Raw genomic sequence first — 115,343 nt, forward strand, 5'->3', positions numbered from 1 at the left:
GGGTGGAACGGTGGCGTCGTGCCGGTGGTGCCTGGCTTGTGTCTGCGCGGGAACGGACAGGCCCGTACTCGCTTTTCGCTGGCGGGGTGGGCTCGCGCTACGACGAACCCACCCAACCCCCTCTCCCGTCGGGAGAGGGGCCCAGGACACACGCCTTACAGCGTGTAGTACATCTGGTACTCGAGCGGGTGGGTCGCGCCGCGGAAGCGGGTGACTTCCTGCATCTTCAGCGCGATGTAGCTGTCGATGAAGTCGTCGGTGAACACGCCGCCGGCCTTGAGGAAGTCGCGGTCCTTGTCCAGCGCGTCCAGTGCCTGGTCCAGCGAGTGGCACACGGTCGGGATGTTCTTCTCTTCTTCCGGCGGCAGGTCGTACAGGTCCTTGTCGCTCGGCGCGCCCGGGTCGATCTGGTTCTTGATGCCGTCCAGGCCGGCCATCATCAGTGCGGAGAAGATCAGGTAGCCCGAGTTCATCGGATCGGGGAAGCGGATCTCGATGCGGCGCGCCTTCGGGTTGGCGACGTAGGGGATGCGGCAGGAGGCGGAGCGGTTGCGCGCCGAGTAGGCCAGCATCACCGGCGCTTCGTAGCCCGGCACCAGGCGCTTGTAGCTGTTGGTGGTCGAGTTGGCGAAGGCGTTGATCGCGCGGGCGTGCTTGAAGATGCCGCCGATGTACCACAGCGCCATCTGCGACAGGCCGCCGTAGCCGTCGCCGGAGAACAGATTCACGCCGCCCTTGGCCAGCGACTGGTGCACGTGCATGCCGCTGCCGTTGTCGCCGACGATCGGCTTGGGCATGAAGGTGACGGTCTTGCCGTTGCGGTGGGCGACGTTCTTGATGACGTACTTCATCGTCAGCAGTTCGTCGGCCTTCTGCGTCAGCGAGCTGAACTTGGTGCCGATCTCGCACTGGCCGGCGTTGGCCACTTCGTGGTGGTGCACCTCGACCTCGATGCCGACCTGTTCCAGCGTCTTGCACATCTCGGCGCGCAGGTCGTGCAGCGAATCCAGCGGCGCGACGGGGAAGTAGCCGCCCTTCACCATCGGGCGGTAGCCGGTGTTGCCGCCTTCGTATTCGCGGCCCGAGTTCCAATGCGCTTCTTCCGAGTCGATGTGGAAGAAGGTGTGGCCCATGTCATTGGCGAAACGCACGCTGTCGAAGATGAAGAACTCCGGCTCCGGGCCGAAGAAGGCCTGGTCGGCGATGCCGCTGGACTTCAGGAAGGCCTCGGCGCGCTTGGCGATGCCGCGCGGGTCGCGCGAGTAGGCCTGCATGGTGGCCGGGTCCAGGATGTCGCAGGTCAGGACCAGGGTCGGATCGGCGGTGAACGGGTCCAGGAACGCGGTGTTGGAATCGGGCAGCAGGACCATGTCCGATTCCTGGATGCCCTTCCAGCCGGAGATGGAGGAGCCGTCGAACATCTTGCCGTCCTCGAACAGGCTGGCTTCGACAATCGACTTGGGGAAGGTCACGTGGTGCTGCACGCCCTTCATGTCGGCGAAGCGGAGGTCGACGAATTCGACCTTGTGGTCCTTGATGAGCTTTTCGACGTGTTCGAGGGACATGGTGGATTCCTGGCCGGAGATGGAAAGGGAGAAAGCGGCGAACGAAGAGTAGTTAGCAAGCGCCGTGCCATCTTGTAAGTGATTGATTGGCTGGGGTTTCGTTATCGGACGGGTCGAATCGTGCACCGTTTCGGTGCAACCGCGCGGGCGTGGCCCCAATCGGGTGCAAGCCGGGCATCCGCTATCCTGCGCAGCGATTCCCCGGCCGCGCGGCCGACTTCCTGCCCTGCCCCATGACCGATCTCCTCGCCGCGCTGCTGCTCGGCATCATCGAAGGCATCACCGAGTTCCTCCCGATCTCCAGCACCGGCCACCTGCTCATCGCCGAGCGCTGGCTGGGCCACCGCAGCGACCTGTTCAACATCTCCATCCAGGCCGGCGCCATCCTGGCGGTGGTGCTGATCTACCGGCGGCGGCTGTGGCAGCTGTGCACGCGCTTCTTCAGCGGCCACGAGAGCCGCGATTACGCCCTCAAGCTGGCCACGGCCTTCGGCGTGACCGCGGTGCTGGGCCTGGTGGTCAAGAAGGCCGGCTTCGAACTGCCCGAGACCGTGGCCCCGATCGCCTGGGCGCTGATCATCGGCGCGGTGTGGATGGTGCTGGCCGAACAGTGGGCGGCGCGGCGCGCGGCGGTGCTGGGCGAGCGGGCGCAGATCACCTGGACGGTGGCGATCCTGGTGGGGCTGGCGCAGGTGCTGGCGGGGGTCTTCCCGGGCACGTCGCGCTCAGCGACCACGATCTTCGTCGCCCTGCTGGCCGGCACCACGCAGCGCGCGGCGGCGACCGAGTTCGCATTCCTGGTGGGCATCCCGACCATGTTCGCGGCCACGGGCTACGAGCTGGTGGAGGTCATGCGCACCGGCCAGGCTGTGCACGAGGACTGGACCGCGCTGGGCGTGGCCTTCGTGGCTTCGGCGCTAACGGCCTTCGCGGCCGTGAAGTGGTTGCTGTACTACATCCAGAACCACCGCTTCACCGTGTTCGCGGTGTACCGGGTAATCCTGGGCGTGGCGCTGCTGCTGGTGGTGCCGGCCGGCGAGTAGCCGCCCGATCCGCCCGCCGGCGGGGCTAGTCCTTGACCGCCGGATTGAGCGAATAGGTGCCGTAGATCGCCACTTCGTCCAGCACGTGGCCCTGCATGGCCTGCAGCGCGTCGGCGGCGGTGAAACGGTCCGGGACATCCAGCCGCTCGACGTCGAGCGCGAACAGGCGGAAGAAGTAGCGGTGCAGGCGCAGGTCGTGCGGCGGCGGGAAGGGGCCGTCGTAGCCGCGCCAGTCGCCCGCCATGTCGGGGTCGTTCGCGAACCAGCCGGTGTAGTCGTTGAGCCCCTGGCGGCTGCCCGCCGGGCCCGCCGGCGCGGCCTTGCCGTGCGCCACCACGCCCTCGGACGCGCTGCCGGCGGCGATTTCGCCGACGCCGGCCGGGATGTCGACGACCGCCCAGTGGGTGAAATCGGTGCGGGGCTGCTCGACCGGGATCTGCGCCGGCGACAGGTCGGTGGGCACGTCCGGATCGATGCACAGCAGCACGAAGCTGCGCGTGCCGGACGGCGCGGCTTCCCAGGCCAAGTGCGGATTGCGGTTGGGGGCGAAGCCGAACCCGTCGCCCGCCGGCTGGCCGGCGGCGAACTGGGCCGGGAGACGGTGGCGGTGTTCGAAGCTGTCGCTGCGGATCTTCATCACGGTCTCCTGGGCTGGCGCCCGTCGCTTCGGGCGGCGGGCGGTTCGTCGTTGCGGGCGCCTGCGGTGCGGGCGCTTGCGTTGCGGATCAGGGCGCGCGGGTCAGGGCACTCGGGTCAGAGCACGCGGGTCGGCTCGACACCGACCCGTGGCCACGGTCCGCGGCGCGACTCACTGCTCCGGGTAGCCGAACTTCACGGCCTGCGGGGTGAGCAGGGCGAAGGCTTCCGCCAGCGGCCCGGTGAAGGCGCGCCACGCGCCGGGCTGGTTGCGGTTCGGGCCCAGCGCATTGCGCGGCGGCGGCGGCAGGTTCAGCCCCAGCGCCCGGTTGATCACGCTCACCAGGCCCTGCGGGTCGTGCGCGATCGTGTCCAGCGGGACGATCGTGTGCGGGAACAGGTCCTTGTCGTGCAGTTCGGACAGCTGCTCCAGCGACCTGGCCATCCAGCGCGCGCCGGCCAGCGGCGATTCCAGGGCGAAGGGCGAATTCACCGGGCCCCACGCCAGCCAGTCGAGCAGCATGTCGCGCGGGTCGCGGATGCCGACCATCAGCAGTGCTTCGCCCAGGTGCGCGCGCAGGGCGGGCACCAGTGCGTTGTCCCACCACAGCAGCCAGTCGAACACCGGCCCGCCGGTATGGCCGCGGCTGGGCAGCGCCGCCCGCCACTGGCTGACCAGGAAGCTGGGATCCAGGCGGCCATCGACCAGTTCCTGCGAGGTGCCGTAACGCTGCAGCGGGTCGCGCGGCGGACGCGGGCTGTTGCGGTCGAGCAGCAGCGGCACTTCGCCGGCCGACAGGGTCGCGCCCAGCGTTTCGACCATCGAGCCCGGCGGGCCCCAGAGGAACAGCACGCCCGGCGTGCCGTCGGCGGCCGGGACGAAATCGGGCAGCGTGGCCGGGCCCGCCGTCACCGCCGGCAGGGGCAGGCGCTGCGGAATCAGTTCGGCCTGCAGCGCGCTCCAGGTCGCCACGGCGGCCGCGGGGTCACCGGCGGCGGCCTGGGTGCGGCCCAGCAGCTGGCGCATGCCGGCCTTGTAGGCGGGATCGGTCGCCTGGGCGATCAGGCCTTCGACGCGGGCGACGGCCGCCTTCGGGTCGCGGCGCAGCAGGCTGTCGACGATGCGCAGCTCGGCCGAGCTGCGGCCGGGCTGCAGGGCGGCGATCTGGAAGGCGATCTCGTCGGCCTGTTCGGTCTCGCCGGCGGCATCGTGGATGGTGGCGCGGGCTTCCAGCGCGGGGATGTGGTCCGGCATCGCCTCCATCCAGCGCTCGACGACGCCCAGCGCGCCTGCGCCGGCGTAGGGCTCGAACAGCAGCCGGGCGCGCCACAGCGGCAGGCTCTGCGGGCGCGCGGCGAGGGCACGGTCGATGGCCTCGCGCGCCTGCTCGGCCTGGCCGCTCACGCGCCACAGGTCGACCAGCGCTTCCAGCGCCGGGAGGTCGTCGGGATTGCGTTCGAAGGCCGCCGACAGGGCCGGCAGGGCCCGCTCCGGGCGTCCGGCTTCCAGTTCGAGCCGCGCCCAGGCCCGGCGCAGGCCGGGGCTGCCGTCGTCGGCCTGGGCCAGCGGGGCCAGGCTGTCGGCGGCTTCGGCCGGACGGCCCTGGCGGCGGACCAGGTCCGCGATCATCGTCACCAGCGACACCGAGCCGGGTGCGCGCTCGAGCAGGCTGCGGAAGGTCTGTTCGGCGAACGCCAGGTGGCCGTTGGCCAGGTAGGCGAAGCCCAGCGCGGGCTTGAGGCTGGGGTCGGTCGGCGCGCGCTGTGTGGCCAGGGTCAGCAGCTTGAGCGCGCGATCGTGCTCGCCGCGATACAGGGCGACCATGCCGTCGATGCCCAGGATCTGCGGGTGCTCGGGGGCCAGCCGCGAGGCCGTGCGGGCCAGGCGATGCGCCTCGTCGAGGTCGCCGCGGCCCAGGGCCAGCTGGGCCTGCAGGATGTAGGCGGGAAACTGGTTGGGGTCCAGGCCGACCGAGCGGGCGAGCGCGGCCTGGGCCTCGTCGAGCTGGCCGCGGTCGGTCAGCAGCAGGCTGCCCCGCTCCATGTGCAGGCCGGCGTCTTCCGGCGACAGGGCCAGCGCCTGGTCGACGACGGTCATCGCCCCGGCGATGTCCCCGGTCATGCGCAGGGCGGAAGCCAGCAGGCGCTGCGCGGTGGGGTCGTGGGGCTCGGCCGCGACGGCCTGGCGGGCGGCGGCAAGGGCTTCGTCGGCGGCGCCGCGACGCAGCGCGTCGATGATCTGTTCGTGCATGGGGATACGGCTGGCGGAAAGAGGTCGATTGTACGTGCCGGCGCGCCCCGCCGTTTTGCGCGGAATGGGCCGCTCATCCCTCCGGGCCGTGGGCACCGCCGCCCGCTCGACTGCCTCGCTGGCCGGGTCAGGCCGCCGCGTCGGCCGCCGCGGCCAGGCGGTCGGCTACCCAGCGCTCGGCGAAGCCCTCCAGGCTGGCGCCTTCCAGGAACCCGCAGTGCCCGCCCCAGCGGGCGATCTCCAGCTGGGCGTTGGGGGGCAGTTGCAGGGCGCCGAAGTCCGCGACCGGGATGACCGGGTCGTCGGCCGAGGTCAGGATGCTGGCCGGCACGCTCAGCCCGGCCAGGCGGCTGCCGGCGATGGCGTACCCGTCGAAGTAGCGGTCCAGGGTGCCGAAGTCGGTGTGGCGCTCGACCAGCCACTGGGTGAGCGGGCGCATCCGCAGGCCCAGCACGTCGTCGTCCAGTTCGAACTGGTTCGGGAACAGCGCCCGCTTGCGCTGCAGCGAGTGCCGCCACTTGCGGTGGAAGTACCAGTAGTACAGCGGGAAGCCGCGCTCCATCTCCTCCATCGTGCGCGCCGGGTCGAGCACCGGGCACACCGCCGCCACGTGCGCGATCGCCAGCCCGGCGGTGGGCGCGCGCAGCGCCAGGCGCAGGGCGAAGTTGCCGCCCAGTGAATAGCCGGCCACCAGCAGCGGGCGCCGCCCGAATCGCAGGGCCACTTCGCGCGCCGCGTACACGACCTCGTCGATGCGGTTGGAGTGGAAGATGCCTTCGTTGAGGTGGTGGGTGTCGCCGTGGTCGCGGAAGTTCAGGCGGAACACCTCGAACCCGCGCCGCAACAGCTGGGCCGCGGTCAGCCGCATGTAGCTCGAATCGACCGAGCCTTCCCAGCCGTGCAGCAGCAGCACGAGGCCGCGCGCGGGCATGCCGGCCACGACGCTGTGCAGGCCCTGCAGGCGCACGCCGTCGCCGCCGTCGATCAGGTGCGCGGTGGTGGTCGCGCCGCAGCCCGCCAGCCGGGCCTCGCCGCGGCGCCGGCGCTGCGGCGCGCTGCCCAGCACGGACTGGACATGGGCGTTTCGCAGCCAGCGCGGGGGCTGGTAGTCGGCGGCGGTGAGCATTCGTGCGGGGGAGGAATCGATGGCGTGTGCGTCGAGGGGTCTTACCCGATCCTAACGTGGTCGGGGCCGCACATCGGCGGCCTTCCCGGCGCCGCGAAGCGGGCGCGTCGGCCGGGTTCAGTCGACGGGGAGGCCCATCGCCTGTGCGATCCGGGCGCGGGCCAGTTCGGCGATGCGGCGCCGGCCCTGGGCGTCACCGGGCGCGATGGGCTCCAGGAAGTGCACTTCGGCGACGCGGCCCGGCTCGCCCAGCAGGCGGACGAAATTGGCGAAGAAGCTCTCGCGCGGCTGGAAGGCGACGATGTGCTGCGCGTTGCCGCCCTGCCCGTAGAGCAGGGCCACCGGCTGCACCGGCACGCCGGCCTCCACCGCCGCCAGGAAGATCCGGGCGTGGAACGGGCCCAGTTCGCGCCCCCCGCGGGTGCCGCCCTCGGGAAACACGCCCACGCTGCGTCCGCCGCGCAGCCGGCCCAGCATCTCGTGCAGGACGCCGCCCAGCGATTCGGTGCTGCCGCGGGCGTGGAAGATGGTCTCGCCGCGCTGCGCCAGCCAGCCGACCACCGGCCAGCTCTGGATCTCGCGCTTGGCGACGAAGCCCATCATGCGCTGGCTGTGCAGGGTCTCGATGTCGATCCAGCTGACGTGGTTGGCCACGAACATCGCCGCGCCCGGCAGCGGCGTGCCGTAGCGGCGCATGCGGAAGCCGAACACGCGCATCAGCCCCGCCGACCAGGCGCGGATCACCCGATAGTCCAGCGATTCCCCGCCCCAGCGCACGCGCGCCACCAGCGGCGTGGTCAGCAGCATCGCCAGCGGCAGGTCGATCAGGATGTGCCAGGCCAGCAGCGGCAGGCGGTAGCAGTAGCGAAACGCGCGGGCCGCGCGCGCCCCGGTGGGCGCTGCGGCGCCAGCGGAGGGGGACGGCGCGGTCATGGGCCGGAACGATACCGAAGCGGGCGGGGTTTGTAGAGCGCGGCGTGCGGCGCCGACATCGGGCCGCGGCCGCTTGCGCGCGCAGGCAGGACGCCGCGGCGGGATCGGCGGCGTCCGTCCGTCACCACGTGCGGCGGCGCACGGGGATGGATTGGCCGGGATTGCTCCCCGCCGGAGCGCTTCAGCGCTTCAGTGGGATTGCTTGAGTGGGCGCGCACTGGTGAGAGCGGCTGACGGCGGGCAATCGGGCCATGGCGCGGGCTCGCCGCGGGTTCGGCGGATCAAGGGCCCCGCTGGCGGCCGGTCAGGCCGCCGGCCGCGGCACCACCGCCAGGGTGAGGCGCGAGATGCAGACCAGCTTGCCGCGTGCATCCTCGATGCGGATTTCCCAGACCTGGGTGCTGGCGCCCACATGCAGGGCGCGCGCGGTGCCGGTGACCAGGCCCTCGCGCACGCCGCGGACGTGGTTGGCGTTGATCTCGATCCCCACCACCCCCTTGCCCTGCGGCGCGCACAGCCCGCCCGCCGTGCTGCCCAGGGTTTCGGCCAGCAGCACCGAGGCTCCGCCGTGCAGCAAGCCGTAGGGCTGCCGCGTCCGCGCATCCACCGGCATGGTGCCGCGCAGGTAATCGGGGCCGATCTCGGTGAAGTGGATGCCGAGGGGTTCCATCGCCGTGTCCCTGGACATGGCGTTGAGCTCGGCAAGGGTGGTTTCGCCGCGGAACAGCGGCCGGGCATCGAGACGGGGTTCGGTGGGCTGGGTCATCCGGGGACGATAGCGTCCGTCGGCTTGACCGGCCAGCGCGCAGGCAGGGGAGGAGCGCTGCGCGCCGGCCGGGGCCGGGCCCACCGAGAGAGACGTCAGGCGCAGCGGAAGAACGGCTGGGCCCAGTTGGAGGTGTAGCGGCGGTTGCTGGCGTAGCCGCTGGAGTTGCCGTAGCCAACGCCGAAGTCGCGTTCGCGGTGCAGGTGGCGGACCGGGGCGGCGCCTTCGGCGGCCGGGGGGGTCGAGGAAGCCGGGTTGGGGGCCGGGCGGGTCTGGAGGGTGCGGGTGTTCATGGTGATCTCTCGGGCGGACGTGGCGGTGGGGGAAGACGACGCGACAACCCTTTGGGTGTGCGCGTCAGGCGCAGCGGAACAGCGGCTTGAACGGGGAGTTGGCGTAGCGGCGGTTGGTGGCATAGCCGCTGGAGCTGCCGTAGCCGACGCCGAAGTCGCGTTCACGATGCTGGCGGACCGGGGTGAACAGGACGGCGGGGGCGATCTTGGCCGGGGCCGGGGTGCGGGTCTGGAGGTTGAAAACGTTCATGGGAAACTCCTGGGGCGGGCGGGGTGTGACTCGGTGTGTTGGTAAAGTACAACACCAATTCGATTCCGCCATGGGCCGGAAGTCACCCCACCGAAGACCTACTGCGCCTGCCGGTGGAAGCCCCGCGGAACTCCATGATTCAGATGCGTTTTTCGCCCAGACCGTTGCCATGACTGATGGCATGGGCGCGCAAGGTGCCTCCCGGGCCACGCCGCCAATGACCGCGCCGCCGCGCGTTGCGTCCCTCAAACCCCCGCCGAGAACGCTCGCCCGCGGCCCCGGGCCACGCCGCCAATGACCGCGCCGCCGCGCGCTGCGTGGGCAAGACCAAACGCTCGCCCCCAGATCAAAAGCGCCATCGCACCCGGCTACCGGCCCACAAATGTGGCCTTCCAGTTCGCCCCGCCGGCCCTCGCACGGGCCCTCTTGGTGCGCAGCCGGACGGACCGGCATGCGCGCGCGGACCGATTGGGTGCGCCGCCGGACGGCCGGCATGCGCGCGCGGGCCGATTGGGTGCACCGCCGGACGGACCGGCATGCGCGCGCGGACCGTTTTGGCCCACCGTCGGACGGCCGGCATGCACGCGCGGACCGTATTGGCGAACCGGCGCACCGGCCGGTGCCAACGCGCGGACGGTTTTGGCGAACTGTCGGACGGACCGGTGTGAACCCGCGGACCAATTTGGCGAACTGCCGGACGGACCGGGTCCATACGCGGGCCGGCGTGGCGCACTGCCGGACGGGCCGCGGTCGACCCGCGGGCCTGCTGGCGAACCGCCGCGCGCTGCCCCTAAAGGATCGGCGCCAGCCCCGCGCCGAAGGCGGTGAAGATCCGCGTGGTGATCGACTTCAGGCCGAGATTGACTTCGGGGAAGTCGCCGACCGCGCGGTAGCAGTCGCGGAAGCGTTTGTGGTCGATCGGCAGCGGCGCCGGGCAACGGGGCCCGGGCGTGAATTCGTAGCTGATGGCGTAACGCACCGGCCACAGGTCGAACAGCGGCAGGTGTTCGGACGCCTTGCCCAGCGAGTACTCCAGGCCGGAGAACACCGGCGCCTTCTCGCGCGGCGCGATCACCCACGCATTTTCCGGCGCGATGTCGCGGCGGATGCTGTCGGCCAGCATCGCGGCGAACACCGGGTCCTCGATCATCACCGCGCTCTCGGTGTTGTAGTGGTCGCCGCGCGGATCGAAGTTGTGCGTGCCCACCACGCCGACGCGGCGGTCGATGACCAGCGACTTGGCGTGCAGGCCCACGCGCACACCGGCGCGCTTAAGCGGCACCGGCTCGTTGACGCGCCGGCGCGTGTAGCGCTTGGCGGCCTGCTCGCTCGACAGCGGGGCGCGGTAGCGCGTGCGCGTCATCGCGGCGCGCGGGTCGTCGATGTCGTTGCGCGACTGGCGCACGGGGGCAGGCGGCGGTGACGCACGGTGCGGGGCACGGTACGGGTAGGGCGCCGCGGACGAACCCGGCCCCGGCATGGCCAGCGCCTCGGCCGGTCCGTGGCCCGGCGTCGGCGTGGGTTCGTCGAGGGGCGCGCCGGTCGCCGCCAGGTCGATCGGGGCGTCCAGCGGGAAGGGCTTGTATTCGTAGATGTGGAAGCCGAAGTCGCGCAGGTAGCGGCGCTTGTACTTGTAGGACAGCGCGTAGGCGATGAAGGCGTCGGTCGCGGCCAGCGAATTGGTCGACACGATCACCCGCGGGTGCTCCGGCCGGTCGTGCAGGCGGCGGAACATGTCCTGCGCCGGTTTGGACAGCACCAGGTAGGGCGTCTGCAGCAGCACTTCGTTCTGCGCGCTCTCGATCAGCTCGCGCAGGGATTCCGAACTCCAGCGCTGGCCGGCGCCGGCGCGGTCCTGCTTGGCCGGCTTGTCGGAGATGTACTGGACTGGGCCCACCGGCAGCGCGTGGACGGCCAGGCGCGCCTGCACCTGCCCGGCGTCGGCGGCCAGGGCCTGCATCGCAGCGGCCCGCGCCGGACGCTCGTAGTCCGGCGCCGGCAGGCGCGGCACGCCCGCGCCGAGCAGGCGCTTGCCCACGTCGCGCAGGTGGTGCGCCGGCACACTGCGCGCGTCGTTCCAGAAGGCGCCGAAATCCGCGTCCATGGTGGCGGCCACGGGACCGGCGACGAGCAGGTCGCGGTCGCGGAAATTGAACTGCGGATCCCAGTCGTAATAGTCGTTCTGGTAGTTGCGCCCGCCGGTGATGCCGACCAGCCCGTCGACCAGCAGCATCTTGGAATGCATGCGCTGGTTGAGCTGGCGCCAGCAGCAGGCGGCGGCGACGGCGTACTGCGGGTAGTTGATGCGTGCGCGGCCGAGCACGGGGTTGTACAGCCGCACTTCCAGGTTCGCGTGCGCGGCCGACAGCGCGGCCAGCGTGTCCACGCGGCGCAGCGCCGACAGCTGGTCCATCAGCACGCGCACGCGCACGCCGCGGCGCGCGGCCTGGATCAGTTCGTCCAGCACCAGGCGGCCGGCGTCGTCCTCGTCGAAGATGTAGGTCTGCAGGTCGATGCTCTGCTGCGCGCCGCGGATCAGGTCCAGCCGCGCCAGCATCGCGTCGGGGCCGTTGTCGATGATCAGCGCGTAGTGGCGCGGCGCATCCACCGCGGACTGGCGCAGCGCATCGGTGCCCAGCGCGCGCAGCGGCGAGGGCTGGGCGCAGCGGTCCGGCGCCAGGCAGGCGACGTCGGTGGGACGGGCCGACGCGATCACCGCGTCGACGCGCTCACGCTGCACGCCCGACAGGCTCGAGCAGGCCGACAGGCCCAGCACCAGCGCGGCGACCACGCCGCGGGCCCAGGCGTTGCGCAGGGTGGGCAGCGGGGCGATCACGGGGCGCCTTCCAGCCAGCGCACGCGCAGGGTGAAGCGGACATCGTCCTGCACCGCCCAGCGCCAGGTCTGCAGGCCGTAGTCGGCGCGGTTGACGCGGCCGTACGCGACCACGTCGCAGTCGTGCGCCGGACGCGGGCAGGCGGAGGGCTTGAGGGTGAAGGTTTCCGGCTTGCTGACGCCGCGCAGGCTCAGCGTGCCGCGCAGCGGACCCCCGGCGCGGACCAGTTCGCCGACGTAGGGCTCGGAGGTGAACTCCACCCACGGATGGTGCGCGGCATCCAGGAAGCTGGGGCTGCGCGCGAACCGCGTGTAGCGATCGGACCCGGCCACTTCCACGCTGCCGGTCGCCAGCCGGATGCGCACGCGCCGGCGGCCGTCGGGCAGCGGGATCACCTCGCCTTCGTAGCGGGGGAAATTGCCGTCGACGCGCTGGCCCCAGCGGGTCCGAAGTTCGAAGCCGAAGCGGCTGTGCGCGGGATCAAGCCGGGTGGGCGCGACCGGCACGGCCGCCGGGTCGGGGCTGGTCGTGGACTCGGTCGCCGGGGCCGGGGCCTGCGCCCACGCCGGGGCCAGGCCACAGACGGCCGCCGTCAGCCCCGCCCATGCCAGGCGGCGAGCCCGGCGGGAGGGGAGGACGATCCAGGGAACGGCGCGGCGGGCGGCGCGGTGGACTGCTGTCGGAATCACGGCTTCCTTCGGGCGCGGGCGCGCAGGCGCCCCGGGCCGACCATTTCACCGCAGGACATGCGCACGCCGGCTGAAGCGCCCGATCACGGCCACCAGAACGCGCTGAGCTGGGCCGCACCCGGCTCCAGCGCCGCGCCCGCGGGCACGGTCAACACCGCGATGCCCGCCGGCGGCATGCCGCGGTAGTCGCCCGTCTGGCCGCTGTGCAGCAGGGCGGCCAACTGTTCGAAGCCGGGGTTGTGGCCGACCATCAGCAGCCGCTCGGACTGGTTGTGCGCATCGGCCAGCGCCACCAGGGTGCCGGGCGTGGCCTCGTAGATGGACGGCTCGATGCGCTGGTCGACGTAGCCGATCACGCCCAGCACGGCTTCCAGCGTTTCGCGCGAGCGCCGCGAGGGCGAACACAGTGCGCAGTCCGGGACCAGCTTGTTCTGCGCGAGCCAGCGGCCTGCCGCCTCGGCCTCGGCGAGCCCTTCGGCGGACAGCGGACGATCGAGGTCCGCCTGACCCGGCGCGGCCGGTTCGGCGTGGGCGTGGCGCAGCAGGATGAGTTCGCGCATGTGATCTCGATAGCCGGGGGTCAGGGACGGCAACAGGGGACAGGGAACAGCGAATACGCGATCAGGTCAACAGGGCATTCCCGCCCCACCCGGGGCGGTGGTGCCCGAACGCGGAACCGGCGCAGGGCGCGCAGGTCGGGACACGCGGGCGCGACCTGCTGGCGGGACCGAAGCGCCGGCCCCTGCATGTCGTGCCGCTTCGTCGCCGGTGTCCATGGCGCAGTCCCGGGTTCGGCGCGGCGTTACTTGCGCAGCCACTTAAGCAGCGACGACCAGTCCGACTGGTGGTCGCGTACCTGCGCGGAGTGGTAGTCGAACAGGCTCTTGCCCAGCGCGGTGGTGACCACGTACGCCTGGCTGTCGCGCAGCTGCGCGACGACCGGATACGGCCAGCGCCCGAGCAGGTCCAGCGCCTGCTGGGAGACGTTGGTCCAGGGCTTGAGCTTGTTGGCCACCAGGCCCACGCGCAGCTCGCCCTTGCGCACGCGCGGATGCCTGGCCAGCGAGTCCAGGAAGGGCACGGTGGCCTCGATGTCGATCGTCGAAGGCACGATCGGCACCAGGACGGCGTCCACGCTCTGCAGGAAGGGTTCCAGGTCCTGCGCCATCGCACCGGCCGCGGCGTCGATCACCACGCGCTGCGTGTCATCGGGCACCTGCCGGCGCCAGCCCTTGTGCCGGGTGCCGTCGAGCGCCAGCACGGCGCTGTCCAGGCCGGCGCGCCGCTGGGCCCAGCGGGTGGATGAGGCCTGCGGATCGGCGTCGACGAGGGCGGTCCGCATGCCCTCCAGCGCGGACTGCGCCGCCAGGTGCGTCGCGAGCGTGGTCTTGCCCGCGCCCCCCTTGGAACTGGCCACCAACACCGTCTTCATTCGCGCTCCCCGTGGACGGAAACCGCAGGGTACACCTGGGCAAGCGCGTGCGTGCGGCGCGCGCCGGGCCGGTTACCACGTACGTTCGTCATGTCCGTCATGCCGTCCCCTTCGCGATGCCCTCGCCGCGACTTCCCGCCCTGCTTCAAGCTTCCAGCGGCAGCTGCGCCGTCAGCACCAGCATCCCGTCCTGCTCGGCCACGTCCAGCCGGCCGCCGTGGGCCTGGGCGATCGCAGCGGCGATGGGCAGCTGCAGGCCCAGGCCGTCCTCGCACAGCCGTGCCGGCAGCGGGGCTTCCAGCAGGCGCGCGGGATGGGCCAGCAGTTCGGGCGGGCACGCCAGGTGGCGCTCCAGCCGCACGGTCGCGCCCTGGCGCTCGACGATCAGCGGCGCGGGCAGGACCTCGTCCGGGCTCAGGCGCAGTTCGCGCAGGGTGCGCAGCATCTGGATCAGCCGCGAATCGTCGGCGCGCATGCGCAGCGGCGCGCTCTCGTCGGGCTGCTGCACCGGCGCGGCGTCGTTGCCGTTGGCGGCCAGCACGGCCAGCGTTCCCACGTCCGTCTCGGTCATCGGTCCCAGCAGGCGGCCGTACTCGGCGCGCAGCCCGTCGGCGAGTTCATCGATCATCGCCGCCAGGCGGACGCCCTGGCGCTCGACCACCTCCAGCATGCGGGCCTGTTCCTCAGCGCCGATGTCGCCGCAGCGCAGCAGGTACGCCGCGGTCTGCAGCGGCGCCAGCGGATTGCGCAGGTCGTGGGCGACACGCCCGAACCAGTCGGCGTGGCTCACGGCGATTCCTCGTAAGTCGGGTCGTTTGGATGTGGGAGCGGTTCCTGGCGTCGGCACAGGCGGCGCACGGCGTCCAGTTCCGGCGGCTTGACGAGGTGTTCGTCAAAGCCGGCCTCCATGCTGCGTCGCCGGTCCTCCGGCTGGCCCCAGCCGGTCACCGCCACCAGCGACAGGGCGTCGCCGCCCGGCCGTTCGCGTAGTGCGCGGGCCACGTCGAACCCGCTGCGCCCGGGCATGCCGACGTCGAGGAACACCAGGTCGGGCGCGAAACGGTCCACTTCCTGCTCGACGGCGTACGGGTCGTAGAGCTGGCTGACGTCGTGGCCGAGGATGCGGATCAGCGTGGCCAGGGTGTCGGCGGCGTCGCGGTTGTCGTCCACCACCAGCACGCGCACCGGTGCGCTCGCCGGCTCGGCGCCGGCGTCCGGCGCGGGCGGCTCGGGCAGCACCAGACCGTCGCCGCACGGCAGCACCACGGTGAAGGTCGCGCCCTGCCCCGGCCCGCCGCTGGCGACCGCGACGCGGCCGCCGTGCAACGACACCAGCCGCTGCACCAGGGTGAGCCCGATGCCCAGGCCGCCGTGGGTGCGATCGACCGCGGTATCGAGCTGGCGGAACGGATCGAACACGGTCTGGGCGTCTTGCGGCGACAGGCCGATGCCCTGGTCGATGACCTGCACGCTGACCTCGCCGGGGGGCTGCCACTTCACTTCCAGGGTGATGGGCTTGCCGGGCTCGGAGTACTTGGCCGCGTTGTTGAGCAGGTTGGCGAACACCTGCGCCAGGCGCGCGGGGTCGGCGTAGAGCGTCACCGGCTGTTCGGGCAGGTGCACGCTCAGCTCGTGGCCGAACTGGCTCAACAGGGGCTGCGCGGTGTCGATCGCGTTGCGCACCACTTCGTCCAGCAGCACCACGCAGCGGCGCAGCAGCATCTTGCCGCGCGTCACGCGGGCGACGTCGAGCAGGTCGTCGAGCATGCGCACCAGCAGCGCGAGCTGGCGCTCCATCAGTTCCTGCAGGCCATCCACGCCGCCTTCCTGCGCCAGCCGCCGGATCGCCAGTGCGTTCTGCAGCGGCGCCAGCGGGTTGCGCAGTTCGTGCGCCAGGGTGGCCAGGAATTCATCCTTGCGTGCGTCGGCGTCGCGCAGGCGCTGTTCGGCCTTGGCGCGCTGGGCGACTTCCACCCGCAGTTCGGCGTTTCGCGCGGCCAGCTCGGTGTTGGCCTGGCGCAGCGACTCGTTGAACTGCTCCAGCTCGCGCGAACGCTCGGCCACCAGCGACTGGTTGTACGCGGCCAGTTCGGCGTTCACGTGCTGCAGCTCGCGCCGCTTGCGGAACAGTTCGGACAGCACTTCGACCTTGCTGCGCAGGATCTCGGGGATCACCGGCACCAGCACGTAGTCGACGGCGCCGAGCTTGTAGCCGCGCAGGCGGTCCATGTCGGTGACGTTGACGGCGGTCACGAAGATGATCGGGGTCTTCTCGAACCGCGGGTGCTGGTGGATCAGGCTCGCCGTCTCGAAACCGTCCATGCCCGGCATGTTGACGTCGAGCAGGATGACCGCAAACTCGTCCTCCATCAGCCGCTTGAGCGCCTCCGTGCCCGAGGAGGCGTCCACGAGGCGTTCGCCCAGCGGCTCCAGGATGGCGCGATAGGTCAGCAGCCGGCCCGGCTGGTCGTCGACCAGCAGTACGTTGACCGGCGCATCGCCGACGCCTGGCGGCGTCGGCTCGGGGTCGCGGGTACTGTTCGGCATCAGCGATGCAGCCATTGGCGCAGCATTCCCAGCAGTTGGTCGGTGACGACGGGCTTGGCGAGATAGTCGGAGGCGCCGGCCTCCAGGCATTTCTCGCGGTCGCCCTTCATCGCCTTGGCGGTGAGCGCCACGATCGGCAGGGAACGCGAATCGGGCTGCTCGCGGATCGCGCGCATCGTGTCGTAGCCATCCATGCCCGGCATCATGATGTCCATGAGCACCAGGTCGATGGCCGGGTCGGAGGCGACCTTCTCGATCGCCTCCTGGCCGGTGCCGGCGGTGACCACGTCCATGCCGTGGCGCTCGAGCACGCTGGACAGGGCGAAGATGTTGCGCACGTCATCGTCCACCACCAGCACGCGCTTGGCCTTGATCGCGTCGTCGGACTCATGCAGGCGCTGGACCATCTTCTGCTTGGCCGGCGGCAGGTCGGCGATCACGCGGTGCAGGAACAGCGCGGTCTCGTCGAGCAGCCGCTCCGGCGATTCGACGCCCTTGATCACCACGCTGCGCGCGGCTTTCTTCAGGCGCTGGTTCTCCTCGGCGGTCAGCTCCTTGCCGGTGAACACCACGATCGGCACCGACTGCAGGCGCGGGTCGTCCTTGACCTGCTCGAGCAGGTCGAAGCCGCTCATGTCGGGCAGGCGCAGGTCGAGCACCGCGCAGTCGTACGCGCCCTCGCGCAGCAGCTGCAGCGCCTCGGCGCCGGAGGCGACGGTGTCGATCGCGACGTCGTCGTGGCGGATCAGTTCCTCGATGCTCATGCGTTCGCGGGCGTCGTCCTCGATGACGAGCAGGCGCTTCACCCGCGGCACGGTGTAGTCCTTGATGCGCTGCAGCGCCTCGCTGATCGATTCGCTGCTGGCCGGCTTGGCCAGGTAGGCGAAGGCGCCGCGCTCGATGCTCTGGTGGCGCTCTTCCTCGACGGTGATGATCTGCACCGGGATGTGGCGGGTGGCGGAGTCCTGCTTGAGCCGCGCCAGCACCGTCCAGCCGAGCATGTCGGGCAGGAAGATGTCCAGCGAGATGGCCGTGGGCTTGAACTCGCGCACCAGCCGCAGCGCGTCGCTGCCGCGGTTGGCCACCAGCACGCGGAAACCGCGCGAGCGGGCCAGGTCGCGCAGCACGGCCGCGTAGCGCGGGTCGTCCTCGATCACCAGCATGATCGGATCGCCGGGCACCACCAGGTCGCGATCGTCCTCGATCTGCTCCGGCACCGGGGCCTGGCGCTCCGGCGACAGGGCCGCGACGGCCGCCGGCACGCTGGCCGCGCGCGCGGCGTGGGCGCTGTCCGGACCGGTGTAGCGCAGCGGCAGGTACAGGGTGAAGACGCTGCCCTTGCCGACGCTGCTGTGCAGCTTGAGTTCGCCGCCGAGCAGGCCCGCGATCTCGCGGCTGATGGCCAGCCCCAGGCCGGTGCCGCCGTACTTGCGCGAGGTGCCCGCATCGGCCTGCTGGAAGGCCTCGAACACGATCTTCTGCTTCTCCGGGGAGATGCCGATGCCCGTGTCGCTGACCTCGAAGAACACCACGTTGGGCGACTCGTCCAGGATGGTGTGGCCCGGCGTCCAGCCGTCGTGCGCCAGCCCCATCTTCAGGCGCACCGCGCCCTGGTCGGTGAACTTGAGCGCGTTGGACAGCAGGTTCTTGAGGATCTGCTGCAGGCGCTTGGGGTCGGTGGTGAGCGCCTCGCCCAGGCCGGGGTTGATGTCGACCACGAAGTCCAGCGCGCGACGCTCGGCCTCGTGGTGGAAGCCGCGCAGCATGTTCTCGCGCAGGTGCTCGAAGGAGATCTCCTCGCTGTCGACGGTGACCGTGCCCGACTCGATCTTGGACAGGTCCAGGATGTCGCTGATCAGGTGCAGCAGGTCGGTGCCGGCGGCGTGGATGGTCTTGGCGAACTCGACCTGGCGGCCGCTGAGGTTGGCGTCGGGGTTCTCGGCCAGCTGCTGGCCCAGGATCAGGATCGAGTTGAGCGGCGTGCGCAGCTCGTGCGACATGTTGGCCAGGAACTCGGACTTGTAGCGCGAGGTGAGCGCCAGCTCCGCGGCCTTTTCCTCCAGCGCGCGGCGCGCGTGCTCGATCTGCAGGTTCTTGCGTTCCACCTCGCTGTTCTGCTCGGCCAGCAGGGTCGCCTTGAGCGCGATCTCCTCGTTGGTCTGCTGCAGCTCCTTCTGCTGCGAGGTCAGCTCGGCCGCCAGCTGCTGCGACTGCGACAGCAGGCGTTCGGTGCGCATCGAGGCCTCGATGGTGTTGAGCACCAGGCCGATGGAGCGCGACAGCTGTTCCAGGAAGGCGCGCTGGCTGGGCGTGAACTCACCCAGCGAGGCCAGTTCGATCACCGCCTTGACCTGGTCCTCGAACAGCACCGGCAGCACGATCACGTTGCGCGGCACGGCATTGAACAGGCCCGAGGAGATCTGCACCGAGCCGGGCACGACCTGGTCGAGCAGGATGATGCGGCCCTGCGCGGCGCACTGGCCGATCAGGCCCTCGCCGAACTGCAGCGTGCGCTCGTCGTCCACCTCGCGCGAATCGGCGTAGCCGGCCAGCTGCCGCAGCAGCGGGCGTCCGCCCACCTCGCTGGTCTCCACCACGTAGATCACGCCCTGCTGGGCGTTCACCAGCGGCGCCAGTTCCGACAGCAGCATGTGGCCTAGCGTGATCAGGTCGCGCTGGCCCTGCATCATGCCGCTGAACTTGGCCAGGTTGGTCTTGAGCCAGTCCTGCTCGCGGTTGGACTCGGTGGTGGCACGCAGGGTGCCGATCATCGCGTTGATGTTGTCCTTGAGGTCGGCCACCTCGCCGCGCACGTTCACCGTGATGCTGCGCGTCAGGTCGCCCTGGGTCACCGAGGTGGCCACCTCGGCGATCGCGCGCACCTGGTTGGTCAGGTTCGCCGCCAGCTGGTTCACGTTGGCGGTGAGGTCCTTCCAGATGCCGGCGGTGCCCGGCACGTTGGCCTGGCCACCCAGCCGGCCTTCCACGCCCACCTCGCGGGCCACGGTGGTCACCTGGTCGGCGAAGATCGCCAGCGTGTTGGTCATCGCGTTGATGGTGTCGGCCAGTTCGGCGATTTCGCCCTTGGCCTCCACGGTCAGCTTCTGGTGCAGGTCGCCGTTGGCCACCGCGGTCACCACCTTGGCGATGCCGCGCACCTGGGTGGTGAGGTTGGAGGCCATCTGGTTGACCGAGTCGGTCAGGTCCTTCCAGGTGCCGGCCACGCCGGGCACGCGCGCCTGGCCGCCCAGCTTGCCCTCGGTGCCCACCTCGCGCGCCACGCGGGTCACTTCCGCCGCGAAGCCGTTGAGCTGGTCCACCATCGTGTTGAGGGTGTCCTTGAGCTGCAGGATCTCGCCCTCGGCGCCGACGGCGATCTTGCGCGACAGGTCGCCCTTGGCCACCGCGGTGGCCACCTCGGCGATGTTGCGCACCTGGGTGGTGAGGTTGGACGCCATCGAGTTGACGTTGTCGGTCAGGTCCTTCCACGTACCGGCCACGCCGGGCACCTGCGCCTGGCCGCCCAGCTTGCCCTCGGTGCCGACCTCGCGCGCCACGCGGGTGACTTCCGCCGCGAAGCCGTTGAGCTGGTCGACCATCGTGTTGATGGTTTCCTTCAGCTGCAGGATCTCGCCCTTGACGTCCACCGCGATCTTGCGCGACAGGTCGCCCTTGGCCACCGCCGTGGTCACCTCGGCGATGTTGCGCACCTGCGCGGTCAGGTTGGACGCCATCGAGTTGACGTTGTCGGTGAGGTCCTTCCAGGTGCCGGCCACGCCCGGCACGGCGGCCTGGCCGCCCAGCTTGCCCTCGGTGCCCACCTCGCGCGCCACACGCGTCACCTCCGCCGCGAAGCCGTTGAGCTGGTCGACCATCGTGTTGATGGTGTTCTTCAGCTCCAGGATCTCGCCACGGACGTCCACGGTGATCTTGCGCGACAGGTCGCCGCGCGCCACGGCCGTGGTCACCTCGGCGATGTTGCGCACCTGGCTGGTGAGGTTGGACGCCATCGCGTTGACCGAGTCGGTCAGGTCCTTCCAGGTACCGGCGATGCCGGGCACCACGGCCTGGCCGCCCAGGCGCCCTTCGGTGCCGACCTCGCGCGCCACGCGGGTCACTTCCGCCGCGAAGCCGTTGAGCTGGTCCACCATCGTGTTGATGGTGTCCTTGAGTTCGAGGATCTCGCCGCGCACGTCCACGGTGATCTTGCGCGACAGGTCGCCCTTGGCCACCGCCGTGGTCACCTCGGCGATGTTGCGCACCTGGCTGGTGAGGTTGGACGCCATCGAGTTGACGTGGTCGGTCAGGTCCTTCCACGTGCCGGCGACGTCGGGCACCTGCGCCTCGCCGCCGAGCTTGCCTTCGGTACCCACCTCGCGTGCCACGCGCGTGACTTCCGCCGCGAAGCCGTTGAGCTGGTCGACCATCGTGTTGATGGTGTTCTTGAGTTCCAGGATCTCGCCGCGCACGTCCACGGTGATCTTGCGCGACAGGTCGCCGCGCGCCACCGCCGTGGTCACCTCGGCGATGTTGCGCACCTGGCTGGTGAGGTTGGAGGCCATCGCGTTGACCGAGTCGGTCAGGTCCTTCCAGGTACCGGCCACGCCGGGCACGATCGCCTGGCCGCCCAGCCGCCCTTCGGTGCCCACCTCGCGGGCCACGCGGGTCACTTCCGAGGCGAAGCCGCGCAGCTGGTCCACCATCGTGTTGATGGCTTCCTTCAGCTGCAGGATCTCGCCGCGCACGTCCACGGTAATCTTGCGCGAAAGGTCGCCGTTGGCCACGGCGATGGTCACTTCCGAGATGTTGCGCACCTGCGCGGTGAGGTTGGAGGCCATCTGGTTGACCGAGTCGGTCAGGTCCTTCCACACGCCCGACACGCCCTTGACCTTGGCCTGGCCGCCCAGCTTGCCGGCCGTGCCGACCTCCAGCGCGACGCGGGTGACCTCGGAGGAGAACTCGCCCATCTGGTCGATCATGCGGTTCACGATCGTCGCCGAGCGCAGGAACTCGCCCTGCAGGGGACGCCCGTCGGCTTCCAGTGGCACGGTGCGGGTCAGGTCGCCCTTGGCCACGCCGGCCATCGCCTCGGTCATCGTCTCCACGGGACGGATCAGGTCGTCGATCAGGTCGTTGACCGAACGCTCCATGCCCGCCCACGCGCCCTGGCGGTTGGCGGGGGTCAGGCGCTGGCGGGTCTGGCCTTCGCGGCCGACCTTGACGCCCACCCGCTGCAGGTCTTCGGCCAGGCGGCGGTTGGAGGCCACCAGCGCGTTGAACGCTTCAGCCAGCTTGCCCTCCACGCCGGACCAGTGGACCGGCAGCGAGACGGAAAAATCGCCCGCCCGCACGCCCTGCATTGCCGTCAGCAGGGCGAGCAACGGGTCGTTGGCGTCTTCCTGCTGGCGCGGGGGCTTGGCCCGCCGCTTTGTTTCGATAGTCACGATCCCCCCAAAGCCACGTACGCAGCTGCCCACTGAAAATCAAAGGAAGCTAGCCGCGCGCGCGTGATGGCAGCATTCACGCCTTGTCGACACTGCGTATGGCGCGCAGACGGCGCGCAGGAATGCGCCGCCAGGCGCCGCCCGCGGTCGCGGGGGTAGCGACCGCGGAAGGATGCCTCAGCGGGACCAGCTCATGTCCATCGAGGTCAGGAACGGCGCCTTCGGCGGCGCGTAGAACACGGCCGTCTTGACCGCCTCGCCCAGGCAGGTGGCCACGGCCGTGTCGGTGTCCAGCCAGGTGCGCACGACGCGGCCGGTGGCGTCCAGTTCCATCACCAGGCCGACCGGGGTCAGCGCGCTGCGCGGCGTGCGCGCGGTGCACTTGCGGATGGCGCGCTTCATGAAATCGGCCTGGGCCTGGGCCAGGTCGGCGACCTGCTCGCCGTCGAGTTTCGCCTCGTCCTGGCTGGCCGCCTGGCGTAGGTCATCTCGACCTCACTGGCCTGCGCGGCGGGCGCCAGCAGGGCGCCGATGGCAATGGCGGCGGTCGCGAATCTGATGGGGCTGGCCATGGGACGTTCTCCGGCGGTGGGAATGGGCGAACGCGCGAACGGGCCGGACGGGGTCTGCGGATTTCAGGCGGACCACCGCGCCCACAGGGGCAGGCTCAACAGGGACAGTAGCAGCCCGTAGCCGACCATGGCGGCGGCCAGCCGCGGTGCCAGCCGGTGGGCGATCGCCAGCGCCCCGGCGGTCACCATCGGCGGCATCGCCGACTCCAGCACGGTGGTCCGCGCCACGTCGCCGGCCAACCCGAGCCAGGACACCAGCAGCACCGCCAGCGCGGGCATGACCGCCAGCTTCAGGCCCAGCCCGGCCGCCAGCGGCACCAGTTCCTCACGCGGCAGCGTCAGGCGCACCGACAGGCCGATCGCCAGCATCGCCAGCGGCAGCAGCGCTTCGGCCAGCCGCTGCAGGCCGCCGTCGATCCAGCCCGGCGGATCGGCGGGCATGACGGTGAAACCCAGCAGCAGCGCCCACAGGGGCGGAAACTTCAGCACCCGCATCAGCATCTGCCGGGGTGTCGGCCGGGCGTCGCCGCCGTAGCGCGCCAGCACCCACAGGCCGAACGTCGACAGGATCAGGAATGCGCCGAACTGGTCGTACACCACCGCGTACGGCAGCGCGTGCTCGCCGACCAGCGCGCGCGTGAGCGGGTACCCCAGGAAGCTGGTATTGCCCAGCGCCACGGTGAGCAGCAGCACCGCGCGTTCCTCGTCGCGCAGCCGCAGCAGGCGCGCGAGCAGCGGCACCAGCACCAGCGTGGCGCCCAGCAGCAGCCACGGCACCGCGACGATGCCCAGCAGGGCCGGCTCCAGCTCCAGCCGCGGCGCATACCGCAGCACCGCCGCGGGCAGGCAGACGTACAGCACGACCAGGTTGAGGGTCTGCGCGGCGTGGTCCGGCAGCACGCGCAGGCGCTGGAAGGCGTAGCCCAGCGCGAGCATCGCCAGGATGAGGGCGAAGGCGTCGACGGCCATGGCTCAGTCGGCGCCTTGCGGCCATACCGCCCGGAACAGGCGCCTGCCGGCGGGCCGGGGCGAGTCGGTCCGCGTCATCCGGGAACTCTAGTAGCCCGCGGCCTGGCCATCCTTGCGCGATTCGCTCGCACCGATGTAGCCGCCATTCGGGTTGACCATGATCGCCTGGTAGCCGCCGTAGGGGCCGTCGGCGAAGCGCACGCTGTGGCCTTTGCGCATCAGCGCGCGCACGGTCTCGTAGGAAAAGCCGCTTTCCAGGTCGAGTTCGCCGCTGTCGCTCATCGCGGTGCCCTGTCCGGCCGGTTCGGTCGAGCCGTCGTGCTGGATGCGCGGCGCGTCGCCGGCTTCCTGCAGGTTCATGCCGAAGTCGACCAGGTTCATCACGATCTGGGCGTGGCCCTGCGGCTGCATCGCGCCGCCCATGACGCCGAAGCTCAGCCACGGCTTGCCGTCGCGGGTCACGAACGCGGGGATGATGGTGTGGAACGGACGCTTGCCGGGGGCGAACGAGTTCGGGTGCCCGGGCTTGAGCACGAACTGCTCGCCGCGGTCCTGGAAGATGAAGCCCAGGCCGGGCGGCGCCATGCCGCTGCCCATGCCGCGGTAGTTGGACTGGATCAGCGAGACCATCATCCCGTCCGCGTCGGCGACGGTCATGTAGATGGTGTCGCCTTCGTTGAGCTCGGGGATCACGCCCGGCTCCACCGCGCTGGCCGCCTTGTCCATCGACATCAGCTTGCCGCGCTCGCGCGCGTACTCCTTCGAGATGAGCCTGGCGGTGGGGGCGCGGTAGAAGTCCGGATCGGCGTAGGACGCGGCGCGGTCGGCGAAGGCGATCTTCTTGGCCTCGGTGAACAGGTGCACGTGCTCGGGGCTGCCGAAGCCGTAGCGCTTCAGGTCGTAGGGTTCGAGCAGGTTGAGGATCTGCAGCGCCGCGATGCCCTGGCCATTGGGCGGCAGTTCCCAGACGTCGTAGCCGCGGTAGTTGGTGCTCACCGGCTCGACCCACTGGCCGGTGTGCGCAGCCAGGTCCTCGTAGGACAGGAACCCGCCGTTGGCCTTGAAATAGGCGTCGATGGTGCGCGCGATCTCGCCCTTGTAGAACGCGTCGCGGCCGCCCTGCGCGATTTTCGTCAGCGTGTTGGCCAGGTTGGGGTTCTTCCACATCTCGCCGGTGCGCGGGCCGCGTCGCTGGCCGGCGCCGCCATCGACCGTGAACTGCTCCGAGTAGCCCGGCCACTTGGAGAGCACCGGCACGCTGCGGTTCCAGTAGTAGCTGATCACCTCGTGCACCGGATGGCCCTCGCGCGCGTAAGCGATCGCCGGTGCCAGGTTCTCGCCCATGGACTTGCGGCCAAAGCGCTCGTGCAGGGCGAACCAGGCATCCACCGTGCCCGGCACCGTCACCGGCAGCGGGCCGTGCGGCGGGATGTCGGTCAGGCCGCGGCGCTGGAACTCGGCCAGCGTCAGCGACTTGGGCGAACGGCCCGAGCCGTTGTAGCCGAGCAGCTTCTTCGACCTGGGATCCCACACGATCGCGAACAGGTCACCGCCCACGCCGTTGCCGGTGGGCTCCATCAGGCCCAGCGCGGCATTGGCCGCGATCGCGGCGTCGACCGCGCTGCCGCCGCTCTTCATGACGTCCAGCGCGATCTGCGTGGCCAGCGGGTGCGAGGTCGCCGCCATCGCATGCGGGGCGTAGACCTCGCTGCGGGTGGCGAAGGGCTGGCCGGTGACGCGGTCGGCGGCCTGGGCCGCGAAGGGTGTGGTGAGGGCCAGCGTGAGCAGGAGTGTGCGCATTCGGACGTTCCCGGTAGAGGCCATGGGAATCCTAGCGCCGCGGCCATGCCGGCGTCGTGCCGATGCGGGCGGGAAGGGGGAGCCGGGCACGCGATGGCGCGCACGGTCAGGGGCACTGGTCAGTACCTTTCGGTCGGCTTCCAGCCTGGCGGCGCGGGCCATTGGCCCCGGTCTTCGAGAATGGCGATCACCACCGCCAGTTCGCCCTGCTCCCACACCAGGGGCAGATGCTCCGGGCGCAGGTTCCTTGCACCGGAATCCATCGCCCATCGCAGGTTGCGCATGTGCTCGGCCCAGCGTGCGCGCTCGGCCGCGGTCAGTGCGCGTTGCTCGAGCCAACCGGTGCCCATGGAGGCGTAGATCATGTCGTTGCTGGCGGCCAGGATTCGCATGACCTGCTGGCACCGGGAAAGCCGGCGGTGCGTGAGCGGCTTGTCTCGTGGGCATGCGTCGAACAGGCGCCGCAGCGTGGGCAGGTAGGCCATCGACTGGCCATGGGCAGTCATGGTTGCCAGGTCTTGCATCCGGGGTGCGCGCCCGGCCTGGGTTTCCATCTGCGCCACGACCTCCTTGCAGACCGGCAGTGCCGGCAGGGGGCCGATCGCTTCCGCCATCGCCCGTGCAAAGTCACCGAAATGCCCGTCGACATAGGTCGCGCGCGCTGACTGCGCGAGCCAGGCCTCCAGGCCTTCCTCGTCGGGTGGCTGTGCCTTGTCGTAGGGCATGAGCATCCAGGCCGCCAGATTGTCCGGCTCCCGCGCCAGGACATGCGCCCAGGCCTGCTGGCTGGCGCAGTCGGGCGCGTGGCAGTGATAGGCGTAGAGCCAGGCGAGCGGCACGTCATCCGGGGAACGTGCGAGGGCCTGCGCCAGCTGACGCGTGTTGACGGGCCGCGGTTGGACGCCCGTTGAAACTGCCGGCATCCACGACAGGTGCTCGCCGATCAGCACGGCGCCGGCCGCATGGCGCGGGTCGTTACGCAACTGGCTTGAATGCAGGCGCCGGGTCAGCACGTCATCCAGGGCTGCCCTGGCAACGCCGCTGTGCGGGTGTGGGCTGGTCGTTCTGCGCGATGGCGGCAGGAGTTCCGATGCGGGCCAGTGATGCTGCGGTCGGTGCTCGCGACCTGGCCGCATCGACGGCCCGCGGCGCGGCGCCACGAGGATCAACGCCACGCGTTGCCGCGCCTTGACTCCCCGGCCCGAAACGCAGGGCGGCGAGGAGCGCCACCAACAGTGCGAGTAGGACCACCCGCAGGGAAGTACCTCGGCGTCCTGCCTGGGTCATCGCGATCGTCTTTGTCGTGGCGTCGCCGCGGGTCACGCAGGATAACGCGAGGCGACGAACAGGCTTAGTCGCTGCACCGCCGTTTCCACCTGCGTCACCAGCGGCAGCAGCGCCGACCAGTCGGCCTGCGGGGCGGCGGCTTCCAGTTCGCTGGCCGCCTGCGCCACCTCGCCTGCGCCCACCAGGCGGGCGGCGCCCTTGAGCTTGTGCGCCTCGCGCGCGAGACCCGCGGTATCAACGTGGTCGCGCGCGTGTGCCAGTGCGTGCAGGTCCTGCGTGGTGGTGTCCATGAAATCGCGCAGCACCGCGGCCTGGGCCCGCGGGTCATCGCCGAATTCGGCCAGGGCTGCCGGGTCGAGCACCTGCGGCAGGTCGAGTTGCGGCAGGCCGCCGGTCGTCGCGGTGTCCGTCAGCGGGCCATCCATCGCACCTTCGCCCGCGTCCGACGCGGTATGCGGCAGCCAGCGCCGCAGGCAGGCGGCCAGCACCGGCACCGAGACCGGCTTGGCGAGGTAATCGTCCATCCCGGCGGCAAGGCAGCGTTCGGCCTCGCCCTTGAGCGCGGAGGCGGTCAGCGCGACCACCGGCGTGCGTGGCAGAGCGCGTGCGCGTTCCTCGGCACGGATCGCGCCGGCCAGCGCGTAGCCGTCCATCTCCGGCATGTGCACGTCGCTGAGCACCAGGGCGAAGCGCCCGCTGCGCCACTGTTCCAGCGCCTGCACGCCGTCGGCGGCCGCCTCGCTCGCGTATCCGGCCAGCGCCAGCTGGCGGGCGATGACCATCCGGTTGGTCGGATGATCGTCGGCCAGCAGCACCAGGCTGCCCTCGCGTTCGGCCTGGGCGGGATCGGGCAACGGCCGCGGCCGGAACTCCGCGGCGCGGGTCGATGCGACCGCCTGCGTCGCCAGCTCGTCCTGTGGCGCGCGCGGCAGCGTCAGGTTGAGGCGCATCGTCGTGCCGGCGCCGGGGGCGCTGGCCATCGTCACCATGCCGCCCATCAGCTCGGCCAGGCGGGTGCAGATCGCCAGGCCCAGTCCGGTGCCGCCGTATTCGCGGGTGGTGTCCTGGTGGGCCTGCGAGAAGGGCTGGAACAGGCGCTGTTGCGCCTGGGCATCCACGCCGATGCCGGTGTCGCTGACACGGAAGCTGAGCAGGTCGCCGCCCAGCGGGGCGCCTGGCGCCGGCGCGCTCTCGCCGGTCCATTCCAGCGCGACTTCGACGTGGCCGGCGGCGGTGAACTTGATCGCGTTGGAGAGGAAGTTGCCCAGGATCTGGCGCAGGCGCAGCGCGTCGGCGCGGTGGGCGAGGCTGACGCGGTCGTCCACCTGGCAGGTCAGGTTCAGACCCTTGCTGGACGCCGCGCCGGTGTAGTTGGCCACCGTGCTGCGCACCACCGCCTCGAGGCTGACCACGCTCGGGCTGATCTCCAGGCGCCCGGCCTCGATCTTCGAGAAATCCAGGATGTCCCCGATGATCTGCAGCAGCGACTGCGAGGACTGCTGGATCACGTTGATGGCGTGGCGCTGGTCGGTGTCGAGCCTGGAATGGGCCAGTACCTCGAGCATGCCGGTCACGCCGATCATCGGTGTGCGGATCTCGTGGCTCATCGCCGCCAGGAACGAGGATTTCGCGTGGCTGGCGGCCTGCGCGCGCGCTTCGCTCTCGCGCAGCTCGGCCTCCAGCTGCTCGCGCTCGGTGAGGTCGGTGGCCACGGCGATCAGGCCGGTACGCCGGCCGTCGTCGTCGTGCAGCGCGGCCAGCGCCAGCAGCACCGGCACTTCGCGCCCGTCCTTGTGCAGCAGGCGGGATTCGGCCGGCGGCTGGTTGAGTTCGGCCAGCTCGTACATGCCGGTCCAGTCGTGATGCACTGGCCGGCCCAGGCGCTGGCTGACCTCGTCGACCAGTTTCTGCGCACTCTCGCGCGGGATCATCAGCGGCGCGTCGTCCGGCAGGGCGACGGTGCTGGAATGGCGCGGCACGCGCCCGACCACTTCGTCCGCGCGCCAGCCCAGCAGGCGTTCGGCGAAGGAATTGAACACGGTCCAGCGGCCCTGCCCGTCCATCGCGATGATCGCCACCTGCGCGGCATCCAGCAGCGAGCGCTGGAACGACTCGCGCCGTTCCAGTTCCGCGCGCGTGTGCTCGTTGCGCGCCAGCTGCTGGGTCAGTTCGGTCTCGAAGCCCAGCACGTCCTGGCGCATTTCCAGGAATGCGTCCATCACCGTGCCCAGTTCCCCGCCGCTGGGCACGTAACCCGGCTGGGCGGTGTAGTCGTGCTGGCGCATGCGCCGCGCCAGGAAGGTGAGGCTCTCCACGCCGCGATAGGCACGTCGCAACACCCGCCGGCCGATCAGCGCCGCCAGCAGCAGGGCGCCCAGCGACAGCCCGGTGCGCAGCGCGCTGACCCGGCGGTTGTCGCGCAGGTTGGTTTCCACCACCGCATCGGCGCGGGCGGTGGCCAGGTTGGACAACAGTTGCAGGCGGGCGGTCACCGGGTCGATGGCCGGGAACAGCCGGGTGTCGGCGAACCGGCCCAAGGGCGCGGATGTCCTTCTTGACCAGGATCGCGCGCAGCTGGGTCATCGCCGCGTCGGCGGGCCCGCGCTCGTGCGCGGCCGCTTCGAAATGCGTCTGCTCGATGTCCGTGCGCGGCAGGCGCGCGAGCGTGGCCCAGCCCTGGTCGATCTCCTCGCGCGCCTTGTCCAGGGCGGTGACGCCTTCCTCCCAGCCGATCAGGTAATTGCGCGTGCGGAAGGTGACGCCGATGACATCCAGGCCGTAGGCGTCGGACACGTTCTTGATCTCGCGCACGGCCAGCAGCGATTGCCCGCGCAGCGCCAGCAGCGATTCACGCGCGCGGTACTGGGCGAATTCGTCCAGCAGCAGCACCGTTGCGCCGGTGAGCAGGAACAGGCCGAACAGCGCCCACAGCTGCTGGCGGATACCCAGGCGGGCGGTCAGCGCGCGCAGCATGTCCCGCTTACGGCCGGCGCCAGCGGGCCAGGGCGGCGGCCAGTTCCTCGCCCGGCACCGGCTTGGAGATCAGATAGCCCTGGGCCATGCCGCAGCCCAGTTCCGCCAGCACCTGCCAGGCTTCGACCGACTCGACGCCCTCGGCCACCACGTCCAGGCCCAGCTTGCGGGCGAGATCGAGGCTGGCTTCGATGACCGCGCGCTTGCGTGGATGCGTGGCCACCCCGGCGACGAAACCCTGGTCGATCTTGAGTTCGGTGAACGGGATGTGCGAGAGCTGCGCCAGCGACGAATAGCCGGTGCCGAAGTCGTCGATCGACAGGCCGAAGCCCTTCAGCCGCAGCCGGGCCAGCACGCCCAGGCCGCGCGCGGCGTCGGCCATCACCGAGCTCTCGGTGATCTCCACAGGATGACGTCGCGCGGATCCACGCCCTGCTCGTGGGCGATGCGCTGGTAGCGGTCGGCGGCGGTCTCATCGGAGAGGATCTGCGGGGAGACGTTGATCGCGACCTTCAGCCACAGGCCCTGCAGTTCCCAGCGGCGCTTCCAGCGGCAGGCCTGGGTGAGCATGTGGTCGGTCAGCGCGCCGACCAGGCCTTCGCTTTCGATCAGCGGAATGAAATTCAGCGGCAGCACGACGTTGCCGTCGGGGCGGACCCAGCGCGCCAGCGCCTCGACCGCGACCGGCTTGCCGTTGGCGAAATCGACCTGCGGCTGGAACCAGGGCGTGATCTGGTCGCGCTCCAGCGCTTCGCGGATCGCCGGCAGGCTGACTTCGACCACTTCGTCGACGTCGCGGGCGTGCAGCGCGTCGTCGTAGCCGGTCAGCACCGCCGTGAGCTTGTCGCGGGTCAGGGGTTTCTCGACGCTGCCCAGCACGCGCAGGCCGTAGGCCCGCGCCATCGTCTGCACGGTGTTGAGCAGCGCCGGATCGAGCGCGCTGGCCACCACCACGGCGCGGGCCAGGCGGCGCTGGGCGACATGGCCGATGAACTCGATGCCGTCCATGCCGGGCATGTCCAGATCGATCACCAGGACATCGGGAGTCTGCAACGAGGAGCCCAGCAGTTGCAGCGCGCTGTGGCCGTCGGAAGCCTCCGACAGCACGCCGATGCCCATCTCGGTCAGCAGGCGCAGCGCCATCCGGCGCTGGAAGCCATGGTCCTCGACCACCATCACGCTCAGTCCGGCCAGCGACATCCGTCACTTCCCCACAGGCATTGATGTCCGCGCCACATGGCGGCGCCCCCGGCCCGGTTCCGGCCCGGCCCCACTGTAGCCCCGCCCCGCAGCCAGCGGGAGGGTCCGGTGGAGACCGGCCGCCCGAGCCTGTCGGCTTCAGCCAGCGGGGGCGCCCCACGCCGACGGATGGGCCCCTGACCCGGGCCCTGCGGCCCTCGGGGGGCGTCCGGCCGCACGGAGGCGGACTGCTATAATTCCGAGTCTTTGCTCGGTGTTTTCGTCCGCGGCCCGCGCCGTGGCGCATCACGCCGGGCGTTCCGCAGCCCCCGCGGCCCCCACCTCCGCGCGCCAGAGCCACGCCCCCATGACCAGCACTGCAGAACTCAGCTCGCCCTCCTCGGCGAACACGTCGCTCACCAATTCCGTGGTCGATCCGGACTACACGCTGGAGCACAAGTACAGCCGGGTGGAGGGCCGCATCTACCTGAGCGGCGTGCAGGCGCTGGTACGCCTGCCGCTCATGCAGCGCCTGCGCGACCAGGCCGCCGGCCTGAACACCGGCGGCTTCATCTCCGGCTACCGCGGCTCGCCGCTGGGCGGCTTCGACCTGGAACTGTGGCGCGCGCGCAAGCACCTGGAAGCCTCGGGCGTGAAGTTCACCCCGGGCCTGAACGAGGACCTGGGCGCGACGATGGTCTGGGGCACGCAGCAGACCAACCTGTTCCCGGGCGCGAAGGTCGATGGCGTGTACGGCATGTGGTACGGCAAGGGCCCCGGCGTGGACCGTTGCGGCGACGTGTTCAAGCACGCCAACGCGGCCGGCACCGGCCGGTTCGGCGGCGTGCTCGCGCTCGCGGCCGACGACCACAACTGCCGCAGCTCCACGCTGCCGCACGGCTCCGAGCATGAGTTCGTCAGCGCCATGATGCCGGTGCTCAACCCGGCCGGCGTGCAGGACATCCTCGACATGGGCCTGGTGGGCTGGGCGATGTCGCGCTACACCGGCCGCTGGGTCGGCTTCAAGACGATCGCCGAGACGGTGGAATCCTCGGTCTCGGTCGACGTCAATCCGCTCGCACTCGACATCGTCATCCCGACCGATTTCGAGATGCCCGAAGGCGGCCTCAACATCCGCTGGCCGGACCCGCCGCTGAACCAGGAAATGCGCCTGCACCAGTACGCGGTCAAGGCCGCGCAGGCCTTCGCCCGCGCCAACCGCATCGACCGCCTGGTCATCGATTCGCCGAACGCGCGCCTGGGCATCATCACCACCGGCAAGTCCTACCTGGACGTGCTGCAGGCGCTGGAATACCTGGGCCTGGACGTGCGCGCCTGCGCCGACCTGGGCATCCGCGTCTACAAGGTCGGCATGACCTGGCCGCTGGAACCGGTCGGCCTGCGCAGCTTCGCGCGCGGGCTGCAGGACATCGTCGTCGTCGAGGAAAAGCACGCCTTCATCGAAAGCCAGATGAAGGAGTCCATGTACAACTGGACCGATGGGCAGCGCCCGTCGATCGTCGGCAAGTACGACGAGAGCGGCGAATGGATCCTGCCGTCGACCGGCGAACTCACCCCGGCACGCATCGCCGGCGTCATCGCCCGGCGCATCCAGAAGTTCCACAACACCGAGCACATCGAGAACGTGCTGCGCTGGATGGCGGAGAAGGAATCCGAACTCGCGCTGCCGCGCGCGCAGTTCCCGCGCGTGCCGCACTACTGCTCGGGCTGCCCGCACAACACCTCGACCGTGGTGCCGGAAGGTTCGCGCGCCCTGGGTGGCATCGGCTGCCACTACATGGTCACCTGGATGGACCGCAACACCGACACCTTCACCCACATGGGCGGCGAAGGCGTCACGTGGGCGGGCCAGGCGGCCTTTACCGAAACCCCACACGTGTTCCAGAACCTGGGCGACGGCACCTATTTCCACAGCGGTTCGCTGGCGATCCGCCAGTCGATCGCCGCCGGCGTCAACATCACCTACAAGATCCTCTACAACGACGCGGTGGCCATGACCGGCGGCCAGCCCGTCGACGGCACGCTGTCGGTGCCGCAGATCGCGCACCAGGTGCGCAGCGAGGGCGTGGGCACGATCGTGGTGGTGTCCGACGACATCGCCAAGTGGACCGGCTGGGACAAGCCAGGCCGCGAGTTGTTCCCCGCCGGGGTCGAGTTCCATGACCGCAAGGAACTGGACGCGGTGCAGAAGCGCCTGCGCGAGGTGAAGGGCACTTCGGTCCTGATCTACGACCAGACCTGCGCCACCGAGAAGCGCCGCCGCCGCAAGCGCGGCAAGATGGTCGACCCGCAGAAGCGGGTGATGGTCAACTCGCTGGTCTGCGAAGGCTGCGGCGACTGCGGCAAGAAGTCGTTCTGCGTGTCGGTGCTGCCGAAGGAGACCGAGTTCGGCCGCAAGCGCGAGATCGACCAGTCCAACTGCAACAAGGACTACAGCTGCGTCAACGGCTTCTGCCCCAGCTTCGTCACCGTCGAAGGCGGCGGCCTGCGGAAGAAGAAGGCCTCCTCGGCCAAGGACCGCCTCGCCGACCTGCCGCTGCCGACGCTGCCGTCGCTCGAACAGCCCTGGAACATCCTGCTGACCGGCGTGGGCGGTACCGGCGTGGTCACCATCGGCGCCCTGCTGGGCATGGCCGGCCACCTGGAAGGCAAGGGCTCGACCGTGCTCGACCAGACCGGCCTGGCGCAGAAGGGCGGCGCGGTCACCACCCACATCCGCATCGCGGCCAACCCGGCCGACATCCACGCCGTGCGCATCGCCGCGGGCGAGGCCGACCTGGTGCTGGGCTGCGACATGGTCGTGGTCAACGACTACTGGGTGCTGTCGAAGGTCCGCACCGGCCGCACCAGCGTCGTGCTCAACAGCTACGAGGCGATGCCGGGCACCTTCACCACGCGCCCGGACATGCAGTTCCCGGCGACCGACATCGTGTCCGCGATCAGCAAGGCGCTGGGCGAGCCGGCCCAGGCCGCGGAAAAGCTGCACCTGGTCGATGCCACCCAACTCGCCACCGCGCTGATGGGCGACGCGATCGCGACCAACCTGTTCATCCTGGGCTACGCCTGGCAGCAGGCACTGGTGCCGATCTCGTTCGATTCGCTGATGCGCGCGATCGAACTCAACGGCGCCGCGGTCGAGATGAACAAGACCGCGTTCGCGTGGGGCCGCCTGGCCGCGATCGACCCGACGGCCGTCGCCGAGGCCGCCGGCCTGATCCGCAACGCGCCGACCACGGCCGAAGCCACCCCCCATGAGTTGCCGATGCTCAAGGCCGGCGCCTGGGAAGGCAACGAATGGGGCGCCAACGCCGCGCCCCTGCAGACCCGCGATGGCGACGACCTGCGCCACATCCCGGCGCACGGCGACGACAATGTCGCGTTCCTGCCGCTCGACGACGCGCGCCTGTCGCGTTCGCTGGACGAGCTGATCACCCGTCGCGTCGCCTTCCTCACCGACTACCAGGACAGCGCCTACGCGCGCCGTTACAGCGAGTTCGTGGCGAAGGTGCGGGCGGCCGAGGAATCGCGCGCGCCGGGCAGCACCGACCTCACCGAAGCCGTGGCCCGCTACGCCTTCAAGCTGATGGCCTACAAGGACGAGTACGAAGTGGCGCGCCTGTACACCAGCGGCGATTTCCGCCGGAAGCTGGAGCAGCAGTTCGATGGCGACTACAAGCTCAAGTTCCACCTCGCCCCGCCGCTGCTGGCCAAGAAGGACGCACAGGGCCGCCTGATCAAGCAGGAATTCGGCCCGTGGGTGTTCACAGCGTTCAAGTGGCTGGCCAAGGCGCGCCGTTTCCGCGGGACCGCGCTGGACATCTTCGGCAAGACCGAGGAGCGCCGGATGGAGCGCCAGCTGATCGTCGACTACTTCGCCACGGTCGACGGCCTGCTGGGCACGCTGGACCGCGGCAATGTCGACCTGGCGGCCGAGATCGCGTCCATTCCGGAACACATCCGCGGCTACGGGCACGTCAAGGAAGACCACCTGCACAAGGCCAAGGCGCGCGAGGCCGAACTGCTGAAGGAATGGCGCAACCCGCTGCGGATCGTGAAGGTGGCTTGAGGCGAGCCGTCACGCACGGATGAAAAAGCCCCGCGAAAGCGGGGCTTTTTGTTGGCGCCGAGAGTGGTCTGCCCCCCGGCGGGCGCGGGACCGTCACCGCTCTACCACCGATAGGGCGGGTCTTGACCCGCCACCGTGCGGATCGGTCGCGGTCGAACGGCGGGTCAAGACCCGCCCTATGTGGTGGCGCGGTCCCGTCGCCACACCAGCGTGCGGTTGTTGGCGGGCATCTCCACGTCATCGACCAGGCGCAGGCCGATGCCGCGCGCCAGTGCGTCCACCGCCTCGAAGTCGCGGATCGCGCTGGCCGGATCGCGTGCCTTGAGCCAGGCATCGAACTCGCGGTTGCTCTCGCTGGTGTAGGCCCCGCCGTAGTTGAAGGGCCCGTAGACGGCGAGCGTCGCTTCGGTTTCCAGCACGTCGGGCAGGCGCGCGAAGAGGGTCTCCACCTCGGGCCAGCCCATGATGTGCAGCGTGTTGGCACTGAACACCGCATCGAAGCGCGAACCGGGCCACGTGCCGCGGACGTCGAGCGCGATCGGGGCAGGCGTGTTCGGCAGTGCCGCCCCGTCCAGCCACTGGCCGATGCCGGGCAGGTGGTCGGCCACGTCGGAGCACTGCCAGGTCAGCCACGGCATCGCCTGCGCGAAATACACCGCGTGCTGGCCAGTGCCGCTGCCGATCTCGAGCACGCGGCGCCGCTCGGCGAGGTGCGGCCGCAACACCGCCAGGATCGGATCGCGGTTGCGGTCGCAGGAGGGCGAATGCGGCTTCGGCAATGGCGTGGGCATGGCGGCACCGGCTGGGACGCGGCCATTGTGGCCCGTCGCGGCGAAGATCGCGCGCAGGCGCTACCTGGCCGGACTCAGCGCGGCACGGCCAGGTGTGCCGCCGTGAGCGGTTCCGGGCCGGACGCGCGCGCAGGCACCAGGGCATCGGCCGGCAATGGCCGCGCCGGGTCGTCCAGGTGCGCCATCACTGCGTCCAGCGCCGCGTACACGTAGGGCAGCAGCGGTACGTAGCGCGCGCGGTAGTCGGGCAGGGCGAGGAAGCCGTCGAAATGCTGGGCGTTGGCGACCTGCCAGTAGTGCACGTCGCGGCCCGCGGCCTGCGCGCGCGCCACGTAGGGATCGCTGGTGAACGCCGGCGGCAGCAGGCCGTCGTCGCGGCCATGGATGACCAGCACCGGCAGGCCGGCGCGCGGCAGGCCGGCGCGGGTCTGCGCGATGCCCGCGTGCACGCGGCGCGCCTGAGCGTCCTCGCCGGTCCACAGCGCGCGCAGGCACTGCAGGCCGGGCAACGTGGGATCGGGCAGTGCCGCCTTCGTATCGACCAGGCCGATGCCGGCACCCGGCGGGATGCCGCTGCCGTCGGCCCACCACGCGGCGCGCTCGGAGGCCGTCGCGGCGCGCGCAGTGAAATCGGGATTGAGCGCGGACCAGGCGTAGCCGCAGGGGTGTTCGCCCACGCCGAAGCGTCCATAGGACGAGGCGTAGGTCGCCGCGATCGCGCGCCACAGGTCGAAGTCCACCGACAGCGTGCCGGCGCGGATCGCCGCATCGGTCCAGCCGCTGGCGCGCAGCTGCGCGTGCGCCTGGCGCGCCTGCGCGGCGACATCGCCGCCGGCGAGGATGCCGGCCGCGGCCAGCGACGCGCAACGCAGCTCGCCGCCTTTCTGCGCCAGGGCCGACAGCGGCGAACGTGGCCGGTCCTCGACCGCGAGCACGGCGCAGGGCATCAGCAGTCCGGCCTCGGTGCCGATGTCGTACAGCGGTCGCACGCCGTCGACGCTCACGTTGGGCTCGCCGGCGACCACCGCGTCGAGCCAGTCGCCCTGCTCGGCCGCGCGCAGCACCGCGCCGCCGCCGTTGGAGATGCCGACGGCGATCACGCGCGTGTTGTCGAAGGTGAAGGGCGCGGCCTGCGGGTAGGCTTCGTCCAGTTGCGCCAGCGCGAACTGCGCGGCCTGCTTCACGTGCGCGCCCCAGTCGGCCTCGGGGTTGTCGCCCGAATGCGCGTGCTTGAAGGCCACGCCGTGACCGGCACGCTCGCTGCCGGCGGCAGGCGCCGGGTTCGTCGCGCTCGCGTTGCCGAGCGGGTTGAACGCCGCCGCCTGCCCCGGGCCGACGACGGTGCCGTCGGACCCGGTGCCCATGCCGGCATCGAGGTCGAAATAGTCGGTGCCCGCGCCCTTGTCCGTGTAGGCCACGGCGCATCCGCGCGGCAGGCCCCACGCACCGGCGACGGCGATCGCGCCGTAGATGCCGCGCGAACCGGACGACGCGGTGACCACCACGCAGCGTCGCGCGGCATCGAAGGCATCGGGTACCTGCACCATCACCCGGTGCGGATGGCGGGCGCCCGGCACCGTCGCCAGCGCGTGGAACTCGCGGCCCGGGACGCTGGGCATGCCGCCGTACAGCGTGCCGTAGCCACCGGCGGGCGCCAGGTCGGCGATGCCGCGCCAGTTGCTCCACAGCGCGCGCCGGCGCAGTTCGGCCGCCGTCGGCGCCACCGGGTCGGCAAAGGCGGGGGGCGCCGCGGCGCGCAGGCCGTCCAGGCCGAGCCCGCCGGTGAGCAGGTCGTCGGCCTGGCGGTGCGTGCTGTGGCGTGGGAACGCGAACATCTCGGACTCCGGGGGCGACGGCGCGCCGGTGGACGCACAGCCGGCCAGCAGGGCCAGGCCGAGGACGGAACAACGCAGGGCGGTCGTCATCATCCGCAGACCCTAGCAAGCGCGTCCGGCCGCGGCATCGTACTTTCGTACCACGTGGCGCGCGCGGGCGCTTGCTAGGCTACCGGTCTGCCCATGCCCCGGTTCCCCATGTCCGCCACGCCCCCCAGCCCCTCGCGCTGCATCCTCATCACCGGCGCCGGCAGCGGCATCGGCGCCGGCATCGCCGCCGAACTCGCGCGCGCCGGCCACTTCGTCGTCGTCACCGACGTCAGCCTGGATGCCGCCCGGACCGTGGCCGACGGCATCCTCGCCGACGCAGGCCAGGCGCAGGCGCTCGCGCTGGACGTCACCTCCGATCACAGCGTCGAAGCCGCGCTGGCCGCGGTGGCGCGGCCGGTCGACGTGCTGGTCAACAACGCCGGCCTCCAGCACGTGGCGCCGCTGGAGGAGTTCCCGATGGAAAAGTGGGACTTCCTGGTGCAGGTGATGCTGGTCGGGGTCGCGCGCCTGACCCGCGCGGTGCTGCCGGGCATGCGCGAGCGCGGCTACGGCCGCATCGTCAACATCGGCTCGATCCACTCGCTGGTGGCCAGCCCGTTCAAGAGCGCCTACGTCGCCGCCAAGCACGGCCTGCTGGGCCTGTCGAAGGTGGTCGCCCTGGAGACGGCGGGCACCGACATCACCATCAACACGATCTGCCCGACCTACGTGAAGACGCCGCTGGTCGACAAGCAGATCGCCGACCAGGCGCGCACCCGCGGCATTCCCGAATCGCAGGTGGTCAGCGAAGTCATGCTCAAGCCCATGCCCAAGGGCGTGTTCATCGGTTTTGACGAACTGGCCGGCATCACCGCCTTCCTGATGTCGGCGCACGCACGCAACATCACCGGCCACACGATCGACGTGGACGGCGGCTGGACCGTGCAGTAGGGCAGGAGTGAGTGATGAGGAGTGAGAAATGAGTGGCACTCTCCGCGGGCTTCCTGCTCCCCTCTCATTTCTCACTCTTGGCCACGCACTCCTCAGCCCATGCCGACGCTGCTGATCGCCGACGACCACCCGCTGTTCCGGGCCGCGCTGCGCGGCGCGGCGGCCGAGGCCGTCGACAACCTGCGTGTGCACGAAGCCGCTTCGCTCGATGATGTGCTCGCAGTGCTGGAGGCCGAGCCGGACGTCGACCTGGTCCTGCTGGACCTGCACATGCCGGGCAACCACGGCTTGGCCGGGCTCGCGGCGGTGCGCGCGCAGCATCCGGGCGTGGCCGTGGTGGTGGTGTCGGCGAACGACGATCCGCAGGTGATCCGCCGCGCGCTGGACCACGGCGCCGCCGGCTACCTGCCCAAGAGTTCGGGCCTGGACGACCTGCGCGAGGCGATCCGCACCGTGCTGGCCTGCGAGCAGTGGCTGCCGCCGGCGCTGCGCGGCCCGGTGTCGCGCGCGCGTTCGAGCACGCACGACGCACAGCTGGCCGCCCGCCTGGCCAGCCTGTCGCCACAGCAGTTCCGGGTGCTGGTGCTGGTGGCCCAGGGGCTGTTGAACAAGCAGATCGCCGACCGGCTCGACGTGCAGGAGCGCACGGTCAAGGCGCATCTCACCGCGATCTTCGAGCGCCTGGGCGTGCGCAACCGCACCCAGGCCGGCGTCGTGCTGCGCGAGCTCGAGCTGACCGACCCGGCGCGCCGGCTGGAGGACGCGCCGGACTCCGGAGGACATCCGGGCCCGGCGGGCATTCGCGGCTGACGCTGGAACCGGGCGGGTCAGCGCGCCGGGCCGCGCGCCGTCACCGACCCTGCTTCGCCAGCCAGTACTCCGCCGGTTCCGGGTGCGCGAACAGGTAACCCTGTCCGTACACGCAGCCCATGGCCTTGAGCACTTCGCACTGGTAGCGGGTCTCGATGCCCTCGGCCACCACTTCGGCGCCCAGCGCGTTGCCCAGGGCCAGGATCGCCTCGATCACCGCCGAGCTGCGCGGCGCGACGCCGGCGGCGAAGGGGGTGATGAAGCTGCGGTCGATCTTGATCATCTTCAGCGGGAAGTGGTGCACGTGGCCCAGCGAGGAATAGCCGGTGCCGAAGTCGTCCAGCGCCGCCTCGATCTTCGCGTCGCGCAGCCGCTGCAGCGTGGCGACGACCGCATCGGGATCGCCGAGCAGCGTGCCCTCGGTCACCTCCAGGCGCAGGCGCGCGGGGTCGAAGCCGACCTCGTGCGTGAGGGCGAGGATGCGCCGGTCGAAGTCGTCGTGCTGGAACAGCCGCGGCGACACGTTGAGCGTGATGAAGCTGCCGTCGTGCACCAGCTCACGGCTCGCCTCGAGCGCCAGCCGGAACATGCGCCAGTCGATGCCCTCGATCAGGCCGCTGTCCTCGGCCACTTTCAGGAAGGCGCCCGGCGTGAGCACGCCGCGCTCCGGGTGGTTCCAGCGCAGCAGCGCTTCGTAGCCGATCACGCCCTCGTCGCCCAGCCGCACCAGTGGCTGGAACCAGGGGACGAACTCGTCGCGCACCAGCGCGTTGCGCAGCTCCTGCTCCATGTCCAGCACGCCCATGGCGGTCTGGTGCATGGCGTCGTCGAACAGTACGAAGCGGTTGCGGCCGCTGCGCTTGGCCCGGTACAGCGCCACGTCGGCGTCGTGCAGCACACGGTCGGCTGAGTCGTAATTGCGATCGGCGATGGTGATGCCGATGCTGGCCGACACCCGCAGTTCGCGCCCGGCGGCCTGCAGCGGCGGTTCCAGAACTTTCAGCACGCGCTGGGCGACCTTGCACGCGGTCTCCGGCATCGCGACGTGTTCGAGCAGCAGCACGAACTCGTCACCGGCCAGCCGCGCGACCACGTCCGGCTCGCGCACGCAGGTGGCCAGGCGGCGCGCGACTTCCTTCAGGACGTCGTCGCCGGCGCCATGGCCAAGGCTGTCGTTGACCACCTTGAAGCGGTCGATGTCGATGTACAGCAGGCCGAAGCCCTGCATGTGGTCGCGGCGCAGGCGCGCGATGGCGCGTTCCACGCGGTCGCGCAGGTAGACGCGGTTGGGCAGGCGGGTGAGCGCGTCGTGCATCACCTGGTGCTGCAGCTGGGCCTCCACCTGTTCGCGGACCGCGATCTGCTCGCGCAGCTCCAGGGTGCGTTCCTCCACCCGGTGCTCGAGTTCGGCGTTGGCCTGCTGCAGCAGTTCGGCGGCGCGGCGGCGCTGCAGGCTGCTGGCGATCTGGTAGGAGACGAAGGTGAGCAGCTCGGCGTCGCGTTCGTCGTAGACGTCGCCACGCTCGTAGCTCTGCACCGCGACGACACCGATCGCTCCTTCCACGCCCAGCAGCGGCGCACCGAGCCAGACCAGGGTCGGCGCACCGACCATGCTGGCGGCGATCTCCCCCTGCTCGAGCAGCAGCTGCGCGCGCGCCTGGTCGACCAGCTGCGGCCGGCCGGTACGCAGCACGAACTCGGTCAGCCCGCGCCCGTAGGTGCGCGTGCTCCAGTCCTTCTCGTGCTCGTCGGCGGCGTAGGGGAAGGACACGCTGGCGCCGTCCTCCGACAGCAGTCCGACGTAGAAATTCTTGGCCTCGATCAGCTCGCCCACGATCGAGTGGACGTGGCGGAAGAAGGACTCGCTGGTCTCGTCGATGCTGGCCAGCGCCGCGATGCGGTACAGGGCCGCCTGCAGGCGCTCGCCGCGTTCGCGTTCGGTCACTTCGCGGCGCAGGTCGATGTTGGCCGTTTCCAGCTGGGCGGTCCGCTCGACCACGCGCTGCTCCAGTTCGGCACGGCCACGCTTGCGTTCCAGCGCGGTGAGGATGTGCTCGGCCACGAAGGCCAGCAACGACATCTCCGCCGTGGTGTAGCAGCGGCCGCCGCGGTAGCTCTGCACGACCACCGCGCCATGGACCACGCCGTCGCGCAGCATCGGCACGCCCAGCCAGTCGCTGCTGTCGGCGCCGTGCAGTGTCAGCGGCCCGGACACCTGCTGGCGCATCTCGTCGGTGGAGCCCATCAGCGGGCGCTTGTCGCGGATCAGGTACCAGGTCAGCCCGCGTTCGATCTTCGCCAGCGGCACGATCTCGTCGGCGTCGAGCAGCTCGTCGTCGACCACGTCGGAGAAGTACAGGAACCGCAGCGAGTCGCTATCGCCGTCGTACAGGGCGATGTAGAAGTTCTCCGCGTACATCAGGTCGGAGACGATGCGGTGCAGCCCGCGCAACATGTCGGGCATGTCCAGGTCGGAACCGGCCATGTCGGCGATGGCGTACAGCGAGCGCTGCAGCTTCTCGGCCTGTTCCCAGGCGCGCCACGGCCTCCTGCATGCGCTGGACGCGCAGCACTTCGGCCAGGCGCGAGTTGAACGCCTCGTCCAGCGCCGGGGCGCCGCCCGGGCAGTACAGGAGCGCGACCGTATCCTCGCCGTCGTCATGCAGCACGCGCATGCCCAGCGGCGCCTGTCCGCCGGCGCGCACGTTGTCGACGACGTCGGCGGCGACCGCGGTCATGGCCGAATTGCCGGCGTGGCGCGGCCAGGCGGCGATGTCGCGTGGCCAATGCGTCGACCACATCAGGCAGGCGCCGACCTCATGCAGGCGCGGCAGGTCGGCGAAGAGCAGCGCGGCCACGTCGGCCGGCGTGCTGGCCTGGAACAGCTGTGGCAGCCATGCGGACGCCGCATCATGTGCGGCGGCGGGCCTGAGATATCCGCGCGCTCTGTTCATCCGACCCCTCCATGTGCCGTGCCCGGACGCACCGCGGCACGGCCGTTCTCCGGGCGCGTGGCAGACCAGGCCCTGAGGCCGCCACTCCGGAAGGAACGCAATGCCAGCCTAGGCACGCCCTTATGAGCGCACCGTGACGGGTTGGCGGGGATCTGCTGCGTGTGCATGCGCTTGTTGGAACTCACCACGGGCTGTCGGAACGATGCGGAACACCGCATGGTCCGTAACGGCGTGCGGGTTGCCTTCTTGAGGCATGCAACGCGCGTGCCACGGCCTGTGGGAGCCCTTGCCCGTTCAGGTCGTTCAGGCCGCACCGGGCACCCGCCCGGCCGCCAGCAGGCGGTCCAGGACCGACTTCAGGGCGAGCGGTTTGAGCGGCTTGATCAAAAGTGGCAGCCCGGCCTCGTGCACCGCGCGGCGCACGGTGGGACCGGGGTCGGCGCTGAGGATCACCGCCGGCCGCGAGCCATGCATCTGCACCAGCCGCTCGCGCAGCGCCACCCCGGTGTCCTGGTCGTCCAGGTGGTAGTCGAGCAGCCAGATGTCGGCGGCGCGAACCTGCAGCGCAGCGCAGGCGCGGGCACCGTCACCAGCGGCCGCGACGCTGAACCCCCAGCCCTGCAACACACGCTGCAGGGCCTGCAACGCGGCCGGTTCGTTGTCGACCAGCAGCACGTGCGCCGGCCCGGACGCCACCATCGTGGTGCGCGTCGCGGGCTCGACGCGCTCGGGGGTGGCCCCGCGCGGCAGGGTAATGCCGAACGTGGTGCCGGTTCCCGGCTGGCTGCGCAGCGACAGCGGCGCTTGCAGCAGCTGCGCCATGCGTTCGGCGATGGCCAGGCCCAACCCCAGGCCCTGGCCCGGCGCGTCCTCGCCACGGCGGAATTCCTCGAAGATGCCCCGCTGCTGGTCGGCCTGGATGCCGGGACCGGTATCGTGCACGTCCACGCGAATGCCTTCGTGGCTGCGCCGCACGCCCAGCAGCACACCGCCGTGCCCGGTGTAGCGCACGGCGTTGGCCAGGAAGTTCTGCAGCACGCGGCGCAGCAGGTGCGGATCGCTGCGCACCCAGGCGCGCGTCGGCCGGTAGGCGAACCCGAGGCCGCGTTCGGCGGCCAGCACGGCGAACTCGGACGCCAGCGGATCGAGCACGTCGGCCAGCGGGGAAATCGCGCGGCTGCGCGACCAGGCCACCGGCTTCCAGGCGCGACATGTCCAGCAGCGCGGTAAGCAGGTCGGTGGTGGAATCCAGCGCGCCGCGGGTCTGCGCGAGCAGCGCCCGCGACTGGGGCGCCTCCAGCTGCTGCGCCAGCGCATCGGTGAACAGGTGCGCGGCGTGCAGCGGCTGCAGCAGGTCGTGCCCGATCGCGGCGAGGAAGCGGCTCTTGGCGTCGTTGGCGTGCTCGGCCTCGTGCTTGGCGGCCTCCAGCAGCGTGGTGCGCTCGGCCACGCGCTGTTCGAGCGTCTCGTTGGCGCGCAGCAGTTCGTGCTGGGCCCCACGGAAGGCGGTGACATCGGTGAAGGTCGCCACGAAGCCGCCGCCGGGCATGGGATTGCCTCGGATCTCGACGATGCTGCCGTCGGGGAACACGCGTTCGGACAGGTGGGCAGTGCCGGCGCGCATGAAATGCAGGCGCCGCGAGAGGGCCTGTTCCAGCCCGCCGCTGTGCGGCATCCGCGCCAGCGCCCAGCGCGCCAGGGTTTCCACCGGCTGGCCGACCTGCAGCAGCTCGGCGGGAAACCCGAACAGCTGCGCGTAGCGCCGGTTCCACGCCACCAGGCGCAGCTGCGCGTCGACCACACTGATGCCCTGGCTCATGTTCTGCAGCGCCGCTTCCAGCACGCGCTGGTTGAAGCGCAGGTCCTGCGCGGCCTCGTCGACGATCGCCGCGACGGTGTCGAGATTGCGGGCCCCATCCTCGTCGCGCGCGGCATCCAGCAGCACGCGCGCGGATGCCGAGCCCAGCACCGCGGCCAGTTCGCGTTCCAGCTGCGCCTCGATATGCGCCGGCACGGGCCCGGCGGCCGGCGCCGGTTGCAACAGCTGGGCCACGCGCTCGCGCGGCAGGAAGCGGCGGCCGGCGCTGCGCAGCGTGGCGGCGTCCAGGCCGCGCGACTCCCGCCGCGCCGGCGCCGGACGCCAGGCGGCGAACAGCCAGATGGCCAAGGTGCCGGCGAACAGGCTGGCCCCGACCGCGCGGCCCAGGCGGCTCCAGCCGGTGAGCCCGAACAGCGCGTCCGGTGCGAGCCAGTGCGCGCCGAAGGGGCCGTGGGTGACCCAGGCCGGCGCGGCGCCTTCGGCGCTGGCCAGCAGCGGCAGCAGCAGGCACCAGGCCCAGACCGCGAAGCCGACCACGATCCCCGCGATCGCCGCACGTGGCGGCGTCTGCGGTCGCCAAACCGCAAAGGCGAGCGCGGGGGCGAGCGTGGCCAGGGCGGAGAACGACACCGCGCCGACATCCGCCAGCGCGGCACTCCCTACGATGGCACGGCCGTAGACCCAGGCCAGCAGCATGATCGCCACGATGCCCGCACGCCGCAGCGTCAGCACCGAGCCGCGCAGGTCGCCACCCTGGCCATCGCGTCGCCAGGCCAGGCGCAGCAGGCCCGGCGCCAGCCAGTGGTTGCCGATCATCAGGCTGAGCGTCAGCGTGCTGACCACCACCATGCCCGTGGCCGCGCTCAGCCCGCCCAGGAACGCGAACAGCGCCAGCCCGTCGTGGCCCTGCGCCAGCGGCAACGCCAGCACGTAGAGGTCGGAGGGCACGTCACGGGCCAGCAGCGCCTCGCCAGCGCGTGCCAGCGGCAACACCGGCAGCGCGATCAGCACCAGGTAGAGCGGGAACAGCCAGCGCGCCGTGCGCACGTGATTTTCGTCGCGGCACTCCACCACCCCGACATGGAACTGGTGCGGCAGGGTGAACATCGCCAGCGCGCCCAGCAGCACCAGCGGCAGGAACCCACCGGTCGCCACCGGCGACGGCGCGGCCGGCACCGGCGCGGCGGCGACCGCGCCATCCAGGCCCAGCCACACGAACACGCCCAGCGCCAGCATCGCCGCGAGCTTGAACAGCGACTCGAAGGCCATCGCCAACACCAGGCCGCGGTTGTGCTCGGCGGCGCTGGCGCGGCGGGTGCCGAACAGCATCGCGAACGCCGCCATGGCCAGGGCGACGTACAGCGCGCTGTCGCCCAGCGGCGCGGCGGCCGGATAGGCCGCGCCCGTCAGCAGGGCATAGCTCATCGCTACCGCCTTGAGCTGCAGCGCGATGTAGGGAATCAGCCCGAGCGCCGCGACCGCGGTCACCGCCGCCGCCAGCCAGGCGTCCTTGCCCAGGCGCGTGGCGATCAGGTCGGCCAGCGAGGTCGCGTTGGAGGCCTGCGCCAGGCGCACCAGGCGCTGCATCGCCACGGCCGCGAAGGCGTACAGCAGCAGCGTGCCGACGAATGTCGGCGGCAGCGGCCAGTCGTAGCGCGCGGCCTGGGTGACCGTGCCGAAGAACGTCCACGACGTGCAGTACACCGCCAGCGAGAGCGCGTAGACGTGGCGCCAGTGGCTGGCCAGCACCCGCGGGTGCCGTTCGGCGTACAGCGCGGTGCCGAACAGCAGGCCCAGCCAGACCAGCGCGGCGCAGACGACGATCGCCACGCTCACCGCGCGGACTCCGCGAAGGCCGCACGCCGGCGCACGCCGGCGGCATCGCAACCGACGCGTGCGTGCGCCCGGCCGCGGCTGCGGCGGGTTCGAGGGCCAGGACAGGATGGGGCGCGCATGCGCGGTCGAGGATAGCGCGGGCGCCGGCGGCATCCGCGATGTCGCCGCGGGACGGCCGTGCAACGGACGGCATGGGCAAAATGCGACGGCGGGCCGAAGCCCGCCGTCGCTTCCCGATCCCGGTCAGGTGGGATCAGAAGTCATACCGCACGGTCAACGCATACTGGCGAGGCGGTCCGTAAAAACCCGTGAGGACCCCGAGCACCGGAATGTTGTAGCCGGTGGTCCTGTATTCCTCGTCCAGCAGGTTGGTGCCCTGCAGGGAGAACGACCACGCATCATCCAGCTTCCAGATGATGCCGGCGTTGAGAAGGCCGTAGCCCTCCTGGCGGATCGCCGGGCTCAGGTCGGTGGTCGGCCAGACCTCGCTCTGGTAGCTGTAACCCAGTCGCGTGGACAGGTCGCCGCCACCGGACAGCGCGGTGCGGTATTCCAGGTTCACCGCGCCTGAGAACTCGGGCGCGTTGGTGAAGCGCTGGGCGTCGGCCACGTTGACCTCGCGGGTGATGAACTCGTCGTACTGCGCGTCCAGCCAGGCCAGGTTGCCGCCGAGCACCCAGTGATCGCCCACCAGCCACTGGTATTCGGCTTCCACGCCCTGCACGGTGCCCTTGCCGGCGTTGGTGAAGTCGCCGAAGAAGGCATCGTCCACGCCGTCACCGTTGGAATCGAAGGCGGTGAACACCGACAGCTGGATGTCCTCGTAGTCGTTGTGGAAATAGGCCAGGTTGAGGAACAGGCTGTTGTCCAGGAAGGCCATCTTGCTGCCGATTTCCAGGCTGTCGACCTTCTCGTCGTCGAACGGCTCGGCCGAGCGCGGCACCGCCACGGCGTTGGCGCGGATGTTGTAGCCGCCGGACTTGAAGCCGCGCGTGGCCAGGCCGTAGAGCATGATGCCGTCGGTGACCTGGTAGTCCAGCGAGACCTTGGGCGAGACATTCTTGAAGTTGGTGGTCTTGTCGAAATCCGCCACGGTCGCCCTGGGGGTGGTGAACGTCCCGTCCGTGTAGGCGCGATTGAGCACCACCGCCCGCTTGTCCTCGTCGGTGTAGCGCGCGCCGACATCGAGCTTCAGGCGCTGGGTGAGGTCGAACGTCCAGTCGGCGTAGAACGCCAGGCTGTCGGTGAAGACCGTGCCCTCGGTGTCGCCGAAACTGGCGTTGAGGAAGTTGTTGAGCACCTGCCCGCCGGCCTCGCCGTCGAATGCGTAGACGCCCATCACGCCGCGGGCGCGGCCGCCGGCGTCGAAGTTGGCCTGCAGTTCGTGGCTGACCTGCTCGTCCTCGTAGAACGCCTTCACGTCGACGATAGGCGCCGGCGTGGTGTCGAAATCGATGTTCGTCTCGGTGTCGGATTCACGCCGGGCCAGCACGTACTTGAACACCCAGTCCTCGGTGGCCCGCCAGTTGGCGGTGATCGAGGCGCCGGTCATCGACGTGTCGTTGACGTTGCGCATCCCGCTGCGGATGTCGTAGCGGTCGTCCAGCGGCGGATTGGCGCCGAACGCCGGGAACAACGCGGTGAACGCGTTGGGCGCGAGCATCTTCGCGCCGCGCACGCCGGACTGGTCGTCCATCCAGTCGAAGGCGACCTGCACGTCGAAGTCCTCGCCGATCCACGCACCGACCTGGCCGCGCGCGGCGAGGATCTCCTTGTCGCTGACTTCCTGGTCGGTGTACTGGTTGTCGCCGAACCCGTCGCGGTTGAGGCTGGCCACCGCCACACGCGCGCGCAACGCATCGCTGCCCAGGGTGCCCCCGATCGCGGCGCGGGCGTCGAGCTGGTTGTAGTTGCCCACGGTCAGCGAGCCGAAGCCGGTGGTTTCGGCCGGCAGGCCGCGCGAGATGTACTTGATCGCGCCGCCGATGGTGTTCTTGCCGTACAGCGTGCCCTGCGGGCCGCGCAGCACCTCCACGCGCTGCACGTCGAAGACGTCCAGCAAGGCTCCCTGCGGGCGGGCGATGTAGACGTCGTCCAGGTAGATGCCCACGCCCGGGTCGACGCCCCACAGCGGATCGGCCTGGCCGATGCCGCGGATGTAGGCGGTGACCGTGCTGCTGGAGCCGCGCGCGGCATAGATGGTCAGGTTGGGCACCTGCGCATCGAGGTCGCCCAGGTCGTCGATGGCCAGCTTGTCCAGCGCTTCGGCGGTGAACGCGGTCACGGCCACCGGCACTTCCTGCAGCGTTTCCTCGCGTTTGCGCGCCGATACGGTGACCGTGCCCAGCGTGGTGGCCCGGGCCTGCTGCTCCGCCGGCGCTGCCGGCGGGTCCTGCGCCCAGGCCGCGGGTGCGGCGATGGCCGACGACAGCAGCACGCTGCCAATCGCCACACTCAGATACTTGCGCTTCATCGCGTCCCCTCCTGCGGGTACCGTGCGGTACGTGTTCGTGCGGTACATGTTCGACCGGGGCGCAATGCGCCCGGCCCCTGTCATGCCTTCACACAGGCTAGGGACCGCGCGCCGCGGGCGGCATCGTACCTTCGGACAATGGGCCGGCGGGGTCCGGCTTGCGGACACTCGCGGCAGCAATGGCGGCCCCGGGCCGGCGATGGAGCGTGTGGATGTCTTTCCTGATCGTGCTGGCGGCGCTGTGCTTCCTGATGTTCGTCGCCTATCGCGGCTACAGCGTCATCCTGTTCGCGCCCGTCGCGGCGCTGGGGGCGGTGCTGCTGACCGACCCGTCGCTGGTGGCGCCGATGTTCACCGGCCTGTTCATGGACAAGATGGTCGGGTTCCTGAAGCTGTACTTCCCGGTCTTCCTGCTCGGCGCGATCTTCGGCAAGCTGATCGAGCTGTCGGGTTTCTCGCAGTCGATCGTGGCCGCGACGATCCGGCTGTTCGGCGCGCAGCGCGCGATGCTGTCAATCGTGGCGGTGTGCGCGCTGCTCACCTACGGCGGCGTGTCGCTGTTCGTGGTGGTGTTCGCGGTCTATCCCTTCGCGGCCGAACTGTTCCGCCAGAGCGACATTCCCAAGCGCCTGATCCCCGGCACGATCGCGCTGGGCGCCTTCACCTTCACCATGGATGCGCTGCCGGGCACGCCGCAGATCCAGAACATCATCCCCACCTCGTTCTTCGGCACCACCGCCTGGGCCGCGCCGGTGCTGGGCACGGTCGGCGCGGTCTTCATCCTGACGCTGGGACTGACCTACCTGGAGTGGCGGCGTCGCGTCGCGCGGCGCGCAGGCGAGGGTTACGGCGATCCGACCGCGCTGGTGAACGAACCGGCCCCGTTCGCGGGCCCGGCGCTGGCGCATCCGCTGGTCGCACTGCTGCCGCTGGTACTGGTCGGGGTCAGCAACAAGCTGTTCACCGTGCTCATCCCCGGCCTGTACGGGACCAGCCATTCCTTCGTGCCGGCGGTGATGGGCGCCGCAGCGCCCGTCGTGCAGGAAGTGCCCAAGGTGGCCGCGATCTGGGCCGTGGAAGGCGCCCTGCTGGTGGGCATCGCCTGCGTGCTCGCCTGCGCCTGGACAGCGGTCGCCACGCGCTTTGCCGACGGCACGAAGCAGGCCATCGGCGGTGCGTTGCTGGCCTCGATGAACACCGCCTCGGAATACGGCTTCGGCGCGGTCATTGCGGCGTTGCCCGGATTCCTGGTCGTGGCCAACGCGCTGTCGTCGATCCCCGATCCACTGCTCAACGAGGCGGTGACCGTCACTTCGCTGGCCGGGATCACCGGCTCGGCCTCGGGCGGGATGAGCATCGCGCTGGCGGCGATGGCCGACAGTTTCATCGCCAACGCGCAGGCCGCCGGCATCCCGATGGACGTGCTGCACCGCGTGGCGGCGATGGCGTCGGGCGGCATGGACACGCTGCCGCACAACGGCGCGGTGATCACCCTGCTGGCCGTTACCGGCCTGACCCACCGCCAGGCATACCGCGACGTGTTCGCCATCACCCTGATCAAGACCGCGGCGGTGTTCGTGGTGATCGGCGTGTTCTACGCGACCGGCCAGGTGTAGCGCGCGGGGCGGCGCCGCGTGCCTCGCCCAGCCGCCCGTTCGCCGGCGCGACACCGGCCCGGCAGCTCCCCCGCACGGGGGATTTTTTCTCGCGCTGATCGAGGCATGCGCGCCGGCCGGCCTTGATCAGGGCCGTTGCGCGGTTCCGTGCGCATTGCCGTCGAGCCACACTCCCGGGCCACCGCTGTCCGGTGGCCGCCCGTCTGCGCGTTGCCCTGCTAGTGGCCGGCCTCCCGCAGCCGGCGCCGGTGCGCCCATGGTCTTCAATTCCCTCACCTTCATCGTGTTTTTTGCCTGCGTGCTGGTGCTGCACCACCTGCCGCTGGGCTGGACGACGAAGAAGGTCAATCTGCTGATCGCCAGCTACCTCTTCTATGCGGCGTGGAATCCGCCCTTCGTCATCCTGCTGTGGATCTCGACCGTGGTCGACTGGTGGGCGGCGAAGAAGCTGGCCGACGCCGTCGAGCCCCACCGGCGTCGGGCATGGATGCTGCTGTCGGTGGTGGTCAACCTGGGCATGCTGGGCTACTTCAAGTACGGCGGCTTCCTGATGGAGAACTTCACCGCGCTGATGGGCGCGGCGGGCATCGGTTACCAGCCGCCCAAGCTCGACATCGTGCTGCCCGTGGGCATCTCCTTCTATACCTTCGCCACGCTGTCCTACACGCTCGACGTCTACCTGCGACGCGCGCGCCCGGCCAGCAATGCGCTGGACTACGCGCTGTTCGTGACCTTCTTCCCGCACCTGGTCGCCGGCCCGATCATGCGTCCCACCGAACTGGTGCCGCAGTTCGCCACCCCGCGGCAGGCGACCGGGGACCAGCTGCGGTTCGGGCTGGCGTTGATGGTGCTGGGGCTGTTCCAGAAGGTCGTGCTCGCCGACGGCTTCCTGGCGCCCGCGGCGGAGGCGGTCTATGACAACGCTGCCGTCGTGCCGGGCACGCTGGATGCATGGATGGGCACGCTGGCCTTCAGCGGGCAGATCTTCTGCGACTTCGCGGGCTATTCGACCACCGCGATCGGCGCGGCGATGTGCCTGGGCTTCGCGATGCCCGACAACTTCCGCTTCCCCTACGCGGCCGTGGGCTTCTCGGATTTCTGGCGGCGCTGGCACATCACCCTGTCGGCCTGGCTGCGCGACTATCTCTACATACCGCTGGGCGGCAACCGCCACGGCGTGTCGCGCACCTACTTCGCACTGATGGCGACGATGCTGCTGGGCGGCCTGTGGCACGGCGCGAGCTGGACCTTCGTCGTGTGGGGCGGCCTGCACGGGCTATACCTGGCCGGCGAGCGGATGCTGCGCGCGCGGTGGGGGCACTGGAGGCCCGGCCCGTTCGCGCTGTTCCTGCTGGGCCTGCTCACCTACACGCTGATCAATGTGACCTGGGTGTTCTTCCGCGCGCAGGATTTCGGCCAGGCCTGGTCGGTGCTGCGCGGCATGGCCGGCGCGAACGGCGCGGCCGAACCGATCCTGGATACCCCGGCGCTGACGATGGTCGCCCTGATCGTCGCCGGCCTGGTCATCGCGCACTGGCTGATGCGCACTTCCACACTCGAATCGATGCTCGCGCGGCGCCACCCGGTGCCGCTCGCCGCCGCGCTGGGCGGCATGGCGTTCGCGATCGCGGCCACACAGGGGGCGGGCAATGCCTTCATCTATTTCCAGTTCTGACGCCATCCTCGCCCCCACCGCGCCGGGCGTGATCGCGGCCGACGGCGTGGCCGCGCCGGGCGCAAGCCTGTTCGAACGGCCGGGTTTCGTACGCCTGACGGCATCGGACCGGCCCGGCGTCGCCCAGCCCGTGCCCGAGCGCGACATCCCCCCGCAGCCCTGGGGCCGCATCCTGCTCGGTGCGCTGCTGCTGTTCCTGGCCCTGATGGCGGCGTGGGAAAACCAGTGGCGCCAGTTCGGGGCGCAGCCGGGCTACCGGAACAGCAATGGCGCCTGGGCCGAACAGCGGCGGCGTATCGCCACCGGTGAAGGCGACCGCACCGTGCTGATCGGTTCGTCGCGGGTGCTGTTCGACGTGCAGCTGGACCAGTGGCAGGCGGCCACCGGCGAACGGCCCATCCAGCTCGCGCTGGAAGGCACCACGCCGGTGCCGGTGCTCGAGGACCTGGCGGCCGATCCCGCGTTCACCGGGCGACTGCTCGTGGGCGTGGCGCCCGACCTGTTCTTCAGCGGCTTCGCCTACCGCGGCGCAGCCATCAAGCACTACCACCAGCAGGGGCCGTCGCAGCGCATCGGGCACTGGCTGTCCAAGCACGCACTGGAACCGTACTTCGCGTTCTACGACCCCGACTTCGCGTTGCCCACGGTGCTGGAGCGCCAGCCCTGGTGGCCGCTGCGACCGGAGCTGCGCCGCCACATGGACGTGCGCAAGCTGATGGTGCTGGGCGCGGACCGCGACACCCACCTGTGGAGCAAGGTCGAGACCGACGCGCAATACCGCGCGCTGGCGCAGAGCATCTGGGCGCAGCATTTCACCGGCCCGCCTCCACCGCCGATGCGCACGCCCGAGGGCCGGGCCGCGTTGTTCGGCGCGCAGGTCGATCGCGCCGCCAAGGCCGTCGCCGTCCTGCGCGCGCGCGGCGTGCCGGTGGTGTTCGTGCGGCCGCCCAGTGACGGCGCTTACTACGCGTTCGAGCAGGCGGCGCTGCCGCGCGCGCAGACCTGGGACCTGCTCCTGCAGCGGACCGGCGCGCCGGGCATCCACTTCGAGGACCATCGCGCGCTGCAGGGCCTGGAGCTGCCGGAGTGGTCGCACCTGACCCATGCCGACGCGCGGCGGTTCACCACGGCGCTGGCGCCGCTGGTGGTGCGTGAGTTCGAGCGGCAGGATCATGCCCGCCAGCAAGCCGCGGCCACGGCCACGGCCGCGCGCACGCCCTGACCCGCGGTTCGGCGACGCGCCGGCCCGTGGATGGCGCGGACGGGTCGCCCTTTGACCCGTCGCGAACACGGCCGCGGGCACACTGCCGGCTCCCCGAACGGAGCCGACCCATGATCCGACGCGCGCTGTCCACCGCCTTGCTCACTGTCTGCCTGGCCGCCTGCGCCACGGCCGGATCCGAGGCCGGGACGCCGCCGCCCGCGGCCGATCCCGCACCGCCGACCCAGCCCAGCCCCACGCCGCCCCAGGCCAGCTGCAATGCGGACGCCGCGCGCATCGTCGTCGGCCAGGTGGCCACGCCGGACGTGGTCGAGAAGGCGCGGCTGGCCGCCGGCGCGCAGCTGGTGCGCACGCTCAAGCCCGGCCAGGTGGTGACCATGGAGTACCACTCCAGCCGGTTGAACATCGACGTCAACGAGGGCAACACGGTCACCAATGTCCGCTGCGGGTGACGCACGGTGACGCGACGCGTCCATCCTGCGCGACCCACGCCCGCAGCAGGGCGCGCAGCGCGTGGACCGGGATCCGGACATGGAGCCTGAAAATCAGGCTCCCCGCGATCACCGGGGCGCGCGGGGCGCGGGCCTCGGGGGAAGTCCATCGGCTGGCATCATCCTTGCGTGAGGAGTGGCATGCGCCGCCATCTCTGGGTCATTGCCGGGTTCGTGCTGCTGGGCCTGTGGCTCTGGTCCGGCTCGTCGCCGCGCCTGCCCGCCCCGGGTGCGCCGGCGGCAACGCAGTCCCAAGCCGGTGGCCCGGCGGTGGCCGACGCCCGCGCCGAGGCGGCACTGCCCAGCCGCGCGCGTTACCCGGCCTTCCTCCCACCGCAGGCGCATCGGGTCCTGGACCAGATCGCGCAGGGCGGACCCTTCGAATACCGCCAGGACGGCGGCGTGTTCCAGAACCGCGAACGGCAGCTGCCCCAGCAGCCGCGCGGTTACTACCGCGAATACACGGTGGCCGCGCCCGGTTCGGATGATCGCGGCGCCCGCCGCATCGTCACCGGCGGCCAGCCCCCGATGGAGTACTGGTACACCGATGATCACTACCGCAGTTTCCGCCGATTCGAGGTCTCGCCATGACGGCCGTTGACGTGCGCCAGGTGCTGACCGACCCGGGCCAGGGCGGTGCGTACTTCGTTGACGCACAGGATGCGCAGGCATTGGCCGAAGCTGCCGACGGCCTGGAATTCGCCGTGGCGCGCATCGAGCTGGACGGCTGCGCCGACAAGGCCGCGGCACTGGGCGCGATCGCGCGCGGCCTGCGGTTCCCGGGCTGGTTCGGCGCGAATTTCGACGCGCTGGCCGACAGCCTGGGCGACATGTCGTGGTTGCCGGCCGACGGCTACCTGCTGTTGCTCGAACACGCCGATGCGTGGCGCGAGGCCGATGACGACAACTTCGCCACCCTGCTCGACGTGCTCAACGAGGCCGCGGCCAGTTGGGGCGACCAGGGCAAGCCGTTCTGGGCGGTGTTCCCGCTGCAGGCCGAACACGTCAGCCAGCTGGCCTTCTGACCCGGGCGGCCGCTGCGGCCGCCCGCGTGATGCGCAGCTCAGATGCGGTCGTCGAGCCCGTCGACCCCGGCATGGCGGGCGCAATGCGCGCAGCAATAGAAGACGCCGTCGTGCTCGGCCCCGTGTCCGATGATCCGGCAGCGGCAGTGCGCACAGACGGGCGCCAGGGCATGGATCGCGCACTCGAACGAATCGAACGTGCCCGACCCTCGGGGGCCCTGGATGCTGAAGGCCTTGTCGTAGTCGTTGCCGCACACGTCGCATCGGGCCATGGCGCGCTCTCCTTACGTGATGCCTGACCGCAGTCTCCGCCGCGTGCCGTGAAGCATCCGCATCGCAATCCTCAGGCCGCTTCGCTTACGGCCGCCTCCACCGGCGGGCGGGCGCGCGCGAAACGCCAGGCCACGCCCAGCGCGATGGCCAGCACCAGGCCCGCGGCCCAGAACGGCGCGCCCGGTTGCCGGAACGGCGTCGACGGCGCGATCGCCCAGGCGAAGATCGCCGTATAGAAGTGCGGCGCGGTGATGCCGGCCAGGCTCATCAGGCTGCTCAGCGCACCCTGCACGCGGCCCTGCACTTTCGGGCCGACCTGCCGGGTCACCAGCGCCTGCGCCGACGGCATGGCGAAACCCCAGAAGGCCATGATCGGGATGCCCACCAGGAACAGCAGCCCCGTCGGCGCCCAGCCGTAGATCGCGAAGCCCACGACGCCGCAGCCCAGGCCGAACAGCAGCGCGCGGCGCTCGCCCCACGCGGCCACCGCGTGCTTCACCAGGCCGGCCTGCACGATCACCGCGCACACGCCCACCGCGCCCAGCACCAGGCCGACTTCCCACGGCCCCCACTGGAAGCGGTAGCCGGCGAACAGCACGAACACGTTCGGATAGACGAAGTGCGCCAGGTTGATCAGGAACACCACCATCGCCAGCCCCCACACCTGCGGGAAACTGCGCAGCAGCTTGAGCGAGCCCAGCGGATTGGCGTGCGCCCAGTCGAAGCGCTCGGCGCGGTGTTCGGGGGTCAGCGACTCGGGCAGCACGAACCAGCCGTAGGCGAAGTTGCACAGGGCCAGGATCGCCGCGCCCCAGAACGGCCAGCGCAGGTCGATGCTGCCCAGCCATCCGCCCATTACCGGCCCCAGGATGAAGCCCAGCCCGAAGGCCGCGCCGATCATGCCGAAGGCCTGCGCGCGCTTGTCCGGCGCGGTGATGTCGGCGATGTAGGCATTGGCGGTGGTGAAGCTGGCCGAGGTGATCGCCGAGATGACGCGGCCGACGAACAGCCACGGCAGCGAACTGGCCAGCGCCATGAAGATGAAATCGATGCCCAGCCCCAGGCAGGACAGCAGGATCACCGGCCGGCGGCCGTAGCGGTCCGACAGCGTGCCCTGGATCGGCGCGGCGACGAACTGGATCAGCGAGAACATGAAACCGAACCAGCCGATCCAGTGCGCGGCCGTGCCGGTGTCGCCGCCCACGAACTGTTCCACCAGCTTGGGCAGCACCGGGATGATCAGGCCGAACGCGAGCACGTCGATCAGGACGGTGACGAAGATGAAAATCAGCGCAGCCTTGCGCGCGCCGTGATGCGGTCCGGTCACGGGGATCATTCTTTGCAGTGGGGAAATCAGTGTAGCGGCGTACGCATCAGCGGCATGTGCCGGCGCTGCGTACCCGCCTGCGGCCACGGCCGGGACGATTGAAGTTGAAGCTCTAGAAATGGTTTCGATTTCAACCACTTAGCGGCGCGAAAAGTCATTTGCCGCAGCGCACAATCTGTGCTTTATTCGGGTCAACCCGCTGATTTTTTCGCCGGTCGCCCCGCCTGGGGCGGCGCACGGCGAAGCGTCCGCGCGCCCGCCGCATCGCTCGTGCACCACCGCTTCGCACCGTCCGCCGCCACCTTCGAGGCACGCCATGGACCAGCGCCCCCGCCCGGGCCCGCAGCAAGGCCTGTACGACCCCCGCGACGAGCGGGACTGTTGCGGCTTCGGCCTCATCGCGCAGCTCGATGACGTGCCTTCGGCGACCGTGGTTTCGCGCGCGCTCGACGCACTGGTGCGCATGACCCATCGCGGCGGGCTGGCGGCCGACGGTCTGAGCGGCGACGGCTGCGGCCTGCTGATCCGCCGGCCCGAAGCCTGGCTGCGCGCGCTGGCCGGCGAGGCGGGCATCGCGCTGGGACCGATGCATGCGGCGGGCCTGGTGTTCCTGCCGCACGAGGACGATGCGGCCGCGCCGGTGCGCGAACTGTTCGCGCAGGCGCTGCGCGAGGTCGGCCTGGCGGTGGCGGGCTGGCGCAGCGTGCCGGTGGACCCGGCCGCCTGCGGCGAACGCGCGCGCTCCACGCTGCCGCGCATCGAACAGGTCTTCGTCGTGCCCGCCCTGGACATCGACGGCGCACGCCCCTCGCCGGAGGGCTTCGCGCACGCGCTCTACCTGGGCCGGCGACGCGCGGAACAGCGTCTGCGCGCGCGGCCCGGCGCGGCGTGCGAGGAGGTCCACGTGGTCAGCCTGTGCGCGCACGCGATCGGCTACAAAGGCATGGTCCTGCCCGAGCGGCTGGCCCAGTTCTATCCCGACCTGCAGCGCCCGGAGCTGGCCAGCAGCGCGGTGGTGTTCCACCAGCGCTTCTCGACCAACTCGGCGCCGCGCTGGCCGCTCGCCCAGCCCTTCCGCCTGCTGGCGCACAACGGCGAGATCAACACCATCGCCGGCAACCGGGCGTGGGCCCGGGCCCGCGCGCACGTGTGGCGCACGCCGGCCGGCGCGGCGCATGCGCTCGACCCCAGCGAGTTCGACCCGGTCATCGAAATGGATGGCTCCGATTCGCAGTCGCTCGACAGCATGCTCGAGCTGATGCAGGCCGGCGGCATGGACCTGCTCAAGGCCCTGCGCATCCTGATCCCGCCGGCCACGCAGTCGCTGGAATACCGCGATGCCGACCTGGCGGCGTTCTACGACTACTACGCGATCAACTCCGAACCCTGGGACGGGCCGGCCGGCATCGTCGTTACCGACGCGCGCTTCGCCGCCTGCACGCTCGACCGCAACGGGCTGCGGCCGGCGCGCTGGCTGCGCACGGCCGACCGCCATTTCATGATCGCCTCGGAAGCCGGCGTGTTTTCCATCGACGACGGCGAGGTCGAGGCCAAGGGCAAGCTCGGCCCCGGCGAGATGATCGCCGTGGACCTGCAGACCGGCCAGCTGCTCGACAGCGAGGCCATCGACGCGGTCAACCGGGCGCGCGCGCCGTACAAGGCCTGGCTCAAGCAGGGCATGACCTACCTGCACAGTGAGCTGATCGATCCCAGCCTGGCCGCCGAGCCGTTCGATGCGCAGACGCTGGCCTGCTTCCAGAAGCTGTTCCAGCTCACCCGCGAGGAACGCGAGGGCGTGTTGCGGCCGCTGGCGGAAACCGAGCAGGAAGCCATCGGCTCGATGGGCGACGACGTGCCGATGGCGGCGTTGTCGCAGCAGGTGCGGCCGCTGTACGACTGCTTCCGCCAGGCCTTCGCGCAGGTGACCAACCCGCCCATCGATCCGTTGCGCGAGGACTGCGTGATGTCGCTGGCCACGCAACTGGGCCGCGAGGGCAACCTGCTGGAGGATGGCCCGGACGGCGTGCACCACGTGATGCTCAACTCGCCCGTGCTGTCGCAGCGCAAGTTGCGCCAGCTGCTGGCGATGCCGCCCTTCGTCGACGCGCATGTGCAGATCGACCTCGACTTCGATCCGGCCGAAGGGCTGCACGCCGCGCTGCGGCGCCTGTGCGCGCAGGCCGAACAGGCAGTGCGCGGCGGCGCGCTGCTGCTGCTGATCAGCGACCGCTATCCGCGCCGCGACCGCCTCGTGGCGCACGCGCTGCTGGCCACCGGCGCGATCCACCAGCACCTGATCCGCACCGGCCTGCGCTGCGCCGCCAACCTGGTGGTGGAGACCGGCACCGCGCGCGATCCGCACCACTTCGCCTGCCTGATCGGCTGCGGCGCGACGGCGGTCTATCCGTACCTGGCCTACCAGACCCTGCACGAGCTGGGGGTTCGCGGGATCCTCAAGACGCGCCACGGCGAGGTGGCGCAGATCGGCCGCAGCTACCGGCGCGGAGTGAAGAAGGGCCTGCTGAAGATCCTGTCGAAGATGGGCATCAGCACGGTGGGCAGCTATCGCGGGGCCCAGCTGTTCGAGATCGTCGGCCTGGATCCCGAGGTGGTCGCGCTGTGCTTCACCGGCACGCCGGCGCGCATCGGCGGCGCGGGCTTCGACGCGCTGCAGGCCGACGCCGCGCAACTGGCCGCGCACGCCTGGAACGCCAACGCGCTGCCGGACATCGGCGGACTGCTGCGCTACGTGCCCGGCGGCGAGTACCACCAGTTCAATCCGGACGTGGTGACGCGGCTGCAGCGCGCCGCCGCCAGTGGCGCGCGCGAGGACTGGCAGGCCTACGCGCGGGCCGTCAACGAGCGCCCCGTCGCCGCGCTGCGCGACCTGCTCGAGCTGCGCGCCGCGCCGGCGCCCCTGCCGCTGGAGGAGGTCGAACCGGTGGAAGCCATCGTGCGCCGCTTCGACACCGCGGCGATGAGCCTGGGCGCGCTGTCACCCGAGGCCCACGAAGCGCTGGCCATCGCGATGAACCGGCTCGGCGGGCGCAGCAATTCGGGCGAAGGCGGCGAGGATCCGCAGCGCCATGGCACCGAGCGCATGTCGAAGATCAAGCAGGTCGCCTCCGGCCGTTTCGGCGTCACCCCGCATTACCTGGTCAACGCCCAGGTGCTGCAGATCAAGATCGCGCAGGGCGCCAAGCCCGGCGAGGGCGGCCAGTTGCCCGGCCACAAGGTCAACGCGCTGATCGCGCGCCTGCGCCATGCGATGCCGGGGATCGGCCTGATCTCGCCGCCGCCGCACCACGACATCTATTCGATCGAGGACCTCGCCCAGCTGATCCACGACCTGCGCGAGGTCAACCCGGCCGCGCGCGTGTCGGTGAAGCTGGTCTCGCACGCCGGCGTGGGCACGATCGCGACGGGCGTGGTGAAGGCCGGTGCCGACATGGTCACCATCTCCGGTCACGACGGCGGGACCGGCGCCAGTCCGCTCTCGTCGATCCGCTACGCCGGCACGCCCTGGGAACTGGGCCTGGCCGAGGCGCGGCAGGCGCTGCTGGCCAACGGCCTGCGCGAGCGCGTCACCCTGCAGGCCGACGGCGGACTCAAGAGCGGACTGGACGTCATCAAGGCCGCCCTGCTCGGCGCGGAGAGCTTCGGCTTCGGCACCGCGCCGATGATCGCGCTGGGCTGCAAGTACCTGCGCATCTGCCACCTCAACAACTGCGCCACCGGCGTGGCCACGCAGGACGAGGCACTGCGTCGCGAGCACTACACCGGCCTGCCCGAGCGCGTGGAGAACTTCTTCCGGCTGCTGGCGGAGGAAGTGCGTGAATGGCTGGCGCTGCTGGGCGCGCGCTCGATCGGCGAGATCGTCGGCCGCACCGGATTGCTGGCGTGCGCGCCGCAGGGCAGTGTGCGCGGCCGCGAGCTCGACCTGGCGCCCTTGCTGGCCGACGCCGGCGCGGGCGATGGACTGGGTGTGGGTGGCTGCGGGACGCCGGCACTGGCCGCGCCACCGGCGGGCCTGGCCGCGCGCCTGGACACGGCCCTGGCAACCGCCATCGCGCAGCAGAGCGGCGGCGTGTTCGAGGACGTGATCGGCAACACCGACCGCAGCATCGGCGCGCGCCTGTCCGGCCAGGTCGCGCGCCTGCACGGCGACCACGGCATGCAGGACGCGCCCATCACCGTGCGCCTGCGCGGCGTGGCGGGACAGAGCTTCGGCGCCTTTCTGGCCGGCGGCCTGCAGTTCGACCTCACCGGCGAGGCCAACGATTACGTCGGCAAGGGCATGGCCGGCGGCCGCATCGTGCTGCGTCCCTCCGCGCAGGCGCGCTACGCCACCCACGAGGCCCCCATCCTGGGCAACACCTGTCTCTACGGCGCGACCGGCGGCGAGCTCTACGCGGCCGGCCGCGCCGGCGAGCGCTTCGCGGTGCGCAATTCCGGCGCCGTGGCCGTGGTGGAAGGCGCCGGCGACCATTGCTGCGAATACATGACCGGCGGCGTCGTGGTGGTGCTGGGCCGCACCGGCCTGAACTTCGGGGCGGGCTTCACCGGCGGGCTGGCGTACGTGCTGGACCTGGAGCGCGACTTCGTCGACCACTACAACCACGAACTGATCGACATCGCGCGCATCGCCGGCGACGGGCTGGAGAACTACCGCTCCCACCTGCGCGACCTGCTGCTGGCGCACGTCGAGCACACGGGCAGCGCGTGGGCGCGGCGCATCGTCGAGGAGATGCGCGACTTCCTGGGCAAGTTCTGGCTGGTCAAGCCCAAGGCCGCCAGCCTGGAAGCGCTCGCCGAAACGCTGCGGCGTGCCGCGTGATGGTCGGACTGCGCCCGACCCTGCCCAGGATTGGCGATGCAGATCCCGGGCGCCACCGTGCGCTTCAAATCGCCGCCCGTTGCGAGCGTCCCCTTGGCAAGGGGATTCCGCATCCGGTGGATGGCAATCATGGTCTGGTGGAATCGCTGAGGTCCTGATGAGCAAGATGGAAACGAAGAAGTCCTCCACCAAGCCGGCCTTCCTGTTCCGCGAGCAGCCACGCCAGATGCCGGCGCGCATCCCGCTCGCGCTGCGCCGCGATGGCGACTGGGGCGAGCTGTACGGCCAGTTCGACCACGCCCAGGCGCGCCACCAGGCCGGCCGCTGCCTCGACTGCGGCAACCCCTATTGCGCGTGGAAGTGTCCGCTGCACAACTACATCCCGCAGTGGCTGGAGATGGCCCGCGAAGGCCGCCTGGAGGAGGCGGCCACGCTGTGCCACGAAACCAATCCGCTGCCGGAGATCTGTGGGCGCGTATGTCCGCAGGACCGCCTGTGCGAAGGCAGCTGCACGCTCAACGACGGCTTCGGCGCGGTGACCATCGGCGCGGTGGAGAAGTACATCGTCGACGCCGCGCTTGCGCAGGGATGGCGTCCGGACCTGTCGGCGGTGGTGGCCACCGGGCGCCGCGTGGCGGTGATCGGCGCCGGGCCGGCGGGCCTGTCGTGCGCGGACCGGCTGGTACGCGCGGGCGTGGCGGCCACCGTGTTCGACCGCTACGAGGCGATCGGCGGGCTGCTGCACTTCGGCATTCCCAGCTTCAAGCTCGACAAGACGGTGCTGCGCACGCGCCACAAAATCCTGGAGCAGATGGGCGTGGAGTTCCGCCTGGGCATCGAGGTCGGTCGCGACGTTTCAATGGACGCGTTGCTGGACGAATTCGACGCCGTCTTCCTGGGCCTGGGCAGCTACCGCTACACCGACGGCGGCCTGCCCGGGCAGGACCTGGGCAACGTGCTGCCGGCCCTGCCGTTCCTGGTCCACAACGGGCGCATCGTGCATGGCGGCGATGCCGACCCGGCGGGCCGGCCGATTGCAGGCTGGGAAGACCATGTCGCGCTGCCGGACCTGCGCGGCCAGCGGGTGGTCGTGCTGGGCGGCGGCGACACCGGGATGGACTGCGTGCGCAGCGCGGTGCGGCTGGGTGCGGCGCGGGTGAGCTGCGTGTACCGGCGCGATGAGGCGAACATGCCGGGCTCGGCGCGTGAAGTGGCCAACGCGCGCGAGGAAGGCGTGGAGTTCCTGTTCAACCGGCAGCCGCTGGCGCTGGTCGGCGAGGAGCGCGTGCGCGGCGTGCGCGTGGCCGACACCGTGCTCGGCGAACCCGATGCACGCGGGCGGCGCAATGCGCAGGTGGTGGCGGGCAGCGAATCGGTGCTGGCCGCCGACGTGGTCATCATCGCGTTCGGTTTCCAGCCCGATCCGCCGCGGTGGCTGGACGGACTGGGGATCGGACTGCAGGGCGACGGCCGGATCGAAGTCGGCGCGCCGCGCAGCGGCTGTGCGTCGCGGGTCCGGGCGCCGGAGCCCGCCCACCCGGTGCGCCTGCCCTACCAGACCGCCCACCCGAGAATATTCGCCGGCGGCGACGCGGTGCGCGGCGCCGACCTGGTGGTCACCGCGGCCTTCGAAGGGCGCGAGGCGGCGGCGAGCATCGTCGAGCTGCTGCGGGGTTGAGGGCGTTCGCGCGGGGTGACGGCGGCCTTCCACCGCCACCTTCGGCGGGTGGCATGCCGCGCCGGTCGACGCCCGGTCACGCGACGGCCTGACCCGGCGGCACGCGATCAGGCCGCGTGCCGACGCCGGCTCAGCGGCCCGGGCCGACGTCGATGAACTGCAGGAACTCCGCGCGCGTGCGGGCGTCCTCGCGGAAGCTGCCCAGCATCTTGGAGGTGATCATGCTCACGCCGCGCTTGTGCACGCCGCGCGTGGTCATGCATTCGTGCGCGCCTTCCACGACCACGCCCACGCCGCGCGGCTGCAGCACGTCCTGGATGACCTGTGCGATCTGGGCGGTGAGCTTCTCCTGCACCTGCAGCCGGCGGGCATAGGTTTCCACCACGCGCGCCAGCTTGCTGATGCCCACCACCTTGCCGTCGGGCAGGTAGCCCACGTGCGCCTTGCCGATGATCGGCGCCATGTGGTGCTCGCAGTGGCTCTCGAACTCGATGTCCCGCAGCACGATCATCTCGTCGTATCCCTCGACTTCCTCGAAGGTGCGCTTGAGGTAGTCGGACGGGTCGGCGCCATAGCCGCTGAACCAGTCGCCGTAGGCGGTGACCACGCGCTTGGGCGTGTCGAGCAGGCCTTCGCGGGTGGGGTCGTCGCCGGCCCAGGCCAGCAGGGTACGCACCGCGGCTTCGGCCTGGTCGCGGGACGGCTTGGGGGGGACGGCCATGCAGGCACTTTCCTGTGCGGGGGATGGGAATCCTACTCCAGGCCGCACGGACGGTCGAAACACGACTGTCTAAAGGTGGAGGCCGGCATCCGGGACCGGAGCGTGCACGGCTGCCTCACGTGGGGTCGAAGCACGGGCCACCGGGCACGGACCACCAGAACAGGAAACGCTCCGGAGCCGCGAGGGCTCCGGAGCGTCGGTGACATCGGTGCGGCGCGGCGGGCACGCAGTGACTGCGCGCCTGTGCCGCGCCGGCGCTGTCGGACTTACTGACCGTCGCGGTCGGCGTCGCCCGGCATCGCGCGCTCGATGTAGTGCCAGCCATCACGCACGGCCTGGCGGGCATCGCCCCATGCCAGGCGCGAATTGGCGCGCGTGGATTCCCAGTTGCGCTCCAGGTCCGCTTCGACATCGTCGAACTTCTTGCCGCGGTACTGGCCATAGGTGTCGTAGCCGTACTTGTAGGCCGGCTCGTAGTCGCGCCATTCGCTGCCGCTGATGTAGTACGGCGCAGCGGTGTATTCCTTGCGGAAATGATCGCTGTAACCGGTCGGGTTCACGGCTTCGGCGATCGAATCACCAGCCTTGGCACCGACGATGCCGCCGACCACCGCACCGATCGCGCTACCAGCGGGACCGCCGGCGGCACCGATCGCTGCGCCGGAAATCGCACCGGCCACGGCGCCCGAACCTGCACCGATGTTGTGGTCCTTTTTGACGTCGCTCATCTTTGCCTCTCCTGTATGGGGGGAAGCCGGCATCTCAGTGACGCCGGTCCGGACAACCTACGCGCAGGACGGTTGAGTCCGGGTGAGGCCGCTGCGTAAAACGCGCTCGCGATGAACAGCGGTTGCGCTGTATTCACCGCCGTGATGCGTGCGTGCACAAACGCCGCCGTCACGCGGCGCGCGGGTGAACGATTCAGCGCAGCCGCTGCGCCAGGCCCGATACCCGCTGCGCGTGTCGGCCCAGCGCGATGCGCAGCACCGTATCGCCGCCGGCGACATGCAGGGACTCGCGCGCGCGCGTCAGCGCGGTGTAGATGAGCTCGCGCGAGAGCGTGCGTGCGTCCTGCCGCGGCAGCTGCAGCCAGACGGTGCCGTATTCGGAGCCCTGCGCCTTGTGCACGGTCATCGCGAACGCGCTGTCGTGCGCGGGCAGGGCCGCGGGATGGAACGCGCGCGGGGCCTGCCCGCCCCCCGGTGAACCACGCCACCATCGCGCCATCGGCGTCGCGCAGGCATACGCCGATGTCGCCGTTGAACAGGCCATGCCGGTAGCTGTTCTCGGTGACCAGCAGCAGCCGGCCGGGGAAATAGCGCTCGCGCTGGGTGCCGGCCAGCGCTTCCTCGATGCGCGCGTTGAGGAGCACGGCGCCCTGTGCGCCTTCCCGCAGCGCGGTGAGCACGCGGGCACGATCCCCCTGCGCGAGCGCCGCGGCGGGATCAGCGTGGCCGGCGAGCCCGCGCCAGTGGTCGAGCAGCGCGGCGCGGGTCTGCGTGGCCAGCGGGTCCAGCACGTCGGCGTGGAACCGCACGCCGCCCAGCGTCCCGCCATGCAGCAGCGACAGCGCGCGATCGGCCTCCCCGGCGCGGACCGCGTCGGCCAGCGGCGCCAGTTCCAGCGCCGCCGACTGCCGGTAGCCGCGCGTCAGGTGCACGCGGGCCGGTTGCGCGGCGCGAGCGTCGTCCGGCTCCCCGGGCGCGTCGGCGGGCGATGGCGTTACGGGCCGCGGGCCGGTGTCGAACAGGTCGCGCTGGATGTCGTCGCGGCGCGCGGGCGCGTGCGGGGTGTGATCACCCGCGGTGGGCACCGGCGGCAGTGCGGGGGCGGGCGCTACCGCCGCGGCGGCGATCGCCGCCAGCACGTCGCCGGCCTCCACCGAGGGCAGCTGGTCAGGATCGCCGAGCAGGATCAGCCGGGCGCCGTCGCGCACCGCATCCACCAGCTTGCACATCATCGGCAGGTCGACCATCGACGCCTCGTCGACGACGATCACGTCGTACGCCAGCGGCTGGTCGCGGTCGTGCCGGAAGCGCGGCGAATCCGGGATGGCGCCGAGCAGGCGATGCAGCGTGCGCGCCTGCCCGGGCAGCGCCGCGCACAGGGCTGGTTCGATGCCTTCGGCGTGCATGCGCTCGCTGGCCAGGCGCAGGCTCTGCGCCATGCGGTCGGCGGCGCGGCCGGTGGGCGCGGCCAGCGCGATGCGGGGCAGCGGCTGCTGCCGGTCGATGGCCGCGGCGGCGAGCAGCGCCAGGACCCGCGCGATGGTGGTGGTCTTGCCGGTGCCCGGGCCGCCGGTCACCAGCAGCAGCGAGCGGGCCAGCGCCGCACGCGCCGCGCGGGACTGGCCGCCATCGGCGTCGGCATCGGCGTGGGGGAACAGCCGGGCGAACAGCGCCTCCAGCGCGGGCGACAGCGCAACGTCCGACGGCCCGGCGTCGGCGGCCGCCAGGCGATGCAATCCCGCCGCCAGGCTGCGTTCGTACTCCCGATAGCGGCGCAGGTAGAGCAGGCCGTGTTCGAGCACGAGCGGCCGGTCGGCGGGCGTGACTTCGTCGGCTTCCGGACACGCGACCCACGCCGAGACAGCCAGGGCGTCGGCCCAGTCCGGCGGCGGTTCGGCGCCTTCCAGCAGCAACTGCGGACGCTGCAGATCCAATGCGGCGTGGCCGCGCGCGACCGCCAGCGAGGCCAGTTCGGCGCCGCGCAGCACGCGCGGGTCGGTGGCCGGGTCGAGCCGGCGCAGCAGTTCGCCCAGCGCGCGATCGACGGCGCGGCCGCTGTCCGGCGGCGGCGTGGACGGGCGGTTCATGGCGCCGCTCCCTGGGCGAGCAGGGCGTCCACGCCGGTCACCAGCGCCGCGTCGAACGCCGGGGCGATGATGCCGCGGGCGGTGTCGCGCTGCAGGCCGCGGCAGAACAGGTAGCGCACGCCGCCGAAATCGCGCGCGTAGTCGTAGTCCGCGCCGCGCCGCACGCCCAGCCAGCGGTGCAGCGCGACCACGTAGAGCAGCGCCTGCAGGTCGTACTCGCTGGCGCGCATCGCGGTGGCCAGCGTGCCGGCGTCGTAATCGGGCAGCAGGTTGGACTTGTAGTCGAGCACGTGCACGCGCCCGCCGCTGAGATAGGTGAGGTCGATCTTGCCGTTCATCAGCCCGGACAGGCGCGGCCAGACCCCGAAGTCGCGACGATCCAGGGCGATGCCATGGCGATGCAGCAGCTGGAGCAGCGCGGCGCCGTCGGCGGCAAGGGTGAAGTGGAATTCGATTTCGGCCACGCGCGCCGACGCTGGCAGGTCGCACAGGCGCCCGCCTTCGGGCAATGGCGCATTGAGCGTGGCGGCGACCAGGCGGGTGAGTTCACGCACGCCGTCCTCGACGCTGTCGGCGGCGTAGTCCTGGCTTTCCAGCGCCTGCACGAGCACGTCGTGCTGCGAGAGCGGCGGCAGGTCATCGTCATGGCCGGCCCAGCGCGCGAACTCGGCATGCTCCAGGGCGTGGTGGACCGCGTTGCCGAAGCGCTCGCCGCGAAAGCGCGGGTCGACCGCCTCGAAGACGGCCGGTGGCGTCGCGGCGAGCGGGCGTTCGTCGGTCGCCGGCGTTTCTTCGTGCAGCGCGTTCACCCCATGCGGCTTCTGCCGGTGCAGCTGGCTGAAGCTGTGGATCCACCAGTCGCGCCGCAGCTTGCGCGCGGCCATGCGCGCCGGCGGTGTGGCCGCCTGTGGTTGGGGCGGCAGTCGAGCGGCGTCCGCGGCAGGCGGCAGGCGCGGCTGTTCGACGCGCAGCCGGTCGCCCAGTGCCTGTTGCAGGTCAGCCGACGGCCGCATCCCGCCCATCAGCCGATCGAGCGCGGATGCGTGGTGATGCGACACCGCGCCGCCCCACACCCACAGCGCCTCGCGCGCACGGGTGAGGCCGACATACAGCAGGCGCATGTCCTCGTCCTGCTCTTCGGCAACGTGGAGCGCCACGGCGCTGCCCGGAAGATCCGCCTGTCCCCATGCGGGTTCGTCGGCGTAACGGTGGTCCGTCGGCACCTGTCGTACGCGCTGGCCACGCCATTGGTACAGCGCCACATCCGGGGCCTTGGGCTTCCGCCCCAGCGCGACGAACGGGAGGAACACGAGCGCGAACTCCAGGCCCTTGCTCGCATGCAGGGTGAGAATCTGCACGCGGCCGGCATCGGATTCCAACCGTGGGGTCTGTTCGAAGTCATCCTTGTCGGCATTGGCGATCGCCGCGCGCAGCCAGTCGATCTGGCCCTGCGGGCCAAGGCCACGCGGTTGCGTGGCGGTGGCGCGGGCCTCCTGCAGCAGTTCCCCCAGCTGCAGCCAGCAGGTGAGCTGGCGCTCGCCGTCGACCAGCGCCAGCAGGCGCGTGGCCTGCCTCGCCAGCACGTCGGACAGCATGGCCTGTGGGCCGTGCTGCTCCCAGCGCAGGTGCCAGGCGGCGAAGTCCAGCTGCATCGCCTGCAAGGCGTCGCCGTCGTCGGCCAGCGCGTGCAGCTGCGCGGCATCGAAGCCGAACAACCGCGTTGCCAGCGTGGCGCGCAGGCGACGTTCGTCAAAGGGCGAAGCCAGGGCCAGCAGCAGGGTCAGCAGTTCGTGCGCCTGCGGGGTTTCGAACAGGCTCTGCCGGCCGGCGGCGACCGCGGGCACGCCCAGTTGGGCCAGCGCCTGGCGCACGGCGACCGCCTCGGCGTGCGCGCGCACGAGCACGGCGCAGTCGCGGGCTTCGACACGGCGCATCACCGCGCCATCGCGACGCAGGACGCGATCGTCCTGCGCCTGCGCCAGCAGGTCACGGATCGCCTGGGCGCAGCCACGCGCGAGCTGCTCGATGGCTTCGTCCTTGTTCCAGTCCTTGCCGCTGTCCGACGGCGGCAGTTCGTTGAACACCAGCGCCGGCGCAGGGGCGCCGTCGATCAGCAGCGCGTCGTCGGCAATCCTGCCGCCGGGTGCGGTGGCCGCGAAGTCGATGCCCTCGCCCAGCGGTTGCGGCGCGTTCGCCCCCGATGCCGCCTCGTACGCGTGCGTGAACAGCGCGTTGACCGTTTCGATCACCCGCGGACGCGAGCGGAAGTTCTCCGCGAGCGGCGGCACCCTCGCCGCGATCGCGCCCGCGTGCTGGTAGGTATGCACGTCGCCGCCGCGGAAGCGGTAGATCGCCTGCTTGGGATCGCCCACCAGCAGCAGGCCGTTGCCATCCTCGCCGCGGCCGGCCTGCCGCGCGTGGTCGCCGAACAGGCGGTCGAAGATCGCCCATTGCCGCGCGTCGGTATCCTGGAACTCATCGATCAGCGCCAGCGGGAACTGCCTGCGCACCGCCGCGCACAGACCCGGGCCATGGCCGGGATCGGTGACCGCCGCGAGCATCACGTCGATCAGGTCGTCGAAGTCCCGCTGCTGGAAGGCCTGCTTGCGTGCCCGGGCGCGTTCGCGGACCTGCGCGCGCAGCTCATGGAGGCAGCGCAGGCCCTGCCCTTCCAGCCACGGAGACATCGCGTCGCGTGCGGCGATCAGCGCGGCGATGGCGTCGCAGAGCGGCACGTCGGGAGGCTGCTGGCCCTTGTTGCAGCCATCGGCGAGCGCAGCGCGGGTAAAGCGGTCAAGCCGGTCGTGCCATTGCGTGGGCGGGGTGTCGTTGGCGACCACCGTGCGCAGCCACGCCCACAGCGATGCGACATGCTCAGGCTTGTATTTCACGCCGCTGAGCACCTTGCCCTGCAGCGCGGCAACGATGCGGTCATGCGCCGCCTCGCCGTGCTGCGCGAAACTCTGGCGAAAGGCCTGCCACGCGGCGTCCAGGGCCGGGCGCGGATCGATGCCGGCGTGCGTGGGCGGCAATGGCAGCAGGGGTTCCGGCGCGAGCAGCACCGGCATCGCATCGGCCAGGCCGGAGGGTCCGCCGTAACGCGCACGCAACCAGGCGCTGGCGTCGGCACGGTCGGCGGCGCCGGACGAATTCCACTCGCGCCAGAGCTCCAGCGCGACAGCTTCGTGCATCTCGCGCGCGCTGGTCACCACCTCGGCGGGACGCAGCACCTGACCGGTATCGAGCGCGTGCTCGGACAGTACGCGCTGGCAGAAGCCATGAATGGTGGCGATCGCGGCCTGGTCGATCTCGCGCGCGGCGCGATCGAGGCGGCGGCGCAGCGCGGGCAGGGTCTCGCGGCCGTCGGCCAGCGCGTCGGACAGCAGGCGGCGCAACAGCGCGGTGCCGGCATCGTCCTGCTGCTGGGCGGGATCGCCGTCGCCCCAGCGCGCCGCCAGGTCCGCCGCGCGCAGCAGGCGGTCGCGCACGCGTTCGTGCAGCTCCTGCGTGGCGCGGATGGTGAAAGTGACAGCGAGGATGTCGGGCACCGCCCGCCGTTCGACGATGACCGCGCGGGCGAACAGCCCCGCCAGCGTGTAGGTCTTGCCGGTGCCGGCGCTGGCTTCGATCAGGCCCAGGTTGTCCAGCGGCGTGTCGAGGACCGCCTCGCTCATGCGCCCTCCTCCGGCGCGAACGGCGTGGCCTGCTCCACCGCGGCGAATACGGCGCGGGCGATCCTGTTGAAGCGGGCCAGATCGGCCGCGTCGCCATCGATGAAGGGATCCCGGCCACGCAACGCCATCGAGGTGGCAATGCTGCGCTCGGGACGGGCGCGCTCACGCGGATTGAAGCTCTTGCCGCACCAGAGGCTCTCGGCGGCCACCAGGCCGCTCTTGCCATTCCTTTCCGCGGCGTAGAACGCATAGCCGCTCTTGGGCAGGAACGGGAGCGGCTCCGACAGGGCGCGTTCGTGCAGCCCCACCAGCGATTCCAGCGCGGCGCGCGCGGCCTCCGGTTCGACCAGCACGCGTGGCCGCAATGAAGGCGGCGCATCTTCCTTGTCCTTGTGCAGCTCGAACACCGGCAGGCGAAGCAGCGACGCTGCGAGCCAGTCCAGGCCATGCCGCAACGCGTGTCCGCCGTGGCGCCCCTTTGCGCGCAGCACCACGCGGAGCAGGCGCGGCGACGCGCCCGGATGCACGTCCGCCAGGTTTCCGCGCAGCCGTTGGGACGCGAGCGGCTCGTCCAGGGGCGCGCGCCGCGCGCCGGCGCCGAAGCCGCCTGCCAGTGCGGCCGCGGCGAAAGGCGCCAGTTCGTCGAGCAGGTCGGCCACGATGGCCGCGCCGTCGCGGCCCGGTGCGAGTTGCGCGCGCGCCAGAAGTGCCTGTTGCAGTCGCCGCGGATCGGGGCGACGCCCGTCGCGCAGCCACGCCGCGAACGTGGCTTCGCGCAGCTGGTACTGGTGCAGCGCATCGGGGCGGCCGAGCGGCTCGTGGTCCTGCGGGGCTTCCTCGTCTTCCGGCAGGCGCAGGCCAAGCCCGTCGCGCAGGTACGCGACGTGGGGTTTGTTCAGCACGCTGCGCAGGCGATCGAGCAGCACCACCGGTTCGTCGCGGTCGGGCAGCGGCAGCCACAGGGTCGGCGGCGCGAACACCGCTTCGGCCTGGATCGCGATCGGTGCATCGGCGGCGGGACGCCAACGCGCGTCGAAACTGAAGCGACGGCGATCGCCGCCACCGGCTTCGCCCGCTTCCGGGTCTTCGCCGACATGCGCGGCGCCGAAGGCGGCCGGCGAGAACGGCTGCAGGGCGTGGCGCACCAGCAACGCCTCGCGCACCTGCGCGCGGGCCTTCTCGTCGGGGGCGCAGTGTGCGTCCACGGCGGCGTCGAGCAGTTCGGCCACCACCGCCGACGGTTCACGGCGTGAGTTGTCGCGCGGATCCATGCCGCACCAGCTGGTGTAGAACACGCGGCCGGCGGACGTGAACAACTGCAGGAACAGGTAGCGGTCGGCATCGCGGCGCGACGGGTCGCCCACGCGCCGCTGCCGCGTGCCCAGCTCGCGCTCCAGCAGGTTGACGCTGTCCCGGGTGTCCCGGGCGGGGAAGGCGGCTTCGTCCATGCCGATCACGCAGATCACCTCGAACGGGATCAGCCGCATCGGCACCATGCGCCCGAAGCAGACGCCGCCGGAGAGGAACGGCGCGCGCGCATCACTGGCGCCCAGCTCGCGGGTGAAGTGGTCGAGCACGACCGCGTGCTCCACCGGCGCCTCGAAGCGCGCCAGGGCGGCGCCGCGCGCGAAACCGGCGATGGCCTGGCGCAGCGCCTTCAGCGCGATCGCATCGTCTTCGTTGTCGCGCGCGAACAGGCCCTCGAGCAGGCTGGCCAGCTCGCGTCCCCACGCAGCGGGCGCCTTCGCCTCGGCCAGCCGTTCGGCGGTCCGGCGCAGGGTGTCGAGCAGGCGCAGCAGGCCGTCCAGCGCGGCGGTCGCCTGGCCTTCCAGTTCCGGCCACGGGGCGACGCCGGCGATGTCGGCGTCGGCGCCGCTGGCGTGGCCCAGCAGCAGGCGGTCCAGCGCGAACTCGAAGGTGTACGCGCGCTCGGAGCCGGCGCCATGCCGCACGCGATCGTCGGCATCCAGCGCCCAGCGCGCGCCGGCGGCGGTCAGCCAGACCTGCAGCCGGCTGCGTTCGTTGTCGTCGATGTCGAAGCGCGCGGCGATCGCGGGCACGGCCAGCAGGTCGAGCACGTCGGCGACGTCCAGCGCGCGCAGCGGTAGCTGCAGCAGCCGCAGGAACGCGGCGGCGATCGGCGCGCTCGCCAGCGGGCTGGTGTCGGCGATGGTGAATGGAATCTCGCGGTCGCTGCCGAGCGCGCCACCGAACACCGCCTCCACGTGCGGCGCGTAGGCGTCGATGTCGGGCGCCAGTACCGCGATGTCGCGCGGCTCCAGCCGCCGGCCACCCTCGGGCGCCGGCGCTTCCAGCAGCGCGCGCAGCTGGTCGTGCAGCACCTGCACCTCGCGCAGCCGGGTATGGCAGGCGTGGAACTGGAGGCTGGCGTCGCCGCGGTCGACCTCGCGCCGCGGCCACGGTGCATCGGCGACGCCGCGGCCGCCGCGCGTGTCGCGGTTGTCCAGCACGTCGCGCTGCAGGTGTCCCAGCAGGGTGGTGTCGGCCGGCGTCACGTGCGGGGCCAGCTCGAAGGCGGTCGGCACCGTCTCGCCGGAGACCAGGCCGGCGACGAAGTCGCGACCGGCCTGGCCCCAGGCCGCCAGCAGGCGGCTGGGCGCCTGCGTGGCCTCGCCGCCGGGGACATCGGCGCCCAGGACGTCACCTCCCAGGACGGTACCTCCCAGGAACTCGTCGTCGTCGGCCGGCGTGTAGTCGGGCCAGCGCTGCAGGTCGCCCCAGAAGGCGCGTGCCGGCGTGTGCAGGTAGAAGTGCTGGATGCCCGCGTGCGCCTGGCGCGCGATCACCTGCAGCACGTCCGGGGACATGTTCTGGCAGGCGAACACGAACAGCCGCGGGGGCAATCCCACCGGTTCGTCGACGCGTCGCAGGAAGCGGTCGATGCGGCGCGCGCGATGCTCGCGGCCGCGGGCGACGGCGCGCCAGAGCGGGGCCTGCCACTGCGCCGCACCCGCCGCGTTGGCGTCGCCGCGCTCCCAGTCCAGCAGCCAGTCGCGGCGCCAGGCCTGGTATTTCTCGAAGGTCTCGGCCAGCGCCTGGGCCAGGCTCCAGGCCCGCAACGGGTCACCCCCATGGCCGAGAAACCCCTCCAGCGCCGCCGGCGGACCGGCGCGCAGCTGCGCGAGCAGGTGCCAGCGCAGGGCCTCGGGCGCCAGGCGGTCGGCTTCCGGCGCCGGCCCCAGGTTGGCATCCAGTGCCAGGTCGACGAACTCGCCGGGGGTCAGGAAGCGCAGGTTCGCGCAGATGCCGCTGTGTTCGGCCAGCGCCTGCTGCAGCCAGCGGCGCATCGAGAACTGCGGCACCAGCACCACGTCCGGGCGCAGCCAGTCGCCGTCCTGGGGCAGTCGCGCCACCTCCTGCGCCAGCAGGCCCGCCAGAACTTCCAGGGCATTGGAGTGGTAGAGGCGGAAGTCGGGCGTGGCGGGCATTGGCGGCCATCTTGCCGCAGTGTCGTCGCAACCGACGAGACGGACGCATGCCCGGGGGGTCGCTCATGGCGCGGGCATCGCCCGGCCCCGGCGGGGTGTCGATGCGCCCGAACCGGCCTGCGTGTCTGCAGACGCCTGCCGGGACTGACCTCTGGCATGGCCGCTTGCGAGTCCGGTCTGCGACAATGGCTCGACCCGCGTTCAGCCGCGGTCACGCATTCTTTCGCGCGTTTTGCGCCCCGCGCGCACCCCTCCTCCTCGACCCCACGCCGGCATGACCGACGCCTCGCCCATCGTCCGCCTCGACCAGCTGCGCCTCGACCGCGGCGGCCGCACGGTGCTGCGCGACATCTCGCTGCAGGTGCCGCGGGGCAGCATCGTCGCCGTCCTCGGACCGTCCGGCAGTGGCAAGTCGACCCTGCTGTCGGCGCTGACCGGGGAACTGCCCGCCGCCGCGGGCACGGTGGAAGTGCTGGGCCAGCCGGTGCCGCGCTCGCAGCGCGCGCTGCTGGAACTGCGCAAGGGCATCGGCGTGCTGCTGCAGGGCAACGGCCTGCTCACCGACCTCACCGCCGCCGAGAACGTCGCCCTGCCGCTGCGCATGCACACCCGCCTGCCGGCGCCGGTGATCCGCCGGCTGGTGCAGATGAAGCTGCACGCCGTCGGCCTGCGCGCGGCGGCCGACGCCTATCCGCGCGAACTGTCCGGCGGCATGGCGCGCCGCGTCGCGCTGGCGCGGGCGCTGGCGCTGGATCCGCCGCTGATGATCTACGACGAGCCGCTCACCGGCCTGGACCCGATCGCCTCTGGCGTGGTGATGAGCCTGGTGCGCCGCCTCAACGACACCCTGGGCCTGACCAGCATCGTGGTCACCCACCACGTGCACGAGACCCTGCCCATCGCCGACCACGCGGTGGTGATCGCCAACGGCGGGCTGGTGTTCTCCGGCACGCCGGCGCAGCTGCAGGCCAGCACCGACCCGCTGATCCGCCAGTTCCTCAACGGCGAGCCCGACGGGCCGATCCCGTTCGAGAGCCGGGCCTTCACTTCCGGCGAGGCCGCCTGATGCCCTTCGTTGCCGCCACCCGCGCCATCGGCCGCGCCGGTCTGTTCACGCTGTCGGTGCTGCGCGCCACCCGGCCCACCGCCGACTTCTTCCAGGAGCTGGTGCGCGAGATCTACAAGATCGGCGCGCGCACCCTGCCCATCGTGACCGTGGGCGGCGCCTTCGTCGGCCTGTCGGTCACCCTGCTGGGCTACCGGGCCCTGGACACCTACGGCGCGGCCAACCAGGTCAGCGCGATGCTCGGCCTGGGCATGTACCGCGAGCTGGGCCCCGTGCTGACCGCGCTGCTGTTCATCGGCCGCGCCGGCTCCTCGATCGCCGCCGAGCTGGGCCTGATGCGGGCAACCGACCAGATCACCGCGCTGGGCCTGATGGCGATCGATCCGATCGGCAAGGCGGTGGCGCCGCGGTTCTGGGCGGCGCTGATCTGCATGCCGCTGCTGACCGGTTTCTTCTGCAGCCTGGCGATCACCGCCGGCTACTTCGAGGCCGTGCACGTGATCGGCATCGACCAGGGCTTCTTCTGGCAGGTGCTGCGCGACAGCGTCGACTTCGGCGACGACTTCCTGATGGCCTTCGCGAAGTCGGCGGTGTTCGGCGCCACCGCGGCGCTGGTGGCCGCGCACGTGGGCTTCCACGCCGAGCCGACGATCGAGGGCACCTCGGTGGCCACGACGCAGGCGGTGGTGAACGCGTCGCTGCTGGTGCTGATGTTCAACTTCGTGATGTCGGCGCTGCTGTTCCGCTGATCCACGCACTCCGGTGCGGCCGCCGCGGCGGCCGCGTCACGCAATGAGGTATTCCATGCGCAGTCCAAGAATCGAATTTGCCGTCGGCGCCTTCCTGCTGCTGGCCCTCGGGTCGGTGCTGGTGCTGGCCCTCGCCTCGACCAACCGGCAATGGGGATTCGGCAACGACAGCTACGAGCTGAAGGCCCGGTTCACCTCGATCGGCGCGCTGCGGCCGAACGCGCCGATCAAGATCGCCGGCGTCGCGGTGGGCAAGGTGGCTGATATTCAGGTCGATCCCGTTAAATACGATTCCGTCGTGACGCTGGCCATGGACGTCAAGTTCAAGGACCTGCCGGCCGATACCTCCGCCGGGATCTTCACCAACGGCCTGCTGGGCGAGAGCTACATCGGCCTCAGTCCCGGTGGCGATCCCGAAACCCTCAAGCCCGGCGACGAGATCTTCATGACCCAGCCGGCGGTCGATCTGATCCAGATGGTCGGCAAGTACATGTTCTCCGGTGGCGGCAAGCCCGGTGGCGACACCGCCGCCGCCGAAGAAGCTCCACCCAGCGATACCCCCGCGGATACCGCGACTACGGAAGAACCCAAGTAATGAAGCGCAACCCGACCCTTGCCGCGATTTCAATCAGCATGAAATCCCTCGCCCTCGCCGCCGCTTTCGCGGTGACCGTGCCGGCCGTCGCCAGCGCACAGGCCGCCGCGCAGGGCGCCCCCGTGGGCGCCACGCCGAGCAAGCTCGTGCTCGACAACAGCACGCGCATCCTCACCACGCTGGAAACCCGGCGCGCGGAGTTCACCAAGAACCGCGGCGTGCTGCGGCAATTCGTCTCCAGCGAGTTCAACGCGATGTTCGACCGCGACTACGCCGCCCGCCTGGTGCTGGGCGTGCACGGCCGCGGCGCCTCCGAAGGCGACGTCAAGCTGTTCGCCGACGCGCTGGCCGACAACCTGATGTCCCGCTACGGCGACTCGCTGCTGGACTTCAACACGCGGCTCAAGGTGCGGGTGAAGTCCGAGCGCGCGCTGCCGAACAACCGCGGCGTGCTGGTCAGCAGCGAATTCATCCGCCAGGCCGGCGAGCCGATCCCGGTGTCGTACTACATGCGCCAGACCGCCGGCGGCTGGAAGGTGTTCGACGTGTCGGTGGAAGGCGTGAGCTTCGTGCAGACCTTCCGCAGCCAGTTCGACGGCCCGCTCAAGCGCAAGTCGATCGCGCAGGTCGCCGCCGACCTCAAGGCCGGACGCCTGCAGGCCGGCGCCGAGACCAACTGATCGTGCCCGTTCGATCGTGCCCGGTGGATCGGGCACCATTGATCGCACACCACTGAACCCTCGCAGGCCGGCATCCGCTGGCCTGCCTGCTTCCTGCGACCCGATGCCCATGACCGCCAGCCTCACCCGCCGCGACGACGCCCTGGTCTTTTCCGGTGCGCTCGACCGTGCCGCCGTCGTCGCGCTGTGGCCCCAGGCCAGCGCGCAGCGCGCGGGCGTCGCCCGGTTCGACCTCACCGCGGTGACGCGGGTCGACAGCGCCGGGCTGGCCATGCTCGCTGAACTGGCGGACGGGCTGCCGGGCGCGCGGGTCGAAGGCCGCCCCGATGGCCTGGACGAGCTGCGCGCCGCGTATCGCTTGCAGGACGATCTTTCCTTCGCGGCCTGAGCCGCGACCGTTTCCGGTGCGGTAGCGTTGTAGCCCCGCGCCGTCCTTCTCGGACCCTTCCCCTCCATGCGCTTGAACGGACTCCCCCTCGCCCTCGCCGTGTTGCTGGCGCCCGCCAGCGTGCTGGCCCAGCAGACGCCTTCCCCGCCGGAGCCCTCCGCGCCGGTCCCGGCGGCGGCGCCTGCCCCGGCCGGGGAGCCGCTGCCGGCCGCCGCGCCCGCGGCTCCCGCGGCCGACGCTGCGGTCCCGGTCACGCCCGAGCCGGCAGAAGCTGCGGCACCGACCGCGCCGACCGACCCGGTAGACCCGGCCGCGCCGGCCGCACCTGCGGAACCTGTCGAGCCCGCCGCGCCCGCCATGCCGACAGACCCCCTGGCGCCGCCCGCCGAGGGCGTCGCCGTCGATCCGGCCGCGCCGCCGATGCCGCCGTGCGAGAGCGCCGCCACCGACCCGGGCGCGCCGGACGCGGGCACGACCGACCCGACCGCGACCGACCCGAATGCGCCGGGCGCACCCGACGCGACCGTCCCCTGCGCCACCGCCGTGGCGCCCACCCAGGCCGAGGACGACTTCGCCGACATCTACGGGTACAACCCGGTCGCCGATCCCAACCTGCCCGACCCGGTGGCCATGCCCGGCGCGTTCGACCCGTGGCAGAAGTACAACCGCCAGATCCACCGCTTCAACAACGTGGTGGACCGCAACGTGGCCAAGCCCCTGGCGCGCGGCTACGTGAAGATCGTGCCGCGGCCGCTGCGCCTGGGCGTCAACAATTTCTTCAGCAACATCAGCCAGCCGCTGACCGCGCTCAACAGCCTGCTGCAGGGCAAGCCGAAGCAGGCCGGGCAGGCGCTGGGCCGCTTCCTGATCAATTCCACGCTCGGCATCGGCGGCATCTTCGACCCGGCCCGCGACGCCAAGCTGCCGCACGTCAGCGAGGACTTCGGCCAGACCCTGGGCGTGTGGGGCTGGAAGCGCTCGCGCTACGTCGAGCTGCCCCTGTTCGGCCCGCGCACCGTGCGCGACATGTTCGGCATGGTGGGCGATGCGCCCTTCAGCCCGCTGCGCGGCGTGGAATCGGACCTGCTGCGCCTGCCGCTGCAGAGCATGCAGCTGGTCGACCTGCGGGCGCAGCTGCTGTCCACCGATTCGCTGCGCGAAGGCGCCGAGGACGATTACGCCCTGGTCCGCGACGCCTGGTCGCAGCGCCGCGACTACCAGATCTTCGGCGACCGCATCGAGGAAGGCGACGCGCCCCTGCCCGACTACCTGCGCGACATGGAGGACGAACCCACCGTTCCCGTCGATGCGATGCCGGTGCCGGTGCCGGGCGGCGGGGTCAACTGACCGGCCGCCCCGGAATGCCTCCAACGATCCCCGCTCCGGCGGGGATTCTTGTTTGCGCGGGCGGTCAGGCCCGGCGGCGAGAGGACGGCGGAGCACCTGGCAGCCCGCCGCGCCGGCCCAGCGTCGGGCCGGCGCGGTGCTCGCGAGGACGGGCCACGGTGCGGCGTCGGGCCGCCGCGGTGCTCGGGAGGACGGGCGCGGTGCGGCGTCGCACCGCCGCGGTGCACGGGAGGACGAAGCACGATGCGCCGTTGCACCGGCGCGGTGCACGGGAGGACGGTCCGCCGTGCGTCGTCGGGCCGGCGTGGTGCGCGGCAGAACGGGCCACCGTGCGTCGTTGGGCCGCCGGGGCGAGCTGGAGGACGGCCACCGTGCGTCGTCGGGCGCCGCGGCGGACCGGAGGACGGACCACGGTGCCCCGGCGGACCGGTGTGCGGCGAACGGGCGGGCTCCGATGGCGGCGTCAGGAACCGCCCGGCGCCGGCCTGCTCAGCCCGGTTTGCCGAACAGTTGCTCGGCGCGCTGGAACAGGATCCAGCTGGTGGCGATGAACTTGTCGCCGCCCTCGGGCCGGTTGCCGCGGTGGGTATGGGTGAAGGCGGCGGGCGCGATCAGCAGCGAGCCGGTGCGCGGCGCGATCCGGCGCTGCTGGTAGAGGAATTCGGTCTCGCCCTGGGCGAAGCCGTCGTTGAGGTAGATCGTCCACAGCAGGTGGCGATGCAGGGTCTCGCCGTGCGGGTCGCGCGGGTACAGCTCGCAATGCCAGTAGGGGTAGCCGCCGCGGCCGCCGGTGTAGCGCTGCAGGTTGATCGCGCCCGGCCGCAGCACGGTCTGCACGATCGGAGTCAGCGTGGCGTCGTCCATCGCCTGCAGGCGTTCGGGGGTCAGGCGGTGGCGCGCGCCGTCCGGGCCGGGCACTTCCAGCATCAGCGGCGCGATCAGGGTGTGCGGATACCGGCGCAGGTACGCGAGCAGGCCCTTGAACACCGCCGCGTTGAGCTGGCCTTCGACGTCGCGCCATTCCTCGCGGCCGCTGATCGAGATGTCCTGGCTGTCCTTCAACTCGGGCATGACCCCGCCGCCGACGCGGCCGGGCAGCGCCTCGCCGCTGCGGGCGAAGCGTTCGAGCATCGCCGCGCAGGCGTCCGGCGAGAGGGCGTCGTCGAAGACTTCGATGAAGTCGGCGGTCATGCGGCGGCGCTCATGCGGGTCTGCAGGCATCAGGGTTGCGGGCTCCCGCGCCGGCGGGCGGCGCGGCAACCCCAGGCGGAATTGGTGATCAGGCCAGTGCGGGCGCCGCGGCGTGCGCGGCGTCGTGCTCGAGGTGGTAGGCGGTGGCGGCCTCGACTTCGCGGCGCGAGCCCAGGAACACCGGCACGCGCATGTGCAGGCCGGTGGGCTGCACTTCCAGCATGCGCATGCGGCCGGTGGTCGCCGCGCCGCCGGCCTGCTCGACCAGGAAGGACATCGGGTTGGCCTCGTACATCAGGCGCAGCTTGCCGCCCTTGTCGCGGCACTTGCTGTCCAGCGGGTAGCTGAAGATGCCGCCACGGGTGAGGATGCGGTGCACGTCGGCCACCATCGAGGCCACCCAGCGCATGTTGAAGTCCTTGCCGCGCGGGCCTTCTTTGCCGGTGAGCAGGTCGCCGACGTAGCGCTGCATCGGGGCTTCCCAGAAGCGCTGGTTGGACATGTTGACCGCGAATTCCTTCGTCTCCTCGGGAATGGTCATGCCGCGCGTGGTCAGCACGAACGAACCGACCTCCCGGTCCAGGGTGAAGGCATGGGTGCCGTGGCCGACGGTCAGCACCAGCATCGTGCTCGGGCCGTAGGTGCAGTAGCCGGCGGCGACCTGGGCCGTGCCCGGCTGCAGGAAGTGCTCGTCGCCCGGCGTGGTCACGCCGTCGGGGCAGCGCAGCACGGAGAAGATCGTGCCGACCGAGATGTTGACGTCGATGTTGGACGAGCCGTCCAGGGGATCGAACAGCAGCAGGTAGTTGCCGCGCGGGTAGACGTCGGGGATGGGCTGGCTGTGGTCCATTTCCTCCGACGCCAGGCCGGCCAGATGGCCGCCCCAGGCATTGGCCTCGAGCAGCACGTCGTTGGCGATGACGTCGAGCTTCTTCTGCGCCTCGCCCTCGATGTTCATGCTCGCCACGCCGGGCGTGCCGGCGTCGCCGAGCACGCCGCCCAGCGCACCCTTGCCGACCGCGATGGAGATGGTCTTGCACGCGCGGGCGACGACTTCGATCAGCAGGCGCAGGTCGGCGCTGACGTGTCCGGCGCGCTGCTCTTCCAGCAGGAAGCGGGTCAGGGACACCGGCGAGCCGCCGGCGGTAGAAGAGGTGTGGGACATGGGCGGGCAGCAGCGAGCGGAACGGGCCGCCATTGTCGCCGATGCGGCGCGGCGATGGCGGCGCGGCGTGACGCGAAGCGCCGCGACGGCGGTGCCGTGCGGCGGTGTGGGCGTCAGTGCTGGCGCGGCGGCCGCATGGCGGCCGCGGCGGGGGTCAGGCGACCTTGCGGGTCGCGCGTGCGGCCTGCCGGTGGACCACGGCGGCCAGGGTCTGACGGGCCATGGTCAGCATGAGCAGCGGCGCGGTCGGGTCGGCGGCGGTGAGCACCCGGCGCGCGGCCTCGTTGACGTCGACCACGACGTCGGCGCAATCCGGGCCCAGCAGGGCCCGCAGGCCGCGCGAGGAGCTGTCCAGGTGGCGTTCGCACTCCGGGCCGCAGCCCTCGCCGGCGCGGCGGATCACCTGCGCCATGGCCCCGTCCATCCGGGCCAGGGCGTGCAGCAGTTCATCGGCGGAAATCGTGCCGGTGGACATTGCGTGGTTGGGGAGGACGCTGGTGGGGTCGGTCATGCAGTCAGTCTCGTAGGGGCGCGTCGCAGGAACTGAGATCCCCGGTGCTTCCCCTGGATTACGGGGAGAGCCGCCGGCTGAGGACAGCGCTCCGGGCCTCCCACCCGGATCCGGTCCCCGGGCGGGCGCCCGGGCCGGTGTGCTCCGCATCCTGCCCAGCGGCCGGTGCGCGGGCGGTGAAGACGCCGTGGCCGCCGCCGGCCACCGCCGCGACGCCAACTTCGGCCTGCTGACAGCAGGCTGGCAGCAGCCCCCGCGCAGGCTGTGGGTCCACCCGATGGAGCGCCCCCCATGCTGCAAGCCAATGTCCCCGCCTGGTTCGAGATCCCTACCGCCGACATCGATCGCGCGCAGCGGTTCTATGAACGGCTGCTCGGTGTGGAACTGAAGCGCGAGGCCTACCAGGAGGGCCTGCAGGCGATCTTCCCGGGCGGCTGCCCGCCGCTGTCCTCGGGCGCGCTGGTCCAGCGCCCGGGCCACTACGCGCCATCGGCCACCGCCGGCAGCGTGGTCTACCTGGCCGTCGACGACGTCCGCCTGCTGCTGGAGCGGGTCCGCGAGGCCGGCGGCGAGGTGCTGCAGCCGCTGGCGGGCGTGCCCGGCACGCCGGTGGTCTATGCCCACATCCGCGACAGCGAAGGCAACCGCGTCGGCCTCGCCAGCGTCGACGGGACGCCCGCATGACCGCTCGCCGCGACTTTCTGCGCGCCGCCGGCGCGGGCGTGCTGGCCCTGGGCCCGCTGCATGCGCTGGCCGGCACCCCGGCTTCCTCCTCCCCTTCCCCATCCCCGGAGCCTGCGATGTCCCCCAACCCGGCCGACGGCCGCCACGACTTCGATTTCTTCCACGGCCGGTGGACGGTGCAGAACCGCCGCCTGCGCGAGCGCCTCGTGGGATCCACCCGGTGGGACGAGTTCCCCGCCACCCTGGACTGCCGCCCGCTGCTGGGCGGGCTGGGCAACATCGACGAATACCGCAGCCCCGACGTGCATGGGCTGACGCTGCGCCTGTTCGATCCGGCGACGCGCCAGTGGTCGGACCGCTGGGCCAGTGCCCGCGATGGCCAGCTGGGCGAACCGGCGCTGGGCAGCTTCAGCAATGGCGTGGGGCACTTCGTCGGCCGCGACACCGACGGCGGACGGCCCGTGCTGAGCCGCGCGCTGTGGAAGGACATCACGCCCGACGGCTTCACCTGGGAGCAGGCGGCCTCGCTGGACGAGGGCGCGAGCTGGGAGACCAACTGGGTCATGCACATCCGGCGGGCGGGCTGACCATGGACACGAACCACACCGCACCGGGCGCCGTCGTCGCTGGCGCCGACGCCACTGACGTGCACGCCGCCGACGCCGACGGCCGCCACGGCTTCGACTTCCTCCACGGGCGCTGGCAGGTCCGCAACGAACGGCTGCGCGAGCGGCTGGTGGGCAGCAGCGACTGGGAGACCTTCGACGCGCTGCAGGAATGCCGGCCCCTGCTCGACGGCCTGGGCAACATCGATGGCATGCGCACCGACTGGGGCGGCGGCTTCGAGGGCATGTCGCTGCGGCTGTTCGACCCCGGCAGCCGGCAATGGCGCATCTGGTGGGCGAGCAACCGCGACGGGCAGCTCGATCCCGCCGTCACCGGCACGTTCCGCGACGGCCACGGCGAGTTCACCGGCCACGCGCACGAGGCCGGCACGCCGGTGCTGATGCGCTTCACCTGGGACTGCAGCCACGCCACCGTGGCGCACTGGCAGCAGGCCTTCTCCACCGACGAGGGCGCCAGCTGGGAGACCAACTGGCACATGTGGCTGCGCCGGCTCGGCGACGACGGCCGCCTGCTGCACCACGACGCGGTGGTCGAACTGCGCCAGTACACGATGCAGCCCGGCCAGCGCGACGCGCTGGTGGCCCTGTTCGAGCGCGAGTTCATCGAACCGCAGGAAACGGTGGGCATGCACGTGATCGGGCAGTTCCAGGACCTGGACGACCCCGACCGCTTCGTCTGGCTGCGCGGGTTTCCCTCGATGCCGGCGCGCCGTGACGCGCTCGACGCGTTCTATTCCGGCCACGCGTGGCAGCGCCACCGCACGGCGGCGAACGCGACGATCGTCGACAACGACGACGTGCTGCTGCTGCGGCCGGTCGCGGCCGACAGTGGCCTGGCGGCGGCGCAACCGCGGGCCGCCGACGGCGACGCGGTGCGCCCGGCCGGCGCGCTGGGCGTGGGCATCTGCGCGCTCGCGCCGGACCAGGGACCGGAGCAGGCGCAGGCCTTCGCCGACCGCTTCGCCCGCGACTGGGCGCCGCGGCTGCGCGAGGCCGGCGCGCAGGTCCTCGCCACCTTGGTGACCGAGGCGGCCGCCAACACCTACCCGCGCCTGCCGGTGCGCGAGGGCGAGCGGGTGTTCGTGTGGCTGGCGCGCTTCGACGACGTCGCCGCGCTCGATGGCGGCCTGGCGCAGCTGCGCGGGGATGCGGCGTGGCGCGAAGCGATCGCCGCCGCGCTGCTCGATGAGCTCGCCGCCGTCCCGCAGTGGCTGCGGCTGGCGCCGACGGCCCGCTCGGAACTGCGCTGAGGCATGCCCGATGAGCCGCCGACGCGAGGCGCGATCCTGCGCACACCGATTGAACGCCCCGCGGCGGCGGTTGATCATGTGCAATGCGCCGCGCCGACCGTCTGTTCCTGCTGATCCACGCCCTGCGCGGCCGGCGCAGCGCGATCACTGCCGTGCAGCTGGCCACCACGCTGCAGGTCTCGCCGCGCACGGTCTACCGTGATGTCGCCGACCTGCAGCTGTCGGGCGTGCCGATCGAAGGCGAGGCGGGCGTCGGTTACGTCCTGCGCAAGGGCGCGGACATCCCGCCGCTGATGTTCAACGCCGAGGAACTGGAGGCGCTGGTCGTGGGCACGCGGTTCGTGCGGGCCTTCGGTGGCGAGCGCCTCGGCCGGGGCGCGACGGCCGCGCTGCTGAAGATCGAGGCCGTGCTGCCGCCGGAGCTGCGCGAACGCAGCCAGCGGACGCGGATCTTCGCGCCGGAGGTCGGCGACCGGATCGAGAACACGGGCCTGATCGATGCCCTGCACGCGGCCATTGGCGCGATGCAGGTGTTGCGGCTGGACTACCGGGACGGCCAGGGCGCGGTCAGCGCACGCGAGGTCGAGCCGCTCGCGCTCGCCTTCTGGGGCGGCACCTTGACGCTCGGCGCCTGGTGCCGGCTGCGCGGGGACTTCCGCAACTTCCGCCCGGACCGCATCGTCCGCCACGCCCCCACCGGCGAGATCTTCGCCCCGGACCCGGCGCGCGGGTTCGACGCCTACCTGCGGGCGGTGAACGCCGGCGGCGGCGCGGGCTGAGGCGGACCGCGCTGCCTGGCGGCGACGGTCTGATCGACGGCTCCGCTTGGCCGCCCCGCCCCGCCATACGCCGGCGTCTGGACGCCGCGCCGCCGGGCGGTGACACTGCCGCCATGGACCTCCACCTGCAGGCCGACCAGGACTTCGGCGCCGACCCGGACACCGTCTTCGCGCTGGCGCTGGATGCCGCGCGGTTCCCGGAATTCTTCACCGGCTTCGGACCGATCCCCGCCGTCCGCCAGATCACCGCGCATGCGCCGCCCGCGGTCGGCAGCACGCGCGAGCTGATCAACGGGGACGGCTCGCGCCTGCACGAACGCATCACCGCGCTGGACGCGCCGCGCCACCACGCCTACACGCTGACCGGGCTGCGGCCGCCGCTGGCTTGGCTGGTACGGGCCGGGCACGCCAACTGGCGCTTCACCCCGACCGCGCACGGCACGCACGTGCGCTGGCAGTACCGCTGGACGCTGACCTCGCCGCTGGCCTGGCCGCTGGCCGCGCCGCTGCTGCGGGTCTTCATGCGCGGCGCGATGGCGCGCTGCCTGGCCGCGATGGCCGCGGCGCTGGCCGATGCGCCGGCCCGCGCACTCCCCCCGCACATCCGCACGGAGCACTGAGCATGGAGAAATGGATCCTGCTGGGCATGGGCCCGGTCTTCGTGCTGCTGATCGGGCTGGAAGCCTGGTACTGGCGCCGCCGCCGCCCCGACGCGTACAGCCTGGTCGACACGCTCTCCAACGCGGGCCTGGCGCTGATGCACCAGGCCGCCGACGCCGTGGCCTGGGCGCTGGTGCTCGGCCTGTACTACGCGGTGTACCAGTACCGCGTGTTCGATTGGCCGGCGACGTGGTGGAGCATCGCCGCGCTGTTCGTGCTGCAGGACTTCCTCTATTACTTCTTCCACCGGGCCAGCCATCGCGTGCGCTGGCTGTGGGCCTCGCATGTCACCCACCATTCCTCCGAGCGGCTGAACCTGTCGACCGCGTTCCGGCAGAGCCTGACCTACCCGATCTCGGGCATGTGGGTGTTCTGGCTGCCGCTGGCGTGGCTGGGCTTCGCGCCGGCGCACATCGTGGCGGTGGTGGCGATCAACCTGGGCTTCCAGTTCTTCGTGCACACGCAGGCGGTCGGCCGCCTGGGCTGGCTGGAGCACGTGATCAACACGCCCTCCACGCACCGCGTGCACCACGCCCGCAACCCGCGCTACATCGACCGCAACTACGCCGGCGTGCTGGTGATCTGGGACCGGCTGTTCGGCACCTACGTACCCGAAGACGACGCCGAACCGTGCCAGTACGGCATCGTCGGCCAGGTGCACGGCCACAACCCGATCACGCTCACCTTCCACGAATGGATCGCGATGCTGCGCGACGCGCGGCGCGCCGGGTCGCTGCGCGCGGCGCTGGGGCAACTGGTGTGCCCGCCGGAGCGGGCGCTGTCGCACCCGGCGCGGAAACCGGCGGTCGCTCCTGCCGTGGCGGACGCGGACGCGCTGGGCGCCGGACTCGAATCGGCCGAGGTCTGATCAGCCGGGCTCCTATCAGCGAGCCCCGATCAGCCGAGCTTCGATCAGCGAGCGCCGATCAGCGAGCCCCGATCATCCGAGCACCGGACCGCCGAACTCAGATCACCCGCAGCGTGATCGCCTTGAGCACGGCGCGCGTGCGGTCGCGGGTGTCGAGCTTTTCCAGGATCACCGAGACGTAGTTCTTCACCGTGCCCTCGGCCAGGAACAGCGAGCGGGCGATTTCCTTGTTCGAGTAGCCGCCGGCCAGCAGGCGCAGGATCGCCACCTCGCGTTCGCTGAAGCGTTCCTTGGGCGCCTCCTGCGCGTGGTACTGGTAGCGCGCGCGCACCGCGTCGGTGCTGACCGGCTGCAGCAGCGTCTCGCCGCGCGCCACGCGCGTGATCGCGTCGCGCAGGTCGTCGGGGGCGGCGTCCTTGAGCAGGAAACCCTGCGCACCGGCCTGGGTGGCGCGCAGCAGCAGTTCGCTGTCGTCGAACGTGGTCAGCAGCAGGACGGGTGTCGTGTGGCCGGCGTCGCGCAGCCGCTGCAGGGCTTCGATGCCGTCCATGCCCGGCATGCGGATGTCGCTGAGCACGACGTCGACGGCGTGGGCCGCCAGGCCGTCGAGCAGGGCCTGGCCGTGGTCGGCTTCGAAGGCGATCACGATCCCCTGCCGTTCCAGCAGCGCGCGCAGCCCGGCGCGGACCAGCGCCTGGTCGTCGGCCAGGGCGATGGTGATCGGCGCGGTGGTGTTCGGCGCGTCGGTGATCGGCGCGGTCGTGCCCGGCGCGTTGGTGGTGGGCGGCGCGGTCACAGCGGCAGGCTCGCATCGATGCGCAGCGCGCCGCGCGCCGTGGTCGACAGCGCCAGCGTGCCGCCGGCGGCCGCCAGGCGCTCGCGCATGCCGGACAGGCCGTTGCCCTCGCGGATCGCGCCGCGCAGCTGGCCGTCGTCCTCCACCCGCACGGCCAGCCGCGTGCCCTCGCGGTACAGCCGCACCCGCACGCGTTGCGCCTCGCCATGCCGCGCGCTGTTGGTCAGCGCTTCCTGGACCAGCCGCAGCACGGCCTCGGCCACCGCCGGGTCGCTCACCTGCACGTCCGGGGCGATCGACAAGTCGAGCGAGGGACGCGGCATCGGCGCGGCCAGCGCGCGCAGCGCGGTGGCCAGGTCCAGACCGGTCGAATCGCGCAGCGCCTGCACGACATTGCGGATGTCGCCCAGCAGCTCGGCCGACATGCGCTGGGCGATGTCCAGTTCGCTGCGCTGTGCGAAGGCCGGGTCGGCGGCCAGCGCGCGCAGGTTGAGGGTCAACGCGGTGAGCTTGTGGCCGGCGACGTCGTGCAGCTCGCGCGCCACGCGCAGGCGCTCGGCGTCGCGGGCGGCGTCGGCCAGCAGCGCGCGCGTGGCCAGCAGGTCGGCGTTGACCAGGGCCAGCCGGTCGCGCGCCTGCTCGGCGCTGACGGCGTAGAAGGCGCACAGCGCGGCGAACATCTGGAAGCCGAAGTTGATCACGGTGACCGACAGCGGCGAGCTGTAGCCGGCATCGCGGATCAGCAGGTAATAGACGACGTCGACCAGCAGCACGGCGACCAGCGCCCGCCGCAGCGACTGCATGGCCATCTGCGCCGTCCAGATCACCAGCAGCACCTGCGCGGTGCCCGGTCGCGGGTCGGCCCAGATCAGCACCATCGACACCACCAGCTCGAACGCCAGCAGCAGCTGGTAGGCCGGGTTGCGCCGCTGCTCCGGGCCCCCGCCCATCAGGCTCTGGGCGAGGAATGCCAGCAGCCAGGCCACCAGCAGCGTCCAGCCCAGCCATTGCCGGTCCGGGCTCATGAAGCGCATCGACACGGCGACTGCCAGCCACGTCAGCACGGCGGCCAGGTTGAGCGGTTCGAGCAGGTTGCGCAGGCGTTGCGTCATGTCCGCATGCTGCGGGCGCGCGGCAAGCGGTGCAATGCCGCCGGCGCCGAAAGTGACTTCCGGCAGGTCGCGGCGATGACCGCGGGCACTGCGCGCCTGCCGGCGGCGGCGCGACGCTGTGGCTCCACCACCCACGCACGCCGGAGCGCGTCATGACCGCCTACCAGATCCTCGTCGCCTCGCACGTGGCCGCCGGCACGCTGGCGCTGGCCACCTTCTGGAGCGCGGCCGCGCTGCGCAAGGGCAGCCCGCTGCACCGGCGCGCGGGCCAGCTCTACCTGCTCGCGATGCTCGGCATCATCCTCAGCGGCCTGCCGCTGGCGGTGGTGCGCGTGGTCGAGGGCCACCCCGTGACGGCCGCGTTCCTGGGCTACCTGGTGGTGATCACGGCCGGCGGCACCTGGACCGCCTGGCGGGCGGTGCGCGACAAGCGCGATGTCGCCCGGTTCACCGGCCCGGTCTACGCGACGCTGGGATGGCTGTCGCTGCTGAGCGGGGCGGGCGTGCTGGCGCTGGGCCTCAAGGTGGGCTCGCCGCTGCTGATGGGCTTCTCGTCCGTCGGCCTGTTCGCCGGCCAGGACATGCTGCGCAAGCGCCGCGACACCACGCGCCTGACGAGCCGGCCGAACTGGTGGTTCGTCGAGCACTACACCGCGATGCTCGGCAATGGCGTGGCTACGCACATCGCCTTCCTCGGCATCGGGTTGCCGCGCCTGTTTCCCGCGGTGGACGGCGTCGCGCTGCATTACACGGCCTGGTTCGGCCCGCTGGTGGTGGCGCTGGCTGCCAAGCTGCTGCTGGACCGCCGCTACAAGCCCAAGGCCCGCCCGGTCGCGCAGCCGGCGATCGCGTGAAGGCAAGCCGGACCTGATCGCCCGCGGACGGTGGCACACGCTGATCGCACAGCCCCCCGCCTCGCGGGCCCACAGGACGGATCTCACAGCCCGCTGGGCCACGTCTCCGGCGGTTCGTCGCCCGGCGCCCAGGCGGCCGGGTCGAGCGGCTCCAGCGCCGTGGTTTCGTCCAGGTGCACCAGCCAATCGAACTGGTCGGGCAGGCGCACGTCGAAATAGTGGCTGTAGCGCTCGGTCTGCGGCCGGTAGATCACGCCGATGGCGCGCTGCAGGCGCGGCGTGCGCAGCGCGTGGCGCAGCTCCGGGTCGTGCAGGTCGAGCTGGAACGCCGGCAGCCGCGTGCCGTGGAACAGCGCCTCGAAGCTGCCGGGCAGGCCGGCGCGCACGTTGCGCGTCTGGGCCGGATCGTCCCAGTCGTGCGCGGCGGTGACCGTGCCGCGGTAGGTGCTGAAGCCCACCAGCAGGCTGTCACCGCCGTGGCGCTGGCGCACCAGCTGGCCCAGGTTGAGTTCGCCCTGCTCGCCCATCTGCGTGGCACGCGCGTCGCCCAGGTGGGAGTTGTGCGCCCACACGACGATCTTCGCCCGCGCCGCGCCACGGGCGCCGCGGTCGACCAGCGCCTGCAGGGTTTCCATCATGTGCGTGTCGCGCAGGTTCCACGAGGACTGGCGCCCGCGGAACATCGTGCGGTAGTACGCCTCGGCATTGCGCACCAGGCGCGCGTTCTGTTCGGCGAAGAACAGCGCCTCGTCGTCCTCGCCGCTGGCGAGCTGCGCCGCGCGCGACAGTTCCAGCAGCTGCGCGACGACCTCGTCCTCGCAGCTCAGGCCCAGGTCGATGCTGGCGGCGTGGCCATAGGCCTGCGGGTCATCGCCGAAGTGGTCGAAGCAGGCGTAGCGTTCGCGCGCGCGGCGCTCGCCGTCCGGATCGGTGCGATGCAGGTAGTCGAGCACGGCCTGGATGGAACTGTGCAGGCTGTAGAGGTCGAGCCCGTAGAAGCCGACCCGCGCATCCGGCGACAGCGCGTCGTTGTGGGCGCGCAGCCAGTCGACGAAGCCGCGCACCACGGTGTTGCGCCACATCCAGGTCGGAAAGCGCAGGAATCCCGCCAGGGCCTGGTCGGCGTCCGCGTCCTGCGGATCGCCGCGGACATGGCGGTTGACCCGGTAGGCGTCGGGCCAGTCGGCCTCCACCGCCACCGCGGTGAAGCCCAGCTCGGTGATCAGGCGGCGGGTGATGTCCGCGCGCAGCTGGTAGAACTCCTGCGTGCCGTGCGAGGCCTCGCCCAGCAGCACCAGCGAGGCGGCGCGGGCACGCTCGATCAGGGCGTCGAAGTCGTCGGGCGTGCCCCGCAGCGGCATCGCGCGCCGCTGCACGACCAGGTCGGCGTCCTGCGCCGGGGCGTGCACGGGCGCGGCGGCGCGCGCGAGGAGGTCGCGCACTTCGGCGTCTTCGGTGGCGTCGAATTCGCCGTACCACAGGCCGACGCTGCCGAAGGGCTCGGGGGTGTGCAGGCAGACCACCTCGTCGGCGAGCGCCCGCAGCGCCTGGCAGGTGTCCGTGGGCGCGACCGGGACGGCGACCAGGATGCGCGCCGGTGGCGTCGGCGCCTGGCGCAGGGCCGTCACCGCCGCGCGCATCGAGGCGCCCGTGGCCAGTCCGTCGTCGACCAGGATGACGGTGCGCCCTGCCAGCTCCGGTGCGGGCCGGTCACCGCGGTATGCCTGCTCCCGCCGCGCCAGTTCGCGTTGTTCGCGCGCGACGACGTCCTGCATCGCGCCGGCCTCCAGTTCCAGCAAGGCCAGCACGTCGGGATTGAGGACGGTGACGCCGCCGCTGGCGATCGCGCCCATCGCCACCTCTTCCTGTCCGGGCACGCCGAGCTTGCGCACGACGAACACGTCCAGTGGCAGGCGCAGCTGCATGGCGACCTCGTAGGCCACCGGCACGCCACCACGCGGCAGCGCCAGCACGATCGCGGCGCGGCGTCCGGCATGGGCGTGGAGGGCGCGCGCGAGGGCACGACCGGCGTCGCGGCGGTCCTCGAAACTCATGCGCCGGCTCCGGCACGGCGCCCGGGGACGCCACCTTGACGATGGCGCCGGCGATGCCCCGCGCTCCGCGCGCGGGGGGGCCGGGGATCGCGGGCACGCGTCCATGGGCCGGACGGTAGGCGGGGCGCGGTGAGTGCCCTGCGAATGCTGCGCGGGCCCGGGCTCCTGGCCTGGGGGGCGTCGCCAGGGCGGTTGGCCGGAATCGGAGCCCGACCGCGTGGCCGCTGCCATCGCCTTCGGGCGTTTCTCCCGATTACGCGCGTGCGTCGGAACCTCCGGCGCCGCTCTACCTCTGAACGGGAGCGCCAAACGATGATTCGCGAGATCCTGGCCGCCATGACGGCGGCCGTGGTGGGTGTGTGTGCGGTGCAGGATGCAGTGACGCTACCGGGCGCGGTGCCCGCGTCGACGCGCCTCCACTCGGTTTCATCACCGGCACCGGCGCTCGACGACGCTGCCCAGGGCCCGCGCGCTGCAGACGTACGCGTCGCTGCCGCTGGGCTTCGAGCCCAATGTCGGGCAGACCGATCCGCGCGTGCGCTTCATCGCCCGCGGGCTGGGCTACAGCCTGTTCCTGACACCCGAAGCAGCGGTGCTGCGCCTGCCGGGCCAGGGGAGCGATGCCGGCGCCGTGCTGCGCATGGCGCTGGAGGGGGCCAACGCGGCGCCCAGGATGGCCGGCCACGGCCAGCAACCCGGCGCGTCCCATCATTACCGCGGCGCCGATCCGTCGCAGTGGCGGCAGGCGTCGCGCTACTCGCGCGTGTCCTACGACGAGGTCTATCCGGGCATCGACTTGGTCTACTACGGCAACAACCGGCAGCTGGAATACGACTTCATCGTCGCTCCCGGACGCGACCCGGACCGCATCGTGATGCGCTTCGACGGCGCCTCGCCGAAGGTGGATGCCGACGGCAAGCTCGTCCTCACCACGCCGCAGGGCGCGCAGCTGCAGCAGCGCGAACCCGTGCTGTACCAGGACATCGCGGGCCGCCGCGTCGCGGTGCAGGGTCGCTACCGGCTGCTCGGCGACAACCGCGTCGGCTTCGCCGTCGGCGCGCATGACCCCGCGCACGCGCTGGTGATCGACCCGGTGATCGACTATTCGGGCTGGCTCGAGGCCAGCGAAAGCGACTGGGCGACCGGCATGGCGGTGGACCGCGCCGGCAACGTGTACCTGACCGGTCGCACGCTGTCCTCCGACTTCCCGACCACGGTCACCGGCGACGCCCCCGGCCCGCTGGATGCGTTCGTCACCCGGATCAACGCCGCCGGCAACGCGCTGACCTTCAGCGCCTACATCGGCAGCTGGTTCTCCGACGAGGCCAATGCGATCGCGGTCGACGCGGCCGGCAGCATGTACATCACCGGCTCCACGCGCGGCTCGGCCACGTCCACACCGGCCTTCCCGCTGGTCAATGCGATCCAGACGGCCAATGCCGGTTTCGACGATGCCTGGGTGATGAAGCTCAATGCCGCCGGCAGCATCGTCTACAGCACGCTGCTGGGCGGCACCATGTTCGACTTCGGCCAGGCGATCGCGGTGGATGCGAGCGGGCAGGCGTACGTGGCAGGCACCACGCAGTCGGTCGACTTCCCGACCAAGGCCGCCCGCCAGCCCGCCAACGGCGGCGGCGGCAACCGCGATGCCTTCCTGTTCAAGCTCAACGCCGCGGGCGGACTGATCTTCAGCACCTACCACGGCGGCGCACAGACCGACTACGGCACCGGCGTGGCACTGGACGCAGCGGGCAACGCCTATGTCTCGGGCTACACCGACTCGACCAACTTCCCGCTCGTCAACGCGCGCCAGCCGGTGTACGGGGGATACCAGGACGCCTTCCTCAGCAAGTTCAACGCCGCCGGCAGCGCCCTGCTGTTCAGTACCTATCACGGCGGCAACAGCACCGATTACGGCTACGCCGTCGCGGTGGATCGCACCGGCGCGGCCTACCTCACCGGTAGCACGGGATCCAGCAATTTCCCGCTGCTCAATGCCTTCCAGACCGTGTCGGCCAATTCCGCCTCGCACGAGGTGTTCGTCAGCAAGTTCGTCCCGGCCGGCACTGCCTTCGGCTACAGCACGCTGCTGGGCGGCAACGGCCACGACTACGCCTATGCCATCGCGGTCGACGCCGCCGGCAACGCGTACGTGACCGGCCACACCAGCTCGTCCAACCTCCCGCAGGCCGCGCGCGTGCAGCCCGGCGCCAGCGGCGATGGCTACGACGCCTTCGTGGCCAAGATCGCCGTGGTCTCCGGCCGCGCGTCGCTGGCCTTCAGCAGCTACCTGGGCGGCACGACCGCGCGCGAGAGCGGGCGCGCGGTGGCGGTGGACCGCTTCGGCGGCGTGTACGTGGCCGGCGAGGAACTGGAGCCGGCGAACTCCTCGCTCAACGAGGTGATCATGGCGCGGCTGGCGCAGCCGATGAATCGCAGCTGGACCGGCGACTTCGACGGCGACGGCAAGGACGACATCCTCTGGCGCAACCTGCGCACCGGCGGCAACGACCTGTGGCGGCAGGGCAATTCCGCGCTGCGCATCGCGTTGTCGGCCGTGGCGGACGTGAACTGGACGGTGGGCGGCGTCGGCGACTTCAACGGCGACGGCAAGGCCGACATCCTGTGGCGCAACCTGGTCACCGGCAGCAACGAGCTGTGGCGCTCGGGCCTGGTCGCACAGCGGCAGGTGATCGGCGGCGTGTCCGACACCAACTGGGTGGTTGCCGGCATCGGTGACTTCACCGGCGACGCGAAGGCCGACATCCTGTGGCGCAACCGCGTCACCGGCGGCAACGTGATGTGGCCGGCGGCCAACGCGGCCACCCCCACGACCCTGACCGCGGTGGCGGCATTGAAGTGGGAGGTCGTCGGCATCGGCGACTTCAACCACGACGGCCGCGACGACGTGCTGTGGCGCGACACCGAGGCCGGCGCGAACGTGGTCTGGCGCAGCGCCAACGCGGCCACCCAGCAGGCCCTGACCAGCGTGGCCAACCGCGCCGCGCGGGTCGACCAGGTGGCCGACTTCACCGGTGACGGCTACGCCGACATCCTCTGGCGGACGATCGACACCGGCAGCAGCACGCTGTGGCGCAGCGGCAATTCGGCCACCTGGGGCACCGTGGGCAACGTCCCGCTGGTGTGGCGCCAGGTGGGCAGCGGCGACTACGACGGCAACGGCAAGGCCGACATCCTGTGGCGCAACACCCAGACCGGCGGCAACGAGGTCTGGGGCGGCGCGAGCAGCGCGGCCCGCCGGGTGTTGACCACGGTGGCGGACGTGGCCTGGACGCCGGCCAACCCCTGATTGGCGCCGTCAGCCGGAAACAACGCGACCGCCCGAGGGCGGTCGCGTCGTATCAGAGGGCCGGTGCGCGCGGCCTGGCAGGCCTGGGCCCGCGTTACACGTCGCCGTCGCTGAGCCAGCCTTCGCCGGTGCCGCGGTTGAACACCGTGTCGGTGGGCAGCACCTGGCCGGCCGGGATCGAATCGAGTTGCGCCAGCCGCGCGTAGAGCGGGGTGAAGTCCGGGCTGGTGGCTTCCATCAGCTGCTCGTAGCTGTCGATCACGAAATAGGTCTTCTGGAAGGTGTCGATGCGGTAGCGCGTGCGCATGATCCGCTCCAGGTCGAAACCGATGCGGTTGGGCGCCGGCGACTCCAGGCAGTGGATGGACTCGCCCTTCGACGAGACGATCCCGCTGCCGTAGATGCGCAGGCCCTCGGGCTGGCGGATCAGGCCGAACTCGACCGTGTACCAATACAGGCGGGTCAGATTGACCAGCGCCTCCGGCCCGATCGCGTGCGCCTTGACGCCGCCGCGGCCGTACGCGGCCACGTAGTCGGCGAACACCGGGTTCATCAGCAGCGGCACGTGGCCGAACAGGTCGTGGAACAGATCCGGTTCGCTCAGGTAGTCCAGCTGCTCGGGCTTGCGGATCCACCAGGTCACCGGGAACCGCCGGTTGGCCAGGTGATCGAAGAAGGTCAGTTCGGGGAGCAGCCCCTCCACGCCGACCAGCTCCCAGCCCGTGGCGCGGCGGAGCATGGCGTTGAGGTCGTCGAAGCGCGGGATGCGGTCCGGGGTCATGCCCATGGCTTCCTGCGTGCGCAGGAACTCGTCGCTGGCCCGGCCCACCAGGATCTCGCGCTGGCGCTTGAACAGCGTCGCCCAGACGGCGTGGTCGGACTCGGTGTAGCTGGACCAGGGCTGCTCGACCACCGCGGTCGTGTACACCGGCACGTAGCCCTTGTCGGTGAGCTGGTGTTCGACGCGGCTGGGGGTGGTGTTCATGGCTTCCCTGGTGGCTGCATGGGGGCGGTCGGAGCCCGGGCCGCGCACGCGCGGCGAACGAAGGGCCACTGTAGCGGCGCACGGGCGCAATAAGCTTGCGTTGTTGCGCAGGCAGGGCCGGTGGACGCATGATTCTTGCGGTTTCCCGCCAATCCTGCGTACAACATGCCAAACATCGACCTGGACCGGACGGACCTGCTGCTGCTGGCCGAGTTGCAGCGCGCCGGCCGCCTCACCAACGCCGAACTGGCCGAGCGCGTGCACCTGTCGGCCTCGGCCTGCCTGCGCCGGGTCCAGCGGCTCGAGCGCGAGGGCGTCATCAGCGGTTACAGCGCGCAGGTTGACGCCGAGCGGATCGGCCTGGGGCTGCAGGCCTTCGTGCGCGTGCAGCTGCGGCACCACGACGCGGCCTCGATCGCCGAATTCGTGGCGTTCGTCGACGCGTGGGAAGAGGTCGTGGCCTGCCACGCCCTCACCGGGGACATGGATTACCTGCTGCAGGTCGCGGTGCGCGACCTGGACCACTTTTCGCGGTTCCTGCTCGACCGCCTGCTCAACCAGGCCGGGGTGGCGGACGTCAATTCCAGTTTCGTGCTGCGCACGGTGAAGGCCTTCCGCGGCCTGCCGCTGCCCCGCGTCTAGCGCGTGGGGGCGGAGGCGGGAGGCGTGTCGCGCAGGTCGATGCGCGCGGGCTGGCCGACGTCGATTTCGAGCACGTCGTAGACCCACTGGTCCCGCACCCGGTGTGCGTCCACGTACACGGTGCCCTCGCCGCGCGGGCCGCGGATCGGGAAGCGGATGTCGGCGCGGCCGTCGTCGTCGCTGACCTCGATGCTGCCGGTCACCGACAAGCCGGGGTGCAGCGGCGTGCCCAGGGCCTGGACGACCGCGGGGTGCGCCTGCGCGGCGGCCATCGCGTGCCGATAGGGATCGGAGCCCTTCATCATGCCGAACACGCCGTACACCAGCGCTGCGACCGCGATGAGGAACAACAGCAGCAGCGACAGGCAGCCGACCGGGACGAACCACTTCCAGTTGCGGCCGAACCAGTTCGGCGAGTCGGCGGTCATGCGGACATCCTGTGGCGGGGCTTGCGTGCCAGTGTAGGCGGGCCCCCTCGCCCACGGCGACCCCAAACGCAAACGGCCACCCGAAGGTGGCCGTTGCGGCCGGGCGTTCGTGCGAACGCGACCGGCGTGTGGCTGCGGATTGAACGCAGCCTGGAGCAGCTCGCTGCTTGGAACTCGCTGCTTGGAACTCGCTGCTTAGATCACGCTGCCTAGAACACGCTACTTAGAAGCGGAATTCGCCGGCCAGCGTCAGGCTGTCGGCATCGACGTCGACGTCGTCGAATTCCGGGCGGTTGAAGTCGTAGTTGAGGCTCAGGCCGAAGGCGTCGGAGAAGTCGTAACCAGCGCCCACACCGGCGTACACGTGGGTCGAGGTCTCGTCTTCGCTGCCGATCTCGCCCTTGTAGTTGGCCAGGCCGGCGCGACCGCCGATGAAGAAGCCGTTGCCGTCGGCGCCGAAGTTCTTCTTGCCGACCACGCCCGCGCCGAACGCGGTCAGGGTGGTGTCGAAGGTGCCGACGTTCTGGTCGTACAGGCTGGAGTAGAAGCCTTCCACGCCGATGTTGGCGTTGAAGAAGTAGCCGCCGCGGATCGAGTAGGCGGTGTCGTTGTCGTTTTCGCCGAAGACGTCCACTTCGCTGCGGCCGAGTTCGGCGCGGACGAAACCTTGGCCACCGTCAGCGGCCATCGCGACGTTGGACAGGCCGGCCAGGGCCAGCGCGCAGGACAGAATGAGGGTCTTTTTCATGTTCTTCGTTCCTAGTGAGGGATGCCCTTCTGGGGCGGCGAGAGGTTCGCGGCTTTGGCCGTGCGCTGTCAATTTTTTGTTAAATCGCATACGGGTTGCGGTTCAGCTGCGCGGGGCGTTGAACGTATGGAGACGCGAATGTCCAGTGCGCAACAGCATGGTCATCGCAGCACCGCAGCATCGCCGCGATGGGCGCAGTCGAGCTTCCACACGCCGCGGCACTGGCGCAGGTCGCAAATACGCGGCCGGTAGAGGGCAGTTCAGGAGTCGCGGCGCGGTGGAAACGGCAGCACGGTGCCGCGCGCATCGTCCGACGCCGGCCGCTGCCACAGCACCGGCACTTCGCGCGGCGCGACCGGCTCCAGTTCGTCGCGCTCGCGCTGGGCCAGTTCCTGCTGGAGCAACTCCTCCTCGATTTCCCAGCTATAGCGCCGGCGGGGGGGAATCGGATCGCTCCGGCGCAGCAGATACGCCGCCAGCACGCCGGCCAAGGCCCCGCCCAAGTGCGCCTGCCAGGACACGCCGGCTTCGCGCGGCAGCACCGTCAGCAGCATGCCGCCGTAGAGGAAGAAGGCGATCATCGCCGCGGCCACGGCCGGGCGGTCGCGCCGCAGCACGCCCAGCCCCAGCACCAGGAACATCAGGCCGTGGGTGAGGCCGCTCGCGCCCAGATGCCGGGTGCCGGCCTCGCCCAGCAGCCAGGCGCCCGCGCCCGAGCCCAGCCACAGCAGGGGCAGCGCCCGCAGCGTGGCCCGCGGATAGACCGTGCCCGCCAGCGTGCCCAGCAGCACGAGGGCAATCGCGTTCGCCGCCAGATGGCCGATCGAACCGTGCAGCAGGGGCGCGGTCAGCAAGCCGAGCAGGCCGTCGGAGGACCCCGGCTGAACCGCGTAGGCGGCCACGTCGAAGCTGCCCTGGGCCGAAAACACCAGCAGCAGCGCCAGCACGAAGGCCAGGCTGGTGTTGAGGGCCAGCAGAAGGCGACGGCGGTCCGCGAGGCGCTGGGCCGGCGAGTCGGGCGGGAATTCGGGCGTGGGCAGGTGCATGCAAGCCTCAGTGGCGGCATGGGCGGCCGCTTGCAAGGCCGATAGCCCGGGATGGTGTGGCCCACCGCGTAAAATGATGCGATGAACACCCCCAACCCCGTGGTCCACCTCAAGAACGCCTGGAATTCGACCCACCCCTGGATCTTCCAGCGCCTGGTCGACAAGCCCGCCCAACGCCCCCGCTCCGGCCAGATCGTCGACGTCGTCGGCGTGGACGGTGCGTGGATCGGCCGCGGGTTCTACAACGGGCACTCGCGCATCGCCCTGCGCATGCTCGAACGCGACCCCGACGTGGCGGTCGATGCCGAGTGGTTCTCGCGCAAGATCGGCGAGGCGATCGCGCTGCGGCGCGAGGTGCTCAAGCTCGACCAGGTCAGCGATGCCTGGCGCGTGGTCCACAGCGAGGGCGACGGCATCAGTGGCCTGGTGGTGGATCGCTACGCCGACCTGCTGGTGGTGGAGTTCTTCTCCGCCGGCGCGTACCGCCATCGCGAATGGATCTACGAGGCCCTGCGCGCGCATTTCCCCGGTTGCCGCATCTACAGCTTCGCCGACGAGCACGTGCAGAAGCAGGAAAGCTTCGACTACCGCCCCGTGTACAGCGGCGGCACCGACCACGTGCCGCCCAGCGTGATCACCGAGTACGGCGTGAAGTTTCGCGCCGACCCGGCGGGCGCCCACAAGACCGGCTTTTTCGCCGACCAGCGCGACAACCGCCAGTGGCTGTCGCAGCAGGTGGAAGGCAAGCGCGTCCTCGACCTGTGCTGCAACACGGGAGGCTTCGCGGTCTATGCCGCGGTGCGCGGTGCGAGCGAAGTGGTGGGCGTTGACATCGACGCCGACGTGATCGAGATCGCCAAGGGCAACGCGCGCCTCAACAACGTGCGCCCGCGCTTCATCCAGGCCGACATCTTCCCGTGGCTGCGCGACGCGGGCAACGCACGCGACCTGTACGACGTGGTGATCCTGGATCCGGCCAAGATGACGCGCGACCGCGAGCAGGTGCTCACCGCGCTGAAGAAGTACCTCGACATGAACAAGCTGGCGCTGGGCGTGGTGAAGCCCGGCGGTCTGTTCGCGACGTTCTCGTGCACGGGCCTGGTGGCCGAGGACCAGTTCCTCGACATGCTCCGCCGTGCAGCGTTCTATGCGGGCCGCACGGTGCAGGTGCTCAGGATTGCCGGCGCCGGCGCGGACCATCCGTTCCTCGCGCAGGTGCCGGAGTCGCGCTATCTCAAGGCGGTGTTCTGCCGGGTGCTGGACTGATCCCGACGGGCGGCCGGACGTCGCCCGCCGATCCGGCCGCGCGGGCGCACCATCGATGAGGGCGCGTACGAGCCCTTGCCGCGCGCGCGGTTCCGGACCGCGCATGCATCCGCGCTTCGCCGGCCGGGCCGCAGCGCGGCGCTAGAATCGGGGCAGTCCCACACGCGGCTCCTGCATGTCCCGACGTACGCCCATCGACGTCTACCTCAAGCCGGCCGGCGGCTGGGACGCGCTCAGGAGTTCCTGGCAGGCCTTGCGCGAGCAGCACGTGGGCATGAAGGGCGCCAGCACGCTGCTGCGCACCAACCAGCCGGCGGGCTTCGACTGTCCAGGCTGCGCCTGGCCGGATCGCAACGCGCATTCAACCTTCGAGTTCTGCGAGAACGGCGTCAAGGCCGTGGCCAACGAGGCCACGAGCCGCCGGGTGACGCGCGAGTTCTTCGCCACGCATACGGTGAGCGCGCTGCTGGCGCAGGACGACCATTTCCTCGAGGCGCAGGGCCGGCTCACCGAGCCGATGGCCTACGACGCGAGCGTGGATCGCTACGTGCCGATCGGCTGGGACGAGGCTTTCGCACGCATCGCCGCCGCGCTGCGCGGGCTCGATTCGCCGGACCAGGCCGTGTTCTACACCTCCGGGCGCACGTCCAACGAAGCGGCCTTCCTGTACCAGCTGTTCGTGCGCGAGTTCGGCACCAACAACCTGCCCGACTGTTCGAACATGTGCCACGAGCCGTCGGGCGTGGCGCTGGTGGAACAGCTGGGCAGCGGCAAGGGCTCGGTGACGCTGGAGGATTTCGAGCACGCGCAGGCCATCTTCATCTTCGGCCAGAACCCCGGCACCAACCATCCGCGCATGCTCGCCGAGCTGCGCGACGCCGCGCGCCGCGGCTGCCACATCGTGGCGTTCAATCCGCTGCGCGAGCGCGGGCTGGAGCGCTTCGCCAATCCTCAAGCGCCGGCGGACATGCTGCCTGGCGCCCAGGGCGTGCGCATCGCCAGCGAGTACTACCAGCCGCGGATCGGCGGCGACCTGGCCGTGGCGACGGCGATGGCGAAGGTGGTGGTGGAGCAGGGCGCGATCGACCGCGAATTCATTGACGCCCATACGCAGGGCTTCGACGCCTTCGCGCGCAGCGTCCGCGCGGCGCGCTGGGAGGACCTCGAAAACGAGTCCGGCCTCACCCGCGCGCAGCTGGAGCAGGCAGCGCGCACCTACATCGGCAGCGCGGCGACCATCGTGTGCTGGGGCATGGGCATCACCCAGCACCACCGCAGCGTGGCCACGATCCAGATGCTGGCCAACCTGCTGCTGCTGCGCGGCAACATCGGCCGCGCCGGCGCGGGCCCCTGCCCGGTGCGCGGGCATTCGAACGTGCAGGGCGACCGCACGATGGGCATCTACGAAAAGCCGGCCGCGGATTTCCTCGACCGCCTGGGCGCGGAGTTCGGCTTCGCGCCGCCGCGCGCGCATGGCTTCGACACACTCGATGCCATCCACGCGATGCACGACGGCCGCGCGCGCGTGTTCTTCGGCATGGGCGGCAACTTCGCCGCCGCCACGCCGGACACGGTGCGCACCCACGCGGCGCTGCGGCGCTGCGCGCTGACCGTGCAGGTGAGCACGAAACTCAACCGTTCCCACCTGGTCCATGGCGCCGACGCGCTGATCCTGCCCTGCCTGGGCCGCACCGAGATCGACCTGCAGGCCGGCGGTCCGCAGGCGGTCACGGTCGAGGACTCGATGAGCATGGTGCACCTGTCCAGCGGCATGAATCCGCCGGCTTCCGACCGGCTGCTCTCGGAACCGGCGATCGTCGCGCGCCTGGCCGCGGCGACGCTGCCCGACAGCGCCACCCCGTGGCTGGCGCTGGTGGAGGATTACGACCGCATCCGTGAGCGCATCGCACGCGTGGTGGACGGGTTCGAGGACTTCAACGCGCGCGTGCGCACCGCTGGCGGCTTCCACGTGCACCATCCCAATCGCGACCGGCAGTTTCCCAACGCCGTGGGCAAGGCCGTGTTCCACGTGCATCGGCTGCTCCCCCCGTCGACGGGTCCGGGCGCCATGCCGGACGCGCCGCTGATGCTGATGACCGTGCGCTCCCACGACCAGTACAACACCACGATCTATGGGCTCGATGACCGCTACCGCGGCGTGCACGGGCTGCGCCGCGTGGTCTTCATCAGCGCCGCCGACCTGGCGTCGCACGGCTACAGCGATGGCGACCTGGTCGACCTGGTCTCGCTGTGGCCCGGTGCCGACGGCCGGGTGCAGGAGCGCGCGGTGCACGGGTTCCGCCTGGTCGAGTACGACATCCCGCCCGGCTGCCTGGCCGCGTATTTCCCGGAAACCAACCCGCTGGTGCCACTGGAGAGTTTTGCCGAGCGCGCGCGTACGCCGGCGTCCAAGTCGATCCCGGTGCGCCTGCGCGCGAGCGCATCGGTGGCGGCTTCGTGAGCGACACCGCCCTCGCGCTGCTGCAGCTGCTGGCCCAGGAAGACGGCCAGTCGCTGCCGCGCGTGGCCAAGCGCCTGGGCGTGAGCGCAAGCGAGCTGCAGCGCCTGCTCACCGCGCTCGGCGCGGACACGCGCTACGACGGCCTGGACCTGGTGGAAACGCGCACCGACGGTGCCCGCACGCTGCTCTGGCTCACCGCGAAGGGGCGGCAACTGTGCGCGAATCCCTGACCGGTGCATTGCAGCAGTTGCCTGCGCTGCATGTCGCGCATGGCCTGCGCGAGGGTCGCGACGAGCCGGTGGTGGTCGAGGCACCCGTCGCCCTGCTCTACAACGGCGCGCCTTTCGCCGTGATGATGGCCACGCCCACGGATCTGCCGGACTTCGCGCTCGGGTTCGCGCTCAGCGAGGGCATCGTGGCGCGGCCGGAGGAATTCTCTCTGGTCGACGTCGTCGCGCGCGAGGAAGGCCACGCCCTGCATGCCGCCATCCCGCAGCCGCGCTTCGATGCGCTGGCGCTGCGCCGGCGCGCGATGGAAGGCCGCAGCGGTTGCGGCCTGTGCGGGGTCGAAACCCTGCGTGATGCCTTGCGGCCCGTGCCGCGCGTGACCGGGTCTCCGGCGGTACGCATGGCACAGATCAACCAGGCCCTGTCGCAACTGGCGCAGCAGCAACCGCTGAACGCGCGCAGCGGTGGCGTGCACGCGGCCGGCTTCGCCCACGCCGGTGGGTTGCTGGTGCGCGAGGACGTGGGCCGGCACAATGCGCTGGACAAGCTGATCGGCGCCATGGCGCACGCACACCTCGATCCGGCCGCGGGCTTCGTGGTGATCACCTCGCGCGCCTCCTACGAGATCGTGCACAAGGCCGCCACCGCGGGCATTGGCGTGGTGGTGGCGATCTCCGCACCCACCGACCTGGCGATCCGCGTGGCCGACGAAGCCGGGCTGACGCTGGCGGCGTTCGCGCGCGGCGGCGCCCTCAACGTCTACGCGCATCCGGCCCGCCTGCGGGATTGAATCAGCCGCCGTATTCGTCCGCCTGCACGCCGGCGAGTGCGCGCGCCAGCGTGTCCGGATCGCGGGCGTCGACCGGCGTGGCCGACCAGGTGCCCGGGGCGATCTGCACTTCACGCAGGTAACGCAGGCCGCGCAGTTCCGGGCAAGCCGGCCAGGGCCCGTCGTAGGCGAGCACTTCCAGGAAGGCGAGCCGGCCGCCGATGACCCACAGCGACGTGGAGGCGCCGTCGTCGACGCCCGCGATGTCGAGGTCGACGTCGGTGAAGTTCAGCGCCGCCGGCTCCACGGCCGCGACCGTGTCCGGAAGCACGAAGTAGGTACGCAGGCCGTCGCCGGTGTCCTCGCGCCGTTCCACCGCCGCCTGGTCCGCCTGCGTGCGCAGCGCCGCCAGGACGGGTGCGTCGCCGGCCAGGCAGGCGTCCACGATGCGGCGTTCGAATGGGCTGAGCGCGGTCATGCCGAAAGCCCCGCGGCGCCGGTCACAGGCTGCGGCCGTCGTAGTGGTGGATCGGCAGGGTGTCGAGCTCGACGCCTTCCAGGCAGCGCGCGTTGATCGCCGCCATCGCCGCGCCGTCCGGTCCGGTGCCCTCGCCGAACGGATGGATGCCGCAGGTCGGGCAGAAGTGATGGCGGATGACGTGGCGGTTGAAGGTGTAGGTCGCCAGTTCGCCCTCGCCACGGATGACCTGCAGGCGCTCGCGCGGGACGAACCACAGCAGGGCGCCCTTGCGCTGGCACATGGAGCAGTTGCACGACAGCACGCTGTCGATCTGGCCTTCCACCTCGATGGCGACCTTGCCGCAATGGCAGCTTCCCGAATGCTTCATCTCGTTTCCTCCCGCGACCGGGCGGGCGCCGGCCTGGCGCCCATTCTGAACGCCTCGCGGTCTCATGCAATGCGACGGCCGCCGCTACACTGTGCGCATGATCCAGGCCCCGCTGCTGCTTGTCGTCCTCCTCGTCGCCGTCGTCGTGGTCATTGCCCTGCTGCTGGTGATGCTGCTGAGGCGGCCGGACGACGCGGTACAGCACGCGTTGCGCGAGGAGCAGCGCGAGGGTCGCGGCGAGCTGCGGGCGCAGCTGGATGCGTTCTCGGCCCAGCAGGAACTGCGCATCGACGGCTTCGCCGGCCGGCTGAACGAGGCCGCGCTGCGGACCGACCAGCGGCTGGAAGACCTGCGTGCAGCGCTCACCGAGGACGCGCGCAAGGCACGCCAGGGAAACGGCGCTGGCCCTGCGCGACTTCGCCTCGGCGCTGGATGCCCGCGTGGGCGAGCTGACCCGCAACAACGACACCCGCCTGGGCGAACTGCGCACCACGCTGGAGCAGCGCATGCGCGAGCTGCAGGCCGACAACGCCAGCAAGCTCGAGCAGATGCGCGCCACCGTCGACGAGAAGCTGCACGCCACGCTGGAAACGCGGCTGACCGAGAGCTTCGGCAATGTCACCTCGATGCTTGCGCAGGTACACCAGGGCCTGGGCGACATGAACAAGCTGGCCGCCGACGTGGGTGGCCTGCAGCGCGTGCTGGGCAACGTGAAGTCGCGCGGCGTGTTCGGCGAAGTGCAGCTGGCGGGCCTGCTGGAGCAGGTGTTCGCGCCCGACCAGTATTCGGCCAACGTCGCCACCCTGCCCGGCAGCAGCGAGCGGGTGGAGTTCGCGGTGCGCTTTCCTGGCTCCACCGGCGATGCGCCGGTCTGGTTGCCGATCGACGCCAAGTTCCCGCGCGAGGACTACGAGCGCCTGCTCGACGCGCAGGAACACGGGGACGTCGAAGGTGCGCGCAACGCCGGCGATGCGCTGGAGCGGCGCGTGCGCCCTGGAGGCGGCGCGCATTCGCGCCAAATACGTGGGCCCGCCGCACACGACCGAGTTCGCGATCCTGTTCCTGCCCACCGAGGGCCTGTATGCCGAGACCCTGCGCCGGCCCGGGCTGGTCGATGCCCTGCAGCGCGACCTGCGCATCGCGGTGGCCGGGCCGACCACGCTGCTCGCGCTGATGACCAGTTTCCAGATGGGCTTCCGCACCCTGGCCATCCAGGAGCGCTCCAGCGAGGTCTGGCGCACGCTGGGCGCGGTGAAGACCGAGTTCGCCAAGTTCGGCGGCGTCCTGGAAGGGGTCAAGAAGAAGCTCGACGAGGCCAGCAGCAAGATCGACGAGACCGGCCGCCGCACGCGCGTGCTCACGCGCAAGCTGCGCGAGGTCGAAGCACTGCCGCTGGACGAGAGCCGGCGCCTGCTTGGCGATACCGCCGGCGAGCTGGAAACGGCCGAGGACGGCCTGGAGACCTGAGGTCGAGAACCTGCGCCTGGGGCGTGGATCACTGCTGGCGGTCGGCGTCGGCGGGGCACGGGATCACCGGCGGATGGTTGCGTCGGCACGCGGTTCACGCGCGCGACAACGATGCAAAAGCGCACGCAACCCGGTGGCGCGCTCAGCTCACGCGCGCTCCTTGAGCACGAGCCAGTACAGCCCGACCTGGCGCACGGCCCAGACGAACTGCTCGAAGTCCACCGGCTTGCGGATGTAGCTGTTTGCGCCCAGCGCGTACGTGGACTCGACATCGGGCGGCTCGACGCTGGTGGTGAGCACGATCACCGGCAGCGTGCGGGTGGCGGCCTCGGCGCGGATGGCCTGCAGCACTTCGTGACCGTCGAGCTTGGGCAGGTTGAGATCGAGCAGGACGATGCCGGGCAGGTCCTGCGGGTCGCGGTCGGCGTAGGGTCCGCGCGCGAACAGGTAGTCCAGCGCCTGGGCGCCGTCGTTGACCACGACCAGGCGGTTGGTGACGCCGGCCTCCTCGAAGGCAAGCCGGGTCAGCTCGACGTCGTCGGGGTTGTCTTCGACCAGCAGGATGTCCTTATGCATCGGAGGCTCCCGGGCTGTCTGCCTGCGGCAGGTCGACGGTAAATTCCGCGCCGTCGCCGGGTCGTGAAACGGCGGTGATGCCGCCGCCGTGCCGCTGCGCGATGGTCAGCGCCGTGGCCAGGCCCAGACCGTGGCGAGCGCCGTCCTGGGGCCCATGCAGGCGCTGCAGCGGCTCGAACAGTTTGTGCGCGTACCGCGGGTCGAAACCCATGCCGTGGTCGCGCACGCGCAGGTGCAGGTGGCCCGGCGTGTACTGGCCCGCCACTTCCACCCGCACCGGCGCGTCGGGCTGGGCGAACTGCCAGGCATTGGACAACAGGTGGTCGAGCAGGCGGCGCAGCAGGCGCTCGTCGCCGAGCACCGTCATGCCGGGCTGCACGGTGGACTCCACCGCGCGCCCGGGGTGGGCCTCGCGCAGGTCGGCGATCGCCCACTCCGCCAGCAGGCTCAGGTCCACCGGCCCGGCCTTCAGCGGCGCCCGGCCGGCGTGCGACCAGTCGCTCAGCGCCGCCAGCAGGTCGGTCATGCGGCTGGCGGCTTCGCGCACGCGCTGCAGCTGCGCGCATTCGTCCGGTTCCAGCCGCGCCTGGGCGCTGGTGGCCACGCGTGCGACGAAGGCGTCGATCGAGCGCAGCGGTGCGCGCAGGTCATGCACGACGGCGTCGGTGAGCAGCTGCAGCTGCCGCTCCATCGCGGCCAGTTGCTGCCGCGACGGAGGCGGCGAATCGGTTTCGGTCATGGTCGCGGCATCGGGGGACGGTGCGCGGCGGGGCGCCGGTCTTCGATTATCGGGGCACGCGGCCGGCGTAATGCAAGTCGGAGGTCACGGCTAGAACAATTGGCCCTGCGGCGATGGCTTGCGCGGCGGCGTGAACCGGCTGGTATCCAGCGGCGGATGGCCGGGGAATCCCAGGCGCTCGCGCGCCTTGGCGAAGCGCTGCGCGATCAGCTGCGCGAACGGCCCCTGGCCGCGCATGCGCGAGCCGAAGGTGCTGTCGTAGTCTTTGCCGCCGCGCATCTGCTGGATCAGGCTCATCACGTGCGCGGCGCGCTCGGGATAGTGCAGTTCGAGCCACTCGCGCCAGATGTCCTTGAGTTCGTGCGGCAGCCGCAGCAGCGTGTACGCGGCCGAACGCGCGCCGTGCGCGTGCGCCGCTTTCAGGATGTGTTCGATCTCGCGGTCGGTGATCATCGGCACCACCGGCGCGACCATCACGCCCACCGGCACGCCGGCCTGCGCCAGGGCCTGCATTGCACGGAGCTTGGCGTGCGGGGCGCTGGCCCGCGGCTCCATCCTGGCGGCCAGCCGGTTGTCCAGCGTGGTGATGGAGAAGTGCACGCTGACCAGGTTGTCGCGCGCCATCGGGGCGAGCAGGTCCAGGTCGCGTTCGATCAGCGCGCTTTTCGTGACGAAGCTCACCGGATGCCGGGTCTCGGCCAGGATTTCCAGGCACTGGCGCGTGATGCGATAACGCCGCTCGATGGGCTGGTAGCCATCGGTGTTGATGCCCAGCGCCAGGGGCGTGCAGCGGTAGGACGGCCTCGCCAGCTCTTCGCGCAGGCGTTCTGGGGCGTTGGTCTTGGCGAACAGCTTGGTCTCGAAATCCAGGCCCGGTGACAGGTCGAGGTAGGCGTGCGAGGGGCGCGCGAAGCAATAGACGCAGCCGTGCTCGCAGCCGCGATAGGGATTGACCGAGGCGTCGAATCCGACGTCGGGCGAATCATTGCGGGTGACGATGCTGCGGGCGCGCTCCTCGGTGACGGTGGTCAGCGGTCGCGGCGCGTCGGCCAGGTCTTCGTAGACCGAGCCCCAGCCATCGTCCTCGCCGTGGGTGGTGGTGACCTCGTAGCGGCCAGCCACCCGCGACGCCGCGCCGCGGCCTTTGATGGGCGCCTGGGGTTTGCGGGCATCGTCCATGGGCATACGGTACCCTCGCCGCGTCGCAGCATCCGCGACAGCCTCTTAACGGTTCACGGCGCTGCGAATGCTCGCGACCTTCCAACACGCCTGGCAGGCCCTGCTCGAGCTGCCCGACCTGAAGCTCTACCTCAGCCTGGGCTGGCTGGTGTACCTGCTGTGGCTGGGCGGCTGGATCGTGCTGCAGAAACGCGAACCCGCCGCCACGCTCAGCTGGCTGATCAGCTGGCGGCGCTGCCCTACCTGGGCTTCGTCATCTACTACCTGTTCGGTCCGCAGCGCATCCACCGCCAGCGCCTGCGGCGCATCCGCGCGCGCGCCCGGTTGCCGGCGCTGCCGCCGGGCCTGATGCCACGGCAGGAAGTGATCGAACTGGCGCGCGTGGCCCAGTCGACCACCGGGCTGCCCCCCACCAGTGCGACCGCCGTGCGCTGGCTGGTCGACGGTGGGGCCAAGTACGCCGCCCTGCTGGCCGACATCGCGCGGGCGCGCGAACACGTGCACCTGTGGAGTACTACATCTTTGAGGCCGACACGACCGGGACCCTGCTGCGCGACGCGCTGGTCGAGCGCGCGCGGGCCGGCGTCGACGTGCGCCTGCTGCTCGACGCGGTGGGCTCGGGCAAGACGCGGCAGCGGTTCTTCCGTCCGCTCGTCGAGGCGGGTGGGCAGGTGGCGTGGTTCCACCCGATGCGCTTCTTCTCGCGCCTGCTGCAACGCCCGTGGCTCAACCTGCGCAGCCATCGCAAGCTGGTGGTCATCGACGGCGCCGTGGCGTACGCCGGCGGCATCAACGTGACCGACGAGGAAGACGAGCGCCTGCGCCCCGACGCCTATCGGGACCTGCATGTGCGGCTGGAGGGGCCGGTGGTCGCATCGCTGCAGCTGGTTTTCGTCGAGGACTGGGCGTATGCCACCGGGGCGGCCCCGGTCGCCCTGCCCCCGCCGCCGGCGGAACACGGGCCGATCCCGGTGCAGGTCCTCGTGTCGGGGCCGGACTCGTCGTGGGAGGCCATCCATCGGCTGCACGTCGGCGCCATCCACGCCGCGATGAAACGGGTCTGGCTGGTGACGCCCTACTTCGTGCCCGGCGAGGCCGCACGCATGGCGCTCACCTCCGCCGCGCTGGGGGGACTGGACGTGCGCCTGCTGGTGCCGCTGCGCAGCGACAGCCGGCTGGTGACACTGGCGGCGCGGTCCTATTTCGACGAGCTGCTGTCGGCGGGCGTGAAGGTCTACGAGTACGGGCCGCGGATGCTGCATACCAAGGCACTGCTGTGCGACGACGAGCTCGCGATCGTGGGCAGCGCGAACTTCGACCACCGCAGTTTCCGGCTCAACTTCGAACTGTCCCTGCTGCTGCACGACCGGGCGCTGTGCGACGAGCTGGCGACGCTGATCGCGGCGGAGTTCGTGCAGGCGCGCGAGGTGACGGCGCAACGCGGGCGCGGCCTGTGGCGGTCGCGGCTTCCCGAGGCGCTGGCCAGGCTGGTGTCGCCCCTGCTGTGAGGTGCGGCCGACGCGGGCGGCGCAGCCGACCGGCGGCCACGACTGCGGATCTGGCGCACGAAACGGCCCGCGCAGTGGCGCTAAACTCCGCAGGGAGAAGTCATCCGGAGTGTTCCAATGCATTGGCTGTACCTGCTGCTGTCCATCGCCGCCCTGGCCGCTGCGTTCAATACGTCCGGCGGGCTGATGGCGATCTGCCTGCTCGCCGGCCTGGCATTCCTGCTGGCCTTCGTCCTGAAGCTCGCCGCCGAGCGCGTGGGCAGCCGCTCCCGCGACGAGCACATGATCCTGGACCCGGAAGAACTGCGCCGTTTCCGCGAGCAGGCCGAGGCCCGCAAGCTGGCGGCCGCGCAGCAGTCCGACCCCCCGCGCTGAGCATGCCGGCGGGGCGCCCGCGTGCGGCCACCGGCACGCAGCGGCACGCTCTGCCGCCGGGCCGCGCCAGCCGCTAAGCTGCCCGGATGACCGTCCTCAGCGTCAACGTCAACAAGATCGCGGTCCTGCGCAATTCGCGCGGGGGCGCCGAGCCCGATGTGGTGCAGGCCGCCCGGGTGTGCCTGGATGCCGGAGCGCACGGCATCACCGTGCATCCGCGGCCCGATGGGCGCCATATCCGCACCGACGATGTCCTCGCCCTGGCTGAGCTCACCCGCCAGTACGGCGTCGAGTTCAACCTGGAAGGCAATCCATTCGCGCCTCCCCGCGACGCCTACCCGGGCTTCCTCGCCCTCTGCGAGGCGACCCGTCCGGCCCAGGCCACCCTGGTGCCCGACGGCGACGGCCAGCTCACCTCCGACCATGGCTTCGACTTCCACCGTGACGGCCAGGCGCTGGTGCCGCTGGTATCCGGACTCAAGGCGCTGGGCTGCCGGGTCAGCCTGTTCGCCGATGCGCATGGCCCGCTGCGGGCCGACGACATGGAGCGCGCGGCGGCCACGGGCGCCAGCCGGGTGGAGTTCTATACCGGGCCCTACGCCGAAGCATTCGCCGACGGCGATCCCGCCGACATGCTGGGGCGTTTTGCCGCCGCCGCCGCCCGGGCCCAGGCGGCCGGGCTGGGCGTCAACGCGGGGCATGACCTCAGCCAGGCCAATCTGGGCGCCTTCCTGAGCGCGGTACCGGACGTGCTGGAAGTGTCGATCGGCCACGCGCTCATCGGCGAGGCCCTGTACGCCGGACTGGATACGACCGTCCGGCGGTATCTCGCGATCCTGCGAGGCTAGGGTTTCGGCTGGCGGGCGCTTCCCTCCTCGACATTCGAGCGCGGTCGGGCACGCAGGCTTTGCTTTTTTAGCCGCACTTTTGGCGACGTTGAGCGGCGTTGGTTCTTGATCGAGTCCGTCGGCGGCCGGTGCCGGCGCCACGCGAGTCGGCTTGGCTATGCAGAGACCCCGTCGCGAAGGTTGCCGTCCCGGGGGGAGCGACCGGCCGGGCCATCAGCCCGCCGATACCGCGGCAATGTACGGATGCGAACCCGGGCGTGACCGCGCCGGAACTGGCCCGGCGCGTGGCGCCAGGCCCGCATGATTTCCCGTGGAACGCTGCCGGGGTCGACAGCCGTCCGTCAGTTCTCCAGCGCGATGTTGGTGATTCCGCTGCGCCGGGCCGCCGACAGGGCGTCGGTGAAGGACTGGTACTCGGCCTCCTGGCTGGCCTTCACGGCCACGATGGTGGTCGGGGCGCCGCGGGCGATGTCGCCCAGCGCCTCGGCCAGCGCCGCCTTGCCCATCATCTGGCCGTCCAGCAGGAACATGCCGTCGGCCTGCACCTGCACCGTCACCCGCGGCGGCGGGATCGTCGCCCGCTCCGGGCCGGTCTGCGGCAGGCGCATGTCGAGGGTCCCGGTCAGTACCGGCGCGGAGATCATGAAGATGACCAGCAGGACGAGCATGACGTCGACGAGCGGCGTGATGTTCATCTGCGACATGGCCTCGGAGCGCTGACCGGTTGCGAAAACGGAAGTCGCCATTGTGTCCCCCTGATGACGGGCCAGATGCCCTGACTCGACGCTACGCCCGCCGGGTTGCGGGCCACAAGCCGCGGATCGGGCGGCACGGCGCGGGCGTTCAGCGCGCAGCGGGGTTTTGGATGCGGTCTTTCCCATCCCGGCGCACGGACCTGGCGTCTGATCGCGCCAAGGGGCAGGCCGTCGGGCCGTTCTAGGTTGGCTTGGGAACGCGGGACGGCAGCAGGGTTGCCGCTGGAGCCGCGCGGGCAGTCCGCGGACATTAGAAACGGGCCGTGTCCTGCGTCGCCGTCCCGTGTCGGCGGGCCGGACGCCAGCCCAACCGGCGGACTGATCGACGGCAATCAGGAGGCAAAAAAAACGCCGCCCGAGGGCGGCGTTCTCACGACTGTTGCGGTAAGCGGTAAAACTTTTCGCGCCAGGTCCGGTTACTGCTGGAGGAAGCCGATCTTCTTCATGTCGGCATTTTTCGCCCGGGCCAGGACCTTGGCGAGGATGCCGTAATCGGCATCCGGGTTGACATCGAGTTCGAGCAGCGGCTGGTTCGACGGGTCCTTGGCGACCTCGGCGTTCATCTGCTGCTGGAGGGCCGCCAGCGGAACCGGCGAGTCGTTCCAGAAGATCGTGCCGGCCGCGTCGATACGCAGCTTGATCGGCGGCGGCGGCGTCTGGGTCTGCGGCGGCGGGTTGATCACGCGCTGCGGCAGGTTGACCTCGATCGGATAGGACAGGATCGGCGCGGTCACCATGAAGATGATCAGCAACACCAGCATCACGTCGACGAGCGGCGTGACGTTGATGTCGGCCATCGGGCCGCTACCGGATCCACTTGCAAATGCCATGACTTTTTCTCCGGTATCGCGTTACGGCTGACCCGAACGGTCCTTGATGGCCACGAAGCCGACCTTGCGCATGCCCTGCTGCTGGGCGGTCTGCACGACCTCCTGCACCAGGCGGTACTTGGCGGTCTTGTCGCCACGCACGTTGACCTGCGGCTGCGGCAGCTTCTGGGCCTCGGTGGAGAAACGGCTCTCCATCAGGCCCTTGCTGATCGGCTCGTCGTTCCAGTACAGCGAGCCGTTCTCGGCCACAGCGATCGTGATCGGCGTGACTTCCTTGGCCACCTCGTCGCGCTTGTTGAGATTCGCTTCGGGAAGTTCGACCTTCACCTTATGCGACATCAGCGGCGCGGTGATCATGAAGATGATGAGCAATACCAGCATCACGTCGACGAGCGGCGTGACGTTGATTTCGGCCATCGGGCCGCCGCTGTCATTGCCTGCACTGAAGGCCATGTTCGAACTCCGGAACGACTACTGGACAGGGGCCGTGGATCAGCGCTTCACGCCGACTTCGCCGACGCGCGAGCCGGTGGCGAAGAAGTCGTGCAGGTCATGCGCGAACGTATCGAACTTGTTGTTCGTCACGCGGTTGAGGCGCGTGAAGAAGTTGTACGCCAGCACCGCCGGGATCGCGACGAACAGGCCGAGCGCGGTCATGATCAGTGCTTCACCGACCGGGCCGGCGACGGCGTCGATCGAGGCGTTGCCCGAGGCGCCGATGCGGATCAGCGCACCGTAGATGCCCCACACGGTGCCGAGCAGGCCGACGAACGGCGCGGTTGAACCCACGGTGGCGAGCACGGTCAGGCCGGCTTCCAGGCGCGAGGACTCACGGGTCACGCCCTGGCGCAGGGCGCGGTCGACGAACTCGGAGCGGTTCAGCGACTCGACCACGCGCGAGCCTTCGTGGCGCTGGTGGTGGGCGGCAGCCTGGGCGGCATCGAGCGCGATCTTGGAGAAGGGCTCGCCGCGGGGCTGGTCTTCCATGAAGCGGATGGCGTCCTGCGCGTTCGGGGTTTCCCAGAACGTGCTGATGACGCGGTCCGAGGTGCCCTTCAGACGGAGGTTCTTGAGGAAGTTCATGACGATCCAGTAGATCGACAGGACCGACATCAAGGTCAGGGTGAGGAGAACAACCCAGGAAACGGCGTAATGGCCCGGATTGCTGACCATCTCTCCGAGCAGATTGGCAGCGCCCATCTGCGACAGAGCGGCGGCCGCATTCGTCGTGCCCCCGGTGGGTGCCGCGGCGGCGGCGGCGATGATTACCTGCAACATGACGCTTACCTTTTAGTCGTGGAAGGTGGAATTGCTAACTACAACAGGTCCGCCGGCCGTTGGGTGGCCGGAGGTTGAAACGTATTAGAGATTGAAGACCACGGGCACGCGGACGGTGCTGGGCACCGGGTTGCCGTTTTCCTTGGCCGGGTTGAAGCGCCACTTCTTGCGGCGCGGCGCTTCCTGCGCGGCACGGTCGAGGTCACGGTTGCGGCTGGACTTCTCGACGCGCACGTTGAGCACGTTGCCCTGGGCGTCGATGTCCACCAGCAGCACCACCTGGCCGGTGACGCCGGCGCGGGCGGCGGCCGGCGGGTAATCCGGCGGGTTCATGCGCTGCGAGGACGGGTCGATCGAACCGGCGATCGTCTCCGACTGACGCGGCGGCGACGGCGGGCTCGGCGGCAGCGGCGGCAGGTCGACGGGGGTCGGGTCCTCGACCTCGATCGGCGGCTGCTCCGGCGGCGGCGGCAGCGGCGACGGGGTCGGCGGCGACAGCTGGCGGATCGGCTGCGGCTTGGGCTCTTCCGGCGGCGGCGGCGGCGGCGGCGGCGGGGGCGGCGGCGGCGGACGGACGATGTTGACGAACGTCACCTCCTCCTCGGCCTTGTCGCTCGGCGGGGGTGCCATCGGCGCGAGCAGAAGGAGCAGGGCCCCGACGTGGACGGCCAGCGCCAGGGTGATGCCGGTGATCCGGGCCCAGTTGAGGCCTTCCGGCGCTTCTTCGTGCTTATGGATTTCGAGGACTTGCGTCATGCGCCGTGGCTCGGGGAGTTTTTCCGGGCGCCAGGGCGCCGCGGGCGGTATGCGGTTCCTGCGGCTGAACCGCAGGAACCTCCTAGCATATACCAACTTGTGCCTAGGCTTCCAAGCACTTAGTCGGCAGTTTGTGTGCCTGTTCTGTTTATTTAGCAGGCAGCGCGAGGATCTTCTTGGCGTCGTCGGGCTTCTTCAGGCCCTTGGCGATGGCCTGCTTCGCCGCTTCCTTCGCTTCGGGGATGCGGTCTTCCTGCCACAGCAGTCGCGCAAGGTTGAGGTAGGTCTCGCCGTCGGTCGACAGCGGCGCGGCCTTGCGGTACGCGTCGATTGCCGGCGCGATCTGGTCGGAGAAGTAGTACGACTGCGCCATCGCCAGGTAGGTCTGGTAGTCGGGCTTGAGGATGCCCTTGGCCAGGCCGTCGTTGATGATGGTGGCGACTTCCTTCTCGCGACCCTCCATGTTGAGGTAGGTCGAGTACAGGATCTTGTAGTCGCGGTCTTCGGTCAGCTGGCCGGCGGCACGCATCTTCTCGAGGATGACCGCGGCCTTGTCGAACTTGTCGGCCTGCGAGTACACCGCGGCCAGGTTCATCTGCTTCTTCTTGTCGTCCGGCGCCTTGGCCGCGATCTTCTCGGCCAGCGCGATGGCCTCGTCGGTCTTGCCCATCTCGGCGTTGCTGGACATCAGCAGCGACAGCCACTGGTCCTTGGGTTCGGGATTGGAATCGACCAGCTGCTTGAAGACGGCCGCCGCCTCCGGGTACTTCTCCAGCTGGTACAGCGCCTGGCCCTTCATCGCCAGGTGGTCGGGCTTGGTGCTGCCCGATTCGGTCAGGAAGCGTTCGAGCGTGGCCAGGCCTTCGGCGAGGCTGCCTTCTTCCTGCATCTGCACCTGCGACAGCATCAGCATCGCGTTGAAGTGGTTGTTGTTGTCCAGCGCATTGAGTTCCACGGCCTTGCGCATGTAGGCAATGGCCGCGGCCTCGTCGCCGGCGTTGTACGCCGCCTGCGAGGCGAGCTGCGCGGCGAAGGCGTGGTCGTAGGCGTTGAAGGCCTCGTTGGCGATGATCTCGTCGGCCACGACACGGGCTTCGTCACCCTTGTCGTCGTCGTAGAGCTTGATCATCTTCTCGAGCTTGGGACGCGCCTTGGCCGAGCCCTTCACTTCCGGCGGGGTGCGGGTGGCGGCCGGGAACTGCTGCTCGGTGCCGTCGCTGCGCTTCTTCTTGGCGTCGCGTTCGGCGCGGCGCTCGGCGGCGCGGTCGGACGCGGTCTGGGCCTGGGCCGGCACGATGGCGCCAAGGGCCAGGACGGCCGCGACGGCGGCAGCCAGGATCGAATGGCGGCGGGTGGGGAAGAGCGTCATGGCGATCACCTTGTTTCGCTGCCCATTCGATTGGGGCAGACCTGCGGGGGCAAGACGGGCCCGGGAGGCCCGAAGGGGGCCGTCAACCTATCAGAAACGCGCGGTCAGGCGAAACAGGGTCATCCGGTGTCGTGAAGCCCGGTTTATCCGCACCTGGGCGTATGGCCGGCCGCGCGCGCCTGCTGGTAGGTCGGCATCAATCCCGACGCCCGGGCGCGCAGCTCCTGGATGCGCGAGCGCGGGTCCGGGTGGGTGGACAGCCATTGCGGGGGCCGGCTGCCGCCGCTGGCCGCGATCATGTTCTCCCACAGGCCGATCGCCTGCTGCGGATCGAAGCCCGCCTTGGCCATCAGCTGCTGGCCGACGACGTCGGCTTCCGATTCCTGCTGGCGGTTGTTGGGCAGCAGGAAGCCCGCCTGCACGGCGGCGCCACCGAGCTGGCCGGCCGCACTGGCCGCGCCCTCGCCATAGGCCGAGCCGACGATCGCACCGACGATGCCCAGGCCGGCCTGCGCACCCATCTGACGGGTGATGCGTTCGTCGTGGTGCCGCGACACGACATGGCCGATCTCGTGGG

The 115,343-nt window shown here is 71.0% G+C and carries 89 protein-coding genes and 5 pseudogenes (1 of these 94 cut by a window edge); 35 read left to right on the forward strand and 59 right to left on the reverse strand.

Annotation, left to right across the window (positions count from 1 at the left end; all coding sequences use genetic code 11):
• Positions 1–155: 155 nt before the first annotated feature.
• Positions 156–1,565 carry a type I glutamate--ammonia ligase gene (glnA, locus tag I8J32_RS04090; protein WP_200614950.1) on the reverse strand — a complete coding sequence of 470 codons (1,410 nt, stop codon included), beginning with the start codon at positions 1,563–1,565 and terminating at the stop codon, positions 156–158.
• 233 nt (positions 1,566–1,798) lie between these two features.
• Here glnA and I8J32_RS04095 point away from each other — a divergent pair, with 233 nt between their 5' ends.
• Positions 1,799–2,608, forward strand: coding sequence for an undecaprenyl-diphosphate phosphatase (locus tag I8J32_RS04095; protein WP_200614948.1), 810 nt, complete (start codon positions 1,799–1,801; stop codon positions 2,606–2,608).
• A 25-nt stretch (positions 2,609–2,633) separates the two neighbouring features.
• Here I8J32_RS04095 and I8J32_RS04100 read toward each other — a convergent pair whose 3' ends face one another.
• From I8J32_RS04100 to I8J32_RS17785, 21 genes are all read right to left on the reverse strand, one after another.
• Complete coding sequence (locus I8J32_RS04100; protein ID WP_200614947.1) at positions 2,634–3,245, reverse strand: YbhB/YbcL family Raf kinase inhibitor-like protein; 612 nt, start codon at positions 3,243–3,245, stop codon at positions 2,634–2,636.
• Positions 3,246–3,416: 171 nt separating this feature from the next.
• Positions 3,417–5,495 carry a tetratricopeptide repeat protein gene (locus I8J32_RS04105; RefSeq protein ID WP_200614945.1) on the reverse strand — a complete coding sequence of 693 codons (2,079 nt, stop codon included), beginning with the start codon at positions 5,493–5,495 and terminating at the stop codon, positions 3,417–3,419.
• A 127-nt stretch (positions 5,496–5,622) separates the two neighbouring features.
• Positions 5,623–6,621 carry a YheT family hydrolase gene (locus I8J32_RS04110; RefSeq protein WP_200614944.1) on the reverse strand — a complete coding sequence of 333 codons (999 nt, stop codon included), beginning with the start codon at positions 6,619–6,621 and terminating at the stop codon, positions 5,623–5,625.
• Positions 6,622–6,738: 117 nt separating this feature from the next.
• A complete protein-coding gene (locus I8J32_RS04115; RefSeq protein WP_200614942.1) occupies positions 6,739–7,554 on the reverse strand; it encodes a lysophospholipid acyltransferase family protein in 816 nt (271 codons plus the stop codon).
• A 304-nt stretch (positions 7,555–7,858) separates the two neighbouring features.
• A complete protein-coding gene (locus I8J32_RS04120; RefSeq protein ID WP_407061008.1) occupies positions 7,859–8,242 on the reverse strand; it encodes a hotdog fold thioesterase in 384 nt (127 codons plus the stop codon).
• Between the two features lie 173 nt (positions 8,243–8,415).
• Complete coding sequence (locus I8J32_RS04125) at positions 8,416–8,613, reverse strand: hypothetical protein (protein ID WP_200614938.1); 198 nt, start codon at positions 8,611–8,613, stop codon at positions 8,416–8,418.
• Between the two features lie 64 nt (positions 8,614–8,677).
• On the reverse strand, positions 8,678–8,863 hold the full coding sequence (locus I8J32_RS04130; RefSeq protein WP_200614937.1) for a hypothetical protein: 186 nt from the start codon (positions 8,861–8,863) through the stop codon (positions 8,678–8,680).
• Positions 8,864–9,653: 790 nt separating this feature from the next.
• Entirely contained in the window at positions 9,654–11,699 is a 2,046-nt protein-coding gene (locus I8J32_RS04135; protein ID WP_245156407.1) for a phospholipase D family protein, read from the reverse strand.
• On the reverse strand, positions 11,696–12,388 hold the full coding sequence (locus I8J32_RS04140) for a YceI family protein (RefSeq protein ID WP_245156408.1): 693 nt from the start codon (positions 12,386–12,388) through the stop codon (positions 11,696–11,698). Before I8J32_RS04140 ends, I8J32_RS04135 begins: the two co-directional genes overlap by 4 nt.
• Before the next feature lie 83 nt (positions 12,389–12,471).
• Complete coding sequence (locus I8J32_RS04145) at positions 12,472–12,948, reverse strand: SixA phosphatase family protein (RefSeq protein WP_200614934.1); 477 nt, start codon at positions 12,946–12,948, stop codon at positions 12,472–12,474.
• 242 nt (positions 12,949–13,190) lie between these two features.
• Positions 13,191–13,820 carry a ParA family protein gene (locus I8J32_RS04150; protein WP_200614933.1) on the reverse strand — a complete coding sequence of 210 codons (630 nt, stop codon included), beginning with the start codon at positions 13,818–13,820 and terminating at the stop codon, positions 13,191–13,193.
• Between the two features lie 145 nt (positions 13,821–13,965).
• Entirely contained in the window at positions 13,966–14,610 is a 645-nt protein-coding gene (locus I8J32_RS04155; RefSeq protein ID WP_200614931.1) for a sensor histidine kinase, read from the reverse strand.
• On the reverse strand, positions 14,607–16,367 hold the full coding sequence (locus I8J32_RS04160) for a response regulator (RefSeq protein ID WP_200614930.1): 1,761 nt from the start codon (positions 16,365–16,367) through the stop codon (positions 14,607–14,609). Before I8J32_RS04160 ends, I8J32_RS04155 begins: the two co-directional genes overlap by 4 nt.
• Positions 16,367–21,811: a HAMP domain-containing protein gene (locus tag I8J32_RS04165; protein ID WP_207526771.1), complete on the reverse strand. Its 5,445-nt coding sequence runs from the start codon at positions 21,809–21,811 to the stop codon at positions 16,367–16,369. Before I8J32_RS04165 ends, I8J32_RS04160 begins: the two co-directional genes overlap by 1 nt.
• A 177-nt stretch (positions 21,812–21,988) precedes the next feature.
• Entirely contained in the window at positions 21,989–22,213 is a 225-nt protein-coding gene (locus I8J32_RS04170) for a hypothetical protein (protein ID WP_200614926.1), read from the reverse strand.
• Positions 22,214–22,446: 233 nt separating this feature from the next.
• Positions 22,447–23,352 carry an AEC family transporter gene (locus tag I8J32_RS04175; protein ID WP_200614925.1) on the reverse strand — a complete coding sequence of 302 codons (906 nt, stop codon included), beginning with the start codon at positions 23,350–23,352 and terminating at the stop codon, positions 22,447–22,449.
• A gap of 87 nt (positions 23,353–23,439) precedes the next feature.
• On the reverse strand, positions 23,440–25,152 hold the full coding sequence (ggt, locus tag I8J32_RS04180; protein ID WP_200614923.1) for a gamma-glutamyltransferase: 1,713 nt from the start codon (positions 25,150–25,152) through the stop codon (positions 23,440–23,442).
• A 119-nt stretch (positions 25,153–25,271) separates the two neighbouring features.
• Entirely contained in the window at positions 25,272–26,312 is a 1,041-nt protein-coding gene (locus I8J32_RS04185) for a hypothetical protein (protein ID WP_207526772.1), read from the reverse strand.
• A 159-nt stretch (positions 26,313–26,471) separates the two neighbouring features.
• Positions 26,472–28,976 (reverse strand): ATP-binding protein, encoded by a 2,505-nt coding sequence (locus I8J32_RS04190; protein ID WP_207526773.1) that lies wholly within the window; start codon positions 28,974–28,976, stop codon positions 26,472–26,474.
• 443 nt (positions 28,977–29,419) lie between these two features.
• Positions 29,420–29,794, reverse strand: coding sequence for an EAL domain-containing protein (locus I8J32_RS17780; protein ID WP_207526774.1), 375 nt, complete (start codon positions 29,792–29,794; stop codon positions 29,420–29,422).
• On the reverse strand, positions 29,794–30,612 hold the full coding sequence (locus tag I8J32_RS17785) for an EAL domain-containing protein (protein ID WP_207526775.1): 819 nt from the start codon (positions 30,610–30,612) through the stop codon (positions 29,794–29,796). Before I8J32_RS17785 ends, I8J32_RS17780 begins: the two co-directional genes overlap by 1 nt.
• A 346-nt stretch (positions 30,613–30,958) precedes the next feature.
• Here I8J32_RS17785 and I8J32_RS04205 point away from each other — a divergent pair, with 346 nt between their 5' ends.
• Complete coding sequence (locus I8J32_RS04205; protein ID WP_200614916.1) at positions 30,959–34,678, forward strand: indolepyruvate ferredoxin oxidoreductase family protein; 3,720 nt, start codon at positions 30,959–30,961, stop codon at positions 34,676–34,678.
• Between the two features lie 176 nt (positions 34,679–34,854).
• Here the strand turns inward: I8J32_RS04205 and I8J32_RS04210 are convergent, their stop codons facing one another.
• Both I8J32_RS04210 and I8J32_RS04215 read right to left on the reverse strand, forming a co-directional pair.
• Positions 34,855–35,469 (reverse strand): DUF938 domain-containing protein, encoded by a 615-nt coding sequence (locus I8J32_RS04210; protein WP_200614914.1) that lies wholly within the window; start codon positions 35,467–35,469, stop codon positions 34,855–34,857.
• 74 nt (positions 35,470–35,543) lie between these two features.
• Positions 35,544–37,397: a D-(-)-3-hydroxybutyrate oligomer hydrolase gene (locus I8J32_RS04215; RefSeq protein WP_245156409.1), complete on the reverse strand. Its 1,854-nt coding sequence runs from the start codon at positions 37,395–37,397 to the stop codon at positions 35,544–35,546.
• Between the two features lie 90 nt (positions 37,398–37,487).
• Between I8J32_RS04215 and I8J32_RS04220 the strand changes: the two genes are divergently transcribed.
• Together I8J32_RS04220 and I8J32_RS04225 are read left to right on the forward strand one after the other, a co-directional pair.
• Positions 37,488–38,285 (forward strand): 3-hydroxybutyrate dehydrogenase, encoded by a 798-nt coding sequence (locus tag I8J32_RS04220; RefSeq protein ID WP_245156410.1) that lies wholly within the window; start codon positions 37,488–37,490, stop codon positions 38,283–38,285.
• 99 nt (positions 38,286–38,384) lie between these two features.
• Positions 38,385–39,095 (forward strand): response regulator, encoded by a 711-nt coding sequence (locus I8J32_RS04225; RefSeq protein WP_200614910.1) that lies wholly within the window; start codon positions 38,385–38,387, stop codon positions 39,093–39,095.
• 40 nt (positions 39,096–39,135) lie between these two features.
• Here I8J32_RS04225 and I8J32_RS04230 read toward each other — a convergent pair whose 3' ends face one another.
• The 6 genes and pseudogenes from I8J32_RS04230 to I8J32_RS04245 form a co-directional block, all read right to left on the reverse strand.
• Positions 39,136–41,580: a bifunctional diguanylate cyclase/phosphodiesterase gene (locus tag I8J32_RS04230; protein WP_207526776.1), complete on the reverse strand. Its 2,445-nt coding sequence runs from the start codon at positions 41,578–41,580 to the stop codon at positions 39,136–39,138.
• Positions 41,471–42,049, reverse strand: a complete 579-nt coding sequence (locus I8J32_RS04235) for a hypothetical protein (protein ID WP_207526777.1) — start codon at positions 42,047–42,049, stop codon at positions 41,471–41,473. The genes I8J32_RS04230 and I8J32_RS04235 overlap by 110 nt, the downstream gene beginning before the upstream one ends.
• 303 nt (positions 42,050–42,352) lie before the next feature.
• Positions 42,353–42,724 carry a response regulator gene (locus tag I8J32_RS17930; RefSeq protein WP_343225253.1) on the reverse strand — a complete coding sequence of 124 codons (372 nt, stop codon included), beginning with the start codon at positions 42,722–42,724 and terminating at the stop codon, positions 42,353–42,355.
• A gap of 126 nt (positions 42,725–42,850) precedes the next feature.
• Positions 42,851–43,366 (reverse strand): annotated as a pseudogene (locus tag I8J32_RS17935) (sensor histidine kinase); the annotation flags it as partial.
• Positions 43,302–45,857, reverse strand: a pseudogene (locus I8J32_RS04240) (PAS-domain containing protein); the annotation flags it as partial. The pseudogenes I8J32_RS17935 and I8J32_RS04240, both read right to left, overlap by 65 nt.
• A gap of 100 nt (positions 45,858–45,957) precedes the next feature.
• Positions 45,958–48,177 (reverse strand): TonB-dependent receptor, encoded by a 2,220-nt coding sequence (locus I8J32_RS04245; protein ID WP_207526778.1) that lies wholly within the window; start codon positions 48,175–48,177, stop codon positions 45,958–45,960.
• A gap of 212 nt (positions 48,178–48,389) precedes the next feature.
• Between I8J32_RS04245 and I8J32_RS04250 the strand changes: the two genes are divergently transcribed.
• From I8J32_RS04250 to I8J32_RS04275, 6 genes are all read left to right on the forward strand, one after another.
• Positions 48,390–49,793, forward strand: a complete 1,404-nt coding sequence (locus I8J32_RS04250; protein ID WP_200614898.1) for a GntP family permease — start codon at positions 48,390–48,392, stop codon at positions 49,791–49,793.
• Positions 49,794–50,049: 256 nt separating this feature from the next.
• Positions 50,050–51,468 (forward strand): MBOAT family O-acyltransferase, encoded by a 1,419-nt coding sequence (locus tag I8J32_RS04255; protein ID WP_200614897.1) that lies wholly within the window; start codon positions 50,050–50,052, stop codon positions 51,466–51,468.
• Complete coding sequence (locus I8J32_RS04260; RefSeq protein ID WP_245156411.1) at positions 51,443–52,690, forward strand: hypothetical protein; 1,248 nt, start codon at positions 51,443–51,445, stop codon at positions 52,688–52,690. Before I8J32_RS04255 ends, I8J32_RS04260 begins: the two co-directional genes overlap by 26 nt.
• Positions 52,691–52,800: 110 nt before the next feature.
• Entirely contained in the window at positions 52,801–53,142 is a 342-nt protein-coding gene (locus I8J32_RS04265) for an I78 family peptidase inhibitor (RefSeq protein WP_200614895.1), read from the forward strand.
• 180 nt (positions 53,143–53,322) lie between these two features.
• Positions 53,323–53,772 (forward strand): ribonuclease domain-containing protein, encoded by a 450-nt coding sequence (locus I8J32_RS04270; RefSeq protein WP_200614893.1) that lies wholly within the window; start codon positions 53,323–53,325, stop codon positions 53,770–53,772.
• Positions 53,769–54,206 (forward strand): barstar family protein, encoded by a 438-nt coding sequence (locus I8J32_RS04275; protein ID WP_200614892.1) that lies wholly within the window; start codon positions 53,769–53,771, stop codon positions 54,204–54,206. Before I8J32_RS04270 ends, I8J32_RS04275 begins: the two co-directional genes overlap by 4 nt.
• Positions 54,207–54,244: 38 nt before the next feature.
• On the opposite strand, the gene I8J32_RS04280 is transcribed toward I8J32_RS04275, so the two are convergent.
• Together I8J32_RS04280 and I8J32_RS04285 are read right to left on the reverse strand one after the other, a co-directional pair.
• Positions 54,245–54,478, reverse strand: a complete 234-nt coding sequence (locus tag I8J32_RS04280; RefSeq protein ID WP_200614890.1) for a hypothetical protein — start codon at positions 54,476–54,478, stop codon at positions 54,245–54,247.
• Positions 54,479–54,549: 71 nt separating this feature from the next.
• Positions 54,550–55,815 (reverse strand): TCR/Tet family MFS transporter, encoded by a 1,266-nt coding sequence (locus I8J32_RS04285; RefSeq protein WP_200614888.1) that lies wholly within the window; start codon positions 55,813–55,815, stop codon positions 54,550–54,552.
• Positions 55,816–56,122: 307 nt separating this feature from the next.
• Here I8J32_RS04285 and gltB point away from each other — a divergent pair, with 307 nt between their 5' ends.
• Together gltB and I8J32_RS04295 are read left to right on the forward strand one after the other, a co-directional pair.
• Positions 56,123–60,643 carry a glutamate synthase large subunit gene (gene gltB, locus I8J32_RS04290; protein ID WP_200614886.1) on the forward strand — a complete coding sequence of 1,507 codons (4,521 nt, stop codon included), beginning with the start codon at positions 56,123–56,125 and terminating at the stop codon, positions 60,641–60,643.
• Between the two features lie 157 nt (positions 60,644–60,800).
• Complete coding sequence (locus I8J32_RS04295) at positions 60,801–62,321, forward strand: FAD-dependent oxidoreductase (protein ID WP_284691298.1); 1,521 nt, start codon at positions 60,801–60,803, stop codon at positions 62,319–62,321.
• A gap of 130 nt (positions 62,322–62,451) precedes the next feature.
• Here the strand turns inward: I8J32_RS04295 and folE are convergent, their stop codons facing one another.
• From folE to recC, 5 genes and pseudogenes are all read right to left on the reverse strand, one after another.
• On the reverse strand, positions 62,452–63,042 hold the full coding sequence (gene folE, locus I8J32_RS04300; RefSeq protein WP_200614885.1) for a GTP cyclohydrolase I FolE: 591 nt from the start codon (positions 63,040–63,042) through the stop codon (positions 62,452–62,454).
• Between the two features lie 266 nt (positions 63,043–63,308).
• Positions 63,309–63,770, reverse strand: a complete 462-nt coding sequence (locus tag I8J32_RS17850; protein ID WP_200614884.1) for a hypothetical protein — start codon at positions 63,768–63,770, stop codon at positions 63,309–63,311.
• A gap of 199 nt (positions 63,771–63,969) precedes the next feature.
• Positions 63,970–65,857 (reverse strand): annotated as a pseudogene (gene recD / locus I8J32_RS04310) (exodeoxyribonuclease V subunit alpha); the annotation flags it as partial.
• Positions 65,854–69,531, reverse strand: coding sequence for a UvrD-helicase domain-containing protein (locus I8J32_RS04315; protein ID WP_207526779.1), 3,678 nt, complete (start codon positions 69,529–69,531; stop codon positions 65,854–65,856). The pseudogene recD and the gene I8J32_RS04315, both read right to left, overlap by 4 nt.
• Positions 69,528–72,980, reverse strand: a complete 3,453-nt coding sequence (gene recC, locus I8J32_RS04320) for an exodeoxyribonuclease V subunit gamma (RefSeq protein ID WP_207526780.1) — start codon at positions 72,978–72,980, stop codon at positions 69,528–69,530. The genes I8J32_RS04315 and recC overlap by 4 nt, the downstream gene beginning before the upstream one ends.
• A gap of 274 nt (positions 72,981–73,254) precedes the next feature.
• Here recC and I8J32_RS04325 point away from each other — a divergent pair, with 274 nt between their 5' ends.
• The 6 genes from I8J32_RS04325 (at position 73,255) to I8J32_RS04350 (ending at position 77,805) form a co-directional block, all read left to right on the forward strand.
• Positions 73,255–74,046, forward strand: coding sequence for an ABC transporter ATP-binding protein (locus I8J32_RS04325; RefSeq protein WP_200614880.1), 792 nt, complete (start codon positions 73,255–73,257; stop codon positions 74,044–74,046).
• Positions 74,046–74,795 carry an MlaE family lipid ABC transporter permease subunit gene (locus I8J32_RS04330; protein WP_200614879.1) on the forward strand — a complete coding sequence of 250 codons (750 nt, stop codon included), beginning with the start codon at positions 74,046–74,048 and terminating at the stop codon, positions 74,793–74,795. Before I8J32_RS04325 ends, I8J32_RS04330 begins: the two co-directional genes overlap by 1 nt.
• A gap of 43 nt (positions 74,796–74,838) precedes the next feature.
• Positions 74,839–75,390, forward strand: coding sequence for an outer membrane lipid asymmetry maintenance protein MlaD (gene mlaD / locus I8J32_RS04335; RefSeq protein WP_245156413.1), 552 nt, complete (start codon positions 74,839–74,841; stop codon positions 75,388–75,390).
• A 26-nt stretch (positions 75,391–75,416) separates the two neighbouring features.
• Positions 75,417–76,070 carry an MlaC/ttg2D family ABC transporter substrate-binding protein gene (locus I8J32_RS04340; protein ID WP_407061009.1) on the forward strand — a complete coding sequence of 218 codons (654 nt, stop codon included), beginning with the start codon at positions 75,417–75,419 and terminating at the stop codon, positions 76,068–76,070.
• 103 nt (positions 76,071–76,173) lie between these two features.
• Complete coding sequence (locus I8J32_RS04345) at positions 76,174–76,458, forward strand: STAS domain-containing protein (RefSeq protein ID WP_200614875.1); 285 nt, start codon at positions 76,174–76,176, stop codon at positions 76,456–76,458.
• Positions 76,459–76,815: 357 nt separating this feature from the next.
• Positions 76,816–77,805 (forward strand): MlaA family lipoprotein, encoded by a 990-nt coding sequence (locus I8J32_RS04350; RefSeq protein WP_200615120.1) that lies wholly within the window; start codon positions 76,816–76,818, stop codon positions 77,803–77,805.
• A 489-nt stretch (positions 77,806–78,294) separates the two neighbouring features.
• Here the strand turns inward: I8J32_RS04350 and I8J32_RS04355 are convergent, their stop codons facing one another.
• The 3 genes from I8J32_RS04355 to I8J32_RS04365 form a co-directional block, all read right to left on the reverse strand.
• Positions 78,295–78,996, reverse strand: coding sequence for a 2OG-Fe(II) oxygenase (locus tag I8J32_RS04355; protein WP_207526781.1), 702 nt, complete (start codon positions 78,994–78,996; stop codon positions 78,295–78,297).
• A gap of 88 nt (positions 78,997–79,084) precedes the next feature.
• Positions 79,085–80,161 (reverse strand): class 1 fructose-bisphosphatase, encoded by a 1,077-nt coding sequence (locus I8J32_RS04360; protein ID WP_207526782.1) that lies wholly within the window; start codon positions 80,159–80,161, stop codon positions 79,085–79,087.
• A gap of 154 nt (positions 80,162–80,315) precedes the next feature.
• Positions 80,316–80,672, reverse strand: a complete 357-nt coding sequence (locus I8J32_RS04365) for a hypothetical protein (RefSeq protein WP_207526783.1) — start codon at positions 80,670–80,672, stop codon at positions 80,316–80,318.
• Between the two features lie 291 nt (positions 80,673–80,963).
• On the opposite strand from I8J32_RS04365, the gene I8J32_RS04370 reads away from it, so the two are divergent.
• From I8J32_RS04370 to I8J32_RS04395, 6 genes are all read left to right on the forward strand, one after another.
• Positions 80,964–81,356: a VOC family protein gene (locus tag I8J32_RS04370; protein WP_200614868.1), complete on the forward strand. Its 393-nt coding sequence runs from the start codon at positions 80,964–80,966 to the stop codon at positions 81,354–81,356.
• Positions 81,353–81,943 (forward strand): twin-arginine translocation signal domain-containing protein, encoded by a 591-nt coding sequence (locus I8J32_RS04375; RefSeq protein WP_207526784.1) that lies wholly within the window; start codon positions 81,353–81,355, stop codon positions 81,941–81,943. The genes I8J32_RS04370 and I8J32_RS04375 overlap by 4 nt, the downstream gene beginning before the upstream one ends.
• Before the next feature lie 2 nt (positions 81,944–81,945).
• Positions 81,946–83,232 (forward strand): NIPSNAP family protein, encoded by a 1,287-nt coding sequence (locus tag I8J32_RS04380; RefSeq protein WP_207526785.1) that lies wholly within the window; start codon positions 81,946–81,948, stop codon positions 83,230–83,232.
• An 83-nt stretch (positions 83,233–83,315) separates the two neighbouring features.
• Positions 83,316–84,011 carry a helix-turn-helix transcriptional regulator gene (locus I8J32_RS04385; protein WP_207526786.1) on the forward strand — a complete coding sequence of 232 codons (696 nt, stop codon included), beginning with the start codon at positions 83,316–83,318 and terminating at the stop codon, positions 84,009–84,011.
• Positions 84,012–84,124: 113 nt separating this feature from the next.
• Positions 84,125–84,631, forward strand: coding sequence for an SRPBCC family protein (locus tag I8J32_RS04390; RefSeq protein ID WP_200614864.1), 507 nt, complete (start codon positions 84,125–84,127; stop codon positions 84,629–84,631).
• A gap of 2 nt (positions 84,632–84,633) precedes the next feature.
• Positions 84,634–85,539 carry a sterol desaturase family protein gene (locus I8J32_RS04395; RefSeq protein WP_200614863.1) on the forward strand — a complete coding sequence of 302 codons (906 nt, stop codon included), beginning with the start codon at positions 84,634–84,636 and terminating at the stop codon, positions 85,537–85,539.
• Between the two features lie 97 nt (positions 85,540–85,636).
• On the opposite strand, the gene I8J32_RS04400 is transcribed toward I8J32_RS04395, so the two are convergent.
• Both I8J32_RS04400 and I8J32_RS04405 read right to left on the reverse strand, forming a co-directional pair.
• Positions 85,637–86,260, reverse strand: a complete 624-nt coding sequence (locus tag I8J32_RS04400; RefSeq protein ID WP_407061010.1) for a response regulator — start codon at positions 86,258–86,260, stop codon at positions 85,637–85,639.
• Positions 86,261–86,331: 71 nt separating this feature from the next.
• Positions 86,332–87,447 (reverse strand): sensor histidine kinase, encoded by a 1,116-nt coding sequence (locus tag I8J32_RS04405; protein WP_200614862.1) that lies wholly within the window; start codon positions 87,445–87,447, stop codon positions 86,332–86,334.
• Between the two features lie 152 nt (positions 87,448–87,599).
• Between I8J32_RS04405 and I8J32_RS04410 the strand changes: the two genes are divergently transcribed.
• The gene (locus I8J32_RS04410) at positions 87,600–88,301 is read left to right on the forward strand and encodes a DUF2306 domain-containing protein (protein ID WP_200614861.1); all 702 of its coding nucleotides are present in this window, start codon (positions 87,600–87,602) and stop codon (positions 88,299–88,301) included.
• A gap of 83 nt (positions 88,302–88,384) precedes the next feature.
• Here I8J32_RS04410 and I8J32_RS17535 read toward each other — a convergent pair whose 3' ends face one another.
• Entirely contained in the window at positions 88,385–90,355 is a 1,971-nt protein-coding gene (locus I8J32_RS17535; RefSeq protein WP_245156415.1) for an erythromycin esterase family protein, read from the reverse strand.
• A 535-nt stretch (positions 90,356–90,890) separates the two neighbouring features.
• On the opposite strand from I8J32_RS17535, the gene I8J32_RS04425 reads away from it, so the two are divergent.
• Complete coding sequence (locus I8J32_RS04425; RefSeq protein ID WP_207526787.1) at positions 90,891–93,665, forward strand: DUF7948 domain-containing protein; 2,775 nt, start codon at positions 90,891–90,893, stop codon at positions 93,663–93,665.
• A gap of 94 nt (positions 93,666–93,759) precedes the next feature.
• Here I8J32_RS04425 and phhA read toward each other — a convergent pair whose 3' ends face one another.
• Entirely contained in the window at positions 93,760–94,650 is an 891-nt protein-coding gene (phhA, locus tag I8J32_RS04430) for a phenylalanine 4-monooxygenase (protein ID WP_200614858.1), read from the reverse strand.
• Between the two features lie 165 nt (positions 94,651–94,815).
• Between phhA and I8J32_RS04435 the strand changes: the two genes are divergently transcribed.
• Positions 94,816–95,292, forward strand: coding sequence for an Lrp/AsnC family transcriptional regulator (locus I8J32_RS04435; protein WP_200614856.1), 477 nt, complete (start codon positions 94,816–94,818; stop codon positions 95,290–95,292).
• Here I8J32_RS04435 and I8J32_RS04440 read toward each other — a convergent pair.
• The 3 genes from I8J32_RS04440 to I8J32_RS04450 form a co-directional block, all read right to left on the reverse strand.
• Positions 95,289–95,720, reverse strand: coding sequence for a cytochrome c oxidase assembly factor Coa1 family protein (locus I8J32_RS04440; protein ID WP_200614855.1), 432 nt, complete (start codon positions 95,718–95,720; stop codon positions 95,289–95,291). The two genes, I8J32_RS04435 and I8J32_RS04440, sit on opposite strands and share 4 nt — an antisense overlap.
• Before the next feature lie 223 nt (positions 95,721–95,943).
• Complete coding sequence (locus I8J32_RS04445) at positions 95,944–96,468, reverse strand: outer membrane beta-barrel protein (RefSeq protein WP_200614853.1); 525 nt, start codon at positions 96,466–96,468, stop codon at positions 95,944–95,946.
• 260 nt (positions 96,469–96,728) lie between these two features.
• Entirely contained in the window at positions 96,729–97,514 is a 786-nt protein-coding gene (locus tag I8J32_RS04450; RefSeq protein WP_200614851.1) for a rhomboid family intramembrane serine protease, read from the reverse strand.
• An 81-nt stretch (positions 97,515–97,595) separates the two neighbouring features.
• On the opposite strand from I8J32_RS04450, the gene I8J32_RS04455 reads away from it, so the two are divergent.
• The 4 genes from I8J32_RS04455 to fdhD all read left to right on the forward strand — a co-directional run bounded on the left by I8J32_RS04455 (position 97,596) and on the right by fdhD (position 102,259).
• The gene (locus I8J32_RS04455) at positions 97,596–98,780 is read left to right on the forward strand and encodes a class I SAM-dependent rRNA methyltransferase (protein ID WP_200614850.1); all 1,185 of its coding nucleotides are present in this window, start codon (positions 97,596–97,598) and stop codon (positions 98,778–98,780) included.
• A 175-nt stretch (positions 98,781–98,955) separates the two neighbouring features.
• Positions 98,956–101,241, forward strand: coding sequence for an FdhF/YdeP family oxidoreductase (locus I8J32_RS04460; RefSeq protein ID WP_200614848.1), 2,286 nt, complete (start codon positions 98,956–98,958; stop codon positions 101,239–101,241).
• Positions 101,238–101,471 (forward strand): helix-turn-helix domain-containing protein, encoded by a 234-nt coding sequence (locus tag I8J32_RS04465; RefSeq protein WP_200614847.1) that lies wholly within the window; start codon positions 101,238–101,240, stop codon positions 101,469–101,471. Before I8J32_RS04460 ends, I8J32_RS04465 begins: the two co-directional genes overlap by 4 nt.
• Positions 101,456–102,259, forward strand: a complete 804-nt coding sequence (gene fdhD / locus I8J32_RS04470) for a formate dehydrogenase accessory sulfurtransferase FdhD (RefSeq protein ID WP_245156416.1) — start codon at positions 101,456–101,458, stop codon at positions 102,257–102,259. The genes I8J32_RS04465 and fdhD overlap by 16 nt, the downstream gene beginning before the upstream one ends.
• Before the next feature lies 1 nt (position 102,260).
• Here fdhD and I8J32_RS04475 read toward each other — a convergent pair whose 3' ends face one another.
• Complete coding sequence (locus I8J32_RS04475; RefSeq protein WP_200614845.1) at positions 102,261–102,716, reverse strand: hypothetical protein; 456 nt, start codon at positions 102,714–102,716, stop codon at positions 102,261–102,263.
• Positions 102,717–102,738: 22 nt separating this feature from the next.
• Positions 102,739–103,086, reverse strand: coding sequence for a GFA family protein (locus I8J32_RS04480; protein WP_200614843.1), 348 nt, complete (start codon positions 103,084–103,086; stop codon positions 102,739–102,741).
• 97 nt (positions 103,087–103,183) lie between these two features.
• On the opposite strand from I8J32_RS04480, the pseudogene rmuC reads away from it, so the two are divergent.
• Positions 103,184–104,553, forward strand: a pseudogene (rmuC, locus tag I8J32_RS04485) (DNA recombination protein RmuC).
• Between the two features lie 147 nt (positions 104,554–104,700).
• Here rmuC and I8J32_RS04490 read toward each other — a convergent pair.
• The 3 genes from I8J32_RS04490 to I8J32_RS04500 form a co-directional block, all read right to left on the reverse strand.
• Positions 104,701–105,129 (reverse strand): response regulator, encoded by a 429-nt coding sequence (locus I8J32_RS04490; RefSeq protein ID WP_200614841.1) that lies wholly within the window; start codon positions 105,127–105,129, stop codon positions 104,701–104,703.
• A complete protein-coding gene (locus I8J32_RS04495) occupies positions 105,122–105,868 on the reverse strand; it encodes a sensor histidine kinase (RefSeq protein ID WP_200614839.1) in 747 nt (248 codons plus the stop codon). Before I8J32_RS04495 ends, I8J32_RS04490 begins: the two co-directional genes overlap by 8 nt.
• Before the next feature lie 90 nt (positions 105,869–105,958).
• Positions 105,959–107,053, reverse strand: a complete 1,095-nt coding sequence (locus I8J32_RS04500; RefSeq protein ID WP_200614837.1) for a PA0069 family radical SAM protein — start codon at positions 107,051–107,053, stop codon at positions 105,959–105,961.
• A 61-nt stretch (positions 107,054–107,114) separates the two neighbouring features.
• Here I8J32_RS04500 and cls point away from each other — a divergent pair.
• From cls to I8J32_RS04515, 3 genes and pseudogenes are all read left to right on the forward strand, one after another.
• Positions 107,115–108,555, forward strand: a pseudogene (gene cls, locus I8J32_RS04505) (cardiolipin synthase).
• Between the two features lie 117 nt (positions 108,556–108,672).
• A complete protein-coding gene (locus tag I8J32_RS04510) occupies positions 108,673–108,930 on the forward strand; it encodes a hypothetical protein (RefSeq protein ID WP_200614834.1) in 258 nt (85 codons plus the stop codon).
• A gap of 86 nt (positions 108,931–109,016) precedes the next feature.
• Positions 109,017–109,778: a pyridoxine 5'-phosphate synthase gene (locus I8J32_RS04515; protein WP_200614832.1), complete on the forward strand. Its 762-nt coding sequence runs from the start codon at positions 109,017–109,019 to the stop codon at positions 109,776–109,778.
• 341 nt (positions 109,779–110,119) lie between these two features.
• On the opposite strand, the gene I8J32_RS04520 is transcribed toward I8J32_RS04515, so the two are convergent.
• The 7 genes from I8J32_RS04520 to I8J32_RS04550 form a co-directional block, all read right to left on the reverse strand.
• Positions 110,120–110,524 carry an ExbD/TolR family protein gene (locus tag I8J32_RS04520; RefSeq protein ID WP_200614830.1) on the reverse strand — a complete coding sequence of 135 codons (405 nt, stop codon included), beginning with the start codon at positions 110,522–110,524 and terminating at the stop codon, positions 110,120–110,122.
• Positions 110,525–110,949: 425 nt separating this feature from the next.
• Positions 110,950–111,363, reverse strand: a complete 414-nt coding sequence (locus I8J32_RS04525; protein ID WP_200614828.1) for an ExbD/TolR family protein — start codon at positions 111,361–111,363, stop codon at positions 110,950–110,952.
• Positions 111,364–111,384: 21 nt separating this feature from the next.
• On the reverse strand, positions 111,385–111,816 hold the full coding sequence (locus I8J32_RS04530; protein ID WP_200614826.1) for an ExbD/TolR family protein: 432 nt from the start codon (positions 111,814–111,816) through the stop codon (positions 111,385–111,387).
• A gap of 39 nt (positions 111,817–111,855) precedes the next feature.
• Entirely contained in the window at positions 111,856–112,641 is a 786-nt protein-coding gene (locus tag I8J32_RS04535) for a MotA/TolQ/ExbB proton channel family protein (RefSeq protein WP_207526788.1), read from the reverse strand.
• Positions 112,642–112,725: 84 nt separating this feature from the next.
• Positions 112,726–113,397 (reverse strand): energy transducer TonB, encoded by a 672-nt coding sequence (locus tag I8J32_RS04540; RefSeq protein WP_200614822.1) that lies wholly within the window; start codon positions 113,395–113,397, stop codon positions 112,726–112,728.
• A gap of 148 nt (positions 113,398–113,545) precedes the next feature.
• A complete protein-coding gene (locus I8J32_RS04545) occupies positions 113,546–114,766 on the reverse strand; it encodes a tetratricopeptide repeat protein (protein WP_200614820.1) in 1,221 nt (406 codons plus the stop codon).
• Positions 114,767–114,909: 143 nt separating this feature from the next.
• A protein-coding gene (locus tag I8J32_RS04550; RefSeq protein WP_207526789.1) for a M48 family metallopeptidase crosses the window boundary here: on the reverse strand, positions 114,910–115,343 show its 3' portion. The gene runs 385 nt beyond the window's last position; the window shows 434 of its 819 coding nt (coding positions 386–819); its start codon lies beyond the right edge, outside the window — the gene reads right to left on this strand; its stop codon occupies positions 114,910–114,912.

This window comes from Lysobacter solisilvae (assembly GCF_016613535.2).
GTDB classification, from domain to species: Bacteria; Pseudomonadota; Gammaproteobacteria; order Xanthomonadales; family Xanthomonadaceae; genus Agrilutibacter; species Agrilutibacter solisilvae.

Bases quoted from the DNA above. Each gene is read 5' to 3' on its own strand.
- glnA (WP_200614950.1), bottom strand. From the start codon at position 1,565: ATGTCCCTCGAACACGTCGAAAAGCTCATCAAGGACCACAAGGTCGAA.
- I8J32_RS04095 (WP_200614948.1), top strand. From the start codon at position 1,799: ATGACCGATCTCCTCGCCGCGCTGCTGCTCGGCATCATCGAAGGCATC.
- I8J32_RS04100 (WP_200614947.1), bottom strand. From the start codon at position 3,245: ATGAAGATCCGCAGCGACAGCTTCGAACACCGCCACCGTCTCCCGGCC.
- I8J32_RS04105 (WP_200614945.1), bottom strand. From the start codon at position 5,495: ATGCACGAACAGATCATCGACGCGCTGCGTCGCGGCGCCGCCGACGAA.
- I8J32_RS04110 (WP_200614944.1), bottom strand. From the start codon at position 6,621: ATGCTCACCGCCGCCGACTACCAGCCCCCGCGCTGGCTGCGAAACGCC.
- I8J32_RS04115 (WP_200614942.1), bottom strand. From the start codon at position 7,554: ATGACCGCGCCGTCCCCCTCCGCTGGCGCCGCAGCGCCCACCGGGGCG.
- I8J32_RS04120 (WP_407061008.1), bottom strand. From the start codon at position 8,242: ATGTCCAGGGACACGGCGATGGAACCCCTCGGCATCCACTTCACCGAG.
- I8J32_RS04125 (WP_200614938.1), bottom strand. From the start codon at position 8,613: ATGAACACCCGCACCCTCCAGACCCGCCCGGCCCCCAACCCGGCTTCC.
- I8J32_RS04130 (WP_200614937.1), bottom strand. From the start codon at position 8,863: ATGAACGTTTTCAACCTCCAGACCCGCACCCCGGCCCCGGCCAAGATC.
- I8J32_RS04145 (WP_200614934.1), bottom strand. From the start codon at position 12,948: ATGCGCGAACTCATCCTGCTGCGCCACGCCCACGCCGAACCGGCCGCG.
- I8J32_RS04150 (WP_200614933.1), bottom strand. From the start codon at position 13,820: ATGAAGACGGTGTTGGTGGCCAGTTCCAAGGGGGGCGCGGGCAAGACC.
- I8J32_RS04160 (WP_200614930.1), bottom strand. From the start codon at position 16,367: ATGCCGAACAGTACCCGCGACCCCGAGCCGACGCCGCCAGGCGTCGGC.
- I8J32_RS04170 (WP_200614926.1), bottom strand. From the start codon at position 22,213: ATGAAGCGCGCCATCCGCAAGTGCACCGCGCGCACGCCGCGCAGCGCG.
- I8J32_RS04175 (WP_200614925.1), bottom strand. From the start codon at position 23,352: ATGGCCGTCGACGCCTTCGCCCTCATCCTGGCGATGCTCGCGCTGGGC.
- ggt (WP_200614923.1), bottom strand. From the start codon at position 25,152: ATGCGCACACTCCTGCTCACGCTGGCCCTCACCACACCCTTCGCGGCC.
- I8J32_RS17780 (WP_207526774.1), bottom strand. From the start codon at position 29,794: ATGGCCGACGCCGCGCGCGGCCTGGGCGTGCTGGCCCGGCTGCGGCTG.
- I8J32_RS17785 (WP_207526775.1), bottom strand. From the start codon at position 30,612: ATGTCGCTGGCCGGACTGAGCGTGATGGTGGTCGAGGACCATGGCTTC.
- I8J32_RS04205 (WP_200614916.1), top strand. From the start codon at position 30,959: ATGACCAGCACTGCAGAACTCAGCTCGCCCTCCTCGGCGAACACGTCG.
- I8J32_RS04210 (WP_200614914.1), bottom strand. From the start codon at position 35,469: ATGCCCACGCCATTGCCGAAGCCGCATTCGCCCTCCTGCGACCGCAAC.
- I8J32_RS04215 (WP_245156409.1), bottom strand. From the start codon at position 37,397: ATGATGACGACCGCCCTGCGTTGTTCCGTCCTCGGCCTGGCCCTGCTG.
- I8J32_RS04220 (WP_245156410.1), top strand. From the start codon at position 37,488: ATGCCCCGGTTCCCCATGTCCGCCACGCCCCCCAGCCCCTCGCGCTGC.
- I8J32_RS04225 (WP_200614910.1), top strand. From the start codon at position 38,385: ATGCCGACGCTGCTGATCGCCGACGACCACCCGCTGTTCCGGGCCGCG.
- I8J32_RS04230 (WP_207526776.1), bottom strand. From the start codon at position 41,580: ATGGCCGGTTCCGACCTGGACATGCCCGACATGTTGCGCGGGCTGCAC.
- I8J32_RS04235 (WP_207526777.1), bottom strand. From the start codon at position 42,049: ATGAACAGAGCGCGCGGATATCTCAGGCCCGCCGCCGCACATGATGCG.
- I8J32_RS04245 (WP_207526778.1), bottom strand. From the start codon at position 48,177: ATGAAGCGCAAGTATCTGAGTGTGGCGATTGGCAGCGTGCTGCTGTCG.
- I8J32_RS04250 (WP_200614898.1), top strand. From the start codon at position 48,390: ATGTCTTTCCTGATCGTGCTGGCGGCGCTGTGCTTCCTGATGTTCGTC.
- I8J32_RS04255 (WP_200614897.1), top strand. From the start codon at position 50,050: ATGGTCTTCAATTCCCTCACCTTCATCGTGTTTTTTGCCTGCGTGCTG.
- I8J32_RS04260 (WP_245156411.1), top strand. From the start codon at position 51,443: ATGCCTTCATCTATTTCCAGTTCTGACGCCATCCTCGCCCCCACCGCG.
- I8J32_RS04265 (WP_200614895.1), top strand. From the start codon at position 52,801: ATGATCCGACGCGCGCTGTCCACCGCCTTGCTCACTGTCTGCCTGGCC.
- I8J32_RS04270 (WP_200614893.1), top strand. From the start codon at position 53,323: ATGCGCCGCCATCTCTGGGTCATTGCCGGGTTCGTGCTGCTGGGCCTG.
- I8J32_RS04275 (WP_200614892.1), top strand. From the start codon at position 53,769: ATGACGGCCGTTGACGTGCGCCAGGTGCTGACCGACCCGGGCCAGGGC.
- I8J32_RS04280 (WP_200614890.1), bottom strand. From the start codon at position 54,478: ATGGCCCGATGCGACGTGTGCGGCAACGACTACGACAAGGCCTTCAGC.
- I8J32_RS04285 (WP_200614888.1), bottom strand. From the start codon at position 55,815: ATGATCCCCGTGACCGGACCGCATCACGGCGCGCGCAAGGCTGCGCTG.
- gltB (WP_200614886.1), top strand. From the start codon at position 56,123: ATGGACCAGCGCCCCCGCCCGGGCCCGCAGCAAGGCCTGTACGACCCC.
- I8J32_RS04295 (WP_284691298.1), top strand. From the start codon at position 60,801: ATGAGCAAGATGGAAACGAAGAAGTCCTCCACCAAGCCGGCCTTCCTG.
- folE (WP_200614885.1), bottom strand. From the start codon at position 63,042: ATGGCCGTCCCCCCCAAGCCGTCCCGCGACCAGGCCGAAGCCGCGGTG.
- I8J32_RS17850 (WP_200614884.1), bottom strand. From the start codon at position 63,770: ATGAGCGACGTCAAAAAGGACCACAACATCGGTGCAGGTTCGGGCGCC.
- I8J32_RS04315 (WP_207526779.1), bottom strand. From the start codon at position 69,531: ATGAGCGAGGCGGTCCTCGACACGCCGCTGGACAACCTGGGCCTGATC.
- recC (WP_207526780.1), bottom strand. From the start codon at position 72,980: ATGCCCGCCACGCCCGACTTCCGCCTCTACCACTCCAATGCCCTGGAA.
- I8J32_RS04325 (WP_200614880.1), top strand. From the start codon at position 73,255: ATGACCGACGCCTCGCCCATCGTCCGCCTCGACCAGCTGCGCCTCGAC.
- I8J32_RS04330 (WP_200614879.1), top strand. From the start codon at position 74,046: ATGCCCTTCGTTGCCGCCACCCGCGCCATCGGCCGCGCCGGTCTGTTC.
- mlaD (WP_245156413.1), top strand. From the start codon at position 74,839: ATGAGGTATTCCATGCGCAGTCCAAGAATCGAATTTGCCGTCGGCGCC.
- I8J32_RS04345 (WP_200614875.1), top strand. From the start codon at position 76,174: ATGCCCATGACCGCCAGCCTCACCCGCCGCGACGACGCCCTGGTCTTT.
- I8J32_RS04350 (WP_200615120.1), top strand. From the start codon at position 76,816: ATGCCGACAGACCCCCTGGCGCCGCCCGCCGAGGGCGTCGCCGTCGAT.
- I8J32_RS04355 (WP_207526781.1), bottom strand. From the start codon at position 78,996: ATGACCGCCGACTTCATCGAAGTCTTCGACGACGCCCTCTCGCCGGAC.
- I8J32_RS04360 (WP_207526782.1), bottom strand. From the start codon at position 80,161: ATGTCCCACACCTCTTCTACCGCCGGCGGCTCGCCGGTGTCCCTGACC.
- I8J32_RS04365 (WP_207526783.1), bottom strand. From the start codon at position 80,672: ATGACCGACCCCACCAGCGTCCTCCCCAACCACGCAATGTCCACCGGC.
- I8J32_RS04370 (WP_200614868.1), top strand. From the start codon at position 80,964: ATGCTGCAAGCCAATGTCCCCGCCTGGTTCGAGATCCCTACCGCCGAC.
- I8J32_RS04375 (WP_207526784.1), top strand. From the start codon at position 81,353: ATGACCGCTCGCCGCGACTTTCTGCGCGCCGCCGGCGCGGGCGTGCTG.
- I8J32_RS04380 (WP_207526785.1), top strand. From the start codon at position 81,946: ATGGACACGAACCACACCGCACCGGGCGCCGTCGTCGCTGGCGCCGAC.
- I8J32_RS04385 (WP_207526786.1), top strand. From the start codon at position 83,316: ATGCGCCGCGCCGACCGTCTGTTCCTGCTGATCCACGCCCTGCGCGGC.
- I8J32_RS04390 (WP_200614864.1), top strand. From the start codon at position 84,125: ATGGACCTCCACCTGCAGGCCGACCAGGACTTCGGCGCCGACCCGGAC.
- I8J32_RS04395 (WP_200614863.1), top strand. From the start codon at position 84,634: ATGGAGAAATGGATCCTGCTGGGCATGGGCCCGGTCTTCGTGCTGCTG.
- I8J32_RS04405 (WP_200614862.1), bottom strand. From the start codon at position 87,447: ATGACGCAACGCCTGCGCAACCTGCTCGAACCGCTCAACCTGGCCGCC.
- I8J32_RS04410 (WP_200614861.1), top strand. From the start codon at position 87,600: ATGACCGCCTACCAGATCCTCGTCGCCTCGCACGTGGCCGCCGGCACG.
- I8J32_RS17535 (WP_245156415.1), bottom strand. From the start codon at position 90,355: ATGAGTTTCGAGGACCGCCGCGACGCCGGTCGTGCCCTCGCGCGCGCC.
- phhA (WP_200614858.1), bottom strand. From the start codon at position 94,650: ATGAACACCACCCCCAGCCGCGTCGAACACCAGCTCACCGACAAGGGC.
- I8J32_RS04435 (WP_200614856.1), top strand. From the start codon at position 94,816: ATGCCAAACATCGACCTGGACCGGACGGACCTGCTGCTGCTGGCCGAG.
- I8J32_RS04440 (WP_200614855.1), bottom strand. From the start codon at position 95,720: ATGACCGCCGACTCGCCGAACTGGTTCGGCCGCAACTGGAAGTGGTTC.
- I8J32_RS04445 (WP_200614853.1), bottom strand. From the start codon at position 96,468: ATGAAAAAGACCCTCATTCTGTCCTGCGCGCTGGCCCTGGCCGGCCTG.
- I8J32_RS04450 (WP_200614851.1), bottom strand. From the start codon at position 97,514: ATGCACCTGCCCACGCCCGAATTCCCGCCCGACTCGCCGGCCCAGCGC.
- I8J32_RS04455 (WP_200614850.1), top strand. From the start codon at position 97,596: ATGAACACCCCCAACCCCGTGGTCCACCTCAAGAACGCCTGGAATTCG.
- I8J32_RS04460 (WP_200614848.1), top strand. From the start codon at position 98,956: ATGTCCCGACGTACGCCCATCGACGTCTACCTCAAGCCGGCCGGCGGC.
- I8J32_RS04475 (WP_200614845.1), bottom strand. From the start codon at position 102,716: ATGACCGCGCTCAGCCCATTCGAACGCCGCATCGTGGACGCCTGCCTG.
- I8J32_RS04480 (WP_200614843.1), bottom strand. From the start codon at position 103,086: ATGAAGCATTCGGGAAGCTGCCATTGCGGCAAGGTCGCCATCGAGGTG.
- I8J32_RS04490 (WP_200614841.1), bottom strand. From the start codon at position 105,129: ATGCATAAGGACATCCTGCTGGTCGAAGACAACCCCGACGACGTCGAG.
- I8J32_RS04495 (WP_200614839.1), bottom strand. From the start codon at position 105,868: ATGACCGAAACCGATTCGCCGCCTCCGTCGCGGCAGCAACTGGCCGCG.
- I8J32_RS04500 (WP_200614837.1), bottom strand. From the start codon at position 107,053: ATGCCCATGGACGATGCCCGCAAACCCCAGGCGCCCATCAAAGGCCGC.
- I8J32_RS04510 (WP_200614834.1), top strand. From the start codon at position 108,673: ATGCATTGGCTGTACCTGCTGCTGTCCATCGCCGCCCTGGCCGCTGCG.
- I8J32_RS04515 (WP_200614832.1), top strand. From the start codon at position 109,017: ATGACCGTCCTCAGCGTCAACGTCAACAAGATCGCGGTCCTGCGCAAT.
- I8J32_RS04520 (WP_200614830.1), bottom strand. From the start codon at position 110,524: ATGGCGACTTCCGTTTTCGCAACCGGTCAGCGCTCCGAGGCCATGTCG.
- I8J32_RS04525 (WP_200614828.1), bottom strand. From the start codon at position 111,363: ATGGCATTTGCAAGTGGATCCGGTAGCGGCCCGATGGCCGACATCAAC.
- I8J32_RS04530 (WP_200614826.1), bottom strand. From the start codon at position 111,816: ATGGCCTTCAGTGCAGGCAATGACAGCGGCGGCCCGATGGCCGAAATC.
- I8J32_RS04535 (WP_207526788.1), bottom strand. From the start codon at position 112,641: ATGTTGCAGGTAATCATCGCCGCCGCCGCCGCGGCACCCACCGGGGGC.
- I8J32_RS04540 (WP_200614822.1), bottom strand. From the start codon at position 113,397: ATGACGCAAGTCCTCGAAATCCATAAGCACGAAGAAGCGCCGGAAGGC.
- I8J32_RS04545 (WP_200614820.1), bottom strand. From the start codon at position 114,766: ATGACGCTCTTCCCCACCCGCCGCCATTCGATCCTGGCTGCCGCCGTC.